The organism is Stieleria neptunia, assembly GCF_007754155.1.
Lineage (GTDB): Bacteria > Planctomycetota > Planctomycetia > Pirellulales > Pirellulaceae > Stieleria > Stieleria neptunia.
The window spans coordinates 10,437,250-10,552,592 of the sequence record NZ_CP037423.1 but is presented as its reverse complement, the minus strand read 5'-3'; the positions used below and the strand labels follow the sequence as shown (position 1 = coordinate 10,552,592).

Below are 115,343 nucleotides of genomic sequence, written 5' to 3'. Positions count from 1 at the left end.
TTCACGGAACCAACAATCCCCAGTCACGTGAACCCCGAACGATCGGAGGCAGTTTCGGCGGGAACAATTTGAACAACCTGAGTTCCTTGGTTCAGCTGGCACCGTTCGTCGAACAACAAGGGCTGTGGGATCAAATCAGCAATCCGTTCCGTGTCAAAGAACCCGCATCGGCGGCGGGGCAATACGAGTTCAGCGAGATGGGCCCCAACGCGGACATCAGCTTGGCCCAACACGGTCGCTATCAGTATGACCCCTGGCTGACGACGGTCCCGATGCTGCGCTGCCCCAGTGACCCCGGCAACGGTTTGCCGGCCCAAGGCCGCACCAACTACGGCGTCTGTGTCGGCGATGCGCTCCAGTATCAAAACACCGGAGGGATCAATCAAAATGGCCAGCCGAACCGGAACGCAGCTCCGCGTGCCAAGGCGACCTGTCGTGGCATGTTCTTCCCTCGCGTGAACATGCGATTCCGCGACACGCTGGACGGATTGTCCAATACGATCATGGCGGGCGAGATGGCGACTCATCTGGGTGACCGGGCCGTGTTCACGCAGGCCGCCCGGATGACCAACCTGGCGTCGCTTCAAAGTGACCCTTCGATCTGTGCCGCCGAAGTCGACCCGGAACGTCCGAAATTCTGGGATCCCGCTGCTTCACTGACCGGGGGCACCCAGGGGCAACGTGGGTTCAAGTGGTCCAGCGGCTATTGCGTCCATACCGGTGTGACCACCATCCTGCCGCCCAACAGCCCCATCTGCAGCAGCGGTGGCGGAACCTGGCGTCCGGGGATCTATAGCCCCAGCAGTCGGCACCAGGGTGGGGCGCACGTCTTGATGGGTGACGGTGCGGTCATCTTCATCACCGATTCGATCGAAGCCGGTAGCAAGCAGAGCCCGATGGTGATCTGGAACGGAACCGGCGCCCGCGCGCCGGGTTCGCAAAGCCCCTACGGTCTGTGGGGAGCACTCGGCACGCGCGCCAACAACGAGACGATCCAAGAGCAACTCAACCAGTAGTTGCCTTACCAGACTTGATTCAGGTCGACGTCGACATCGTTCAAGTACGTGACGGGAATTCGCTTTCCCGTCACGGCTTGTTCGACGTAGCGGCCGTTTTCTAAAACCAATCGGGTCACGGTCTGTTCGAATGGATCGACGATCCAGTATTCACCGACGCCCGTCCGCTCATAGAGCGCCCGTTTGAGCGTCTTGTCGTTCGATTCGGTCGACGGGGAAAGAATCTCGATCAAATGATCCGGAGCGCCTTTCACCTTGGATGGCGTGATGATCCGATTTTTCTTCAGCACCACCACGAGATCCGGCTGGACGATATCGCTGTCGGTCAACTGCACATCCACCGGCGCGTCGATGACGCTGCCCCGTTCGGCAAGTTCGATCTTTGAGTACAACTGAAATTGCAATCGCCGTGAGACGTATTGGTGATAGGTGCTCGGTGCAGGATTCATGTAATGATCTCCTCCGATGATTTCATGCCGCTTTCCGTCATCCGGGAAACAGACATAGTCCTGGTAGGTCAGCTTGCGAATCTCTGTGCTCATCGTGTCGTGTCGGGTGTCTGGCGGGGCCTGTCCTTCCTCTCGTGACGCTTGTCGATCCTCTCGGTCTGACCCGTTACAGTGTAGCTTTTTCAGCTGGAACGCACCACGTTGAACAGGAAACGTCGTGGATGGTCGATCAGGGCGACGGCTCGTAATAGATCGTGAAAAACTCGTTGCCGGCGGAGTCGCGACCGGCGGCGAGATGCCCCAGCGGTCGCTTCGCCACGATCGCTGCGAGTCGATCGATCGGTTCGGCGGGCACGCCCAGCCGGACGCACGCCGCGCGGCAAAGCCCCATCACCGCACCGACTTGCAGACCGGTCGCGTAAAGATTGAGATCAAACGATCGCCTGCCGCCTTCGACGACTTCTAGATACCTCAATGAATCTCCGGCGACGTCCCGCGTGGCATGCTGGATGAGTTCACGTAATTCGCTCTCGATCGACATGCCGCCGATGACCGAATCGATGTGCTGCCCGATTTCGCTGAGACGACATCCCTTCATCCAGACGTAATCGCTGGCGCGGGGTTTCGGCACACCGCCGACGTTCCACTTCACGCCGCGATGCAACCGCAACGACGGCCCGGCAGAATGTTCCGCCACGACGATCGGTTGGTCATCGAATTCCAGGTACAGCTTGAACACGCATCCCGGCTCGGAATCTTCGAATCCGATCAACAGCAGGTTCGCGTCCGGGTACAGGCTCCAAAAGATCTGGTCGTCGAGTTCCGGCATCCCCAATCGTCGAGCGATTTCACGGGCACGCTCGTGGGTCAGCGTCGCGGTCGGAATCCCGATCAAATATCGGTTCGCCAAGACGCGGCCCTGCACCACTTTAAAAGAGCGTTCGTAGCCGACTTCCAATTGCCAGGCTTGACAGATCGCGAACGGCAACAGTGAATACTCTTTGGCGTGGTCGGTCATCGGTCGAGCGTTCCGCCGTGTTTTTCGGATGTCGAAATTTTCCGCGGTGGTTTATAGTAGTGGGATGCCCGTTTCACCGCATCAGAATTCCAGCCCTTGGAAGACTTCGTTTTCATGAGCACCGCACTTCGGCTGACCGCGTCTGAATACGATCGCATGATCCAGCGGGGCGCGTTCGTCGGCATGGACCGCAAGATTGAACTGATCCGAGGAGAGTTGCGACAGATGAGTCCAGCCGGTCCTGTCCACGAAGACTACATCGATTACCTGACCCGTTGGTCGACCAGCGTCACCGATCCGGAGGACTGTGTGGTGCGTGTCCAGTCGAGCATTGACCTGGGCGACAGTCGCCCGGAGCCTGACGTCACGTGGCTGCGACCGGGGCGATATGCGGCACGTCGCCCCAAGGCGTCCGATGTATTGCTGCTGATCGAAGTCGCTGAGTCCAGTTTGGCTGGCGACACTGGCGAAAAGGCCGACCTGTATGCCGAGTCCGGAGTCGCCGAATATTGGGTCGTCGACTGTGTCGCCAAAGCGATCCACGTCTTCACCGATTCTCGAGAGAATCGCTTTCATTCCAAACGGATCGTCTCGGTTCCCGGCACACTGACTCCGACTTGCAAGCCCGATGCCGTGCTGGCATTGGACGAGCTTTTTCTTTAATCACAAAGGGTCAGTGACGTCGTCTGGTATCTCCTTCTGATCGTTGCCGGGTTTCTGGCCGGCGTCGTGAACACGATTGCCGGCGGAGGGTCGTTCATGACCTTGCCGGCGTTGATGCTGTTCGGACTGGATCCGAAAATAGCCAACGGCACCAATCGCGTCGCCGTGCTGTTCTCCAGCGGGGCCGCCGTCGCGACGTTTCACAAGCACGGGCATCTGGATCACAAGCTCGCCAACCGTTTGACGCTGCCGACGATGCTGGGTGTGCCGGTCGGGGCTTGGCTGGCGGTCTATTTGCCGCCGGATGCCTTTGAGCCCGTGTTCGGTGCGATTTTTTTGGTGATGGCGGTCGTGCTGATGCTCAACCCGAAACGAATCGCCGCGGCGAACGTGGGTTCGGTAAATTCCAGGCGGTGGATCAAGCCGGTCTTTTTCGCCATCGGCATCTACGTCGGATTTATCCAAGCCGGGATGGGGATCTTGGTCTTGTTGGCGATGAGTCTGACCAACAGTGGCGATCTGGTCGCGTCCAACGCGGTCAAAAACTGGATCGGGTTTTTGGTCACGCTGGCGGCGACGGTGATGTTCGCGATTTATGGCTTGATCGACTGGCTGCCCGGATTGGTGATGGCGGTCGGCAACGTGACCGGCGGCGTCGTGGGGGCAAAGCTGGCGATCCGCAAAGGCAACCGCCTGATCTTCGGGTTCCTGATCGTGGTGATGATCGCGACCGGTTTGAAGCTGATCGTGACCAGCATTTTCCAATGGTTGGGATGAAGAGAGGTTAGACTGCGGCACCGGGGCCGCACGACGCGGCCTCGCGATGAACCACCATTGTTTTTTGACGACCTGCTTTCGCTATGTCCAGCCCTCGCATCATGATCACTTCAGCGGATGTCATCGACCTCCGCGTTCCCACCTCCGACCAATTGCTCGGGTCCGACCCGTTTCACAAGCAACCCGACTATTCGTCAGCCGTCTTGCACCTGGAAACCGACGCCGGATTGCGGGGCGTTTCGGTGGTCTTCACCGTGGGCGCGGGGACGGATTGGGTCTGTCACGGGATCCGGGATCTGTGCCAGTTGATCATCGGATCCGATCTCCAGGACTTTGCCGCGGCCCCGATCGATCTGTATCGACGTTTGATCGATCACCATCAATTGCGATGGCTGCACGACGGCGTGTTCCGAATGGCGGCCGGCGCAGTGTTAAATGCGATGTGGGACCTGTGGGCCAAGTCGCTCGACAAACCCCTCTGGAAATTGTTGGTCGATCTGGAACCGGAGTTCGTCGCCGACTGCATCGATTGGCGAAACATTCGTGACGCGCTCAGCCGCGACGAAGCGGTGGCGATGCTGCGAGCGCGTCGATCCGATGTGGCGCGGCGTGAATCCGAAATGAATCCGCGCGGGCCGAAGGCCTACTGCACCGCCGGCTGGTTGGGGCTCAGCGACGATCAGATTCTCGCCACGATTCGCAAACTGCAAACGCAAGGTTTCGATTCGTTCAAGCTGAAGGTCGGACAGGATTCGGATCGGGACGTGCAGCGGATTCGTTTCATGCGCGACGCGATCGGGCCGTCATGCAATCTGATGGTTGACGCCAATCAGTACTGGGGACTCGGCGAGGCGAAGCGTCACATCGAACGCTATCGTCCGTACGGGTTGAAGTGGATCGAAGAGCCGATCGCTCGCGATGACGTGCTCGGTTACGTCGAACTTGCCGAGACCTTTGCGGATGCGGATTTCGGTTTTGCCTGCGGTGAACAAGCCGCCTCGCCCGTCATTTTTAAACAGTTGCTCAAGAGTGGCGCGATCAAGTATTGCCAGATCGATGCCGTCCGCGTCGCCGGGGTCAACGACGTGATGGCGATCATTTTGATGGCGGCGAAGTTTGGCGTTCCCGTGTGTCCCCACGGCGGCGGCATCGCGTTGTGCAACATGATCCAGCACTATGGGATGTGGGACCAGATCGCCGTTGCCGGACACTCCGACACACAATTGGTCGAATACATCGATTTCTTGCAGGAAGCCGTCGAGCATCCCGTCATGACGCGCGACGGTTGTTACGTCACCCCGACCGCAGCGGGCTGGGGACTGGAATTCCTGCCGACGTTTATCGACCAGCACCGTTTTCCCGACGGCGAGGTTTGGAAAACAAGAGATCCAACCAGAAAGGGCGTGGCGTTCGAGGCTGTGGTTGCACCGAAGTGAGCGGATTATTCGTCCTCAACGTCTTCCTCGTCGTCGTAGTACTGTTCTTGCCACCGGTACTGAAACGGCGGCTCGCCCACGCATTGGGTGACTTTGGGTTTCTTGCGTTTTGAAGGTTGATCACTGATGCTCTCGATCGTGATCGAGAAACGTGTCGTGTCGCCGAAGTCGTAATCAAACGCAATCGACTCGCCGGATTCCAACGGCAAGTCCCCCAGTCGCGTCTCGTCGGCGAACATTTCTCCGTCCTCCAGCCGGCCATCGAGGATCCTGCGGTTGATGCCGGTGCGGTCGCGATACTCGTAGAGGAACAAGTGTTCGTCGTCGAAATTGAACGCTGTCAAAATCTCGTAGGCAAAGGAGTCGAGGTCGGTTTCGGCAGGGGCGACGAAGACTCGCGAGCAATCGCCGACAGAGACGTTCAGTGTATATTCGCCCGGTTGAAATTCCGCGGCCGCAGCGGTCAAGCGCTCTTTCAGATCCGGAAACAGCGCTCGGCACGTGTCGTAGAAGTCGTCTTCGTCGTCAGACCATTTCAACACGTTGAACAAGGCAACGAAGGCAGCGTCACCGAGCGGCAACCGTGTGACTTCCTCGATCTCGGCGGATTTCCCCTCTTTGACGTTGGATTCCATTTCCAGTTTGACGAATCCGAACCCATGCAGCATCGCCAAGTCCATTTTGTTCTCCCATGAATCAAGCATCAAGCCTGATTCACCCGGATGACTCGTTTGCACGTCGCTCAGCATTGAGTAGGTACTCGCCATGTGTTGTCTCCGTCCTGTACAACGCGCGTCGTAGCCGATCGATGCGGCGGAGGCTTGGAACAGACAGGCGGCAAGCAGGGCGATGTATTGTTCCGTCGGATTCAATCCCTTCCAACGCTCGTGCAGTCCGGTGTCCACAAAAATAGCCCGTTTGGGCTTGGTCTGGGTCGTGATCAAGCCCATCGATCGCAGCGGAAGATAGAGCCCGACCAGCGTGGGGAAAGATCGGAGCTGGGGCCGGGCCATTCGGTTCTCGAGCGGTTCGGCCATCCGTTGATTCGCCTCCTTTAGCAGCTTCATCGGCAGCACGAAGTGCTGATTGCTGGTCGGGGTCGGCGGCCCGACAAGGAAATCGAGCAAGGCATTGGCGTCACGCACGATGGTTCCGGGCTTGTCGTCTGTGATTGACAACGAGCGGAGGAACTTTTCGGCGGGCGCTACGTCCCGTGAATACAGGCTGCGGACATCCTTGGCAATTTTCATGTGACGGCTGTCTTCCTCGGATTCAATTCAAACTTGGCGGTGTGGTGCGGTGGCGTGACGACGATCATTATAGGCATCGAGTCGAAAAATTGTCTGTCGCTCGAAGGCCGTGCCGCTGGAGTTGACGCATTCGAAGTTGGATCGGTGATTCATCGTTCGACCCTCCCCTCGCTTCGCTCGACCCTCCCTGCCAGGGAGGGTGACATCAAGGATGTGTCGACATCCATGCTTGCTAGGAAGAGTGACTTTCGAGATGTGCGCCCGGCCGCATTGGTACAATCGGTTACGCAAGATGTTCCCTGGCCGGTCGAATCACCGAATATGCTGATCGATCACCCCTCTCCCTTGCCATCCAGGATTCGCCCGATGACCTTCCCAGCATTGTCGCCCGCCCGGCGTTCGCACGGGGCTCTTGCCGCGTTTGCGTTTTCGGTCTTCTTGGCAAGTCCCTCAATCGGCCAAGATACGAACCAGGGCGACCGGCGTACCGCGGCCGAATTACTGCCCGCTAGCGTCGTCGCCTATGCGGAAGTTGCACGACTGGGGGACGTGATCGAACTGGTCACCGAACATCCGCTGCGTCAGCAGATCCAGGACATGCCCGCGGTTCGAGCGATCGGCGGCTCGGATCAAGTGCGACCGTTGCGCGACGGGATCGCGGCGTTCGAGGGCGGCATGGGGCGTCCCTGGGATGAAGCCCTCAGCGTGCTGACCGACGGCGGGATTCACTTGGCCTTTGACGCGCCGACTCAAGGTGCGGCGCTGCTGATCAAGTCCTCCAGCCGTGAACAGCTGGAACGTTTTCGCGGCGTCGTGCTGGCGATCGCCCAGCTCGGCCAAGGGGAGTTTGGCATCGCCCGGCAAGCCGATTATCGAGGTTTCACCGCCTACTCGCTCAACGACAACATCAAGTTGGCGCTCGTCGACCAGTGGTTCTTGATGACCAACAAACCCGAACTGGGCAAATCCATCATCGATCGCTACGTCGATGGTGACAAACATTCGCTCGCCGCGTCGGATTCCTTTACGACGGCGATGGCACGTGCCGGTGACGCGTCGCTGAAAGCCTACGTCGACGTCGAAACGATTCGCAGCGCCGGGGTCGCACCCAAGTTGTACGCCGGCAAAACCGAAAACGTCGCTGCCGAAGCGTTGTTCGGCGGGATCGTCGCCAACCTGGCCCACACACCTTCGGCCGTCGCGACGCTGCAGATCCATCGGTCCGGTGTCCGACTGGCCCTGGCAACTGCCCACCAGAGCGAATGGGAGTCCGGTCGTGAATACTTCTTCGGCGAAGACTCGGGCGCCTCGGCACCGCCGCTGCTCCAAGTCCCCGACCGACTTCTGGCGATCAGCACCCACCGTGACCTCTCGCAAATGTGGTTGCATGCACCGGATCTGATGACCGACAAGGCGAACGAGGACCTCGCCCAGGCGGACACCAACCTGACCACATTCTTCTCCGGACGCGATTTCGGTGAGGATATCTTGGGATCGTTGTTGCCCGGCATCCAGGTGGTCGTGCAGCGGCAAACATTCGATGCCGCGTCGCCGCAACCGGCGATCAAGTTGCCGGCCTTTGCGATGCAGTTCCAGATGCGGACCCCGGAAGAAACCACGCGGGAGTTTCGCAGAGTCTTCCAAAACGTGGTCGGATTCATCAACGTGGTCGGCGCGATGCAGGGGCAACCGCAATTGGATCTGGATTTCGAGCAAGCCGATTCGGCAACCCTGGTCACCGCCACCTACGTCCCGCCGCGCGACGAAGATGAATTGGCCGCCGTGCCGATCAATTACAACTTTTCCCCGACCATCGCCTTTGCCGGCGAGCGAATGATCGTCTCCAGCAGCACGCCCCTGGCACGCACGCTCACCGGGTTATCCGCTCCATCGGAATCGAAGGTGAAGCATCCCAACACGGTTGCGGTGCTGCATGCCGACGCGTTGGCCGATACCTTGCGTGACAACAAACAGCAACTCGTCGCGCAGAACATGCTCGAAAAAGGGCACGGTCCGGACCAAGCCAACGCCGAAATCGATGTCTTGTTCGGTCTCCTGGCCTTGTTCAAGGAGGTGACGGTGGAGCTGGACGTGGACGAGGGGCAATTGAAACTGACGACGGACGTACAACTGCAATCGAAGTAGCCAAAATCTTCCCACCCTCCCAATCACCACCAACATTCCATGGCTGTCGAGACCAAAATCGATCCCATTTGGGCGTGGCAACCCTTCACGCCGAGTGATTCCCAACCCTGGGATCGATCACTCGCGGCGCACCTGTATCGTCGCGCCGGTTTTGGCGCCGACCTGCAGCTGTTGGACGAAGCGGTCGCCCAAAGTCCCCACGACGTCGTCGACGAACTGATCGCGCTGAATCTGGAAACGTCGGACTTTCGCGCCGTCGCCGATTCGCTCGCCCAAACCCTGTTGGCCGGCGGCGATCCGATGAAGCTGTCGGCGGCGTGGGTCTATCGGTTGCTGTTCACGCCGGCGCAGCTGCTGGAAAAAACAACCCTGTTCTGGCACGGCCATTTCGCCACCGGCGCCGACAAGGTCAAAGATTCGGCGATGATGTGGCGGCAAAACCAGTTGCTGCGTCGACATGCCCTCGGCGACTTTCAAGCGTTGGCGCAAGCGATTGCCAAGGACCCGGCGATGTTGATCTATTTGGATTCAACGTCGAATCGAAAGTCGCATCCGAATGAGAACTTCGCCCGCGAGCTGATGGAATTGTTTTGTCTCGGTGAAGGGCATTACAGCGAAACCGACGTCGTCGAACTGGCACGTTGCTTCACCGGTTGGGAAATCCGTCGCGATCGATTTCGCAAAAACCGTTATCAACACGACGAAGGCGAAAAGTCGATCCTGGGAAAACGCGGCGCGTTTGATGGCGAGCAGGCCGTTGAAATCGTGGTCGGACGCGATGACATGCCGCGTTTCATCTGCCGGAAACTGGCGCGGTACTTCATCGCCGACGAGCTGGAGTTGACCGACGATCTGATCGAGATCCCGGCGGCGACGATGCGCGAGAATAACTTGCAGATCGCTCCGGTGCTCAAACTGATGCTTTCGAGCAATCTGTTCTTTTCAGCACATGCCCGGGCCAGAAAAATCAAGTCGCCGGTCGAACTCGTGATCGGGATGTTGCGTGGTTTAAATGGAACGACCAACAGCCAACTGGTTGCACGTGGGTTACGCGACATCGGCCAAGGCTTGTTCTACCCGCCGAATGTCAAGGGCTGGGACGGAGGCCGGGCCTGGATCAATTCTTCGACCGTACTCGGGCGGGCCAACCTGTTCGAAAAACTCTTGTCCGACGAAGACACAAAATTTGACGGCCGATCGTTGACGCAATCGTTGGCCGACCATGACATCCACGACGCCGATCACGCGATCGACCATTTTGAACATTGTCTGATGGCGGTGCCGATCAACCCGGCGACGCGTCGGCAACTGAATGTGCAATTCGGTTCGCTCGGCAAGGATCCTGAGAAAAACTATCGCCGACTGCTTCACGCCGTTTGCTCGCTCCCCGAATTTCAACTCGCCTGAAAACAGTGGCAGAGGCTTCCAGGTCTGTCGGTCTGTCAGCGTTGGAATTTGACAGGCTGGAAGCCTATCCCACTTGGAAAACCTCCTTATTGACGGACATTCTTATGTTTTCTGAACGGACAAATCGACGTCGTTTTCTTTACACGTCAGGGGGCGGTGGGCTGGCGATCGGGATCGGTTCCTCGCTGCCGAGCTGCTTTTTGCACGCCGCCGAGTCGGCCACCGGTGACGAAGATCGGATTCTGGTCGTCGTTCAGCTTTCCGGCGGCAACGACGGGCTGAACACGGTGATCCCTTACGCCGACGACGCCTATCGCGCCGCCCGAGCGACGTTGGCCGTGCCCCGATCCGAGGTGCTGGCCATCGATGATGATCTCGGGTTTCACCCGTCATTGCGTGGGATCAAGGACTTGCTCGACGACGGACAGGTCGCCGTGGTTCAAGGGGTCGGCTATGAGAACCCCAACCGGTCGCACTTTGAATCGATGGACATCTGGCACAGCTGTGTGCGTAAGGATCAGTCTCGCACCGACGGCTGGATCGGACGCGCCCTGGAACAATTCACCGCCGCCGACGGCGGCGATGTGCCCGCCTTGCACCTCGGTGAACAGCAGCAACCGTTCGCGCTCGCCTCGGAGACGATCCGTGTGCCGACCGTCAAACAACTCGAAGCCTTCCAGCTTCGCGGTGCCGACTCGCCGGCGCTGCGTCGGCTGCTTAACGGGCCGCCGACACCCGCGGCCGACCAAGCCGGCGGCGACTTGCTCGGTTTTTTGCAGTCGAGCACCCAGGGCGCGATCTCTGCCAGCCAACGCGTCACCGCGGCGGCGGAGGGGTATCAGACCGACATCAAATACCCCCAGTCCCGTTTGGCAGATCAGTTGCGTTTGGTGGCTCAATTGATCAGCGCGGAGATGACGACGCGGGTCTATTACTTGCAGCTGGACGGCTTCGACACGCACGCCCAGCAAGGCGACACGCATGCGATCTTGCTGCGTCAGTGGAGCGACGCGGTGGCGGCGTTTCTCCGTGACATGAAGGCCCACGGGCACACCGATCGCGTCTGCGTGATGACCTTCAGCGAATTCGGTCGACGGGTGGCCGAGAACGCCAGCGCGGGAACCGATCATGGCGCGGCCGGTCCGATGTTCCTGTGTGGCGGCGGCTTGAACGCAGGCCTGATCGGCACCGCACCGCGTCTGGACGATCTGCAACAAGGCGACTTGAAACACAGCGTCGATTTCCGCAGCGTCTACGCATCGGTGCTGAAAGACTGGCTGGGGACCGACCCCGATCGAGTGCTCCGCGGTCACTATGAAACGCTGCCGTTATTTGCAGGGGCGTAGTGCTTTGGCAGCTTTTGGCAACCCATTTAGATTCTCTCCCTCTGGGAGAGACGGCGTTTGCGCAGCAAGCAAACGCCAGAGAGGGCTGGCGGCTCGCGAAAGTCTTGACGACTTCCGCTACGATCAACTCCGCCACTTATACAATTGATGTCCCCCGGGATGCTGCCACCGGACGGCTCGCGGGCTATCGTTTTAATCGGGATCTGCCGAGTCAATGGTGAGCCGCTGGCCGTAAGGCCTCGGGCAGCGTCGCAGTGCCCGGCCGCTTACGCGTCGCGGCTCACTCAGTCGACAGCCCGCTCGCGCCGTTCCGCCAACACCTTCAGCGAACGCGCAACAAATCCAGTCCCCGATGTGGCACAATATCCCCCGGCGGCTCTACGTCAGACAAATTGGGCGGGATTTGGAAACAGCGGAGGGGAAGGAGATGGCGTCAACGGTCAAGCAGGAGAACGCTTGGGTCGATGCCGAGCGGGATTACAAGTTGGGGCTTCGGGCGGGCAGGTTGGTCTGTCAAAACCCCAAAGGCAAATCGCTCGCGTCGGTTCCAAAGTGGCTTAAGGAAAACGAAACGGCCGAGTCGTTGCTCGCCCTGGCCGACTGGTTGGCCGAACATGAACTGGAATGTCTGCACACGGTCGAGCGATGGATGTTGCGATCACTGTCGATCCCACGCGCCGTGCTGACGGAGATCTGGGCGGATTCGGCTTGGCGTGACTGCATCGAAAACATGGTGGTCGTGCCCGTCGCTGGCGGAACATTCGATCTGGAAAACGCCGGCTTGCTGAAAGACGTCGACGCAAAACGTGGACTGGGCGTGATCGATCTGGACGGCGAAACCCAGTGGATCAAAACCGATTCGTTCGGCGTGCCGCACCCGATCCTGATCGGTGACCTGGAAGAGTTGCGTGAGTTGGCCGGGGACCTGGGGATCCGACAAACCATCGACCAGCTTTATCGCCCGATCCATCAACCGACCCAAGAGCAGATGGACCTGACGTCCATCAACGACTTTTCCGGCGGCCACTTCGAACAATTGAACTTTGCCACCTCGCACTGTCGCCGCTTGGGTTATCCCGTCCGCGGCGGCTACGCGACGTGCCGAGTCTGGGAAAACAACGCCCTGATCGAGGCTCGTTATTTCATCGGGGACGAATACCCCGAATCACCGACTTGGACGGGCGGATTGGTGTTCGTCGACGAGAGTCAGCAGCCGCAGAAAATCAATTCGATCGGTCCGGTCACGTTCAGCGAAGGCGTTCGCATGGCCTCGGAAATCTACGCCAAACGCAAAGTCGACGCCACGGAGGATGACCAATGAGTGTCGCCACGAAAAAAACCGGCAAATCAAAAAAAGCCCTCGAGGCTCAGTTGGTCGCCGGCGGCATGGTGCCGATCAAAGCCAAGGTCGACCCCAAGGCCACCGAAAAGGTCGTCGCACGAACCTACACGGGCCAGGTTCTCGGCGACCGCAAAATCGTGCGTCTGGGCGCCGAACGTTTGGGACCGGCAGAAGACTTGGCAATGGAGTTTCTGGGGCTGCAACCGGACGGGGAAAGCAAGCCGCTGGCGCTTCAAGGCCGACGCGCGCTGGGGTTCGCCAGTTGGGCGTTGATCACGCATCCGGAAAATGCCAAGGACGCGCTGGTGTTGGTCAAACGGATCAAAGCGGCGGCCCGCAAGGCGAAATCGAAACCCGGCCACGCCTGGGACGCGTTCTCCGAAATGGCCGAGGAATTGAATCGATCGGTCCGACATTTTCTGCCGCCGTTCTGGGAGGAGGCCGCCAGGATCTTCAAAGAGCTGGGCAACCACACCTACGCCGGACGCGGACTCGGCAAGGCACTCGAAGCCGAACGGGTCCACGCGCTCGACGTCGACCGGGAACGACGACGCGATGCCGTGCTTGAATTTGCACTCAGCGGTTGCTTGTCCGGCAAAGCACTCGGCGAATACACCAAGGACTTGGAAAACCAATTCGAACCCGACGAGGCCTTTGAAACGTTTCGCGATTTGCTCGTGCGGCGGACGCTCGGTGGCATGCCGCCGATGGCCGGTGCGGCGAAAGATTTGGTTCGGCTGGCAAAGCTGGCGGGCAAAGATCCCGATGCGGAAATCGATCGGTTGTTGAAGGAGATCATTTCCGCGCCGTCGATGTCGCGCGCCCCCCAACAATTCTGGTCTTCGGTCGGCAAGCGGATCGCACACCTGGTCAAGCAATCCGATTCCTTCGGCGTTTGGTTGCTGGTCCATACCAATTGCGAATCGAATTATTACTCCGAGTCCACGGCTTGGAAATGGATCGATCAACTTGAAAAATGGAAGGTGCTGCGGTTGCTCGCGTTGCCGGCCGACAAGTTCCCAGACGACGTCGAAATTCCCGGCGGCCGAGCGGGCTGGTTCAGCCGACTTTCGATGGCCAGCACACCTCCGCCGAAACGTTTCTTCGACTTGCTCGAATCGGCCGCCGAAGCGCTTCGTGAAGAGGCGATCCCGTTGCAATTGGGGAAATCACAAGGCTGGGCGTCCCAACCGGCCGACGTAGATGTCATCGAAGCCTGTTTGCAGTTGCAAATCCCGCTGGCGGACATTTCGCAAGGTGCCGGGATCGGGTTCGGCGGCTGGATGCAGTCCGAAGTCGACCATCCGCGTCGCAATTCATCGCTCGTTCACGTCTTGGACGATGAACGGTTTGCGTCGCGGGTACGCAACATGATTCCAAACCTGATCTGCCGCGACCAATCCACGCGTCGGCATGGTGACCAATACGGACACGGTGGGCGTCGATTCGACCAAGCCGCCGCCGGGCACGAGGCGCTCAAAGACATCTGGTGGGAGTTTTTGGATCACAAATTGTCGATTCTGGAAACCGGCGGGCTGGCAGATTTCGAAGTCACGTTGAATCAAATTCGTTCGGCCATCGGACGCAGTACGATCGCGCAGTTTCCCGACGTGCTGAAACGACTGAGAAAGTTGGACCTGGTCGGCACGCTCCGGCGTACGTTGGTCGGCGGGATTTTGGATGAATACGGTTGGCAGCCACTCGATGATGCCGATGACCAGAATCGGTTGCCGGTGATCAAGAGTCGGCGAAGGAACGATTCTTTCTATGAATCGTTTCCCACGCTGATTTTCGCCCGTGACGGAAAGATCGACGAATTCGGACCTGCCGGCCACACGGTTCGCGCCGAATTTTCATTCACCAAGTCCACCGAGCCCCAGGCGGTTTTGCCGGTCGGAGACGACACCGCGGTCGTGTTCCGAGATACCTCCAACTACGAAGGCAAGATCTGTTGGCTCAGCGACCCCGGTGACGTCAAGAAACTCGACGGCGGCTACTGGTACTCCCCGCCGGGATTCTGGATGCCGTTTCAAGACGGGGTGTTCTTTGGCAGCCGTATGCTGAAACCGGGTGATACGAGATTGCCGACCTGGGCGCATTGGTTGAGCGATGGTGGGCGTTGCTGGATCCAGAAAACCGATCCGACGCAGTACCACTATCACGCAGATTCCGGAGAGATGATCGGCACGACGTCGCTGGTCGAACTGGATCCGATCAGCGGAAAAATCATCCGCGAGAGCGTTCCGGGCTGGTTCGAACAAGACCTTGCCGCAAGCAACACCGTTGATTGGCAACACTGTTTTCTGATGCCGACGCCGGACGGCATGGACGCGTCTCCGTTGGGGATCGCCGACGGCATGCTCGGTTGGAGCGTTCGGACCACGCGCGACGGCCGCACGATCGGACGCGGAATCGACGGCCGGACCTGCACGCTGGAGCCGGATCCATACGGTTTCGAAAAAGCCAAGACGCCGATTGCGATCATGGACAAACCGGAATCGAAGCACCACTGGATCATCACCGCCGAAGGGACCGTCATCGACAGCGAAACGGGGATCGGCATCGCGTTGCTGCAAGAGAAATCAAATCGGTATCGCATCGGCCAGCCGATGCATCTGTCGCACCGGTTCTTTCACTTCTACACCGTCCGATCCAAGCAAGCGTCGGCCAAACTGCGCAAAGTCTCGGTCAAGCAATGCAAGTTGTTTCTCGAAGCCGGGAACGCTCAACACCAAGCGCTGCGCAAGAAAAAGGAAGAAGCCGAAACGGATCCCCACCGCAATGCCGTTGCCGAAGCGGTCGCGAAATGGTTGCCCGACACCCCGCCGAGGTTGCAGAAGGGACTCGGGAAAATCATCAGCATCATGGCCGCCGAACAAGCCTCGTTGGGAGGCTTTTTAGATCGGATCACGGAACCACCCAAAGAGAAGGAAACGCAGGCGGAGTCGAAAGAAAAACCGGAGTTCGCGCCCTCGGCAGCCGGCGTCGCCGATCTGATCTACACGTGGCCCGGCTCGGACCGTCCCGGGATCTATCGCTATGGGGCGTCTACCGCATCCAAAGCTCACATCGAGGTCGTCACAAACTTTTTAGAAACCGGCAACCAACAAAAGCTCCCCGGCGGCAATCCCGACTGGATCTCCGCGATCGACGATCCCTGTTCGGCGGCCTGGAAATGGTTTTGGACGCAGTCCACGGTGGGGGCCGATACCGAAGCGACGGAGAACGCGCCGGCCAAGTCTCGATTCGAAGACAGCTTGGGGCTCAAGGGACTCGTCTACTTGGCTAAGCGCGGCATCCTGGATTGGAAAGGCAAGTTCGTCTACTACATCGCCAAAGGGTTTTCTGAAGCCGACGCCAAGCTGGACAAGAACAAACCGTACGCGCCGGCGCGTGACAAAGCCGTCGCGTTTACCGATGGAAAACATCGCTACATCGCGTATTCGTACGGAGGCTACGGCAACGAAGAGATTCACGTGCTGGAATACATCGAATCCGGCAAGCCGAAGCCGCCCAAGGCGTACTCGATTCTGGAGACCATCGAGGTCAAACGCACCTGGGGATCGAAGCAAGTCAACGCGTTCGTCGATGCGGTCCGCAAGCTCGAAACGCTGCCGCTGGTGGATGCAGAGTTGCTCGCCGACGCCGCCCGGGAACTCGGCGCGTCACCGGTTCAAGTCGGCTTGGCGTGGATGGCGGATCTGCGGACCAGTCGTTACGGCCAAGAAAAGCTGACCAAGGAACTGCGATCGCACTACGGTTGGAAACTCAACGAAATTAAAGCCGCCATCTCGGGCCTCGACGGCGAGGCGTTGCCGATGTCGTTGATGTCCACCGGTCTGTTGGACGATCCAGCGGGGGCGATCGGCGAACGCAAAAATGAAGCATTTGCCCGCATGGTTGCCGCATGGAAAAAGCGTCGTGAATCGACGGTGACGCTTTCCCCCGAAGCCGCCGCACCGTTGGAACACGTCGGATTCGGCTATCCACGGCTCGACCGAAAAGCGTTCTTAGGATTGCTGTCCGAACCCGAAGGGTCAGATATTCTGGAGCCGCGCAAGACGACGTTCCAGTACTCGTCGCAATCGAAGCGGCATCAGCAACACATCCTCGATGCAACCTACACCCCCGAACCTCCACTGGACTTGCAAAAGGTCCTGCCCCAGTTGTTGGATGCCGTGGGCTGGGTCAATTATGCGACGCCGTGCGGCGATCCCGCACGACGCAAGATCCCCGCGTTGATCCAAGCGACGCGAGCCTGGTTGGATGACCCATCGACCACGTTGACGTTCGGTGCGACCTACACGACAAAAGATTGGTACGGCGACAAAAAAGTGGATGTCGAAGCGACGGTCGACCAGTTTTCAAAACTGATTGCACCCTGCCAACGAAAGAAGGACGGGCACTACGAGTTCGACAGTGGGTTGATCGTTGGCGCCGTCTTTCCACCCGTTTGTCGGCTGCATTTCCGCACGTCGAAACTGCGAACGACGGATGATTTCGCGATGCTCGCCGCGGCGGGGAAGATGACGTTTCATTACGAAGGCGATGGATCGGGGATGTTGGAGTTTGCCAGGTTTGTGTTGGAAATGCGGTCCGACGTCGCGGGCGAACTGATCGACGCCAACCTCGGCGACGATTTTCCTGACGGTGCGTGGGAACAGGACCCGCGCGTCTGCGTGCCCGACTTGGTTGCCCAAGTCGCCAAGGAGCACACGATCAATGAAAACGCCGCCACGTTGTATCTGCAAATCCTGGCGTTGCCGGATCCGACGGCCAAAAACATTCAAGCCTGGAACGGTTGGAAGACCGCGGAATACAAGAAGGCTGCGGCCGAACTGGTCGACAAAGCGTTGGTGGTCAGCGCCAAACGCAGCCGCGCGGGTCGGGACATCTTTTTGCCCGGCGGATGGGAACCGCTCAAACTGCCCAATCTGCCGGTGGAAACCTGGAAACTTTCGATGTACGGCCACGACGGAACCGATCGGATGCGCGGCGGCAACGCGGCGTTGTTGGTTTGCAAACGCCCCGTCGCGTCACAGTTTCGATTCGCCTACCAACGCGTCACCAAGGGTGATGCGCCGCGTTATGAAGAAACGTTGGGAGGGTGAGGCGTGCAGTTCCAACCGTGGCCGCTCCGCCGAATCATTCGCCGGCGTAACAGGGCACTATCATGTCATACGGCTCCCCTCTCCCTCGGATTCCACGCGAGCTCCACTCGCGTGGAATCCGAGGGAGAGGGGAGCCCGAGTAAATGAGCATTGTCCTCCCCACCGACACATCTGCCCATGGCAAAAAAGAAAACTCCCGCCTCCACTTCCCCACCGACGCGAAAGATCCAAGCCCCTCCGGCGGAGATCCGGTATGCGGAGGAGTTGGCGGTGATGCGCGACGCGGATTCGAATCCTCGCCCCGAGGGTTGGCTGCTCTCGCCGGCTTCGATCGTCGATTTCATCTGTGGCACCGACGGCCAAAAGGTCGGCACGAAAAAGTCGACGGCGCTGGCGATCAGCGAAAAATTTGTCGGTCCCCGCGACATCATCCAGCGCTGCGTCGTCACGCTGGCCGGTGAACGTGGGCTGATGCTGGTCGGTGAACCCGGCACCGCCAAGTCGATGCTGGGCGAGTTGTTGGCTGTGGCGATCAGCGGCACCGGCGCGTTGGCCGTTCAAGGCACCGCGGGCACGACCGAAGACCAGATCCGTTATGGCTGGAATTATGCGATGTTGCTCGACCGCGGCCCGACCCCCGAGGCGCTGGTGCCGTCGCCGGTCATGCAAGCGATGCGGCAAGGAAAGATTGTCCGCTTCGAAGAAGTCACCCGCTGTCTGCCCGAAGTCCAAGACGCATTGATCTCGATTTTGAGCGAACGGCGCATGATGGTGCCCGAACTCGGCGACGAGGATTCCAGCGTTTTTGCCGCGCCGGGGTTCTCTCTGATCGCGACGGCCAACCTACGTGATCGCGGCGTCTCGGAAATGTCGGCGGCCTTGAAGCGGCGATTCAATTTTGAAACCATCGCGCCGATTTCTGACGCCGGGCGTGAATGTCAATTGGTGTCCTCCCGCGCCGCCGCGCTGCTGCAGGAATCCGGCAGCGACAAGCCGATCGACCAGTCGTTGATCGAGCTGCTGGTCACGGTGTTTCGAGACCTTCGCAGCGGTCGCACCGACGAAGGCTGGCAGGTCAATCGGCCGAGTACGGTGATGAGTACCGCCGAAGCGGTCGCGGTCGCCACCGCCATCATGCGCGAAAGTGCCTTCTTTCCTTCCGGATTCGATCCCGTCTCGCGGATGCCCGGACACCTGCTGGGCGTCGTGCTCAAGGACGACGCGAAGGACCGCGAACGATTGCTCGGATACTGGGACGGCCCCGTCCAACGCCGCGCTAAAAACGGCGAACCGCTGTGGACGAAGCTGAGCGAAATGCGCGGCGTTCTGGATGATACGATGTAGCTCGTTTTTCTCGCGTCACCCTCCCGTGTGGAGTTCGTGCTTTTTTGAAAGTCACCCTCCTGGCAGGAGGGTCGAGCGCAGCGAGGGGAGGTCGAACGGTGAATCGTGAGTTTTACTTCACCTGCCAGAGTCGTGTGCCAAGCAGCAAACAGAACCCTCTCCTCGCTTCGCTCGACTCTGCCAGCGGGAGAGTGACTTCACCTCCATAACGAACCGACGGCTGAACTTGATGCCCATCGATCCCATCGCCGCTTGCACCGCGCTGCACCAATGCACCGATCCGTTGCTGATCGGGGTGCGTCATCATTCGGCGATGCTGGCCCGTGCGATGCCCGCGCTGTTGGAACGTTTTGCGCCCGATGTCATCCTGATCGAGCTGCCGTCGGATCTATCCGATTGGATGCCGCACATCGCTGACCCGCAAACGCAAGCCCCGATCGCGATCTCCGCGGTCGATCCCGACGGCGGCATGATGTTTTATCCGCTGGCTGATTTTTCACCGGAGTTTGCCGCGGTTCGCTGGGCGTCTGCCAACGGCGTTTCCGTCCGCGCCTGTGACCTTTCGGTTTCCGCCAAATCGAAGTCCGCCGAATCCCCACCCTCCGATCGGGAACTCAACGCGACACGATCGAGTCAACTTGCCGATTCGGTCGACGTTCTGTCGCAATTAAAACGGCGCGTCGGTGCCAGCGATGTCGGTGATCTGTGGCAGCGATTGGTGGAGTCGCCCGGTTGCGATGCGGACCCGGAAACGATTCGCCGCGCAGCGCTGACGTTCGGCTGGGCGGTTCGGCTGGATGATCATGAACCCTCGCCGCGCGATCTGCTGCGCGAAGCTGCGATGCGTCAGGCGATTCGTGACAGCGCGGGGAAAACAGTTGCCATCGTCGGCGCCTTTCACGCACCGGTCTTGCTGAGCGACGTTGTCGACGCGTCACACGACCGCGATCAAGCCGCCCTCGCCGCGATCGAATCCGACACGTCTTCGGTCGGCGTTTCCCTGATCCCGTATTCGTTCGAACAACTCGACGAGCGCAGCGGCTACCCGGCCGGCGTGTTGGATCCGGTTTGGCATCAGCAGATGGTGCAAGCGAAATCGAACGCGGAAATGGAAGACGCCGCCGCGGAGCTTGCGACGGGAGTCTGTCGCCGTTTGCGTCAATTCGGCCACGTCGCGGGAACACCCGACGCTGCCGAAACGCTGCGGATGATGCGTGACTTGGCGCGGCTGCGTGGGTTGGCGGTTCCCGGTCGAGGCGAGTTTGTGGAATCCTTGCAAACCTGTTTGGTTCACGGCGACGTGATGGGGCGTGGTCGAGCCGTCTCGGCAGCCGCCGGTGATGTCTTGATCGGCGACCGGCGGGGCGTCGTCACGCCGAACGCGCCACGCTGCGGTCTGTCCGTGTCGATCGATCAACTGCTTGGGCAACTGGGGTTGCCGGGGCGAGAGACAGCCGCCAACGCGAAACCGCAACGGCAGCGCGGACGTTTTCAATCGACGCGATCGGAAAATGAAAAAGAACTTCGCTTGGACGTCTTGCGCAGCCCCAAAGATCGCGCCCGCGCCGTGGTGCTTCGGCGGATGGTGGCGGCGGGAATCCCCTATGCCCAGCGAGTCGACACGGTGGCCCAGGGGAACCGCGAAAACTTGACCGAGCGTTGGCGAATCGAGTGGCAGCAGACGACGGCGGCCACGATCGAAAGCGTCGCCCGATTCGGCGTCACCTTGACGCAGGTTGCCGAAGAAATCGTCCGCAGGGCCGGTCGCCGTGTCGGTCCCGATGACGCCAATGAATCGTCGCCAAGAATGATCCTGGATCAATTGGGGATCGCCAGCGAGTGCGGGCTGCAGACGTTGACGACCCAGGCGTTGCGTGGGTTGGACGAGACGTTTTGCCAAACCGCCGGAATCTCTGAACTGGTCGAAGCCGTCACGTTGATGGTGCGGATCGCCGCGTCGCACCTGCCCGGATTGCCGCTCGACCCGGCCGATGCGGCGCCGCCGATCGTGCCGGTGTTTCGCATGCCCGATGCAAGGGTTTCAACCGACCAATTGTTACGCGCCTGCATGCAGCGTCTGCAGGGGCTGCGCGGCAGTTCGTCGATCGATGACGTGGTTTGTCTGGCGGATTTGATCCAGTGGTTCAGCGGGGATCTGCATGCGTTGATTCAAAAGCCGGATTCGCAACAAGCAGACGCCGCTGGGCACTGGCGGCAATTGGTGACCTGGTGCCGACAAACGCTTCGTGATGGCAGCGACCGCATGCGCGGCGCCGCGGCTGCCAGCTTGTCCGCACTCGATGCGATGGATGCGGGCGCGCTCGGCCAGTTGTTGATCGGCTGGTTGGACACCGCCGGTGATCGCGACGGACGGGCACGCTTGCGCGACGGACTGTCCGGTGCCGTGCAGATCTTGCTGTCGCCGATGCAGAACGATCCGCTGTGGCTGGATCCGCTCCAGTCCGGTTTGCATCAATTATCAGACGCGGATTTTCTGTCACGCTTGCCGGCCCTCCGCGGTGCCTTTGATCCGTTTTCGCCGGCCGATCGACAACGTTTGCTGGACTTGCGATTGCAGGGATTGGAGCAACGCGGGTCGGCGATCGATCACCAGCAATGGGCCGAGGAAAGCGATGGCGATGCGATCACCCGACACGTCGCCCGATTGCGACACGCCGACTTGGCTGCCGCAACGGCCATTGCCGACGCGTTTCCCAACGTCGATCGATACATTCGCCAAGCAAACCGGCACGCGACCGCTCGAAACGATGCCGATGCGGTTGACGGTCCATCGAGTTCCGATTCAAAGCCGGACAGCGCGAACAGCGAAATCACGCTGGCCGATCGGTGGCGATTGATCTTCGGTTTGCCGCCGGAAAGCCCGTCACGAACGGTTTCGATTGCCGCCCAGTCGTTGGACCAGCTGTTTGGGAAAGGACGCGGTGAAGGGTCGCGTGGTGATTTTCAGCAACGACGTGGCAGCGGCGGACAGGAAGCACCGCAACCGACGACCGCCCAGTGGGCCGATGACTTGGAGGCGTTGTTCGGCGGCGACGTTTGCCAGGAGGTACTCGGGCAAGCCGCGGCGGCAGGCAACGCGACTGCGGTCGGACACCTGGACGTCGATTCGGTGACGCCGTCGATTGATTTACTGCAACAGGTGCTTTCGCTGGCCGGCGCGGTGCCGGAATCACGGATGGCCAAACTGCGACAGCTTGCCCAGAAGATCACCGATGACCTTGCCCGGCAGTTGGCCGTTCGTCTGCAAACCGCACTGAGTGGACTTTCCACGCCAAGACCGACTCGCCGTCGATCGCGTCGATTGAATCTTTCACGCACGATTCGCGCCAACCTGGCCAACGGACGGCGTCGATCCGATGGCCGTCCCACAATCGTCGCCGATCAATTGATCTTCAATGCCCCCGCGCGGCGGGAATTGGACTGGCACGTGACGTTTGTGGTCGACGTTTCGGCATCGATGTCCGCGTCGGTGGTTTACAGCGCGCTGGTCGCCGCGATTTTTGACGCCTTGCCCGCGTTGTCCGTGCGGTTTCTGGCGTTTAGCACCGAACTGATCGATTTGAGCGAGCAAGTCGACGACCCGTTGGCGTTGTTGTTGGAAGTCGACGTCGGCGGCGGAACCGACATCGGACTCGGGCTGCGTGGGGCTCGCGCGGGCATCAAGGTGCCGTCGCGTTCGATCGTCGTGCTGGTCACCGACTTTGAAGAAGGGGTCTCGATTCCCGGGATGTTGGGCGAAGTGCGGGCGCTGGTCGATTCGGGCGTCCGTTGCATCGGGCTGGCGTCGCTGGATGATTCCGGCCAAGCCCGGTTCCACCAGGGGCTGGCACAATTGATGGCGTCGGCGGGGATGTCGGTCGCCGCCGTCAGTCCGGAAAAACTGGCGCAGTGGGTGGGCGATCAAATCCGTGGCAACGTCGCCGGAGGTTCGATCGATGGGTGAGTCGGACCGCCCCGGCATCTGCGGGCAACTGAGCGTTCGCGCCGAATTACTGGCCAGCTTGATCGACCAGGCGCCGTCGCGCGTGCGCAAACGTTTGGACAAAGATCCGGCGATCGCGCACGCTTGGACTTGGACTGCCGAAGCGACGTGCGTGACGATCAGCACCGGCGACGAAACCGTGCGATTGGAGGTGCAGACCGAATCGAAACGCGTGACGCAGATCGACCAGGTATCTTGTTCCTGTCTGCTGTCACCGAAGTGTTTTCATCTGCTGGCTTGTGTCAGCTGTTTGCCGATCGAGACCGATGCGGCAGATTCGGACAACGAGGTTTTGCAGACGCAAGCCTCCCAATCGGAGGATGTCGACGAACCATCGGTCATCGAAATCACTGATGCGATGCGTGACGCCGCCGGTCGCTGCATCGATGCGATCGAATGGATGTTGCGCAGCGGCGCGCGGCGCTGTGGCGTCGTCTTGCAGTCCTCGCTGTTGCGTGCGGCACATCAATGCCGCGCCGCGGGGCTGGTCCATTTATCGTCTGCCGTTTTGAGCGTCGTCGAAGGCGTCGTGCGGCTGCGGGCGCAATCGGGCAACACGGATGTCGCGCAGTTGCAAAGTGATCTTGCCCGCGCGGTCGTCCTCGCACGTTGTGTTCTCCGGCAACCGTCGGCCGACCTTGAAACGATCGGCCAGGTCCGCCGATCGTTTGAACCGGTCGACGTTTCGCGGCTGGTCAGTCTGTTGGCCGAGCCGATCGTGACACGGTCTGGCTACGCGGGAGTGTGCGTCTATTTGATGGCGGACGACGGAGGCGTTTATCAAGTCAGCGAAGTGCGTCCGGGGGAAGCGGAGTTGGCGTCGCAAGCCTATCGCGGAGGGTTTGAATTGGGCGGCACGACGATTTCTGCGTTCCAGCTGTGCCGGTCGGATGTGGATGTCCAGAACATGACGGCATCCCCGGATCGGCGACTGGGACGCGGATCCAAAACACGTTGGGCGGTGCGGAAGCAAACCGCCGGGCCGATCGATGCATCACCCACATGGAAAAAACGTTTCGGGCGATCCCTGGCCGACCAAGTCGACCAGCTCTTTGCGGTTCAAAAATCGGTCGGACCAACGGCTGCGGCGGACAACGATTTCGTCGCGTTTGGTTGTCAGGTGCTCGGGCGCCACGAAGATGCGGTGTTGGTCAAGGCGGATGATGTTTCGCGTCCGTTGAGGTTGCGGATCGCGTTGGACACCGATCAGGTGCCGTATCGTGAAAACCTGGAATTGCTGGCTCGCAGCCCGGGACTGGAGTTGTTCGTCATCGGGCGTGTCCGTCGTCACCAAGCCGGATCGATCGATGCGTTGGCGATTCGCGTTGAAGCCCGCCGTGAGGAATCCGATGACGATCCGAGATTGGAGCTACCCGATTCGTGGCGGAACGTCTGCCAATTGGGGCTGGATCGATTGGAACGCCATTTCTTTTCGCGGACCGATCCGGAAGCCGATGCACCCTCGCTCGCGGCCGCTGAGGATGCTCGCGGTCAGACCGAGCCCAGCGTCGATGGCGTTGCGGGGCTCGCGAGACAGCAGCTGGCGCTGGTCCTGGGCGGTCGCGGCAGTGTGGCGTCACCGGCCTCGGCCGGGCATCGCCGGATGATCCGAACGTTGACGCGCCAAATGTTACCGACGGCCGCGAAGCTCGCCGATGCCGTGGCGGCGGCGGCGGTGGCGCCCGAATCGAAAGTTTCAGATCCTGGGGCCGAAGATGATCTGCCCGGCTTGTGCGATCTGTTGGCGGCTAGCGATCGTTATCAAAACATGTTTCGTGCCGACTACCATCGACAGGCTTGGAATGATTGGTTGTCGTGAGTCGTATTCGGGAGGGAGGGCGGAACGATGGGGCAGAACGATGGGGGCAAAACGATGGGGGCAAAACGATGGGGGCAAAACGATGGGGGCAAAACGATGGGGGCAGAACGATGGGGGCAGAATGATGGGGCGGATTTGACGTCGGGTTGCGATCGGCCTATAAGCTTGCGTGCGGAATCCAAGATGAAACCCGTTCGGTGTGGGACTGCTGGCGTTCCCCCGGAAACCGAGTCGAGTGGGACGTCCCGTGAGCTTTTTTAAGATCGAGCAATACGCGCAGTCCGCCGAAGGGATTGTTTTCGACTACTCCAACGCGCCGTTCAGTCTGCTGTTCATCGGCGGTTTGTTGGTGTTGTACGTCGTGATGGCGGTCCACCGCACGCGTCGGGGCCAATGGTCCAGGGACCAGTGGGAGAAGATCGCGATTGAATTCGGGGTTCCAACGGTTTGTGTTGCGATCGTGGTGGCGATGTCTTACGAGCGGCAAACGCTTGTCGGACGATTTGATGCAGCCGACGTCGTCCGCAGCGATCGTTCGGTGTTCCACTTCTTGGCCCCCGAGGTTTCTCGGATGCCCGTCGCGGACGTGCGGGCGATTCGCATCGACAGTGTGGATTGGCAGAACACCCGCAACGGCAGCCCCGACGGTCCTGTGCGAACCACCTATTTCATTCGATTGGACGTCGCCGGAGAACGCGAGGTTCTGTTGGTGGGCTGCTCACGCGATCGAAAGCATACCGAAGCGGTCGCGGACCAGTTGGTCCGGTTTCTTCGCGCCCATCCGGATCACCAGCCGCGCGGGTTCTACGTGCGGTTGTAGGGGGCGGCTCGAAAGCGTTGGGGCCTTCGTATCAGGGGTGGCGATCACTCTGTGATCGCTGGCCTACCCCGACGGGGTCAAAGCCAGTAGCCGGAGGTGAGCGTCGCGACACCTCCGGACACCCGGCCCTCGCACGACGCGACCCCGGAGGGTGTCGAAGCAAATCGCGTCGGAACCCTCGGATCCGGCCGGCCGCCCGAGTGGACGAGCATCCCGATCAGCTCTTGTTGAAACGCGGACTGCGGCGCCGCCGGCGGATTGATTCGCTGCGACCCGGTCCGGGGTCGATGGGGATTTTGAGACGTGCATCCTAGAGGTGGCGCTGCGCTGACCTCCGGCTACTCGCTGCCATCCCTCCGGGATACTGGAATCGCTGGCGCGAGCCCGTGACAGCAAACGGAGTGCTTTTTGTTAGCGTCACGGCTGATCAATTCAATCGACGTCCCCGCCTTTGGTCGATCTGGCGACTTGCCGTCCGTGGCCGAGCGTGCCGGTGAACTGGCCGTCGCGAACGGAGACTTTGCCGCGGCAGGTGACGACGGCGGGGCGGCCGACGATTTCAAAGCCTTCGAATCCGTCGTAGTCCGTGTCCATCGTGTGCGTGGCCGCCGAGATCGTGCCCCGGTAGTCCGGATCCCAAATCACCAGATCGGCGTCGCAGCCCGGTTGAATGCTTCCCTTGCGTGGGAACATGCCGAACTGCTTCGCCGCCGCCGTCGACAGCACTTCGACGAAGCGGTGCAAGTCGATGCGGCCGGTGGCAACGCCGTGCGTGTACAGCAGCGTGGGGCGATGTTCGACCGACGGGATGCCGTTGGGGATCTTGGTGAAATCGGACTCGGGCGGCTTGCCCATTTCTTTTTGGCCGACAAAGTCGAAGGGGGCGTGATCGGTGGCAACGGTCGAGATGACGCCCGACCGCAGCGCGTTCCAAAGGTAGGTTTGATGCACCAGATCGCGGATCGGGGGACTCATCACATACTTGGCGCCTTCAAAGTTCGGACGTTCCGCGTAGGTCTTGTCGAGCACCAGGTACGGGATCACGGTCTCGAGTTTCACGTCGACGCCCTGGGTTTGAAACTTCAGTGCCGCTTCGACCGCGTCCCGGCAAGACGTGTGGACGACGTAGCCCGCCGCACCGGTCAGCTTCAAGAACGTGCAGAAATGGTGCACCCCTTCGGCTTCCACGGCGACCGGACGCGACGGTTCGTGAAATTCCGGCCCGGTCTTGCCCGCGGCGACCAGCGACGCCTGGAGCTGGGCGACCAGGTCGGCGTTTTCGCAGTGCGCCGTGACGACCACGCCCAATTCTTTCGCCAAGCGACAGGTTCGATAGAGTTCCTCGTCGCTCACACCGAACGCGCCTTTGTAGGCCAGGAAAACCTTGAACGATGTGACGCCATCGGCAACGATGCGTCGCAACAGTGGTTCGGTCGTCTCATCGAACCGAGTGACGCCCATGTGAAACGAGTAATCGCACGCCGACAGGCCTTCCGCTTTGCGCTTCCACAATTGATAGGCGTCCCAGGGATCGTCTTCGCGTGCCGGACAGCACATTTCGATCAGCGTCGTCGTGCCTCCGACCAGTGCGGCACGGCTGCCGGAATCGTACGTGTCCTTCGCGTAGGTGCCCATGAACGGCAAGTAGATGTGGACATGGGGGTCGATGAAACCCGGAAACACGTACTTGTCCGTCGCGTCGAGGATCTCCACATCGCCGACGTCCGCGGTGTCGATCACGGGGGCGATCCGATAAATCGATTCGCCTTTGATCAAGATGTCAGCGACGTAACGCTGATCGGGCGTGATGATCGTGCCGTTTTGGATCAATAGTGACATCGTGCTTTGTCAGCTATAAGTTTGCGGGTTGCGTTTGCCGAGCGGAAAAGGGGTCAGGTACGGACGGCACGGGCATAAGTAACAAGGGATTCAGCAACCGTTGGTGTTTAGTCTTTAGGCGATTCCCGGTCGCTGCGACGCAGCGAGAATGGGCGGCTAAAGCCTGCACACCAACACTCTTGTCCCTGCCATTCGGGTCACGCACGCTAAATCTAACAGCTGACGAAGCACTAGCGCTCGGCCGGCAACTCTTCGTCGATCGAATCCGCTTCGGCTTCCTCGGCCGATTGCTGGTCCGCCAGCGCCAAACGGCGTCGGGCATCTCTGGCCAGCACGTAGCCTTCTTGTCCGAACACGCCGGCGAGTACCAGGAACGCGCCGACCAATCCGAATTTGATCGTCCCCGACCAGGTGACAAAAATAAACGCGGCGATCCCCATGGTGGCAAATCCGAGCGCCAAGCCGCCTTTGAGTGCGGCTTTCATCTGGGTGTCGCGTGCCTGGATCCGAATGCTCCGCGAGACGGCATTGCGTGCGGACTGGTTGGCCAGTTCACGCATCGCCGAAAGGTTTCTCGACAACTCGGGCGCTTGGGAACGCGGGACCAACGGCACGCTGTCCTTGATCGACGGTTCGACCGGCACCGAGTCTTCCACGTCCTCTTCGGCCGATTCGTTCATCGTTTCAACCGAATCGTCTGGTTCGGTTTCAGCGACCGGTTCGCTGGGCGGCGACGGCGGAGCAGGCGGCGTCGGTTGATCGTCACCCTGAACACGCTGCAACAAGCGGCTCATGTAGGCTTCGATCGAATCGTCTTCCGGCGCGTCGTCCGCGGCGACCACGGTGTCATGTTCGGACACCAGGGCCGTCTGCGAAGTGTATTCTGCTTCGGCGACGTCGCGGTCGAATTCGTCTTGCGCCTGATCGAGGGAGTCCGCCAGATCGGTCGCGTCGCCGGCCAGTGGTTCGCCCTGGTCAGGCGACTCCAGGCTCCACGCTTCGGACTCGCCATCGCTATCGTCGCTGGAGAACTCGACCCCGCTGTCCATCACGAAGGTCGCATGATGGCCTTCGTCGACGGCGTCCTCGGATTCGGCGGAGAGTTCGTCGGCAGACGCGTTGTCTTCGTACGCGTTGTCTTCGTACGCGTCTTCTTCGCCGTGATCGTGTTGTGATTCGTCGTCGCCGGCCAAGTCTCGGATCAACATGGCCGCCAGACTTCCGGCCGCTGGTTCAGCGTCCTCCTCGGATGACGCTTCCCCGACGGCTTCGTCTTCTTCGCCGTGAAGCAGTGCGTCGAGTCCGGATGAATCGCCGTCGGACACCTCCTCGGTGACACCGTCCCACTGCTGCGTCGCTTCATAGTCGTTGGCTTCGCCGGATTCCTCCGCATCGGCCTCCCAGGAGGACCGGTCCCATGGGTTCGCTTCCAGTCCCGCTTGTTCGGACTGCGTCTGCTCGGCTTCCTGCTCGAACACCTGCTCGGGTTCTTGCTCGAGCACCTGCTCGGGTTCCTGGTCAAGCACCTGCTCGGGTTCCTGCTCAAGCACCTGTTCCGCTTCCTGCTCGGGCACCTGTTCGGGCGACTGTGCGTCTTCGTCGGTGGGCAGGTAGGCCGACCAATCCAGTGGGGGCTCCTGTTCGGCTTCCGATTGCGTCGCGAAGTCATGTGCGATGTCGATCTCCGCCATTTCGCCGGCCGGGTGGTCTGTGTCGCCATCGGTTGGGGCATCGGGCCGGATCGATTCCGCATGCGGTGCTTCGTAGTCCGAGATGGCTTGCTCGACGTTGTGTTCGATTTCATCGATCGCGCCATCGATGACCTGCTCGGGCGCTTCGTCGTGCCAGGAGACGCCGGGATCGATTCCCGCTTCACCGTCGGACGGACCTGTCGCGCTGGGGGCACAGTCCTCTTCGTCTCCGGTTGCCGCATCGGTGGCACCGGAAAGCGAATCGGTTTGCGACCAATTGACGGGCTCTGATTCGACGCCGTCGGTGTAGGCGTCGTCGGAATACTCTTCGTCGTATCCCCGTTCCTCGTACAGATGGCTGCTCTGTTCGACCGACTGCTCGGACTCCAACCGCCAGCGGTTCTCACCCGACTCGACGAATTGTTCCGTCGCGGGTGCGGGGTGGTCGGCCGGTTCCAAGTCCGCTGCCTGGGCGATTTCCTGAATCCGTGCTTCGGCGGTTTGTTGGGCCGAGGTGATTTCATCGCGCAGTTGTTCGATCTCTTGACGCAGCGCCGACTCGCTTTCTTGTCGCTCGGTTTCCAGACGCGAGACGGTTTCGGCGTGTGTTTCTCGTAGACGCTCGATTTCCTGGCGGGCCGAATCGAGTTCCTGTTCCAGGATTCGGAACTGTTCCGAATCGATCGCCTCCTGCGTGGACGTTTCGTTGTCGTCTTCATCCGAGGAGGATCGCGCCAGCTCGTAGGAGAGCGCTTCGTTGGCCGATTGAAGCTGGCCGAGTTCGACGTTGGCCGCGGCCAATTGGATCGACAGGTCTTCGATCGTCTGCCGCAGCTGGTCACATTCTTGGGTCCAGGAGTCTTGCTGCGCCGATTGATTGTTTTTCGTTTGGTCGACCAGCAATTCGAGCTGTCGGATGGAGGCGTTGGCGCCTTCTTGGTCGATCCGCAACTGAGACGCTTCTTGCGTCGCTTCGGTGACATTTTCCTGCAATTGGCGAATGTTTTCGCGCAAGTCTTCGGCGACCGCTTCGGCGTCGGTGCGGGCCGCTTCGGCGGTTTGGCGAGCGGTTTCGGCTTTGGCGCGGGCTTCGTCCGCTTCGGCCCGGGCCTCTTCGGCGGACGCATGCCTGCGATGCAGTTCGGCGATTTCCTCGTCCGTCGCCCGCTCGCTCTCTTCTCGATTCTCCTGAATGTTGGCGAGTCGTTCTTCGAGTTCGGCGATCCGTTTTTGGTTGGACGCTTGCTCTTGTTCGGCCGCGCGACGCGATTGTTCGGCGTCTTGGCGTGACGCTTGAAGCTCTTGGCCGGTCGCACGAAGCTTCTCGCTCAACTCATGCTGGCACTGTTTACTTTCCTCGCGGATGCGGGCCAGTTCGTCGCGTGTGGATTGTAGATCGGCCGAGACCCGATCCAGTTCTCCTTCGGTCGCCTGGCGTTTGGCTTCGCTCTCGGCAACGCTGTCGATCGCCTGGTCACGCGCCGCTTCCAATTCACCGCGGAGCCGTTCGTGCTCTTGTTGTTCACGCTTCTCGCGGGCCTGCAACTCACTGTGTCGTTCCCGCAGCTCCGTCAGCTGTTCGCTGAGGGTGGAAAACTCATCGCGCATCCGACCCACGGCGTCGCTGGCCGATTGCGCCTGTTGCTGCGTTTGTTCCAGCTTTCGCTGCGCTTCGGCGGCGTGCTCGGCATACTGCTCTTCACGCTGTTGCCATTCGGCCTGGCGACGCTCGAGTTCCGCTTGCCGCTCGCGCAGCAAGTCGCTCTTGTGCTGCAACTCGGCTTCTTTTTCTTGCAGCGCCTCGCTGGTCTCGATCTCGCGCATCCGCAGCGATTTCAGTTCTTCCTGGGTCGCCGTATAGGTCTCTTGGATCTCGCGGACGGCTGCTTCTTGGGCCAGCAGATGGCTTTCGCGATGCTGCAAGGATTCCGCACGGCTCCACAGTTCCGTTTCGCGGCCGTGCAATTCAGACTCGCGTTGATCGCAACGGCTCTCGCGGACTTCACATTCGGCGTGCCGCGCATGCCACTGCTGGCTCAACTGAGTCAGCCGGTCGTGCAACACCGACTCGCGGGTTTCCAACGAGGCGTGTCGTGGTGCGGACGACTCCGGTGCGGCGAGTAGTTCGAATCGATAGTGTCCCATGCGGATGATGTCGCCAAGCCGAAGCACCGATTCGGTGACCCGGTTGCCGTTGCATTCCAGCGGCACCGAATAGGCGCGCATCAGAATCCGGTGTGCGTCACGCAGCAAGACCGCGTGCATGGGGCGCAGCGATTCATCGTCCAGTCGGATCGAGCAGCCTTCGCCGCTACCGAAGGTGTAGCGGTTGCCGGTCAGTCGCAGCCTGCGGACCGGGGCACCGGGGCGGATCACACGGAACTCCAATGCCGTCTGGGCCGTCGGCGGAATCGACCGCGATGCCTCCAACGACGCCCGGCCGCTGCTCTGGCCACTGTTCTGGCTGCTGCTCAGGCCACTGCTCAGGCCACCGAGCCGCGGCAGCGTCTGGTTCAACGCATCCGGGATGATCGCGATCCGGGAGGAGTCGTCGTCGCGCAGCTGTCCCGCCGATGCCACGAATTTGACGTCGTGGCTGGATTGATGCAGATCGGTGGGGCTCGAGGGGCCGTCGTTTTGGTCGTTCATCACGACACGTTCCTTGCGTCTTTGCTTGCAAAATTGCCTGGATGGGGTCGTTGCCGACAGACAAGACCGTTTTCAGAGTTTCGGACAGACCGCTCGCTGGGGTGAACCAAAATGACCTGATCTGGACGGTTTCGGCTCTCACGGGGCATACAGGCGGCTCTGTAGGGTGGTTGTCCGCCCCCGATTCAAACTGTCTCGTCTCAAACGCGGATTTGGTGCGATCGAAACTTGACGAATATCGCAAAAAAGGTTGTTCCTGCGCCCTTGGCGCCACATAAGGGAAAATTCGCTGTCTTTCAAGGGTGACTTTACGCGCCGTGCCTCTACTATTTCACAGCTGTGGTTGGCAAGTTCAGTTCGATGGGTGGTCGAATTGCGGAACTAAAGGCTGGCAGGGCTCGTAAGACCGACAGGCATACATAGAGAATCAGGTGATCCGATGGCAAGAAAAGACTCCATTCAGAAATTGCGAGCGAACCTTCTGAAACGGCGCGACGCACTGATTCGGTCGGCGATCGGCGACCTCAGTCTATTGCAGGGCAAACCGTCCAAGACCGGAGACGTGCTCGATGCGGTCGCCGACACGGTGCAGGCCGAATTGAACAGCCAGCTGTTGGAGGTCGAGGGTCGCGAACTGGCGGCGATCGATGCCGCGATTGAGCGGTTGGACGAAGGCAAGTACGGAAACTGCGAGAGTTGTAAGAAGCCGATCCCGCTGACCCGGCTGCGCGCGGTGCCGTACGCACGGGAATGTATCGCCTGTCATCGGCTTGCCGAAAAACGCAAGTCGCACCCCGCGGCGATGATGAGCCGGGTCTTTGATTCCTACCAGGCCGACACGGCTTGACCGTATCGGTTGTGACCATTGTGTCTTGCTTTGACGGCCGAGATGCTTCGATGGAAGTCGAATCATTCGGCCGTTTTTTGATGCGCGGGCGATGACGATTCTGACTTCTCGCCGGACGAGGGATAGCGAACCAGACTGACGAAAAGTTCCTTGCCGCAAAACGACGATGCGTACAATGCGACGCCTCCCCGTCGAACCTCCCTCTCTTTGTTGAAGCTTTTCCGATGGTCGACCTCTCCCAACCCAGCGGACGCACACGATGTCGTGTGCGCAATCCTCGACGTCTTGCGATCACGCTCACCGGCGCGGCACTCGCCTGGATGTGTGCAACGCATTGGATCCCCACGTCGGCGTCCGCCCAAGACGTTTATGGCGGGGGCAACCGATACGCTCCCGCACGAGCCGCACAGCCGAACGCGACACCGCCGCGTCCTTCGACGACCGCGTCGATCGAAAGCATGGCGAATCCCCGTCCTGCGGGGGCGACGCAAATTCGTTCCTTACGTCCTTCGCTTGATCCTTCATCCGGCGCGATCCCAACCGCTCAATCCATCCAGGCGCGGCGCGAAGCGTTGTTTCGCGAATTGGCCGATGAGTTCAATGCGTTTGATCGGTTGGGCAACCTCGTTCGGAAAGTGTCTCAGCTTGTCAAACCAAGTGTCATTCATATCGAAGCCCACAAGACGGAGACCAACGGCGGGCAGTATGAGTCCTACGATGAAGCCGGCAGTGGTGTCGTGATCGACACGGCCGACGGGGTCTGGGTGCTGACCAATCGGCACGTCATTCTGGGATCGCAACCCGAAGAAATCTTGCTCCGCAGCGCCGACGGGCGCCAGTACCATCCGTCCCGCATCCTCTCCGATGAAAGCACCGATGTGGCCGTCATGAAGGTTCCCGATCTGCGGCTTCCAGCGGCCCGTACCGGCGACAGCAATCAGGTCAACATCGGAGACTTCACGATCGCGATCGGCAGCCCCTTCGGACTCAGTCATTCGGTCACGTTCGGCATCCTCAGCGCCAAGGGACGGCGTGACCTGTCGTTGGGCGATCAAAAGATCGACCTGCAAGACTTCTTTCAAACCGACGCCGCCATCAACCCCGGCAACAGCGGCGGCCCCTTGCTAAACCTGCGCGGCGAAGTGATCGGGCTGAACACGGCGATCGCCAGCAGCAGCGGCGGCAGCGAAGGCATTGGTTTTGCCATCCCGATCAACATGGCCGTGCAAGTGGCCGACGAACTGATCCGCCACGGACGATTGCGTCGCGGCTATCTGGGCGTGACCTTGGAACCCGACTTCACGGTCTCCGACCTCGGCCCCTTGCAGGCGGTCGCCAATGGCGGCGCCAAGGTCAAAGGAGTGCGACATGGTTCGCCCGCCGCCAAAGCGAACTTGCAACGCGGTGACATCATCGTCGAGTTCAACGGCAGCCAAGTCGACAACGACGATCATTTGGTCGCCCAAGTCGGACTGACCCCGATCGGTTCGGTGGTCCCGATGATCATCTACCGCGACGGCAAACGCTATCGCACCGAAGTCCAATTGACCGACGTCAACTAGTTTCAATTTCGGTCACCCTCCTGGCAGGCATTGCCCCCAAGTCACCCTCCCTGACAGGGAGGGTCGAGCGCAGCGAGGGGAGGGTCGAACGGCGAATCGCACCTTCTACTTCACCGCTGATCCACGCGGTTGATCACCGCCCGCCAGGCGTTGGCCGCACGTGTCCGCGCCGATGCCGAGGCATTCAAGTCGAATCGCGGACCGGTGCCGTAGAACGACCGAAGTAAATAATTTGCCGTCACCCGCGCCGCCGGTTCGGGGGCTTGCAGCATCCGCAGCAACTGTTCGCGTTTGGTCGCGTTCGGTCGTCGGCCGGACCACAGGTCGACGAAGAACGATCGCACGGTCGCGAACGTGCGGGCATTTTTGCCGCCCGCTTGCAGGCGGCGCCACAAGAGCCGATGCCGTGGGTCGTTCGGGCTGACCGTTCGCAGATGTTGCAGGGCGGCTTCGCGCAGCAATGGATCGGGGGAGCCGATCAGCCGCAGCAGTTGGTCGCCGCTGGCCGCCACCAGCCAGGCACGCACTGTTGCGGCGGCGTCACCCCGCACCGCGCCCGATGCCAGGGCTTGCATCAAGGTGGCTCGAACGTCTTCGCTTTCGCTCAATTGGGCCAGCACGTTGCGCCCGACTTCGATCCGGTCCACGCGCTCTCGTGTCCAACGCGGCAGCCGCTCGGGCGCTTCTTCCACCGGCTCCACGGCAAGCAAGGGGCCCTCAAGTTTCAAACGCGAATCGGCGACCGATTGTTCGTTGACCTTCACCGGTTTTCCCGTCACATCGACTTCCATTCCCGTGACCGTTTTTCGCACCACCACATCGCCGCCACCTTGACCGTCCGACGCAACGCCCTGCAACGACACGCTGTTGGCGATGCTCCGGCCCAGCCGGACGACACTGTTTTCATTCAGCCCCAGCAATGCGATCGAACCGTGCAGCAGATGGATCGTGCCGCCGGGTGTCAATTCCAGTTCGGTGTCTGCGGCGATGACCAGTTCGCCGCCGCCGGCCAGCGTGGCCGTTGCGCGACACAGCGGAAGGGTTTGTAGTTTCATCACCCGGCCGGGACCCTCGGCGGCCAAGTCAAACGCGCTGCCGACCATCACACTTGCCGGCGTGGACTCGTCCGATGACGAATCGGCCGCCGCCACCGACGATTCACGGCGAAGCAACAAGTCGCTGCGAAGCAACAAGCCGTCGATCTGGCTCCACCGGGCGACCAGCTTTTGCGGCAACCGGGGCACCATGGGGCGCGTTTCGCGGTTCGGTGTTCCCGGCGTTGGCGTGTCGTCGGGCGTGCCATCGGGTGTGGATTCCACCGCCACCCTCGGCGCGTCGGCTGGGACATCCGGCGCGACGGCGATGTCCGAGGGGGCAGCCGGCTTGCGATCCGCAGGCGGCTCGATCGCAGGCATCGGAGCAACGTCAGGCTGTTGGGACGATTCGGATTCCGGATGCTCGGCCAGCATTGGAGCTTGCCTGTCCAACTGGCCGGTCGATGGATCGGCGTCGTCGTTTGGGTCGGGAACGACCGGTCCGGGTGATTCGATCCGCTGGCCGTCTTCGGCGATCGGATCGTTTGTCGGTTTCATTCCCGAACCGACCCACCAACCGATCGCCAGCAACACCGCGGCGGCGGTTGCGAACCACACGATCGCGGCGCCGTTGACGCGCGTCGCGTCGGCAGCGGCGGGCTTGGTCGTCCGCACCAACGGCGGCGTCGAGGGACGATCCGATGGCGGCCGCTCCGTTGCGACCGTCGCGGTGTCCGCGGACGGCGTCTTTGTTTGTTGCAACGCGATCAGACGGGAACGCAGGTCTGGCGCCAGCCCCACCGTTTTCGCTTCGCCGCGACTGCGGATCGCCGCGACAATTTCCATCATCAATCCCGGATCGGATCTTGCCGCTTCCGTGATCGCCGTCGTTTTTTCCGGATCGTCCAACGTGCCGTCGACGTAGGCCGCGATGTCATGCAGGGGGACGGGGAGGGCGCTGCCGGTTTCGTCTGCCCGGTGCGGCGTGTCGGGGGACAACTCCTGCATCAGTTGACGAACGACGCGACCGAGGACGTCGCCGTCGCGATCTTCGATTCGGACATCGGCGGAACCGGCTCCGACCGCGGAGACACGATCCAGTCGTCGCCGAACAAGCTGCAAGAGCGTCTTTCGGTTGAGGGAATTATTCGGTTTCATCGTCGATCCATTGCCGGAGTCTTTCTTCGGCGCGTCGAAGCGTCGTGCCGATGGAACCGATCGGAATGTCGAATCGGTGACTGATCTCTGCGTACGTCTGTTGCTCCCGGTAAAACGCGACCACCAAGTCTTTTTGACGCTGCGGCAGGCGATCGACCAACGTCAGCAGCCGGTCCCGTTCTTCCCTGTCGATTAGCAGCGATTCCGGATCGACCGCCGAAGGCCCACCGTCCAAACCGTCCAGCGAGTCCGTTTGTCCATGCGAATGACGCACCAGTTTTGCGATCATGCGGCGTGCCACGCGGGTGGCGATCACGGCCAAGTAGGTCGCCAGGCTACTTTGGTTGCGAAAGGCCCGCAGGGCGGCGGCATCGCGAGCCAACAAGGTCGCAAACACTTCCGCCGTCACATCGTCGATCGTCGACCAATCACGCCGTCGCTGAAACGCGGCCGCGACGTCCGCCACACGGCTTCGGACCAACGCCCCATAGCGATCAATCAGCATTTCCCAGGCGTCGCCGCTGCCGCCCAACAGGTCGTCGATCAGGTCTGCATCAACGACCGAAAGCTCCGACGACTTGCCGTCGCCGGAGCCGATGCCGGTGCGCGTTGGGAGGCGTTGCTGCTCGATCGTCTCGGGTGTCCCGGGGAAAGGGGTGACGCCGGTTTTCCTAGTGGGGTAGGCTTCCAGCCGGTCCTCTCGGCCATGCCAGCCTGGACGCTCACCCACGAATTTCCCGCCCGTCGCTAGCCCGCCATTCTAGACGCTCGCCGCCAGTGCATCACCCGCTTCCGTGGAATCTCCGTCCCCGCGGCGGACGATGCGATCGATGTCGTCGACGAACAATTCATCCAGTCGATCGGCAAAGATGACGTCCACTTCTCCATCGCGGGCGCGGATCACGTCCGCCCCCAAGCCGCCGCGAAGATCATCGTTGCCTTCGCCGCCGATCAGTTCGTCATCACCACGCTCGCCGCGGATGCGATCATTCCCGCCGCCACCGTGCAAGAAGTCGTTGCCGACGCCTCCGCGAATCCGGTCATTGCCGTGCCCGGCAAACACCATGTCGTTGCCGCGGCCCCCATGGATGATGTCGTCACCACGATTCACATCCATCGTCCGTCTGGCGTATTCCAGCGGATCGGTCTCGCCTTCGGGCAGCGAATTGGTCGCGTCCCCGAAGATCCAATCGTCGCCGCCGCCGCCCCGCAAGATGTCATTGCCCGCGCCGCCGATCAGGTAGTCGGTCGACGCCCCGCCGACGATGCGGTCGTTGCCGGCGCCACCGAACAGCACGTTGACCCCCTTGCCGCCGCGGATTCGGTCGCGACCGTCGCCGCCTTCGATCAAGGTCGGCCCGCTGCCGGCGGCGAGCCGGTCGTTGCCCTCGCCGCCGAAGATCTGGGTGGGGATTTCGACGCGCCGCGAAACACGGACGGCGTCATTGCCTGGGCCGGCAAAGATTTTCATCAGGCTGATGTTGGCCGCCGGGAAATCTTTGCTGCGGCCATCGATCGTGACCCGCAGCCGTTCGCCGCTGCGGCTTTGCGCGACCCAGATGCGGTTGTTGTCGGCGTCGCCTTCGACGACCAGCAAGCCATCCGGAGACAGGTCGACGGCGGCGGCCATCACGCGGCGGGTTTCAAGGGTTTCGCCCCGCAGACGGCGCGGGGTCATAGAACGACGAGTTGAAGTATTTCGAGAAGTCACAGCAGCGTCCCTAACGAACCGGAAACGAAAAGCAACAAGCCGACACGTTCGGCTTCGGTGCCCCGTTAGTGACAACCCGGCGGCCCGCGCTTACGAAAATTTTTAGATTTATTGATGGTGCCACGTTCACGGCTCGGCCCGTCGGTCCCGCATCAAACGGCTGGTCCTGAATCGACATCCCGGAGGGATACCGTGATGCCCGGAGGGCAGAGACAGTGTCTGCCGGCGGCGTGAGCCTGCTTCGATTAGGCTGTTGGTTTCGTCACCGTTGTTTCTGCGATCCGTGTATTCGAGTGTCCGATGAATTGTTGCCGTTTTGAGAGGTTTGCGTCCGGCTTGGTTGTCGCGATGGTCTTGAGCGCGGCCGCCTCCTCCGCGGTTCCGGTGGAAGCGGAGGAGGCGGGGCGTCCGAACATCGTCGTGATTCTCGCCGACGACATGGGGTACGGCGACATGGGGTGCATGGGCAGCGAGACGCTGCGCACACCAAACTTGGATCGATTGGCCGATTCGGGCGTGCTGTGCACTCAGGCGTACGTCGCCAGTTCGGTGTGTTCGCCTTCGCGGGCGGGCTTGATGACCGGCCGTGATCCGCGTCGGTTTGGCTATGAAGGCAACTTGAACGCGGCGGCGTCCAACTACGCGACTCGGCCGGAATTGTTGGGATTGCCGCCGAGCGAGAAAACGCTGGGGGATCACCTGCGTGCCGCCGGCTATGCGACCGCACTGATCGGCAAGTGGCATCTGGGGATGGGCAATGGGTTCCATCCCAACGTGCGAGGCTTCGATCACTTTTGTGGCATGCTGACGGGAAGCCACCATTATTTTCCTGCGACGATGAAGCATGTGATCGAGCGCAACGGGACGCGGGTTGAATCGTTTTCCAGCGACTACCTGACGGATTTTTTTACCGACGAGGGGCTGCGGTTTATCCAGCAGCAAGACCGCGCCGATCCGGAGAAACCTTGGTTCGTGTTTTTCTCGTACAACGCGCCGCACACCCCGATGCATGCGACGGCGGAGGATCTGGAGCGGTTCGAGCATCTGCCGGACAAGAAGCGGCAGACCTATGCCGCGATGATGTTCGCACTCGATCGCGGTGTCGGCCGGATTCGTGCGCATTTGGAACAGAGCGGTCAGTGGGACAACACGCTGTTGGTGTTCTTTTCTGACAACGGGGGCGCGACCAACAACGGCAGCTGGAACGGTCCGCTGCGGGGTGTCAAAGGTTGTCTCCGCGAGGGCGGCATCCGCGTGCCGATGATTTGGACGTGGCCGGCCAGGATTGCGGCCGGGCGGCGTTGTGACGCGGTGGTCAGCGCGTTGGACTTGTTGCCCACGTTCATGGCTGCGGCGGGTTCGCAGACGCTGCCGCTGGCCAAACCGATGTCACATGAAGACGCGCGAAATCGAAAACGCATGATCGATCTGGCGGGGGCGCACGACGGGATCGACGTGTTGCCGCAATTGATCGATGGCGGTGGTGGTCCGCCGCGACGATTGTACTGGCGGTTGCAGGGCCAGGCGGCTGTGTTGGACGGTGCGGACAAGCTCGTCCGCCCCTCGCATCGCCCCGCGGAACTGTTTCGTGTTGCGAGCGATGCCGGGGAGTCGGACGATTTGTCGCATCGAGAAACCGAGCGACGGATGCAGTTGTTTGGGCTGCTGGGCAAATGGGAGGCGTCGCTGCCGACCGTTCCGCTGTGGGGGTCATCGCCGTATTGGTCCGGCAACACGGCGGACCACTACGATGCCTGGCCCCCGCGGGAGGAGCCGTTTCGCTGAGACGCCCCTCCTCGAAACGGGAGGGTGGCAGGGGACCGTGCGACTCGGGGCGCCAACGCTTTCGGTCGGCTGGAATCACCGTGCTCGCGTGAGCGCAGGGTTCTCGAGAGAAGTGCTCTGGAGAACAAGCCGGCGGATCACTCCGCGGTGGCTTCTTCTTCGGTAGCTTCTTCGGCGGCTTCGGCGGTTTCTTCAACCGCTTCTTCGGTGGCTTCAGCCGCTTCTTCGGTTTCTTCGACGACGACTTCGACCGCTTCTTCGGCGGACGTGTCGGTGGTGTCGGCGGGTTTTTCGCAACCGATCATCGAAACGGTCAATGCACAAGCGAAAGCGGCGGTGGTGAACTTGCGTAGCATCTGGGCACCCTGTGGGATTTTTGGTGGTTTGAACGTTCAGTGTTCGTCAGGATCGGTGACAACTTGGCACCGAGCGAACACCGATTTTCACGAGTTCTTCACGGACTCGCAGGATCTAAGCGTGTCGCAATTCGGTCGGTTCCGCAAGGTGGGTAGAAAACCCGACTGGCGGCAGAGTCGCAATTCCCGGTGGGAAGATGACGAATGTCTCGGTCGTGGCGAAAACTCAGCGGCGACCGTGGCCGGTGTTCCAGGGTTACAATGAGAAGTCGGGGGGACGTGAAAGTCAGGGGACGCCCTTGTCCGGCAAACATGTCCGGCAAACTTGTCCGGCAAACACACCGCATTGGATTTTCGGTTCGACTTGAAACGCAACGATCGCCTACTGTGGCGCCCAAACCGACCAAGATTCTGCTCGGATTGTTCAGGAAAGTGGTGGTGGCAGGCCGCGGGAGTGGGCTGCCAGACCGCTGTCGCGGCTGAGACATTCGCGGCGATCGGCCGTGGCGTGGTGTAAAATCCGATTTCAATCCGTTTCAAGGGGACCGAGATGCCGGGCAGCGGCTTCAACGAAGAGCTCGTCGAGCGTTTGCAGTCCGGCGAAGAGCATGCCTTTGTGGAGCTGTTTTCGATTCACCGAGAGCGTTTAAAACGGATGCTTGAGTTTAGAATGGACCGTCGTTTGCGAGGCCGCGAAGATGCGTCGGACATTTTGCAAGAGGTTTATATCGATGCCCATCAACGGATGCGGCATTACTTGCGGCGTCCGCAGTTGTCGTTTTATGTCTGGCTCCGCCAATTGACGACCCAGCGGCTGATCGACGTCCATCGCCGTCATTTGAAGGCGGAGATGCGAGATATCAAGCAAGAGGTCGGGATCAACCGGCAGTTGTTGGCGGCGACGTCGGCGTCGATGGCGTTGCAATTGGCGTCCGCCTTGGCTTCGCCGAGCCAGTTGGCGATGCATGCCGAGTTGGTTCTGCAGATCGAAATGGCTCTCGAGGGGATGGACGAAATCGACCGCGAGGTGATTGCCCTGCGGCACTTCGAAGAACTGCGCAACAGCGAAGTGGCCGAGGTGCTGGGGCTGAAGGAAGCGGCCGCCAGTAACCGTTACATGCGGGCGCTCACCCGGCTCCGCGAAGTGCTTCAAGAAATCCCCGGGTTCCTCGATGAATCATGACTCGACGCACGTCCGTGACGATGATCAGGCGGAGATTCGTGATCCGGTCGAGGCACTCGGCGAAGAATTGCTGGAACGCCGGCGCCGCGGGGAACAGGTGACGACGGACCAATACGCCCGCGCCCATCCGGAATTGGCCGATCAGATTCGTCTGCAATTTCCGGTCATGATCGCGTTGGAAAAGTTCAAAGAGAACACGTTGTCTTCGACCGCCGATCCCTATGACATTGAAATCGACACGCCGCAGGAGCTGGGCGACTATCACATCATTCGCGAGATCGGCCGCGGTGCGATGGGGGTGGTCTATGAAGCCGAGCAGCAAAGTCTTCAGCGGCGTGTGGCGGTCAAGGTTTTTCCCCGGCAAATGCTCCGAGAGGCCCGCAAGCTGGAGCGGTTTTCGCGCGAATCCAAGACGGCGGCGCGGTTGCACCACAACAACATCGTGCCCGTGTTTGGCGTCGGCCATCATGCCGGACTGCACTACTTTGTGATGCAGCGAATCGATGGGATCGGGCTGGACGAAATCATCGAGCAGGCCAAGATTCGGCCGCGTCGCGACCTTTCCGCCGATGAGACGCATGCCTGGCGTCTGGGGGCCGGCAGCACGGCGGACTCCGGCAGCGACCGCTCGATCCGGCGCGGCCGATGGTTCGGCCATCGCGAAGGCGAGCTTCCCCACATCGCCGCGGAGCCGGAGCCGGATTCGGCGGCGGGGGAGCCGGGATTGGGCGCGGCGATCACCTCCAGTTTTCGACGCGCGGCGAATATCGGGGTCCAGGTCGCCGACGCGATTCACTACGCACACAGCCAAGGCGTGCTGCACCGAGACATCAAGCCGAGCAATTTGATGATCGACCCGAACGGGACGGTTTGGGTGACCGATTTCGGGCTCGCGACGGCACTCCAGCAAGCCCCGTCGGTGGACCGAAACGACATCGCCGGGACGCTGCGGTTTATGGCGCCCGAGCAGCTCGGCGGCAAACACGACACGCGTAGCGATCTCTATAGCCTGGGGGTGACGCTGTACGAACTGATCACCCTGCAACCGGCGTTCGTCGCCGGCAGCAAGGCCGGGGTGGTGGACCGGATTCTGCGCGGTGAGTTTCAAAAGCCGCGTGAAGTGCGACCACGCATTCCCAGGGATCTGGAAGCGATCGTCCTCAAAGCGATGGCGTTGCGGCCGGAGCAACGCTATGCAAACGGACGCGAGTTGGCCGACGATTTGACGCGGTTCATCAAGAGGCGTCCGGTGCGTGCCAGGCGGATCGGCGGGATCGGGCGGATGGTGCGATGGGCGCGTCGCGATCCCTTGGCCGCTTCGTTGGTCGGCACGTTGGCGGTCGTGATCGGCACGTCGTTCGTTCTGGTCAGTTCGAAGTGGCGTGAAGCGGTGCAAGAGCGGCATCGGGCCGAAACCAATCTGATCGTTGCCTTGGAATCGATGGATCAGATCCTGGGGCGTTTCACATCCAGTTGGATGGCCCGTCCGGCCGATCTGGAACCCGGTCCCGATGATCCCGCACCCGGCGAGCTTCAGTTGTTGGTTTCCGATCACAACGCGTCGCTGATGGAAGACGCGATTCGGTTTTATGATCGATTCGCCGTCGACAACGCGCCCAGCCCTCGGCTGCAACGCGACACGGCGCGTGTCCACAAACGCGCCGGCGACATTTATCAGCGGTTGGGCAAGTACGGAAAAGCAGAACGCGCGTACGTTCGCTGTTTGCAGATTCTGGATCAACAAGATGCCGGTGATGACACGTCGTTGGTGTTGATCAAGGCCAAGGTGCTCAATCAATTGGGGCTGGTTAAACATTCGACCAGCCGGTTCGTTGAAGCGGAGCAGCAGTTCCTGCTGGCGCGGGACGCCCTGATCGCGCAGGCCCAGAAAGACCCGGCGTCCTGTCAAGCCGAATTGGCGCGGACGTTCAGCAACCTCGGCCAATCGCAATGGTTGATGTTTCACCATAACGATGCGAAACGCAGCCATCGCACAGCCGTCTCGATCCTGGAGACGCTGGTCGATCGCGAACCCGATCATTTGAGTTACCAGTTGGCCCTGGCGCGAGCCTATCGGGCCTATTACCCGTTTGCTTCGGATCGCAACAGCGATGAGCGAAACCATGTCAAGTCCGCCGGAATCGCCATCCTGGACGAGTTGGTGCTGGAACATCCACAGGTGCCCGACTATCAGTGCGAGCTGGCGGAAATCTTGACCGCAACGGTTCGGCGTTCGCGCCGGTCGGATGATTCCCAGGAACAGATCGCCCAACTTCAGCGTGGGATCAAGATCGCCCGCAATTTAAGTGACGCGTATCCCGCGATTCCTCGCTACAAGGTGACGCTGGCCGATGCGCTCAAGACGATGGGACAGTTGGTCGATCGTTCCGATTCGGACGCCGCGATTGCGTACTTGAATCAGGCGATCCACATCTATCGCTCGTTGACCAGCAACTTTCCCGACGTCCCCGCGTATCACTTTCTTTGCGCCATGGCGCTCCGCGAGCACGCGCAAGCCCTGTTCCGAATCGGGCGATTGGATCAGTCAAGGGCGAGTGCCGAGCAAGCGGTCGAAGACCTCGAAACCTATGCCCGACTCCGCTCCGACAATCGGATGGCCTGGGGCATGCTCGCCAGGCTCTACGATCAAGTTGCCGAAACCTCGACGGCGATGCAGGAGACCGATGCGGCCGAAGCGGCGCGGGGAGCAGCCCTGCAGATTCGTCAAAAATGGGACGTGCGCCGGGGGCGTTGAGCGGGGGCGAGGGGGAGCCATTTTGGGGTAAGTCGCTTCTTGACTTAGCGGCAGGGCGGCGTGACGGACCGCCTGGACGGCGGGTCACAGCAACCCGGCCGATGCGTTTATGATGGCGGTCGTGCCAAACGCCTCCCAACGCGACCGTTCATTCAACGTGCTGACGCATCATTCACTGACCACCCGCATTCTGACGCCATTGGTGGTGGCCGCAACGCTCGCCGCGATCGGCGTCGCTTGGACATCGTGGACGTTGGGCCGTCGTTGGGCGATGGAGGAAATGACCGAACGCTACCGTTGGATCGAATCGGCGATCGGAACATCCACGTTTCCGCTGACCCCGCCGGTGCTGCACTCGCTCTCGCAATTGACCGGAACGCAATGGATCACCGTCGACCAATCGGGAGCGGTTCTGTCATCGACGTTGCCGCGGGAGACGACCGCCACGGCGGCCCTGCGGTTGGGCGAATCGCTGGGCGAATCGCTGGATGAGTCGCTGGATGAGTCGCTCGATGAGTTGCTGAGCGCATCGCTTGCCGGCGGGACCGCGGGGGCCGCCGCCGGCGGCCCCACGCAGGCTCCGGTGGACGTGGTGCTTGGATCGACCCCGTTTTTTGCGTTTGCGTTTCATCGTCGCGGGGCGGGTGCCGGCAGCGGCCGAGCATCGGCCATTGTCGTCTTATTCGCCAAGCAAAACGTCGATGCGGTCGCCAGGCGGGCGGCCGTGTTGCCGCTGTTGACGGGGCTGTCCACGATTGCCGTGGTCAGCGTGCTGATGTTCTTGCTGACCTCGCGATTGATCGGCCGACTGAAGCGACTGGAAACTCAAGTCGATCGGATCGCCGCCGGTGATTTTGAATCGGAACTTTCCGACGCGGGGCCCGATGAGATCGGACGGCTGGCCAAAGCGATCAGCGCGATGGCGGATCAGCTGACCGCGTTGTGGGAGCAGATCAACCGCCAACAGAGCGCCAAACTGTTGCACCAGATTTCTGGCGGGATGGCTCACCAGCTTCGCAACACACTGACCGGTGCCAAGATGGCGATGGAGCTGCATCAAGGGAAACTGGATCAAATGCCGGACGAGGAAGTCCGCGTGGCGCTTCGACAGTTGGAGATCGCCGAAGAGTACGTCGACCGATTGCTCGCATTCGGTCGTGGGCAAGATTCGAGGGATCGACCACAGCGGGTCGGCGCGTGTTTGGACGATGTGCGTTCGACGCATCAACCGATTGCCGATCATCTTCGCGTGGAATTGGCTTGGTCGATCGATGCGTCGACGCAGACCGTGGTCGTCAAGGACGGGGCGTCGTTTTCGGCCGCGGTGTCCAACTTGGTGCTCAACGCGATGCAGGCCGGGACCAAGATCGCAGTCAGCGCCGGTTTGGATCGGCCGAATCGATGTGTCGTGTCGGTCACCGACAATGGGCCTGGCGTTGACCCATCGGTTTCGCAGACACTGTTTGATCCCTTCGTCACGTCCAAACCCGAAGGCCTGGGGCTGGGGTTGCCGCTGGTGAAACGGACGGCCGAATCGCTGGGCGGGTCGATCCGTTGGCGGCGTGAGTCAGAGACAACGACGTTCGATTTGGCCGTGAACGTCACACAGGAGAGTCAGCCGAATGAGTGATCGTGATCAACCGCAGCGTCCCGAGGAGGAGGCGTCGTCGACGGATCGCGCAACCGTCCTGGTCGTGGATGACGAACCTTCGATTTGCTGGGCGTTTGAGCGTCTGTTGTCCGACCAGGGGCACACCGTCAAGACGGCATCCTCGGCCGAAGAGGGACTTCAGCTTGCCGCGACCGAGCGCCCGGATCTTGTCCTGTTGGATGTGCGGTTGCCGAAGGAGGATGGGATTTCGGCGTTGCCCAAATTCATCGAGGCCAGCGGCGGTTGTCCGGTGATCGTGATGACGGCGTTCGGCGATCTGGAAACCGCGGTCGCGGCCGTTCAGCGCGGGGCCAGTGATTATCTGGTCAAACCGTTTCGGCTGGACGATGCCCGCCGTGTCTGTCAGGTCGCACTGTCAACGTCCAAGTCACGTTCGGCTCCCGCGCCGGTCGTGCGAAAAGATCAGCGAGAAAACCGTTTGGTCGGCAGCTCGCCGGCGATGCAGCAGGCGTTTCGGCAGATCGCCTTGGTCGCCGCCAGCGATCTGTCGGTCTTGATCACGGGGGAAACCGGGACCGGAAAAGAATTGGTCGGCGCGGCCATCCATCGGCACAGCCACCGTGCCAAAGAGGTGTATCTGCCGATCGCGCCGGTGACGTTGAATGAAGACTTGGTCGAAAGCGAGTTATTCGGTCACGTCAAAGGCGCCTTTACCGGCGCCGATGCCGATCGGCCGGGGCTGTTCGATCGCGCCGAAGGAGGCACGGTGTTCTTGGATGAAATCGGTGATCTGCCGATCGGGGTGCAAGTCAAGTTGTTGCGGGTGTTGGATCAAGGTGAATACTTGAGGGTGGGGGACGTTCATCCGCGGCGGTGTAACGTTCGGGTTCTGGCCGCGACCAACCGAGACCTTCACGAAGCGATGCGATTGGGGCAGTTTCGCGAGGACCTTTATTATCGTCTGAGCGGGCTGCACATCCATCTGCCTCCGCTGCGTGAACGATTGGAAGACATCGCGGTGCTGTGCCGCTATTTTTTGTCACGACTGGGCAACGAATCGGCAGCGGAATCTTTGTCCGAGGCATTGATCGAGAAACTTGCCGGACGGCCCTGGTATGGCAATGTTCGCGAATTGAGTAATGCCGTGGAGCACGCCGCCGTCGTGGCGCGTGGCCGTTCACTGACGATCGACGATTTTCCGGACCCACAACTCGGTCGCGAGCCGAGCGAGCCGCAGAGGCCCGAAGCCGCATTGGCCGATGCCGTGGCGGCGTGGTGCAAGGACCGGCTAGACGGGGACGCGGCAGGGGACGCGCTGACAACCCTGCACGCCGACTTGATTGCCGCGGTCGAACCCACGCTGCTTCGTTTGACGCTGCAGTCGACCGCAGGCAGTCGTGCCGCGGCGGCAGACCGGCTGGGCATTCATCGTGGCACGCTGCGGGAAAAGCTACGTCACTATGGGATCAGCGACGTCGATGCGGCCGGTGGGACGTGACCGTGCGGCGCTTATTCGGCGGGCGTCGCGGGGGCTGTCTGCGGCACGACCAGGCGTTGGCGAATCGCTAAAACGTCGCGCAGCGCTTCTTGGCATTGCCGAACATTCCGGCCCTGCGCCGCGTTCATCAGCACGAGTGCGGGTTCGGTGAAGATTGGGAATCCAACGGTGCCGCCGGAACCCTTGAGCCAATGGGCTTCGTTTTCCAGTTCGTCAAAGGATTTGGTTTGGACCATCGATAACATGCCCATCAGCCGCACGTCGAGCTGTTCCAGGAAGTCGACCACGATGGCCAAGTAGTCGTCATCGTCCAGGGGAAGCGTGCACTCGATGGGCGTGTGATCGTCGGCCGCCGAGCTGGGCGGTAGGGGGGCACTCGGCTCTGGGTGTTCGCTGGGCGGAGCGGGGGGGACGATGCGTGATCGGATGGAATGGATCTGTTGCAGGATGTCCAGCGCCGTTTGACTGTCCTGGTCTTTGGCGGCGTGCTCAAGTTCCCTGGCCGGGATCGTGAAATCGCCGAATCCGACGGTTCCCCCGGAGCCTTTCAGCCAGTGGGCTTCGCTGCGCAAGGTTTGGAAGTCGGCGTGATCCAGTGCGTCTTGCATGCCGCTCAGCCGGCCATCGAGGCGATCGACGAAGTTGACAACGATGCAACGCATTTCTTCATCATCGATCGGCAGCGTGGTGTGGATCGGCGGTCCGCTCGGCGGCACTTCGGGCCCGCGGCGTTCGAGGTGGCCGACTCTGAGCGTGTCGTCGCTGGATCGGTAGTCTTTCAGCGTGTCGTCGCTGGATCTGTCGTCGCCGGGTGCAGACACTTCGGGGACGAGCGGCGCAGTGGATCGCGACGCAGTGGATAGCGGAGTGGGGCGTTCGCCGGCACCGTCCGCGTTGCAGGTCGGTGGTTCGCGATCGGCTGCCGGTGGTCCGGCTGCGGGTGTCGGTGAGGGCGGCATGGTTTCCAGCAGCCACGCGTATTGGAGCAGGCTGATCGGGATCAAGAAGGCGAGCAGTCCCCAGACCCCGTAGCGTGACGCGGCGAGTTCGGCTGCGGGGTCGGTGAACGCGAGCTGCAGGTTCCCCCAAGGTTTTCCGAAACGAAAGATCGGGATGGTGAAATTCGAATCACGATCTTGGGGCAGCGGCGACCAGTCGTGCGGGTGCCCGGCGGTTTGAAACGTGGTGTTGCCGTCAGGGTCGATCAATCGGACCGAGCGGAGGCTGCGATTTCGCTCGACCAGCGCGGTGACGACCGATTCGAAGCTTCGTGAATCTCCGTCGGCGACCATCGCGGTGCCGGCGGCGGCCAGCGATTCACAAAACGAAACACGTCCCCGGGCGAGCTGTTTTCGGCTGTCGGGCAACAGCCCGATCCAATCGGCCAGCAGCACCGTGGCTGTCAGCAGACAGACCAGCGTCAGCGGCAGGCGAATTCGGATCGGCAGGCGTGCGTAGAATTTCGGCATCGTGATTCATGATTTTGTTTCATCGAGGCGACTTCACTGATCGAAGAAACTACCACTGGAATCGTTTTGGTAGGTGTCGGCCCTCCACCGAGCGGTGGTGTACCGTTGTTCGATTGACCGGAATTCGTCTCAGCCGTTGACGATTCGTCTCTCCTTTCATCGGATGTTTCGTTTTCGGTCGATAACCCAGTCTTCGCTGAATCACCACCAGATTGACTATTTGTGGTGCGTCAATCTCCGTGTGTGTGTGTGGCAGCAGCGATGGCGGTTGTGCCGATGATGAGGTTGCGGTGGGGATGGATTTGTTCCCGCGTAATTGAATCGCTATCATGAACGTTTGGCCATGGAGGAGACGATTCATCGGTTTTTATCGTGAGGGAAACCATGCCGGTGTTACTTGAAGGCACGGCAGTGGTGATTCGCAACGACGCCTTGGATCGTTGTCTCGACGGCGGCGCGTCGGATTTCCACACGATCGCTCCCAACGCGATGTCGTTCGGCGATGGCGAGTTGACGCAGGCCAGTTTCATGTCGCCGCGCGATGCCGAACTGTTTCGGGACAAGTTGCTGTTGATGGGGCTCTGCGGAGACGAAGACGCGCCGGACATGGTTTTGGTCGATGCGCACCACCAAACCATGCATCCCCCCTGCGACTGGCTGCAGTTGATGGAGTACAAGGGGAATTTGATCGCCAGTCTGGCCGGCAATGAATCCGGTGTGGTGGTCGCTCCGGAGAGCTGGGATCCCGATGCGGGGCCGACACTGCAACACATGTCGGCTGACGAGGTTCGCAACCGGCTCGAGTTTGTCCGGCGTGAAGAGCGAGTCGACGTTTATCGCGACAAGCAGACCGGGCAATTGCTTTACAGTGCCCGGTTGCACGAGACCGCGGAGGAACTGTTCCGGAAATCTGCCGACGTGGTGTTGGGCAACATGCGGCACCCGGGGCAGCCGCCGCCATCGGCGGAGGTGCAACAGTCGATTCGCGAGGCGATCGGACGGCTGCAGCAATTGGTCAGCCAGCGAGACGATGCCTGGCGTGTCTGGTTTCTGCTCGGCAAGGCTTGGCACGCGGTGGACCGAATCCCCCGTGCGATTCTGGCCTTGGAGCGCGCCTTGGAGGTGGTCGATGAGCCCCAGACGATCATTTACAAGGAGCTTGCCGGTGTGCTGTTGGCCGGTGGCGACACCGAGCGGGCGTGTCAGACGGGTGAGAAAGCGGTCGCGTTGGCTCCCGATGACATCGAATTGTTGGGCAATCTTTCCATCGCCTACTTGCTGGACGGTCGAGTGGAGATTGCCCGCAAGACGCTGGAGCACGCCTTGTCGATCCGCACCGACGATACGACGAATCAGTTCGTGATGGAAAAGATCAAGGCCGTGTTGGAGGGGCGTTTGCCGCGGCCGACGACGCTTGCCGAGTTGGAAGGCGGCGGTCCGTCGACCCATCCGGAAGCGACACCGCGTCCCAAGTCGAACTGGATTCGCGGGTTGATCCGTCGATTTTCACCCTCGCGGTGACAGCGGGGTGATGCGATCAAGAGGCCGATGACGATCCGGCGATCAATTGGCGTTGTTGTTCCATCAGCACGATTCCGACGGTGGTCGCCAAATTCAGACTTCGGACGTTGCCGGTGGTCGGCACACGCAGGGCATGGGGGTGATCGGGGCCGACGATTTCGCGCGGCAACCCGCTCGTTTCGCGGCCAAACACAAAGCTGTCCCCATGTTGAAAGGTCTCGTCCCAGATCGACCGCGTGGCGAATCGGGAAAAGAAAAACATCCGCCGGGGCGGTAGCGCGTCGACCAGATCGCTCCATTGGTCGACCGCTTGAAGGTCGAGGTGTTTCCAGTAGTCCAGCCCGGCGCGGCGGACGCGTTTATCGCTGAAATCGAAGCTGGCCGGGCGGACGATCCACAATTTTGCACCGACGGCCACACAAGTCCGCCCGATGTTCCCGGTGTTTTGAGGGATCTCCGGTTGGTACAGCACGACGTGGGCGACCGGGGCGGCGGGGTGGGGAGGGGGAGTCGGCTCGGACATTGGGGCTCCAGCGCCCGTCAAGGAGGTGTGGTGACGATGGACTGTTGGCAAGGCAACCGATGCGGCACCGGCGTCGACCGCGTGCGGGCGGCAGTGCGACATTTGATGCCCGATCGGGGCGGAAGGGTTGCAAAGGGCCTTGTTGGCGTGACAAACTGTCCCTAGATCATGACAGATTACCCGCGTTTTTCAGCCGGGCGTCACGTTTTTTTGTCCCCTCTCCGTTCGGTTCGTCCGTGCCAGTGCAACCGCTGGCAGAGAATTGCATTCATGCCGATCCAAGTTACCTGTCGCCACTGTCTGAAACGATTCCAGGTGAGCGACAAATTCGCCGGCAAAACCGGGCCGTGTCCGAATTGCAAGAAGCCGATCGAAATCCCCAAGGCGGACGAGCAAGTCGTCATCCACGCGCCGACCGATGGGGCACCGAAGGACAGCAAGGGCGTCAGCGTCCTGAAACCGATCCAACGCAAGGAAACAGACGTGACCAAGAGTGGTCTGCTGATTTCCATCGGATCGATCGTTGCAGTGTTCGGCTTTGCGTTGGTGTTTCGATTCACCGGTGAAAATGGTACGGCACCGTTTTGGGCCCAGTTGGCGGGGCTGGTGCTGTTGGCGCCGCCCTTGGTCTGGTCCGGCTACACGTTTTTGTATGACCAAGAACGCGAACCGTACGTCGGTCCGGAGCTGCGAAACCGTGTGCTGATTTGTTCGGCGATCTTTGCGGTGATCTGGGTGGTGTATGCGTTTGTGCCGTCGTATGTCTTTGAATTGAACGCGCCGTCTGAAATGTCATGGACGGTGTTCGGCATCACGCTCTGTGTGATGATCGCCCTGGGCGCCCTGGCGTCGGCGGGGACGTTTGAGTTGGAGTTTTTCAACGGCGTCATTCACGCGGGGCTGTATTTCATCGTGATCGTCTTGCTGGCGTTTACCAGTGGCGTGACGCTCGCCGGCGAGCCCGGTGAAATGGATCGCTATTTGGATCCGGAGGTTTCGCAGTCCGCGTTTGAATCGTCACCGGTGACCGCCACCGACACCACGGTTCCACGCTCGCCCTTGGCAAGCCTGTCGTGAACGATCTACCCGAACTTGATCTGTTGCATCGGGCCGGCGCCGATTCCGGGTCTCTGGTTCGAATCCCGCCATCGGATTCTGTCCCGTTGTCGCGTCGTGTGCGGCGGATACTGGACACCGCCGCGCTGCGTCGATTGGCCGGGATCAGCCAACTGGGAATGGTGTCGCTGGTCTATCCGGGCGCGATGCACACGCGTTTGGAACACACGTTGGGCGTCTACCAAAACGCGTTGCGATTCTTGGCCCGATTCCGCGGCGATCGGCTCGCATCGCGTTGGCTGGACGATCGGCACGGTGACGCGTTTCTCGTCGCGGCGCTGGTGCATGATCTCGGCCATTGGCCGTTTTGCCACCCGATCGAAGACATGCAGTTGGACTCGGTGGCCCGACACGAACATCGGGTCGGTCAATTGATCCGCGAAGGCGAATTGGCCGAATGCATCGACCAGGATTGGAAGTGCGACGCGGCGGATGTGCAGCGGCTGTTGGTCGGCCCGCAGAATGACGTGGCATCCGACCGAGACGGCGATTCCGACCGAGACAGCGATTCCGACCGAGGCAGCGACGACGGGTTCCAATTTTTGGCCAGTTGTTTGAGCGGGCCGATCGACATCGACAAGCTGGATTATTTGCAGCGTGACAGTCTGCATTGCGGGGTGGACTACGGCCGCAACTTCGACGCCGGTCGGCTGATTTCATCCCTGGTGGTTGATCCGTCGACCCGGCGATTGGCGGTCGGCGAAAAAGGCCGTACGGCTGCCGAAATGATGGTCTTTGCGCGCTACATCATGTTCAGCGAAGTGTATTGGCATCACGCCGTGCGATCGGCGACCGCGATGCTGCAGCGGAGCGTGTTTCTGCTTCACAACCGATTGGATCTCAACGCCACGTTCAAGCTGGCCGATGCCGAATGGATCTCGCTGTTGCGTCGGACCGGCCAAGGCAGTTTGGCCGAGCCGATGATCGAGGGGCTGTTTGGTGCCCGCCGTCAATTGTTCAAACGCGTCGCCGAGTTCAGCGTGCTGTCGGGGGAAGTGATTCATCAGCGGTTGGCCCGCCGCCATCATTGGTGGCTGGTCGCGTTGTGTGAGCGTGTGGCGGAACAACTGAGTCGTCAAACGGGGGTGGCGGTGGCGGCGGCGGATGTGCTGATCGATGCACCGCCGGTGAAATTGGAAGTCGACATCAACACGGCGGTACTGTTCGCCGATGGCCACGCGGCGACCTTGGGCGAGGTTTCGCCGGTCGCGGCGGTGCTCGCCCGCCAGCAGTTTGATAATGTCGTCAAACGGGTCCGCGTGTTCGTGCGGCCCGATCTACGTGAAGCGTTGCGTACGCACTATCCGACGTTAGAACATTGGTCCGAGTTGCTGATCCGGTGCGTCAGCCAAACTGAAAGTGAAGGGGTATGATTCAAACCGTGCAAATCAATGGGATGGAAACGATCGTCAAAGCCGATGCGGAGCAAGCGTCGCGCCTGGTTGCCGATCTGATCGCGGCGCAGGTCCGTGGCAAAGCGGACAGTGTGCTCGGATTGGCGACCGGCGGCACGCCGGTGCAGACGTATCGTCAGTTGATCGAAATGAACCGCAGCGGCCAGGTCGACTTGAGCGGTGTGACGTCCTTCAACTTGGATGAATACATCGGGCTCGACGGCGACCATCCGCAGAGCTTTCGTGCGTTCATGAACGAGCAATTGTTTGATCACGTCAACATCGATCCCGCTCGGACCTTCGTCCCCGACGGATGTGCCGCCGATGTCGCGGCGCACTGCGCCAAATACGAATCAATGATCGAGTCGGCCGGTGGAATCGATCTGCAATTGCTGGGGCTCGGGCACAACGGGCACATCGCCTTCAACGAACCCGGATCGCCGCGCGACAGTCGGACCCGTCAAGTCGACCTGACGCCGGAGACGATCGAAAAGAACGCCCGCTTTTTTGACGCCATCGACGATGTGCCTTGCCACGCGATCACAATGGGAATCGCCACCATTCTCGATGCCCGCCAGATCGTCTTGCTGGCCACCGGGGCGGGAAAGGCTGATGCCGTCGCAGCGATGTTGCAGGGGCCGATCGACGAATCGCATCCCGCATCGCTGTTGCGAAACCACGACCACGTGACCGTTGTGTTGGATCAAGACGCCGCCGGCGGGCTGCGTTTGGATTGATCACGCCGAACGCTTGTCCCACTACAGAACCGAATGAAAAATGTCCAATCCGCAACCCACCGCATCCCCCGACGACGCCCGTTCGACCCGTGTGGCGATCGTGGGTGCCGGACCGATCGGATTGGAACTCGCCGTCGCGCTGCGTCGCTGCGGCATCGAGTTCGAACTGTTTGATGCCGGTTCGATCGGCAACACGATCTCCTGGTGGGCTCCCCAAACACGCTGGTTCAGCAGCAACGAGCGGATCGCGATCGCCGGTGTTCCGCTGCTGACCAGCGACCAGACCAAGGCAACCCGCGAACAGTACCTGACGTACCTGCGCGGCGTGGCGACCCAATTCGAAATTCGGGTTCACACCCATTGCCCGGTGGTGAACATTACCCGCGACGAGCAGAACTCGGGCCAGGGCAGCGGTCGGTTCGCCGTGACGACCAAGCCGGGCGGACGGCCGACCGTCTGGTCGGCCGAGGCGGTGGTCTTGGCCATCGGCGGAACCGATTTTCCGAAAAAGCTGGGGATTCCCGGCGAGGATCTGCCCCACGTCGATGGCTACCTGCGCGAGACCCATCGTTATTTTGGCCGCAACGTGCTGATCATCGGCGGGCGAAACAGCGCGATCGAAGCGGCATTGCGATTGCATCATGCCGGTGCCAACGTGTCGCTCAGCTATCGGGGTTCGGAATTGCCCGAAGACCACATCAAGTATTGGTTGCTGCCCGAGATCAAGGGGCTGTTGGCGGCCGGCCGGATCGCTGATTTTACCGGCACACTGCCCGTTCAGATCTCCAGCGAGTGCGTTCAACTGAAATCGATCGACGACGGTTCCATCGCAGAAGTCAAGGCGGACGACGTGTTGAGTTTGATCGGGTATGAGCAGGACAAGACGTTGATGCGAACGGCCGGCATCGAATTGTCCGAATCGATGCAGCGACCGACTTACGATGAAAACACGATGCAGACGAATGTGCCGGGCATTTACATCGCGGGAACCGCAACGGCGGGAACACAGAGCAGCAAGTACAAGACGTTCTTGGAAAACTGCCACGATCACGTCGACAAGATCGTCGCCCATCTGTCGGGCCGACACATCGATTCGGCACCGCTGCAGTACCGCGATCAAATCATGACGCAACCGGAGAGTTAAACGCGGTCAGTCGTTGGGCGTGTCGGGCATGCTGTGCATGCCAAAGGGCTGAGTATGAGGAGGCTCAAGACTTGTTCCCAGGCTCTGCCTGGGGACACGATGTTTCGGAGGCTCCGCCTCATACGTTCGCCGGCGGAGCCGGCGGGGGTGGCAAGCAGGATGCTTACCCCACTGCGACTGGTTCCCAGGCGGAGCCCGGGAACGTTCATCACAGCACGCCCGACGGTTGCTGCTACAATGAGGCGCCGCGCTCCGATTGCTTCCCGCAAACCTTGATGCCATGCGCCCCAAATTGATGCCGCTGCTGACGTGTCTGTTCGCGATCGTCGCGGGGCAAGTCGCCGACGCAGACGATCCGTTTGTCGATTCGGTCGCCCCCGTTTTGGCGCGCCGTTGCTTGAGTTGTCACAACGATCAAAAGACCGGTGGCGGGTTGTCGATGGTCGATCCACAGCGATTGATCGACGGCGGATACGTCGAGGTTTCTGAGGCGGAATCCAGCCATCTCGTCGAATTGATCTCGCCGAGCGACGGGCGGGCCGAGATGCCGAAGGACTCCGACCCCCTGACTGCCGAAGAGATCACGGCGATTCGAGCCTGGATCGATGCCGGGGCGATCTTGCCGCCCGACTATCAGATCCAGCCGTTGAAAATTGCCGATCGCCAATGGTGGTCGCTCGAGCCGATCGTTGCCGGCGCCGAGGGAACGCTCCGGACGATCGTCGATGAACGGATCGACGCAAACCTGGCCCGGCAGGGCCTGAATCCGCTGCCGCCGGCGGACCCCGTCACCCTGATCCGGCGAGTCACCTATGACTTAAGCGGGTTGCCTCCGACGCCCCAGCAGGTCGATGCATTTGTCGCGCAGTCCCGCATCGATTCGACGAAAGCCTGGCGGGACTTGGTCGATCGCTTGCTCGCGGCGCCCGAGTTTGGCGAGAAATGGGGGCAGCATTGGTTGGACATCGCACGCTACGCCGAAACGCACGGCTATGACAAAGACCAGCCGCGAAACAACGCCTGGCCCTATCGTGATTACGTCATCAAGAGTTTCAATTCGGACAAGCCGTTTGGGCAGTTTGCTCGCGAGCAGATCGCCGGCGACGTGTTGGCCGACGACCCTTCCGAAGGGATCGTGGCCACCGGTTTTTTGTCGGCGGGCCCTTGGGATTTGATTGCCCATGTGGAAGTCGGCGAAGGCAAGTTGGACGGTCGAATCGCCAAGCATCTGGATCGTGACGAGATGGCCGCGGCCGTGTTCAACGTGTTTCAGAGCACGACGATTCAGTGCGCGCAATGTCACAATCACAAGTTCGATCCGATCGAAAGTGAGGACTACTATCGGGTCCATGCCGTGTTCGCCGGGGTCGACCGCGCCAATCGCGTTTACGCCGGGCTCTCGTCCGATCAACAGCGCCAAAAGCAGGCGTTGGAACATCAGCGCGATGCCATCACTCGCGAGCGTGACGAGGCGAAAAAAGCGTTCGAGCAGAAGGTGGCAAAACAAGCCGCCGCGATCGATCCACAGCTGGACGCGTTGACGCAACGGGCGAATCAATTCCCGCCTCCGCCGCAACATGGCTTTCACAGCCAGATCGCCGCACGCGCCGACGTTGTCAAATGGGTCGAAGTGGATTTGGGAACGCCCAAACCGATCGATCGAATCGAGCTGGTCGCTTGCTACGACGACTTCAACAACATCGGTGCCGGGTTTGGATTTCCCGTTCGATTCAAAGTTGACGTGACCGCGGAAGCAACACTGACCGACCAGAACGCCGTCACCCTCTTCGATCACACCGCCGATGACTTTGCGAATCCGGAAGCCTCGCCGGTCAACATCGAAGTCGGCAACCAAGCGGTACGAATCGTCCGTGTGACGGCGACCAAACTTGCCGAGCGACGCAACGATTTTATTTTGGCACTGGGCGAATTGCGCGTGCTTCAAAACGGCGACGGTACCAACGTCGCGGTGGGAGCCGAAGTCAACGCGTCAGACCAGATTCCGCCCAACGCCCGCTGGTCAGCCGGGTTTCTGGTCGATGAAACGTACCATCGGCAGTCGCTTGACGAAGCCGAGGCCAAGCAGTGGAAACAGCTTCGTGAGCAACGCCGTGCGATCGTTGCCGCGGCGACCACGCCCGAATACCAGCAACAAATCGAGCAATGGAAGGAACGTTTGGCTGCGATCGAACAAGAGCTGAAAACCATTCCCGCAGGGCAGTTCGTGTACGCGGTGGCCACCGATTTTCCGAAACAGGGCAAGTTTGTTCCGACCGAGGGGGCGGTGCGGGCGATCCACTTTCTTCATCGCGGTGACTTGCAGGCACCGGGGGCCAGAATGCTTCCGGGGGCGCCGGAATTATGGCCCGGTGGCCCGTCGCGGTTTGTCGATGACGAAAGCTATGATGAAGCGGAGGCGCGGACCGCGTTGGCACACTATGTCACTGGCAACGACAATCCGCTGATCTGGCGTTCGATCGCGAATCGGATTTGGCAATGGACATTCGGCAAGCCGCTGGTCGGCACGCCGAACGATTTCGGCCGGATGGGGATGTTGCCGACGCATCCCGAAATTCTGGATCTGTTGGCGGCGCGGCTGCGTGACGATCCCGACCAATCGATCAAGTCAATCGTCCGCGAACTGGTCGCGACGAAAGCTTACCGTCGCGCTTCCTTTGTCGACGATTTACAGGAGGTCACGCGAACGAATTTGACGATCGATGCGAGCAACGACGGGTTGTGGCGGTTCAATCGACGCCGTCTGACGGCCGAGGAGTTTCGCGATTCGGTGTTGGCCGTCAGCGGCACGCTTCGCACGGGGGATCGCGGCGGTCCAAGCTTCAAGGACTTTGTCATCGAGCGACCCCAGCACTCGCCGCACTATGAATACGATCTCCACGATCCGAACGACCCCGCATCGCACCGGCGCACGATCTATCGGTTCGTGGTGCGGTCGCAACCGCAGCCGATGTTGACGACACTCGATTGCGCCGATCCATCGATCAGCATTGCGCGTCGCGATGAATCGACCACCGCGCTGCAGGCGCTTGCCCAGTGGAACAACCGGCTCGTCGAAGCGATGTCGAAACGATTTTCCAGTCGGTTGTCCGCCGAAACAACGACGGACGACGAAGCCATCCGACTGGCATGTCGGCTCGCCTGGGGCAGGGACGCGAATGAGACGGAACGTGGTCCGTTAACCGAACTGCTGACCGAACACGGTCTGGAAACGCTTTGCCGAGTCGTCCTGAATGCGAGTGCGATGATGTATCTCGATTGATTTGCCATCCGTGGCAATCCTTTCGTCACTTCTGCTTCCTGCCCACAACCAAATTCTCTGTCGCCATGAAATTCCAGACGATCCATCGACGATCGATTCTCCGTCAGGGGCTCGGCGGGTTTGCCGGAATCGCGCTGGCGGACTTGCTGCATCGCGAGGATGCCTCGGCCGATGTGGTGCTGCACCATCCGCCCAAAGCCAAGCGGGTCGTTCAATTGTTCATGGCGGGTGCGGCCAGTCACGTGGACACGTTTGACTACAAACCGGCCTTGGGAAAACGCAACGGCGAGCCGTGGGATCCCGGTGAGACCGTCGAGCTGTTTCAGAGCCAGCCCGGTGATTGCTTTGCCAGTCCTTGGAAATTTAAACCGTACGGACAAAGCGGCAAGCAGCTCAGCGAAATCGTCGCGCCGCTCGGTGAGGTCGTCGACGAGATCGCGTTCATTCACAATCTGGTCGGCAAAACCGGTGTCCACAGCCAGGGCACGCTGCTGCAGACCACGGGATTCAACTTGCCGGGATTCCCCAGCGCGGGCTCGTGGGTGTCCTATGGCTTGGGCAGCGAAAACGAGAATCTACCGACCTTCGTCGTGTTGCCCGATCATCGCGGGTTCGCTTCCAACGGTGCCAAAAATTGGGGCAACGCGTTTTTGTCGGCAAGCCACCAGGGCACGGTGTTGCGGCCCAGCGGCAAGACGCCGATCACGGATCTGTTCCCACCGGAAAGCGATTTCATCACGCCGGAGAGCGACCGTGCGGGGTTGCAGGCACTGAAACAACTCAACACCGCCTATGCGGCGCGCCGACCGAGTGACGATCGGCTTGACGCCCGCGTCCGCTCGTATGAGCTGGCCGCCGCAATGCAGCTCTCGGCCACCGACGCGCTGGACCTGTCCTCCGAGCCGCAGCACATCCGCGATCTGTATGGATTGGTCGATGAGGGTTCGCACGTCGATGACACGGAGATCAACCCGAAAGCCGAAACCGAGTTCTTTGGACGCAAGTGTTTGGTCGCGCGGCGATTGCTCGAACGCGGTGTGCGATTTGTGCAAATCTGGAGCGGCAATGACAACGGGTTTCCACGCCGAAATTGGGACAGCCATGAGAACGTGGCGCGCGATCATGGCCCGTTGGCGTTGGGGATGTCACACGGAGCGGCGGCATTGATCAAAGATCTGGCGCAGCGAGGGATGTTGGACGACACGTTGATCGTGTGGACCACCGAGTTCGGGCGGATGCCGTGTTCTCAGGGCAGCGAAGGCCGTGACCACAATCCCTTCGTGTTCACCAATTGGATGTGCGGCGGCGGCGTCACGCCCGGAACCTTCGGCAGAAGCGACGAGTGGGGGTTCCGTCCCGAAAGCCGTGACCATGCGACGACCGTTTACGACATCAATGCAACGATGCTGCACCTGCTGGGCATCGATCACAAACGGCTGACGGTACGACACAACGGCATTGACCGACGCCTGACCGACGTCCACGGGCAGGTGCTGCGAGGTGTGGTGGGCGGTTGAGATCAGGCCCGAAGAAAGGGCAGCAACCGTTGGTGTACAGCCTCGAGGGACCATCCAGCTTAGGACGCGTGGTCTTTCGAGTACGATGGCCCTTCCGGGCCGTCGTCCGCTGGACTCCCGACGACGACCTGGAAAGGACGTCGTACATCCACACCAACGGATGGTGCCTGCGGCAACCACCCCTATCGTTACTTCGCAGCCTTGTCCTGTTTGTGCTTCTGATTGAGAAACTGGTACATGTTGAAGCGTTCGGGGAAGGCGACGCCGGTTTCCGTGGCCCAGGACTCCCACATCTGGATCATGTCCTTGCGCAGGACCGGCTTTTGTTTTGACAGGTCATTGAGTTCGTTGCGGTCTTTGGAAAAATCATACAGCTCCCACGGTTTTTCGTATTCGCGGACGAGTTTCCATTTGCCCATGCGGACCGCCGCGTTGCCTTCGTGTTCCCAGTACAGCGGGTCGAAGTGGATGTCTTGGCGTGTGCCGGCCAACAACGGGCCCAGCGACTGGCCTTCGCACTTGGGGATTCCCTCGGGGTAGGAACCGCCGGCCAGGTCGATCACGGTGGTCATGAAGTCTTGCAGGTAGGCCCGTCGGTGCATCAACGTTCCGCGCTCCTTCTCCGCGATTCCGGCCGGCCAATGGGCGATCATCGGCGTGCACGCGCCGCCTTCGTGCACGTAGTGTTTGTACTTTCGATAAGGCGTATTGCAGGCACCGGCCCAGTGCAATCCGATGCGAACGCCGGCGGTCGTTTCCAGCGGAGGATCTTTGACCATCGCTTCGTCGCCGACGCCCAGCTTTCCTCCTTCTTGACAGGCGCCGTTGTCACTCAAGAAAAAGATCACGGTGTTGTCCAATTGGTCGATCGCTTTGAGGTGCCCGACCAGTTTGCCGATATTCTGATCGATCGAATCGATGCACCCGGCGTAGGCCGCCATGACGGCATCCAAGCGGTCGCGTTGTTTTTCATCCAAGCTGTCCCATTGGGGGCCGGGATGTTCGGCGGGCGTGGTGTCGTCGCGGAGCAGTCCGAGTTCACGTTGACGCTCGTTTCGCGCCTGCATCATCGCGCGCCAGCCGTCTTTGTACTTGCCGCGGTACTTTTGATAATCTTCCCATTTGGCGTTCAGCGGCCAGTGGGGCGCGTTGTAGGCCAGGTACAGGAAAAACGGTTTGTCGCCGGACTCGGTCGCACCGTCGATGTACTCGATCGCTTTGTCGGTGAAGGTATCGGTGGCGTAGAAATCCTGCGGGACGTCGATCGCTTCGTTGCCTTCGGTCAATCCACGATCGCCGCCGGGTTTGAAGTAATTGATCGCGCCGCTGATGCATCCGTAGTACCGGTCGAATCCTCGTTGCAGCGGCCAGCATTCCTTGCGATCGGCCCCCAGATGCCACTTTCCGGTCATCAGCGTGGTGTAGTCGGCCGATTTCAGCACCTCGGCCAGGGTCGTGCAGTTGTCGTTGAGATAACCCTGGTAGGGACCTTCAATGCCGAGCGGTTGTCCGGGCGGTGCGGTCATGTGACCGATGCCGACCTGGTGCGGTTGCAGCCCCGTGATCAGGCTTGCCCGCGTCGGGCAGCAACGGCCTTGGTTGTAGAACTGGGTGAACCGCAATCCGTCGGCGGCCAGTGCGTCGATGTTGGGGGTATCGATTTCGCCGCCGTAGCAACCGAGGTCGGAATATCCCATGTCGTCGACCAGGACGATGATGATGTTCGGCCGGGTCTTGGTGAGATGGTTTCCGCCGGAGATCAAGCCGGCGTCGACGGCGATTTGTTTCAAGTGTCCCGCGGCGATTTTGATGACGTCGCGATCGTAGGTCATCAATCCATTGATTTCGCCTTCGACGTCGGTCGTTTGCGTGTAGACGGCACCTGCGACGCCGCGTTTTTTCAGGTCGGCCAAGCGACGGATCGATTCCTTGTAGCGTTCGATGTATTCCGGTTTGGTTTTCGGCAGCCCGCCGTAACCCCAATTTCGGTTGCTTTTGCGCCACAGGTGATTGGCCACGGGCCAGCCGTGGCCGCCGAATTCGCCGACGATTTTCACGAAGTCGTCATAGCGATCGTCGTCGACGGGGAAGTTCGGGTGCGGATAGACGTGCTCGTCGGCCATGTCACCGACGGCGAAAAAGTTGCCTCCGCTGGCGATGTTGATGTGCCGCGTCGGATCGTAATCGACGATCCACCGGCCGACTTCCATCGTCCGGTGTTGGCCCCATCGCTCGTTGAACGGCACCCAGGTCACGATGGACGGATGGTTGTAAAGGTGATCGACCATTCCTTTCAGTTCGGTCATGAATTGCCGGTGCGCCCCGTCGGGCCACGTCGCATCGAGCGGGTCGCCGGGTTTCCATGATCGGGGCAAGTTCGCTTTTTCGTGTTCGCGATCCAGACGTTGCCACTTCGGCCATTCGCCGGATTCGAATCCCGCGCCGCCTTCGATCTGGTCCTGCCACACGAGCATGCCGGCCCGATCGCAGTGGTAGTAGTACCGCCGCGGTTCGACCTTGATGTGCTTGCGGATCATGTTGAATCCGGCCCGTTGCAAGAAGTCGATTTCGAATCGGATCGCTTCGTCGGATGGGGGCGTCAGCAATCCGCCCGGCCACCAGCCTTGGTCGAGCGGCCCCCAGTGGAAAATCTCTTGCCCGTTGAGCGTCAGACGCAGGTCGCCGTTGGCGTCACGTTGTTTGCCCACGGTTCGCAGACCGACGTAGGATCCGACTGTGTCGACCACTTGTCCCGCGTCGTCGAGCAGATCGATCTGCAAGTCGTACAGAAACGGCGAATCGGGCGACCAGAGCTTGCCGTCGGCAATGGCAAGCTGGACTTCGCCGCTGCCCGACGCGGATTGGGCAACTTGTTGCTGTTTGTCTTTCGCGACGACGCGAATCGATTTGGCGTCACCCTGCGTGTTGGCGTTGACGACCACGTTCCCGCTGGCGTCGCCGGTGACTTTCAAGTCGACGATGTGTGACGTGGCGACCGGTTCGATCCAAACGGTTTGCCAGATGCCCGAAACCGGCGTGTAGAAGATGCCGCGGTTGTCGACCTTTTGCTTGCCGCGCAATTGGTACTTGCCCGTCGCATCGGTTGCGTCCACGACTTTGACAATCAGTTCGTTTTGCGCGTCTCGAAGCCCGTCTTCGACCAGGAACGAGAACGGCAGGTTTCCGCCGACGTGTTCGCCCAACGACCGACCGTTCAGCCAGACGTTGCAACGATAGTCGACGGCTTCGAAATGAATCCGAATCGGAGTGGCTTGTTCGCCGGGGAAGACATCGGATCGGTCAAAGGTGGTGCGGTACCAGAGTGTTTCATCGGCGGCCAGCCGCCGACCCACACCGGACAAGGGGGATTCGATCGCGAACGGGACGAGGATCTTTCCCGTCCACTGATTCGGCTGTTCGGCGTCGCTGTTGCTGACGGCGTAGTCCCACAACCCGTTCAGGTTCGTCCACTCCGAACGCGTCATTTGCGGACGCGGGTACTGGGCCCAAACGTTGTCCGGCGTGATCTGTTTTGCCCAGCGACTGACCATCGCGTCTTTGACCGGTGACCATGCGGGGGATGGATCGTCGGTTTGGGCTTTCAAACACGGGGAGCAAACAAGCATGACCGCGAGCGCGGCGAGTGCCGACGACACAGATTTCAAACAAGAGGGCACGAGGAATTCTCCGGGGGAAGGTGTTTAGCTAAACCAGCGGGAAGCGTTAGCGAGCGGCGTGTGATGCATTGGCAGTCAACACGCGCCACTGGCTGAGGGACTGTCGATTTAGTCGCGATCTGCTGAGTCAATAGTGAGCCGCTGGCCGTAAGGCCTCGGGCAGGCCCGCAAAGCCCGGCCGCCTACGCGTCACGGCTCACAAAGTCAACAAGCCGCTTACGCCACGTGCTGGGACTGATCCGTTTTCTTGCCCACCGCGCGGCGCACTCTGGAGGCAGTTGTCTGTCAATTCTGCTTTTTCTTTTTCTTGGGGCCCGGCTTGGGCATCGCTCCCACTTCGTTGGCCCATTTGCGCCACCGGGTGGCCAGTGTTTTGACTTCGGCGGGGGATTCCGCGGCCAGGTCGGTTTGCTCGGTGCGATCCGTCTTCAGATCAAATAATTCCCAGGAGCCGCGAATGCTGGCGCGGACGAGTTTACGATCACCGACACGAATCGCCGCGTTGCCTTCGTGTTCCCAGTACAACGTCCGTTTGGTGAACACGCCGTCACCGGTCAGCAAGGGCTTGAGGCTCTGTCCGCGCATCGGTTTGATCGCCTGTCCGTTGAATTCTGGCGGGTAGGTGGCTTCGCCCAGATCCACACACGTCGCCATGATGTCGATCAGATGCGTCGGCGTGTTCATCCAGCCGTCCGCGCCCGGTTGGGGATCGATCTGCGCGGGCCAATGGGCGATCAGCGGCGACGCCGTCCCGCCTTCGTGGTTGTAGTGTTTGTACTTGCGGAACGGTGTGTTGTTTAGGTGTGCCCAGCACTTGCCGATGAAGACGTCCGAATGCGGGTCACCGGGATGATCACCCTTGTACTTGCCCTTGATGCCGGCTTCGGCGTTACCGCCGTTGTCGGACAAAAACAGGATCAACGTGTTGTCCAACTGCGACCGTTCGCGGAGCGCATCGACGAGCTTGCCGATGTTCTTGTCGACGTCTTCGATCATGGCGGCGTAGATCGCCATCATGTCGTCGTAACGTTTTTGTTCAGCAGGTGTCAGTGAGTCCCAGGCTGGGATTTCTTCGGGGCGGGGTTCCAGTTCCCACTGATCGTCGATCAGCCCGGATTCAATTTGGCGGGCGTATCGCTGCTCACGAAGCTTGTCCCAGCCCTGCATGTACTTGCCCCGATACTTGGCGATCGTGTCCTCCGGGGCCATGCAGGGGAAGTGCGGCGCGACGTGGGCCAAGTACCAGAAAAACGGTTTCTCCGCCGCAATCGCTTCGTCAACGAATCGGATTCCCTGCTCGGTCCACAGGTCGCTGCCATACCAGGGCGGATCGAACTGCGGATCATCGCGGGCAACCTCTTCACCATTGAGAAACATCTTGGTGCGGCCCTTGGAACCGGTCTGGTTTGAAAAATGCAATCCGCCGGCGGGCAGGTTCAAACTGCGATCGAATCCACGTCCCCAGGGTGTGACGCCGTGGTTGAATCCGACGTGCCACTTGCCGGTCATCGCGGTGAAGTAGCCGGCATCACGCAGGACCTCGGCGATCGTGACGCATTGATTGTTCAATCGGCCCCGGTAGCCGGGCGTTCCCTGGTCGGTGGTCATCCAGCCGACGCCGGTTTCGTGCGCGTACAGGCCGGTCAGCAACGTCGCACGTGTGGGGCAACAACGACCGGTGTTGTAAAACTGCGAAAACCGAACACCGCCGGCGGCCAGCGCGTCCAAGTGCGGTGTCGGAATTTCACTGCCGTAAGGTCCAATATCCGAAAACCCCATGTCATCGACCATGATGACCACGATATTCGGTCGCTCCGCCTGTGTCGCCGATGCGAAGCAGAGCAGCGTGAGCGCGAACAGGTGCGTCACGCGGCGACGGTAACGACTTCGTGGCATGGTTCGGGCGTTGGGGGGGAAGGGATGGAGACCACGGATGGCAAGATCATCGACGCTCCATGTTAAACCAGTCGGGAACTCCGGTGGCGGTGAATTCCACGCGGTTGGAACATCGCGAAAGAGATTGACGCAGGATCGTAAGAGCGGGAGAGGCTTGCAGCCGGTCGCGTCAGCTTGTTTTGGCGGCAGGGCGCGAGCGGGCTGTCGATTGAGTCGGGATCTGCTGAGTCAATGGTGAGCCGCTGGCCGTAAGGCCTCGGGCTTTCGTCGCAGTGCCCGGCCGCTTACGCGTCACGGCTCACAAAACCGACAGCCCGCGAGCCCTCCGGTTCACCATCCATACCAAAGCACCGGAGGGCTCGCGCCCTGCCGCTACCAATCGTCGGATTGCGGTTTTCCCGAGCAGTATGAATCAGGCATGCGGCACTATTTCGTTGGCTCCGCCGCACCGTGGTGATGGTGGTGATCGATGTGGCCGGGCAATTGGTAGCCGCCGGACTGGACGTAGGCGTGCATATCGAGAATTTCGTCTCGGGTCAACACGTCCAACAGTCCCACGGGCATCGGCGACAGCTTGGACGCCGAACGGATTTCCACGTCGCGTTTGCGGACTTCGGTCAACGAATTCGGCGTCAGTAGATTGGTGGCCACGCGGAACGATTGCTTGTCTTCTTCGACGACCACCCCGGTAACGATGCGTCCGTCGGTCAGCAGGAACCGTGACGTTTGATAGTCCTCATGGATCTTGGACGAGGGCTCGATGATTTGTCGCAGCAATTCGACGCCCTTGAGTTTCTTCACGGACTCTTCCAGTTTGGGGCCCAGGTCGACGCCGTGGCCCGCGACGACGTGGCATTGATTGCAGTTGGCTTTGACGAACGCCATCATCCCGCGCGTTCGGGCTTGGGGATCGGCCAGGCGCGCCGAATTGTCGAAGTCGGCAAAGTCATCCATCGTCCAGTTGTTGATGATCTTGGGTTTGCTGCCGGCCAACAGACGCTCGGCACTGGCGGCGTCCTCGGCGACGACCAGCACCCCGTTCATCACCACCCAGTGACCCGGAAAGGTGCAAACATAGGGATAGATTCCGGGTTCCGTCGGTGCGTTGAATCGCAACACATGGACCAGCGAGGAACGGGTCGGTCCGATCATCGGCGTGGCGTGCAAAATCAGCTCGCTTTTCTCGCGCGGGATGAAGTCCGATTTGGCGTTGCGGGGGTCTTTGGCCATTTCATTGGCCGCCATCCCGACTTCCGCGAGCGCCCCCGGTTTGACGATCACCAGGTTGTGGTCCGTCGCGTCGGGGTTGGTGAACACAATCTTGACGGGCTGTCCCGGGGTGGCCGTGATGCTGGTCACGGAGAACAACATCTTTTCGGGGATCGCGGAGATGCGGACGACGTTGACGTTCTTCTGGGAATCAAACTGCGCCTCGGAGGCGCCCGGCGTGGGCTCTTTGATCGTGCTGTCCTTGGCGGCTTGCTTGAGACGTCGCGTGATCCCCCAACGATCGTCGTTTTCCCAGTGTGGACGGAGTGTTCTGGAACCCAGGGCGCACGTGATCGCGTATTGCAGGTGCCCGTCGCGGGGGTAGGTGAACACATCCAAGATCGCTTCCAAGGCCGCTTCCGATCCGACATAGGTGGCCGCGATCACGGCTTGCATGCGGACGATGCCGTTGGGGTCGTTGGCACTGCGGTTGAGCCACTCGATGGCGTCGTCCATGTAGGGATGCCAATACCGCAGTTGTTTTGTCGCCGCGGCGCGGGCATGGGGATCGTCGCACGACATCAGTTGCCGCAGCGTGGTGGTGGCCAGGGCAAGGCTGGACCGGTCGCCGGTGAGATCTCGGGAACTCGTTTGACCCTGTGACCGGCGCGATGACGCAATGTTTCCGATCGGCGGGTTGATGCTGACGGGCAAGTCGACCAGGCCGATCGTTCGATAGGCCCAGATCGCTTCGATCTGGTGATGCCGGAAGCGTGGATCGGATGAATCAAGGTTCACCAGAAAGTTGTCGAGTTTGCGCAGCACTTCGTCACGGTCGCGTTCACGCAGCTCACGTTTAGCCCAATCGCGGATGCGGTACTCGGGACGTTTGAGCAGTTGCAGCAGCTCGCCGACCGATGCGTCCGCGATTTTGGGAGGTTCTTGCAGCGGAATCCCCTTGGCGGTGATCCTCCAGATCCGTCCGGAATCTCGGTCGCGGCGTGGATCGCGGAGCGAATACTGCGCGTGGCCTTTGATCGGGTTGTACCAGTCGCAAACGTACAGCGCGCCACGCGGTCCCCATTGCAGGTCGACGGGGATGAAGCTCAGGTTCTTACTGAACAATAGATCTCCGACGTATTCCTCGTTGTATCCGAATGGGCCTTCGACCCATTTGTGGATCTCGACGCGGTTGGTCGGCTTGTAACGGACCTTGATGAAACCGCCTTGCAATTCGGCAGGGAACGTCGGGAAGTCGACCAGGTGGTGACCGCAAACACCCGAGTAGGCTTGCAGTCCCGTCGGTTTGGGATGTTGCCCTGGGTAGGGCGGGTCGAGTGAATGAAAGGCTTCGGCGTAGACGGGGTGACTGGCCATGTGTTGGCCCCAGTCGTCGAAGGTCACGCCCCAGGGGTTGGTGCTGTGGTAGCTTCCGAAACCGACCAATCGCTGCGTGCGGGGCTGGAATCGAAACCAGCCGCTGTTCTGTTGACGCACCGGTCCGTAAGGCGTTTCGACTTGGGAATGATGGAAAATCGATTCCCGAAAGATCAGGTCTCCGTCGGGCGTCCAGGTGAAATCGTGCAGCGAATGGTGCGAGTCTTCGGTTCCAAAACCCGTCAACACGACTTCGTGCACGTCGGCTCGGTCATCGCCATCGGTATCCTTCAGGAAACTCAGACTGGGTTGTTCGGACACATAGACTCCGCCGTCGCCGAACTCGAACGACAGCGGCACGTGCAGGTCATCGGCGAAGACGGTTGACTTGTCGGCCCGGCCGTCCCCGTCGCTGTCTTCCAAAATCACCAGTTTGTCGTTGGGTTCTTTGCCGGGATAAACATGCGGGTAGGTGGTCGAACAACTGACCCACAGGCGGCCGCGGGAATCCCAACGCATTTGAATCGGATTGGCGATCTCGGGGAATTGTTCTTCACCGGCGAACAAGTTGACTTCGAATCGCGGGTCAACCTGAAACGCTTGCTGTTCATCCGCGGCGGTCATCCAGACATTCGCCCCACGGCTTTGTTTGGTCTCCGGCATCGGGGGCAAGTTGCTGTCATCGATTTCAGTGGACTGTGTCGTTCCGGCGGCGAGTTCCCAGATCCGCGCGTCACGGTTGGCGGTCATCAAATCAAAATTTCGCATCGCCGGCAAAAAGTCCAGATAGCCGTACGTCTTGCTGCGGCCGCCGGTGTAATAAAACGTGTTCAGCGGTCGAAACCGTCGGAAGAATTGTCGGTTCTTGTCTGCGATGACTTCGGTCAACTCGGGTTTGATGTCGGGAGCGTCGCGGCGAAACACTTTTTCAAACAAGGTCTTTGAAAAGAACCGGTCGCCGTCTTGGTTGAGGTGGATGCCGTTGATCGTGTGGTCCGACCCCAGGCTTTCGAACTGCCGGCGTGTCGGGGCAAAGACATCGGCGAACCCGACACCTTGCTCGGCCGCGACGTCGCGCATCACGTCGACGTACTTTCCGATGGTGTCGTTGTTGCGATCCGCGGCCGGAATGTTTGGCAGGTTTTCATTGGCGATCGGTGAAACCAAAACCAGACGCGGTGCGGAGTGACCGTTGAAGGCTTTGGTTTTTAATTCGCTCACGTAGCGGCCGAGCGCAGCGCGGAACCGATCCAGTCCGGCGTCGCCGGCAAACGACTCGTTGAACCCATAGGCGGCGAAGATGACATCCACATTTTCGTGGTTCAGGTGCTGCAGCGTGTCGGCAAAGTTATCGGGTCGCGGTTGCAAGTCGATCTCGTCGGCGGTCCAGGCCAGATGGCGCACGGTCAATTGGTGATTGGGGAACGATTGTTGGATCATCGCTTCCAGATGGCCGAATTGGCCGGACCGTTCCAGCAAGGCGTTGCCGATCAGCGCGATGCGATCCTTCGGTTGCAGCGTCAGGGGCAACGTGGTGACGACCGGATCGGTGGATTCGGCCCGCGGTGCGGTTTTTTCGTAGATGCCGAACCGGGCCAGGGCGGGATCCTGGGGCGGATCCGGCAGTCCGGTGTCGGTGTTTCTGGCGTCCTTGACGGCAGGCTTGCGGGGCGGCTTTTTCGCTTTCCGACTTGGGGCGTCCTCGGCGGGCGCGACACTGAACGCGGCCAAAAAGAACGCGCAGAGCGTGAGGGAGTGAAGCGGACGAAGCAGGAGGGATGATGGATTCATCAGATCAGGGCATCGATGGAGGGGAGCAGGTTGAGCCCCCATCATAACCGATTTAGATTCTCTCCCCCTCTGGGAGAGACGGCGTTTGCGCAGCAAGCAAACGCCAGAGAGGGCCGGCATGCACAGCATGCCCTACTTCGTCCACCGGCGGCTAATTCCAGGTGGCGTCGTCTTTTCCGGCCAGGTGGTGTTGCAGGAAACTGGCGCGGCGGGCGTGGCGTTCGGCGGTGCCGAGGACGCGGCCTTGCAGTTTTTGCAGGTGCGCCGATTGGGTTTGTAAGAACAGTTGATTGATGACTTTGACGTCCGGTTGTTCGATCAGCCCCATGCTGATCCCGAGCCGGATCTTGGACAGGTGGTGCATCGTTTCTTCGCTGCTGATCTTTCTCGCCGTGCTCAGGATGCCCATCGCCCGGCTGACTTCGTCGTGCAAGTCATCGCGGTTGTTTTTCAGCAACGCCTGACGCGCCTTGCGTTCGTATTCGATGATCCGCGGTGCGACCTCGTCACCGACCAAGGCCAACAAGTCGGCTTCGCTGTGGCCGAGCGTGACTTGGTTGCTGACTTGATAGAAGTCACCGGTGTACTGGGAGCCTTCGCCGTAGAGTCCGCGGACGGTGACGTTGATCCGTTGCATGCTGCGAAAGACACGATCCATCTGTTCGGTGATGACCAGTGCCGGCAGATGCAACATCACGCTGACTCGCAATCCCGTGCCGACGTTGGTCGGGCAAGCGGTCAGGTAGCCGTAACGCGGATGGAACGCGTACAAGATGACTTCTTCGAGCATGTTATCGATGCGATTGACTTGCTCCCAGGTGTTTTTGATGTCCAAGCCACTTTTCATGACTTGGATCCGCAAGTGGTCTTCTTCGTTGACCATCACGCTGTATCCTTCGGTCGCATCAAAGGCGACGGCGCGGGAACCGTCGGATTCGGCGATTTCGCGACTGATCAGTTGGCGTTCGACCAGCAGTTGTCGATCGATTTCCGAGAGCGGTTCCAGGTCAACGTAGTGGGCGGATTTCCAATGGTTGTCGGTCAGACTTTCCATGCGGGCACGGACCGTCCGTTCGATGCTCAATCGATCTTCGTCGCTGCAGCGACGAATGAATGGAAAATCGGCCAGGTTCCGGGCCAATCGAATTCGGGTGCTGATCACGATATCCGATTCTGGCCCTTCGCCGCGCATCCATTCGCCGCTGTACCGGGCCAGTTCGTCAAAGTCCGCGTCACGTTTCACGATTGGGTATCCGAGGGGGTCGATGGTGGGGCGATCGGGTCTTCCATCGCTTTGATTTCGTCGCGGATTTCTGAAGCCCGCTCATAGTCTTCGCGTTCAATCGCTTCTTCCATTTCGCGCCGCAGTCCGATCATCTTTGCCAGCGAGTCGGCCGTTCCCGCCGAGCGGGTGGGTTTTTTGCCCACATGTTCGGTCTTGTCGTGGACATTGACCAACAGCGGGCGCAAATCGGATTCGAAGTGGGTGTAATCGTAGGGGCAACCGAGTCGGCCGCTGTTGCGAAATTCAAAAAAGCTGATGCCACAGACGGGACACTCCTTCTGATCCAGCTCTTCGAGCACGTCGCCGGATTGGCCGAGTTGTTTGGCCAGGGCCGATGCGATCGCGGTCATCGGCGGACTGGCTTCCTTGTTCAGAAACCCTTTGGCATGCTCTTCGCACAAGTGCATGACTTGCGGGCCGGCCGGTTCGGTCAGTTCGGTGATGTGGAAGGTGGCCGGTTTTTCACAGAATTGGCACTTCATGATCAATCCGAGTTGTGAGGGGGGAGGACCGGGCCGGAAAAAAGAAGACTTGCGGGGCGTGGCGGCGTGAACGATTGGTTAGCGGCAGGTCTACTTGGTCGATTCTATCGCTCGTGAGAGGCAAAACCAACCCGGTCCCCTACACGACTGGCGTTTCGGTGACGACACTAGCGGCAACCGCTGTCGCCCATTCATGAAATTCGCTGCGTCCATGCATCACCCGACCCCCGACGAATTTGCCGCCCTGGCCATCGAGCACGACTTTGTCCCCGTGTATCGCCGATTATTGAGTGATGCATTGACGCCGGTGACCGCATTCCGGCGACTGGATCGATCCGCCGACGGCACGTCCGCGGCGGCCGGCGGCGCCTGTTTATTTGAAAGCGTCATCGGCGGCGAAAAAGTGGGCCGCTACAGCTTTTTGGCCGCCGCACCGTCGCTGCGTTTCTCGGCCACGCGGAACGAGGTCACCGTGACCGACTTGACCGGTCAGCGGGAAACGGAAACCTTCACCGATCCCGACCCGCTGAACGCCTTTCGCGTGCACTTTCGACAATCCGTCGCCGAGATCGACGAACTGCCGCCGTTTGTCGGTGGGGCGATCGGCTATGCGGGGTACGACGTGGTGCGTTACGTGGAACACCTGCCCGACGCGCCCACGGACGATCGCGGATTGCCCGATTTGGATTTTGCGTTCTACCACACGCTGTGCGTCTTTGATCACGTCGACAAGACGGTCACGGTCGTTTCCTTGGCCGATTGTCGGGACGTCAAAACCAGCGACGACGCAGCCGATGCCTTCGCCAAAGCGGCCACGGAGGTCGACGGGACGATCGAGAAACTGTCCGAGACCACCGGGGGGCGAGAGATTCGCGCCGCGGCCTGGGACGAAACGGTTTGGCGCGAAGCGGCCCAAAATGAGCCGTTGGAAATCAGCTCCAATTTCACCCGCGAATCGTTCGGCAAGGCGGTCCGCGAGTGCGTCGAGTACATTCGCGCCGGTGACATCTTTCAAGTCGTCCCCAGCCAGCGGATGGCCGTGAAAACCGACGTCGATCCGCTGGAGATCTATCGTTCGCTGCGGGTGGTCAACCCCAGCCCGTTCATGTTTTACCTGCGGACCCCCGAGACCGTTCTGGTGGGGTGTTCGCCGGAAATCATGTGCCGCGTCGAAGATTCGATCGTCACCGTGCGGCCGTTGGCGGGCACCCGCAAACGCGGTCAGACCGAAAAGGAAGACAAGGCGCTCGAGCAAGAATTGCTGGCCGATCCCAAGGAACGCGCCGAACACGTCATGTTGGTCGACTTGGGGCGCAACGACGTCGGTCGCGTGGCTCAATTCGGCAGCATCGAATTGACCGAAGTCATGGTCGTCGAACGCTACAGCCACGTGATGCACATCAGCAGCGAAGTCCAAGGAAAGCTGCGCGAAGGGCTGGACGCCTTCGACGCGCTCAAGGCCGCACTGCCGGCCGGCACGGTGTCGGGCGCGCCCAAAGTCCGCGCGATGGAAGTCATCGATTCGATCGAACCGCATCGCCGCGGCCCCTACGGCGGTGCCGTCGGCTGGATCGACTATCGAGGCAACATGGATACCTGCATCGCCCTGCGAACCATGGTCGTCAAAGACGACACGGTGTACGTGCAAGCCGGTTGTGGAGTCGTCGCCGACAGCGACCCGGATGCCGAATACGAGGAAACGATCAACAAGGCGCGGGCGCTGATCACGGCCATCGAATTGACGGTGCAACGCTTGCGGGCGGGGCAGTGACTCCGGCGGGGCAGTGACTCCGGCGGGGCAGTGACTCGCTCCAGGCCGGTGATCCGGGCCGTCGCGTTTGGATCAGCTATGATGGTCGGGAGCTGATTCTCCCGCACCACCCCAACGACGTCGTTTGTCCTTGATCCAGATCGCCTGCCCACACTGTTCTGCGAAGCTGCAGCTGGGGGATCCCAAGCCGGGCCGCTACAAGCCGACGTGCAAGAAGTGTGCGGCGACCTTTCTGATGCAAGTCAGCGACGATGATCCGCCACGGGTCCGGGTCGGCAAACCGAAGCCGTCCACCCCGCCGCGCTCCGGCACGGCGTCGCGGACCCGGGCCGCGGTCGAGCAGACCGTGGACCAGACCTTGGACCAGAACAGCAGCCCCGCGGCGTCGCGACGGGCGTCTTCGCCGCCGCCCAACCTTTCCCCCGGATCAGGTGGCCGCCCCGCAGCGACCGCGTCTCCGGAGCGTGACGTCGTCGAGGACCGTTCAAATGACGATTCTGACGAGGCGGGCGGCGCCGGGCCATCGCGATTGGGCGGCTATCGAATCATTCGAATGCTCGGCCGTGGGGCGATGGGCGCGGTCTATCAAGCCAAACAGGTGTCGCTCGATCGCGACGTCGCCTTGAAGACCATTCGCACGCGGCTGGCCGAAAACCCGGCGTCGCTGGCACGGTTCACCCGCGAAGCCTACGCCGCGGCTCAGCTCTCGCATCACAACGTCGTCCGGATTTATGACTTCGGCGAAGAAGACGGGCAGCTGTTTTTTTCGATGGAGTGGATTCGTGGCGGATCACTCGGCGACTTGGTCCGCGACAAGGGCAGCCTGGATCCGAAGCTGGCGGCGACCTACATCTTGCAGGCCGCGCGGGGATTGCAGTTCGCCCATCGCAGCGGGATGGTGCATCGCGATGTCAAACCCGCCAATCTATTGCTCAGCGAAGACGGTGTCGTCAAGGTTGCCGATCTGGGGCTGGTGAAAGTCCCCGACCAGATCGATCCCGAGTCGACCGATGAAGGGCTCTCCTACAGCGGCCTCTCGCACAGCGGTCTGCAAAGTGGCACGCAAGTGACGATGCAAGGCACCGCGATCGGGACTCCGGCTTACATGGCGCCCGAACAAGGTGCCGATGCGACCGCGGTCGACCATCGCGCCGACATCTACTCGCTCGGCTGCAGCCTGTTTTATCTGTTGGCCGGTCGTTCGCCGTATTCGGGAACCGAGGTTTCCGAAGTGATCGAGCAACACGCCCGTTCTCCGTTGCCCGATCTGGCTGAAATCAACAGCCGCGTTCCCGAACCGCTTTGTCAGATCGTTGCCAAGGCGATGGCCAAGCGACCGGTCGAGCGATACGGATCGTTGGCGGAGATGATTGATGCGTTGCAATCGTTTCTGGGTATCGAGGCGTTGATGGGGTTTTCGCCGTCAAGCGACCAGGCGGATCGCTGGGAAGCCATCGCCGCGGCCTACTCAAAAACACAAGTGGTCCGGCGACTTTCCGGAAAGTTGTTCGTCGCCTGGGCGGCCGTCTCGGTCTTGACCACCCTGGTCTCGCCATTGTTTTCGCTGCAAGCGTTTTTGCTGGGACCGACCATGTTCGTGACCGCCTGCATCGTCGCCATCGTTCTGGCGACCACGACGGGGCACAACGCGATTGCCGATCACACGCGCCGTTGGTTCGACACGTTGTCATGGATCGAGATCGGCATTGCATCATTCGCATTTTTGATCTTGGCCTTGGTCTTAGTCGTGTTGGCTGCCGGTTTGTGGATCGGGGGCGTGGTGGGGCTGATACTCGGGGCTGCGATCGGCGCCGGCTATCACTTCGGCGTGACGGTCACGGCCGCCAAAGCGGGCAAAGCCTCGCTGGAGGACGCCCGTCGGTTCGTCCGCGATCTGCGGATCGAAGGTGCCGACGAAGAGGGCTTGCGTGACTTTCTGGCTCGCTATGCAGGGGCCGGCTGGCAATCGATCTATGAGGCGCTGTTTGGTTACGACGCACTGGTTCAAAAACGTCGGCGGTTGTCCGTCGACGTGTCCTTTGTCGGCCCGACCGGCGATCGGTCGTTGCGTGATCGCTGGTGCGCGGCGTTGGATCGAAAGGCGGACCAGAGACGGCAGGCGGCCGACCGCAAGAAGTTGGCAAATCTGGAACAGCGATCCTTGATCAGCCAAGGCGTCAGCGCCGCCGAAGCCCGCGAGCAAAGCTGGCAGATGGCGTCGGCGATCATGGAGACCGCACATCAGACCGTCCAGCAATCCGGTAAGGATGAAAAAGTGATTGCCGACGTCAAGCGGAAACGGATCAAAGCGATGTTGGCCGACGCGCGCAGCGGTCGCTACAAGCGGCCACGCGATCGATTCGCCGCCCTGAAGTTTGCGTTCTCCGGTGTCTCGCGTCTGCTGGTCGGATGTTTATTGCTGGCGGTGTTTGCCTTTGCCGCGCAAAGTGTCGACCTGTTCGGCGAAGAAGTGCTTCGGAGCGTGCGTCGCGGAGAATTCGATCTGCAGACGGTTGCCGATGATGTCACCACCGACGCCTTGGGGAGTTCCACCAGTTTGTGGTCGGTCGGGATCGCGGGGGCGTTGCTGTGTTTCTCGGCGTTTGTGTCCGGCTGGAGGATGACGCCGTTCGCGGTCGTCGCAACGATCGTGATTCTATTCGGCGCCAACCTGGGATTGCCCGGCATCGGTCCGGCACCGGCCTGGATCGTGGCCGCGGCGGTCGGCTTTGTGATCTATTTGCCGGGAGTGTTGTACGGCGAGTCGAAGTCGTAGGCGGCACGACCGAGTGAATTGAAGTGGCAGAATCATACGGGGCAGAATGATGTTCTGACCGCCCAGATCACTACCCCATCATTCTGCGCTGTGATGCATTTTTTAGCGGTAGGGCGCGAGCGGGCTGTCGATTGAGTCGGGATCTGCTGAGTCAATGGTGAGCCGCTGGCCGTAAGGCCTCGGGCAGCGTCGCAGTGCCCGGCCGCTTACGCGTCGCGGCTCACAAAAACGACAGCCCGCGAGCCCTCCGGTGTTTTGGCAGAGAGGAAGAACCGGAGGGCTCGCGCCCTGCCGCTAAAACCTTAAGAAACCCAGGGGGGAAATGCTTTGCAGCGTTGCCCATCATTCTGCCACTCTCGTTTTCGCCAAGGCCGCCGTCTAGCGACGGCAACGCGATCGCCTGACACCGGAACGAACCGGCTGATGCTCCGCGAAGAATTTCGTTAATCTGATCTGTAGCGCTGACGCGCTCGCGGCCTGTCGATTGAGTCGACGTTCCGAAATACTTTTACCCCGAAGAGATTTGCAGATGGCAGAATTTGAATACCAAGACGTTGCCAAAATGATTGACCATTCGTTGCTCAATCCCACACTTACCACCGACGACTTGGAAGCGGGCATCCAGTTGGCGCTCGCCTATGACGTCGCCAGCGTCTGTATCATGCCGTACTACATGAAGACCTGTGCCCAGCGGCTGGCCGGCAGCACGGTCAAGGCGTCGACGACGATCGGGTTTCCCCACGGCGGACACACGACGGCGATCAAACGGGCCGAAGCGGAACAAGCGATTGCCGACGGCTGCGAAGAACTGGACATGGTCGTCAATCTCTCCAAGGTCCTCAGCGGTGATTGGGATGACGTGCGAAACGAGATTGCACAGATCGTCGAGATCGCCCACAAAGCCGGTCAAAAGGTCAAGGTGATCTTCGAAAACTCCTATCTCAACGACGAGCAAAAAATCCGTCTGTGTGAGATCTGCACCGAGGTGAACGCGGACTGGGTCAAGACCTCCACCGGTTACGGCAGCGGCGGGGCGACGCAAGAAGACTTGAAACTGATGCGCGAACATTCCGGCGACCACGTGCAAGTCAAAGCGGCCGGCGGCGTCCGCGATCTGGACACCTTGTTGGCCGTCCGCGCGATCGGCGTGACCCGATGTGGCGCCAGCCGGACCGCCGAGATCCTCGGCGAAGCCCGCAAACGATTGGGATTGCCCGAGATCGAAGCGACCGCATCGGACAACTCGGGGTATTAGCGGGCGAGGCAGAACACATTCTGCCGCGAGCCGGCTGATAGAATAGGGTCGTCCATCACGCCCGCCACCTTCGACCAGCCCCCGCACTCTTATGTATCGCTTCGTCGCACTGCTTCTCATCGGATCCAGCGTTGCGGCCGCCGTCGAGCCGCCGCGTTTGTTGGACCCCAACTTGCAAATCGAACTGATCGCGTCCGAACCGGAATTGGTGACGCCGACCGGTTGCTGCTTCGACGACGACGGCTCGCTGTTGGTCATCGAGTGTCACACGCACTTTCCGCCGGACGATTACGTCGGCCCCAAAACCGATCGCATCTACCGGTTCGATGACAGTGACGGCGACGGGGTGCTGGATCGGCAAACGCTGTTCTACGAAGGCGGGATCGCGACGATGAACATCGTCAACCTGGGCGACGGATCGTTTGCCGTCGCGACGCGGAGCGATGTCGTGCGGCTGCGTGATACCGACGGGGACAAGGTGGCCGATGAACGCATCGTCTTGTTGTCACACAACACCGCTGCGGTTTATCCCCACAACGGACTGGCGGGATTGACGCTGGGGCCCGACGGTTGGCTGTACGTCGGGCAAGGTGAAAATTTTGGCGAGCCTTATGAGTTGGTCGGAACGGACGGATCAAAACAGATCGGCGGCGGGGAAGGCGGGAACGTGTTTCGTTGCAAAACCGACGGCAGCGACGTGCAGCGTGTGGCAACCGGGTTTTGGAATCCCTTCGGTTTGTGCTTCGATTCCGCCCGGCGGCTATGGGGTGTCGGAAACGATCCCGACGCGATGCCCCCGAATCGCCTGATGCACATCGTCCCGGGCGGTGATTATGGATTTCAATTTCGCTTCGGCCGGGCCGGCGTTCATCCGCTGCAGGCCTGGGACGGAGAATTCCCGGGAACGTTGCCGATGACGGCCGGGACCGGCGAGGCCGCGTGTGCCGTCGCGATGCATGGGCAACACCTGTGGGTGACCAGTTGGGGCGACAATCGCATCGAACGCCACAGCTTGGTCCAGCGCGGGGCGACGTGGGGGACCACGTCCGAAACCGTCGTTCAGGGTGATGCCAATTTTCGTCCGGTCGCGATGGCGGTCGCTGCTGACGGCGCAGTCTACGTGACCGACTGGGTGGATCGCAGCTATCCGGTTCACCGCAAGGGACGGCTGTGGCGGGTGGTCCGTCAAACGGATGATGCGACCGCGACCGGCGACGAAGTGCCTGCGCTGACCGCCGCCGAACAGCAGGCCGCGGTGCTTCGTGACGACGGCACGCTCTCGATCGATGAACGACGGAAGGGGCTCGACAACGCCGATCCGTTTCTCCATCAGGCCGCCACGTTTGGACTGGTGCAAACCGACCAATTGGCGTCGCTGCGGCGCGAATCGGCAACGACCGCCGATCAACGCGTCGCCTTGCTGACCGCGTGGCGTTGGCAGGAACTGGTCGATCCGAGCAGTCTGGCCGCCGAGGAACGTCGCGTCCTGATGGAGTGGGGACTGCGGGACGAGTCCGAAGCCGTGTTGTTGGCGGCGATCCGTTGGGCGACCGAACGTGACTGCAAGGATCAACTTGCGGCAATTCAAGGTTTGCTGCAACGCCCCGAAACGTCGCCACGTCTGTTTTCAGCCGTGATCGCGTCGATCGCGTATTTGGAAACCGGTTCGGCGTCGCGACGAAGCCGTGATCCGGCGATCGAAAAGCTGTTGGTCGACTTCGCCGGCAATTCGAACGCGACGCCCAAGTTGCGCGCGATGGCCATCCGCCGGATCCCCGAAGCCGCCGAGACGCCGACCGACCAACAGCTTGGTCAATGGATCGACGATCAACCCGATCGTGTTTTTGCCAAGGAAGTCGTGCGTCTGTTGGCCGCTCGCAGCGGTAAAACAGCGTTGGATCTACTCGCTTCGATCGCCGCTGACGAACGATTCGACTTGCAGACCCGGGCCGACGCGTTGGCGGGCCTCTCACGCAACGCCGACGTGTATGCCGCGCTGATCAATCGCGCTTCCTTGCCGAAACAGCCGGAGACGTTGCGGGTGGAAGCAAGACGCATGCAGAAACGAAACTGGGGTGGCGATGAATCTCGTCCGGACAAGGACGACTTGGAGGCGTGGATGCCGTTGATCGCCGAAGGGGGCGATGTCGATGCGGGACGCCGCGTCTTTTTTCGCACCACTTGCGTCAACTGTCATCGGCACAGCGGGCGCGGGGCCCGGACCGGACCCGACTTGACCACCTTGTCGGGCAACATGACCAAAAAACGTGTGCTCGATTCGATCCTGCATCCCAGCAAAGAGGTCGGGCCGCTGTATGTGCCTTGGAAAATCCTGACGACTGATGGAAACGTCCTGACCGGGTTGAAACTGGATCGTGCCGGTGCCGGCAACAGCATGCGGTTTCAAGGTGTCGACGGAGAGATTTTTGAAGTCCCGCTGGCCGACGTCCAGCAGCAGGAACCGGTCGACCAATCGATCATGCCGACCGGATTGGAGGGCACGATGAGCATCGGAGAACTCCGCGACCTGATCGCGTTTTTGACGCAAGAGTGATGGGTGGGCGGCGTGGGACTCGACACCAACGGCGGAACGTTGCATCTTGATCCGCTCCACCGCGGGTTGCTCAACGGTTGGTCCGGCCGGGCAACACCAGCAGGTCGATGCCACCGTAATCGCTGGCGAATTCCAGCATCACGCGACGGCTTTCCTTGGCGACTTGCCAGCGGAGCAAGGTGCCGACGGAATGCTTGGGTTCATAGAGCAGGCCGAGTCGTTGACGCGTCGGCAAGTGCCAGACATAAACGCGACCGTCGCGGCGGCCTTCCAGTAGCGTCGTCCCGTCGTCGCTGATGTGCATGCATCGGACGGCATGATACTGTTGCTTGTCAATCAGCACGTTCGCCGTCTGGCGATCCATGACCCGGATGCGATTCTCGGCAACCAGCCCCAGTCGGGTTGCACCGGAATCCAAGCAGATGATGGACACGCGGATATCCGACGCAACCACCGTTTGGCGGCCTGAAGTGACATCGATGGCCAAGACTTGACGTGCGGCGGCATCATCCACGATCAGTGTCTTGCCGCCATCACACAGGACCGGCGACGCGTCATGCTCGATCTCGAATCGATTGACGAGTTCACTGGACGACCAGCCGTCGGTGGATCGCCACACGCACAGTTGCGTCCCCGATCCTGCCACCAGGGTGTCGCCCGGCGCGGACAATGCGACATCACGGTGTCCATCGAGCGGCGAGAGAATTTTGGCGAACGGTTTTTGGTCGGCGGTCCCGATGATCGAGATTGTTTGTCCGCTGGCAACGGCAAACATGCCGTCCACGATCGCCGGAGAGAAAACGGCGTGATGCTCGTCAAACGACTGGTGCTCGTTGCGGTGGACGTGATAGACGCTACCCGTTTGCGGGATCAAATAGCTTGCCAATATCGACCCGGGCCGTCTGCGAAGCTCGCTGGATCGAAGGTCATGTTGGTACCAGCGATGGATGTGGCCGTCCTGACCGGCGGAGACGAACGACGTGTCACCGGGCAGCGATGCCAGCGGCAAACGTTCATCGTATTCCGGTCGGTGGGCGAGGAACTGCGAGTAGATGCGGCCGGTCACCGATTCACCTCCGTTGGACGGAGAAAGCTGGAACGTTTGAATCTTGCCGCTGGAGTAACTCAATCGCAGCCACATGCCGTTGCCGGCGGCACAGATGGAGCGCGGATACGAGGCGCCCAGCGGGATTTGCCCCAACAATTTTCCGCTCTTGAAATCAAGGATGATCAACGACTCTTTGAACCGTTCGCCGGCGACCAGCCAGCGGTCATCCTGGCCGGCAAAGCACAACGTTCGGACGTTTTGAAGCGGCCGGGTGTCGATTTTCCGGATCTCCTTGCCCGACGTCATGTCGCGGACCGAGATGTGTTCCCGTGTCGGAACGATCAGCTTGGTACTGTCGCGCGAAAACAGCAGACTTTCGTGTCGATGATCATTGACGATGCGGAACGATTCCTTGCCTTCGGCATCACAGACCCACACCTCGCTGTACCGGGAACCCACGGCGACATGCCGTCCATCGCCAGACCAGCGGATCGTTTCGATACCGTTTGTCACGGGCGTCAAACGACGGATCAGAGTCCCGTCTTGCAGGTTCCAAAAGCACACCTTCCCGAGCTTGCTGCCGGTGGCGGCGGTGCGGCCGTCGGGGGAAATGGCGACCGCGTGGGCCGGTTCGTTGTGGGTTCCCAGCCGCTGCCCGCTGTCATCGGGTGCGTGAAGGTCCCAGAGTTTGACGTCACCGAGTTCGTCGACACTCAACGCTCGCTTGCCATCTGGCGTCACCGCCAGCCCGTTGACGGGCGCAGCATTCGCCAGCGAGCACCTGGTCGGACGTTCCGCGACGTTCATCAACAGGTTCGCCAAGTCGGGCGGCCGGGAGACGACGTCGGTCAGCGGGTCCGCGCGAAGGTCCGTGGCCAATTCGTGCAGCCGTGCCAAATCGTTGTCGTGCAGCGGTGAAAGCGCACGTTGCAATTTCAGTGCGTGGAGCAATTCGACCGCGTGCCGTTCACGTCTTTCACTCTCGCGCCGCGCTGCATCCACCGCCGCCACCTGCCAGAGCGAAACGCCGGAGATGACGATCAGGGTGGCCATCGCCAGCGCCAACACACTGAGTTCGACGCGATACTGACGCGCCGTTTTGCGGAACCGATACGCCCACGACGGTGGGCACGCTTCCACCGGCTTCCCATCGAGATACCGCCGCAAATCCGCCGCAAAGGCGCTGACCGACAAGTACCTTCGCTCGCGATCCCGATCGATCGCCTTCATCACGATCCAGTCCAATTCTCGCTTCAACAGCTTGGCATCAAAACCGGCACCACGAGTGCTCTTGTCTTGCCCAGCCGATGAACCGGATTGCAGGCCGCTGACGCGCTGACTCGGCCGATCGGGCTCCCGTCGCACAAGCAAACTGTAAAATTCGTCGACGCCGATCCGCTTGAGCGTTTTCTGAGCAATGGGCGTGGTGTCGGTCAGCAGTTCGTACAAGACGACACCGATCGAATAGACATCGACGCGGGTATCGATGTCGTAGTTCGTCCGCTTGGCCTGTTCCGGCGCCATGTACAGCGGGGTTCCGATCAGTTGTGAGCCGTGTGTCACCAATGATCTTCCGGCCAGATCGCCATCGAGCGCTTTGGCGACACCAAAATCGATGACTTTGATGACCGGTTTGCCGTCCTGTTGCGTGACCAGCACATTGGTGGGTTTCAGGTCGCGGTGGATCACGCCACGCTGGTGTGCATGGTGGACGGCCAGGCACAGATCGGCACACAATTCCAGTCGGTCTCGCAGGGTCAGTCCGTGCCGTTTGCAGTACTCAGTGATCGGAACGCCGCGAACGAGTTCCATCACAAAGTACGGACGGCCTCGCTCGGTCGTGCCGCTTTCAAAAACCTTTGCGATGTCGGTGTGATCCATCATCGCCAACGCTTGACGCTCGGCCCGGAATCGCTTGATCACCTCCTCTGAATCCATCCCCGGCTTGATCACCTTCACCGCGACTTCGCGCCGCACCGGCGACAGCTGTTCGGCCAGATAGACCGTTCCCATGCCGCCTTCACCGATCACCCGGACGAGTCGGTAGGAGGGGATCGAGGGCGGGGAGAAGTGGCTTGTGTCGTAAAACTCGGTGGAGGCGTCCGGGTTGGAAGAGCGATCCGAGCCGGCTTTTGTGACGCGATCGAGGCATTCGGTCAGCTTGCCTTCGACATCGTCGCTGTGGGGATCTTTGGCGTCAGCGTCGGCTCGATCCAAATGACTCAGCCGTTCACGCCGAGCCTGCAATAGACTCTCGACGCGTTTCCTTAAATCGGGGTTCTCGCGACACTGTTCGGCCAAAAACGCATCCTGCGCTGCTTCGTCTTCCAGCGCGATCGCTTGCTCGTACAGACGGCGGGCCGGCGGAGGCGTGGGTTGGCGGTTCACGGTTTAATCGCTCTCCAATTCGACGGCGAACCAGGAAAAGGCGTTCTCCCCATGTCGGTCGGCAACGGTTGTGACTTCGGCCATCCTCAACGTGACACCACGTGTGCTCGAGCGGGCCCACTGGTCCGATACAGACTGAAACCCGCGGGCAGTGTTTTCGTCAATGCAGTGTTTTCCCCTTAATGTAGTGCGCTCATTGTAACACACGGACTATTTTTTCACGCCAGAAAACGGCGTCACGATTCGCAGGGGACGGCGTCAGAGCCTCCCCGGCGAACGCCCAGGAAACACTGGCCGAGGGGGGCGTGTCCCAGGGTGGTCACTGCAATCACCCCTTGAGGTTGGTCCTGCGGGTTGCGTTGCGTTAAACTGGTGGCATGAGTCAATCCATTCATCACCGTCGTTTTGTGCTTCAATCGCTTGCCGGATCCCTCGCCCTGCCGGGCTTGTCATCGTTGCGGGCGGAGTCCGTTGGCGGCCATTCTCCTGTCCAGGATTCGCGTGGTGCCGGTGTGGGAGCACGTCGTTTCGTCGCGGTGGGCAACCTGCTCGGCTTTCAACAGAAACAATTTTTCCCCGAGACTCCCGGGCAAGCGTTCGAGGAAACCACGCTGCTCAAGCCGCTGGCCGACAACCGTGACCAGATCACCGTCTATCGCGGGCTCGATCATGGGCTGCGGGGTGGACACTTTGCGGTTCACACGTTTCTCTCCGGCGTGCTGCATCACGAATCCAAACAACGGCCCGACGGCAACGTCACCATCGACCAATTCATCGCCGATGAAATTGGAACGCAGACCCGATTTCCATCGCTCACCGTCGGTTCCGAAGGCGGCATCCATGGCGGTTGCCAGCTTTCTTGGACCAAGTCCGGCGTCCGCGTGCCCCCGATCACCGGCCCGGCCGAACTGTTCGAAAAACTGTTCGTCTCCGAGTCGAAAGCACGTCGGGCGCAGCAGGTCCGGGAAAATTCGCTGCAGGCTTCGATCCTGGATTCGATCGTCGAAGAGGCGGGCTCGCTTTCGGGGCGCGTCAATCGAGAAGACAAGGCCAAGTTGGACGAGTACTTCAGCTCGATCCGCGACGTCGAAAAACGACTGCAATCGCGTCGCCAGTGGGCCGACCAGCCGAAGCCCGAACCGCCTTTCGAAAAACCGGCCGACAAGAATACGGTCGAGGATCTTCCGTTGTTGTACGAATTGATCGCTCTGGCCCTGCAGACCGACTCGACGCGCGTCGCCACCTTGGAAATCGGCGGCAGCTTTCTGCCGCAAAACCTCGGGATCGACAAGTCCTATCACAGCCTTTCGCATCACGGTAACGACGACGAAGCGATCGCGAACCTGATCACGCTGGAAACGTACCAGTTGGAACAGTTCGGCAAATTCTTAAGCCGACTGGCCGCCATCGAGGATGGGGAGCAGACGTTGCTCGATTCGACGGCGGTGCTGTTCGGCAGTGGAATGGGCAACGGAAATTCGCACACCAACACCGATCTACCGATCGTGTTGGCCGGCGGCGGTTACGGTCGCGGCGAATTTAAAAAGGTCGCCAGCGATGGCCCCGCCAAGGTTCCCCTGTGCAACCTGTTCGTCGACATCGCCCAACGGATGGGAGTCCAGACGGAATCGTTCGGAACCAGTACCGGCACCTTCTGTTAATCGCGAGCACATCATGCTTTCCTTGCAGTGCTTCGGCCGGCGATGGATTCGCGCCGCGCGGACCATCGTGGTTGTTCTTGCCGCGGGCATCCCGCTGCGTGCGGCCGAATCGGACCCCGACGCCCAACCTGACACAACGCCCCAGGCGGTCGTCGCCGACTTCCTCGGTCGGTACTGCGCCGAGTGTCACAACGCCGATTCGGCCGAGGGCGACCGCGAATTTGACTCGTTCAAGTTGCCCTTTGCCTCGGCGGAACAACAGATCACCGCTGACGAAATTGTCGATCAAGTGACGCTCAAAGTGATGCCGCCGGAGGATGCAACGCAGCCGACCGATGGTGAGCGACTGGCACTGTTGGGCGCGTTGCGAGACGGCATCGAAGCGTCCCGCGAACAATTTCGAAGCACGGGCGGGAGGACGGTGATCCGCCGGCTTTCCAATCGTGAATACGAAAACACGCTGGCGACGTTGTTTGATCGCCGCGTCGACACGCTGGGACTGACCGCCGATTTTCCCAAGGACAACACCGTCGGCCACATGGACAATCTGGGCGAATCCCTGGTGACGTCCGGCTTTCTGCTCGATCAATACTTTCAAGCCGCCAGCCGGCTGGTGGAGGCCCGTCTTGGCAAACCGGCGATGGAACCCAAGACGTGGCATTTCACCGACAACTTTCGGCAATACGAAGAACTGTCGAACCCGCATCGGCATGCCTTCCAATACGAGTACCTGTGTCTGTACGAACAGCCCAACACCGACACGCGTCAGGGCGGCTACGGACACATCGAAGATTTTCTGGACGGCGTGCCGGTCGCCGGGCTGTATGACATCGACGTCCACGCCCAAGCGATGCACCGCGACACCCACTACGATCCGAAAATCTTCCGTATCGACTTTTCCGAACCCTTTCAACTGGCCGTCGTTCCGGGCGACGTGACGAAGGGACACATTCACTATCCCCAAGCGATCGAACCGATTTTGGGACGCGCGATCGTGCCGGATGACCAGCCGGAATGGTTGACGTTCCGCGTCTGGCTGGAAGCCGGGCAGACGCCGCGATTGATCTTTCCCAACGGTCCCTACGAATCGCGGGCGTCGGTGATCGCAGTCAACAAACGGTACAAGGACGAGTTTGATCCCAAGAAATACAGTGCCGGCGTCAGTCGGACCCACATCCTTCGCGAAGGCGCACTGCCCCACATTCGGATCGGGGAGTTCAAGGTTCACGGCCCGATCGAGGAACCCGATGGCGGGAAGGAGGAGCTTGCGGTCTTTGGTCCGGAAGGGTTCCAGGCCGATCGGGCGCTTGAGCAATTGTTCGCGTTCGGGCGGCGTGCCTACCGACGCCCGTTGAACGACTCCGATCGCGATCGCATCGAGTCGTTTTATCAGCAGCGATTGTCCGACGATGCGGCGCCGCGACAGGCGGCCTTGGACACGTTGAAGATGATGCTTTGTTCGCCGTCGTTTCTGTACCTTAGCGAAATCACTCCGGAAGAAGAAACGTTGCTCGGACCCTACGATCTCGCCTCGCGCTTGTCGTATGCCCTGTGGGCAGCGCCACCGGATGCCGTGCTGTTCGCCGCGGCGGACAACGGCAAGCTGACCGGTCCTGGCGAGTTAAAAAAACAGATCGTCCGAATGCTCGACGACGAGCGTTCCGAGGCATTCGTCAGCGGCTTCACCGACAGCTGGTTGAACCTGCGAGAGATCGGCAACCTGCCGCCGCCGCGCAAAGCCGCCCCGCAGTACTACTCCGAAAACTTGCCGGAGTCGATGAAGCAGGAAGCGAGGCGGTTCTTTCGTCATCTGCTGGACAAGGACGGTCCGGTGAGCGATTTTTTGGACGCGGATTACACCTTTGTCGACAAGAAGCTCGCCAAGTTGTACGGCTTGCCCGAGCAGGACACACTTCGCTTGGCCGACGGCTTTCAGCGGGTCTCTCTGGCCGACAACAAGCAACGTGGCGGCGTACTCGCAATGGCCGGCGTGTTGACCGTCAGCGCCAATGGAGTCGATACGTCGCCGGTGACCCGCGGCGTGTGGGTGATGGAAAACATCCTCGGCACCCCACCGCCCCCGCCGCCGGACGAGGTCCCGTCGATCGACGCCGATGTCAGCGGAGCGACCACGATTCGCGAGAAGTTGTCCAAGCACAGCGAAGACAAAACGTGTTTCGTCTGCCATCGGAACATTGACCCGCTCGGCTTCGCGCTGGAAACCTTTGATCCGATCGGACGCTGGCGTTCGAAGTACCCGAAGCCCAAGGGCAAGGCCCCCGCGGCAACGATCGACGCTTCGGGAAAGTTACCGTCGGGAGAAACGTTTGAGGATTTTGCGAGCTTCAAAGCGGTCTTGCGAGCGAGTCGTCACGAGTTATTCCAACGCAGCCTGATCGAGAAACTACTGACGTACGCGACGGGCAGACAGATGGAACCCGCCGACCGCTTCGCGATCGACGACATCGTCGCACGCGTTCAAGCCGACGATGACGCCGGGCTGCGCACGGTCGTGATCGAAGTCCTGACCAGCGAACTCTTTCGTTCACGCTAACACACAACCGCAACTCCGTTTTCAGCTCAACCCGCACTCCCCCTATCCTGCCTGTTTTCCCAAAAAGGTGTCCGACACCTTTTTGGGCTCCGGCCACGTTGCGTGCTGCGGACTCAACCGGCTACACGCTCTGCGATTGAACGTGACTTGTTTCAGATCGATTCAGCGCGCCCAAAGCTAATCGCTCGCACCGGTTTCCGTGTCGTTCTCAAACAGCTCCGCAGCCTCACCAAGCGCTTTTTGAATCATACACCAGACGATGGGGCGATCCTGATACGGAAGCGGCGGCCCGGCCGGCTCGGCAAGCTGCGGGCGTGAACCAGACCGACGAGCCGAATTCCGAGTGGCGATTCCCAGCGGTCGATGCAACCGACTGCGTCATCGGTTTCGATCGTACGTTGCTTACCGGGATAACAACCGCGCAATGGGACCAATAGGACGTAGGGGCCCATCTGTCCTATTGGTCCTATCGATCGCGGGGCCCTTCGGCGCGGCGGTGGTAGGCACCGAGGCGACGGTCGCCGTTGCGCGCAGTCTGTTTCGGCGCAACGTTCGCACTCGGCAGAAATCGTTCAGCACGCCCCTGCGGCAATGCACGCGCCGCTGGAGTGGAAGCAACCGGTGCGGTTCACGCGGCGGCGGTGAGGGCTTGCGGTTGGGCGAGGGCGACGATGGTGATGCCGTGTTGCTTTGCCAGACGGAACGTTTCTTCACGCTCGACCAGGATCGTCTTGCCGGCTTCGATCACGATCGCGGTGCCGCCGTTTTCGGCCACGCGGGTGACCGTTTGGGGGCCGATCGTGGGAACGTCAAACCGCATGTCCTGATTCGGCTTGCTGACTTTGACCAGTGTCCATCCGCCGCGGCGGCACAGCGTGCCGGTTCGCGCGATGCACTCGTCGGTCCCCTCGACCGCTTCGACGGCCAGCACCGTGCCGTCTTTGATGGTGATCGATTGGCCGATGTCCATGCCGCCCATTTGTTTGGCGACTTGCCAACCGAACTCGGCGTCGCGCGACTGTTTTTTCGTCAGGGGTGTCCCGATCAAATGGCCTTGGTCCACGAGCAGCTCCGGGGCAAAATCGGTGGCGGGGCAGATGGTCAATGAGTGTCTTGCGTACGTGTTGGTGACGGCCAACAGCAAACTGTCGTCGCGTGAATCGGGGCGGTTGCCCAACAAGCAGGGGCCGAAGGTGCGAATCGCGGTCCAGTCGGGACAATGCTTGATCCAGACGCTGCCTTGAAACAGCAACTCGGATTTGAACAGCTTGCCGGCCATCGTGACTTGGTCAATGCCGTGGCGTCGAAAGTAGCGAAGGTGGGCACCGATCTTGCCGACGCCGGACCATTTCACATGGTCGCAGATCGACTCCAATTCCGTCGACGCGTGGTCGGTGATCGCGATGCAGCAAACGCGTCGACCGCTGGCGATCACATGCTCGGCGACTTCGACGGGGAAACTGCCCCAGCCGGCGATCAATCCGATCGGCGGTTGGTCGTGTCGGTTTGACGATGACGAAAATCCGGGCAACAGCTTGCGAATCAGTTCCCGGCCGTATCCACCGCGCCGGATCATGCCGCTCGCTCCGCGTCTCCGCGATCGGATGCGGTTTCGCGCTGTTCAGATGCGCCCGGTTCGGATGCGCCCGGTTCGGGTTCGCCGTCGGCAAGCTGCTCGGTCATCGCATCGAGTCGCTTCCGCAGCGTTCTCAGCTCGCGACGCATCTCGGGCAACTTTCGCTCGATCGCAAAGATTTGCATCTGGTCGCGTTGCGGCATCGCGGGTGATCCCAGATAGACTTGATGTCCCTGGCAATCATCCATCACCCCGGCCTTGGCGCCGACGATCGTGTGGTCGCCCAGGGTGATGTGGTCTTTCAGTCCGACTTGGCCGGCCAGGATCACATAGTCGCCGGTGCGACAGGAGCCGGCGATTCCGACTTGGCTGCAGATCAAATTGTGACGGCCGATTTGGCAGTTGTGGGCGATCATCACCTGGTTGTCGATTTTCGTCCCTTCGCCGATTCGCGTCGCACCGTAGCTGCCACGGTCGATCGTGACGCCGGCGCCGACGTCGACGTCCGAGTCGATGCGAACGTATCCGAGTTGGGCCGACGGCAGGTGCCGACCGTTCTTTTGCCGGTATCCAAAGCCCTGGGCTCCGATGACCGTTCCGGCATGCAAGATCACGCGATCACCCAACGAGGAGTATTCGTAGAGTGTGACGCCGGGGTACAGCACACAGTCGTCCCCGATCGTGCAGCCTGGCATGATGACCACGTTGGGCATCACCAACGTTCGCTCACCGATCGTCACGCCCGCACAAACCGTTGCCGTGGGATGAACCTTGGCCGAATTGGCGATCGCCGCGGAGGAATCGACGCCCACGCCGGGAAGCGAAACCGGGATCGGGGGACGAAAATGCGAAACCACGGTCGCAAAGGCGGCGCGGGGATCGGCGACGATGATTTGGGGGCGTGGGTCCGAATCGATGCGTTCGGCACAGAGGACCGCCATGGCTTTGGATGACGCCAGATTCGCCGACGGGTTCGGCCCGACCAGCATGGTGATTTCCGTTGGCGTCGCCTGATCCGGCGGGTTGGTTCCGCCGCAGATCAACGCGCCGTCACCGTGGAGCGTCCCGCCAACCATCTGGGCTATTTCATCAAGTCGGATTCCCACGGCGAAGTCCTTTTCGCTGAATTGTTCATGGATTCGGACGACCCGAACCCTCCATTCTCCCCGGTATACCGCCAGGGCCCCGATGGCTGCAAGACAAAGTCGACGGATCCGATCGGGCGGGGGGCACCCCGATTGGTGGTGATGGGTCCGCTTCTGAGACGCGGGTGCCGTCGAATTGACACCGCTTTGCGATCGTTGCGAGACCCGCTTTGGGGCGGCAAACGCCGTGATTTCTGCGTCGAGTGCCCTCGTCGCGACGTCTCGGCACGCGCAATGCACGGCTGGGTGGCAGCCGTGAACACCGATCGGGGAGAGCTTCAAGTGAATCGAACAGGCAGTCTTTGGACGACCGCAATTGCCGGTCTTTTTTTCATCTTCCTCGCGCCGCGCGGGGTCGAGGCTGGGGGCAACACGCCGATTTATGCCGCGGCCAGCGATTACCGTGAAGCGGTGCGCGACTTTGAACGCGTGGTGTTGCGGACGCCCAAAATTCGCAGCAGCGTCGAGCGGCTGGTCGATGATCTGGAAGACAGCACCAGTGACTTGAAATCGGCGGCCCGCGATCCGGCGCGTTTCGATCGACTGGTCGGTCGCTTCGTCACGACCGATGCCTTGCATGCCCGGGTGGAATTGACGTTTTTTGGCGATCCCCTTTATCCGCCCGAACCGCAACTGGAAGAGAGTTGGTTGGCGGTCTATGAAGCCTACGGGCGGTTGGTTTATGAGATTCGCTACCTGCAACAGCTGCGCAGCGCCAAGCGCGGGCATCCGGTCGCCATTGTCGACCATCGATTTGATCCACAACCGGCGGCCACCTGGGGGCCCGGTGTCGGGGCGGCGACCCCCGGGGATCGCTACACGGCGCCGGGGCTTGGCCTAGGAACCCGCGGGCCAACGGTGTACGGACCCAGCGTCAGCGGGCCCAGCGTCTACGGGCCACGCGTCAGCGGACCGTCGGTGACACGGGGTGGTGCCCAGTTGGAGCGTTCGCCCCGCACGTCGTCGCCGACGCGCCGCATCATCACGACCCCGGACGAGCTTCGTTCGGCGATCCTCGGCGCGCTGTTGCAGCGTCAGCGCTGAGAGAGGGGGGACGACGTGTTGCGGCCGGTGAAGGTGAACGCCATCGGCAAACGGAATCCTTGAACCGCCGGATCGGGCATTGGGGTACCAGGGCTGGGGGGGTGATGAAATTTTTCCCCTTTTTCAAAAAGCCCCCCACTTGGGACTCGACTTGGGTTTCCTGATTTACTAGCCTTGTGGAGGGTGCTGAGCACGGCTCGCACCAAGCGTCTGGGATGTTTTGCCCCAATGTCCCAGGCGCGTTTTTTATGCGCCGCACTCGCGGCGGGAACGCATCACGGCCGGTCCGCCATCGCTTTGCCCCGCGGGCATGCTTGAACGGTTGTTGCGACGGCTGGGAGAAAGCGTTGGCGTTGCCAAGCGTTTGAAAAAAGAAATTGAAAATCGGCGGAATCTTTGGCGGGAACCGCGCGGTTCTCTTGATCCACTGTGAGCCTGTCCAGCGAATCAGACTCGGGACCAGATCGTCCGAATGATTTGGGGGGCTACTCGTGGTTTGGAGGGGCAGCTGGACAGGTGTTTTTTTGCACAGGTATGGGCGCGGTTGTGACGGGGCATTCTTACTTACGTAGTAAGTAGTTCACGACCGCGCCTGCCTGTCGCAACGATGCCCACTGCAATGGGGAGTGATGGTTGAGTTTGGGGCGTTGGCGGTTATGGTTTTACCATCCGTTCCGCAATCAACACCCGGCGATAGATCAAGTCGTGAGTCAAGCGTCTCCCAACCCGATCGAGTTCACTCCGACCGACAAGTCACTTGTCGTGATGGTGAGGGATGGCGACGAGGGTGCTGCCGAGGCGTTGTACGATCGTTATGCGCGGCGCGTGTTCGGGCTGGTGCGTTCCAAACTCGGCACACGTTTGAGCGCGATGACCGAGCCGGAAGACATCGTTCAGTCGGTGTTCAAGAGCATGTTTCGCGGGATGCAGTCGGGCAACTATGACGCGCCGCCGGGAACGACGCTGTGGAATTTATTGGCGGTGATTGCCGTCCGAAAGCTCAGCAACAAGGCCAGCCATCATTCTGCCAAGCGGCGTGACGCGAGTCGCAATGTGCCGCTGGACGTGGAGCTAGACGGAGTGGGGCCGGCCATCGACATGGCTTCGGCCGAGTTTTTTCAGGTTTGCATTCAAGAGTCGCTCGAGATGCTTCGTCCGCTGCACCGCACGATCCTGTCGTTGCGGATCCAGGGTCACAGCATCGACGAGATTCGCGACCTGACCGGCAGGAGTCGCCGCACGGTCGAGCGGAGCCTGCAGAAGAGTCGCGAGTTGTTGGCGGAATCGCTGCTGGATGAATCGTAGGGCGGTCCGGCGCCGTCGGCGGTGGCATCGCTCCGTCGAGCCGGAAAAGGGTTCAGGTACCAAAAACAAATGGCCCGCAGGGTGCTTCGCATTTTGGGTACCTGACCCCTGTTCTGCGGCACCCAAAGTTTAAACGTTGACGAAGCGCCCGCAGGCTTCGATGCCGGTGGGCGGATGTCGATGGGGGCCGTCGATCGGAATTCCCTTTTACACGCGGCATCTTTTTTTGCTAATTCTGTGGCGGGGTTCACGGCCCTTCGTTGCTCCTCATTGAAACGATTTAATCGGTCGTAACATCACGACCGATTCAAAACTTTGACACGCCTAGGTTCATAACCGGATGATCAATCGAGGCACTTTCGATCGACTTGAAGACGCGATCGATCATTTTGAGGAAACGTGGTCACTGCAGTCGCAATCAAAAATCGAAGAGCTGCTCGCGGACCATGGGCTGAGCGACGATGAGGAAGCGATTGTCGAATTGATTCGCATCGACATTGAACTGCGCTATGAGCGCGGCTTGTCGATCGAACTCGGTGACTACTTGGATCGGTTCACGATCTTGCAAGAACGCCCACAGCGGGTCGCGGAAATCGCGTTCGAGGACTATCGCTCGCGTGCCGCCAAGGGGCACCCCGTCTCGGTGATGCGTTGGCGGGGGCTGCCCGGGGTCAACCGGGAGAGTTGGTTCCAGGAACTGATGCGGGAGGCGTCGGTCCATCAGACGCGTGCACGCACTGCCAGGTTGAAGGACGATCCGACACCCGATGCGGCGTTTGAATTCGCCTTGGCCGAAGCCGGGTTTCAGTTGGTCCAGAAGATCGGGGAGGGCGCGTTCAGCTGTGTCTATTTGGCCACTCAAGTGGAACTGGCCGATCGATTTGTCGTATTGAAAATCGTGACGGAGACGTTGGCCGAGCCGGAGTACATGGCGTTGCTCCAACATACCAACATCGTTCCGATCTACTCCTTTCATCAGATCCTGTCACGATCGGTGATCTGCATGCCTTATGCGGGGCGGGTGACGCTGCATGAATTTTTGAAGGACAAGACCGTTGTTTCCGAGCGTGGCGGCCAAAGTCTGATCCGGACCGTTCGGGAACGTATCGGCAAAACGACGATCAAAAGCGAGGACGGCACCGGCGGTGGCTCCGACGTCCAGCCGGCGCCCCTGGTTCCTGCCGCGGAGGACAAGGCCGGGATTCGGCCGCTGGAAGCGTTTCGCTCATTGGACTGCGAGGCGTTGGCGATTTGTTTGTTTCAACGCTTGGCCGGAGCATTGGCCCACGCCCATGCCCGGGGGGTGTTGCACAACGATCTCAAGCCCAGCAACGTGCTGATCCGCAACGACGGTGAACCGGCGTTGCTGGATTTCAACCTTTCCCAAACGCTGGGGCAAAAGAACCTGCGGCACGCCGGGGGAACCCTGCCGTACATGTCGCCGGAAACCTACCGCGCGATGATGGGACATCAGACACAGCCAGGTGCCGCGTCGGATGTCTATGGACTGGGCGTGATGCTGTTCGAATTTGTCACCGGTCGGCTGCCGTATCCGACACCCGCGTCGATCGCGTCGATCGATCTGGATACTGCGATCGAAGCCAGGCGTTCGCGTCCGAACTGGCAAGCCACCGACGGCGTCCATCCGGGGATGCGGGCGATCGTCGATCGATGCTTGCAGTTTGAACCGCAGCAGCGGTATGCCAGCGCCGATGATTTGCAAGCCGATTTGCAGCGTGAACAAGAAAATATGGGGCTGCTTCACGCGGCCGAACCGCAGTCATGGAAGGTCAAAAAATGGACGCGGCGTCACCCCCGCGCGATCGCGTCCGGATTGGTCGCGACGGTATTGATCGCCATCCTGGTGCCGCTTTCCTACCTGACGGTGGCGTCTCTTGAAGACAACCGCTCGTTGCGGTCACAGGTTGCCTTTGAAGCGTTTTCGGAGGAATCAGCCGAGTTTCTGTCTTCAGTGATGGCCGATCCGAACCGTCAGAAAGCGTCCAACGTCCACCGGGGCGTGGCGCTGCTGGAGGAATACGACGCGTTGGACCCCGAGGTGATGGAGCGTTGGGTCTCGCAGCTCGGTCACGACCAGCAACAACTCGCCCGCGAAACATTTTTCCGTCACATCGCCCACGTCGCGATCTTGGAGACCCAGCGACTCGCCCAGTTGCGACGATCCGACCCCGAGGCGTCGCAGGACTTGACGCGACTGGATCGTTTGATCGAAGCGGCCAAGGCGGTGGAACACGACCGGCCGACCCGGGCGCGTTTGTTTCTCGAAGCCGAGCGGGCTCGCCTGGCCGGCAACGACGAGCGGTACCAGGTGTTGGATCAGATCGCGGCGGACACCCCGGCGCAAACCGATTCACAATTGTATCTCGAAGCGGTGCGACGGCTGGCCGATCACGATCACCACGCAGCAAGCGACCTGCTGGCCGCGTTGGCCGATCGGAACAGCGTGCCGCCCGCGTTGCGATGGACGATGCTCGGCCGTGCCCAATTCGCCGCCGGACGCGTCGAAGACGCCAAACTTTCCTTCACGCAATCGATCGAACGCGCGCCGGAGTCGGCAAAACTGCGTGAACTCAGGGGCCGTTGTCACTTCGATCTGCGTGAAGACGCCAGCGCCGAGCGAGACTATCGCAAAGCGATCGAGCTGGATCCGGAAAGCGTCGGGGGGTGGTCGCAACTGGGGTTGTTGCACTACGCGAATCAGCGCTACGAACAGGCGCTGGACTGCTTCAACCGCTCATTGGAATTGGCGCCCGGTCGAATTTGGACGCTGCTGAAGCGTTCCAAAACCTACCGTGCCCTCGGTGAACATGACTCGGCCGATGCCGATTATCTGGCCGCGATGTCCGTCCCGTGTGATGATCCCAATGAGCTGTCTTATCGCGCCGGTGCGCGATTCAAAACCGAACCCGACGCCGCGCTCGCCGATCTCAGGGCGGCCTGCGAATTGGACCCCGACCGACCCGCCTTGCAGCGTGAACTCGCACAAGTCCTGGCCGTCGGGCTGGGACGACACGAAGAGGCGATCGAGGCTTACGGCAAAGTGCTCCAGATGCAACCCAACAATGAGGTTGCCAGGATCGACCGGGCGCTGTCTCTGATTCGACTCGGCCGAACGCAGGAGGCGTTGGCCGACACGAAGGTCGCGATGGAAGAACCGAACTCCGGGAGAACGCTCTATCAGGCGGCCTGCGTGCACGCCTTGATCGGCAAAGACGTCAACAAACGAAGGGCGGTCACGCTGCTGGCAAAAGCGATCGCGCAAGGATACCAGCCAGCCTCCGTCGGACGCGACCAGGACCTTGCTTCGATCCGTGATCGCGAAGAATTTCGCGTCATCGAACGGTTTTTGGAAACGTCTCGACGTGAACGACGCGGTCAGCCCTTGGCCCGTCAAGACACACACGAGCCTTCCGAGCTCGAGACTTATTGATTCACAGCTCTTTGCAACTTCTAGGATTTTATTGACATGAAACGTGTCACTCGCGGCCGAAACGTGTCCGCCGCCTCTCTGCAAACCCTCGAAGACCGCCGCATGCTGGCCGTCTTTGGAAATGTTTGGCCCAACCAACGCGATCTGACCATCAGCTTTCCCTCTGACGGCGTCCAGATCGGTAGCCAACAAAATGACGTCAACGCACTGCTGGACACCATCGCCCAGCGTGACCAATGGCAGGAACTGGCGCTCCGCGCCTATCAAACGTGGGCGGTGTACGCCGACATCAACGTCGGCTTGCGCAACGATTACAACAATGCCTTCGGGGCGCCGGGACTGCTCGTCGGCGATCCACGCTTTGGCGAATTTCGGATCGGTGCCTTTCCGCAAGAAGGTCTGGTCGCCAATTCGGTTCCCTTTCAAGCCGTCGCCGGAACCTACTCGGGTGACTTGGTGCTCAATTCAAATGAGCAATTCACCTTTCACGACTGGGCGGACAACCAGGGCCCCGACCCGACGACGCTTGCCGAGGGTGATCGTGACCTGTTTAGCCTGTTGTTGCACGAAACCGGAAACACGCTCGGGCTGGACGACAACTTGCTGGATTGGTCCGTCATGTTCCGGCAATACACCGTGCCCAAGGGGGTCTTGTCCGCCGAGGACATTGAGGCGATCACGGCGTTGTACGGACAGCGCAGTGACCCCTACGAGCAACTCGACAACGGCAGCCTGTACGTCGCGTCGCTGATCCCGACGCCGGTCGGTCTGGATCCGCAGACCGAAGTGATCCGATCACGCGGCAGTCTGTCGGCGGGCAACGATGTCGATTACTACAAGATCGTTCCGATCACCGGAGCGGATTCGGTGACCCTGCGCGTCCGCGCCTCCGGCGTCAGCCTGTTGCAGTCACGCCTGGAAGTGATCAATGCCTACGGACAGGTGATCGATCAAACCGACGCCGTTTCCGTGTTCGAAAACGACAACGAATTGACGATCACGGGAATCGCCAACCAGGGCGAACTTTACCTGCGTGTCTCCGCGGTCGATTCGAGTGACGTCTATGCCGTGGGTGACTATTGGGTCGAAGTCGACTATCGGGGCGAATCGGAACGCGCCGGCGATCTTCATCCGGGCGCCTACGATTCGGGGCCGGACACCTTGTTCGCCCATTTCGATCTGACCGACGACGAATTCGGTCTGGACGACCATCTGACCGGTGCGATGGAACCGGTTCCGAGTGAAACGCTCGAAACCAAGCGTTATGAAATCCAGTCGTCGGTTTCATCGGCGGCGGACGTGGACTACATCAAAATCACCGCTCCCGAGACCATCGAGGGACGCCTGGTGGTGCATGTCGCCGGCGTCGGAGCGGTCCGGCCTGACGTGCGATTGAATGTGGTCGATGCCCAGGGGCAATCGGTCGGGGCGTCCGCCAGACTGCACGCCGACGGGACCTTCACCGTCGAAGTCGCCCAGCCCCAGGCGTCGCAGGATTACTTTGTCAAAGTCAGCGTCGATCCCAACTCGACCGTCGACGCCGGAAACTACGTCGCGATCGCCGAATTCGAATCGCCGCAAGCACAGATGAACGATCTGGCCGGCGGCGAATTGACGGGCGAGTCGGACAAGTTCATTCGTTGGACGGCGGGCAAGACCCGGCTCTATCGATTCGATTTGAACGCCGCCAGCGCGGACGCCGACCAGGCCGTCCGGTTGACCGTCTACGATGCCCACACCCGAGAAATCAAAATGGTGGCGGTGGCACATGCCGGCATCACCCGCACCACACTGGCTTGGTTGCAGCAGGGCGAATACATCCTTCGTTTCACGGCCATTTCGACCGGGACCGCGCCCGTCACCCAGGTCAGTTTTGCGCTCGCCGCCGACGGCATTTCCGATGATCAAGACGAAGACTGGGTCGATCCGGCAGATGACCCGAATTATGACCCCTATTACTACCACAGTGGAGAGTACGACGAAGGGTACTACGAATCTGGGTCAGAGTACTACTACTACGAGTACTATCCCTACTATCCCTACTACGGACCCTGATCACACCGTCAACGCGACCGCTATGTATCTCAACACCCTGTCACAATCCCGTCCCACGATGGAAGTCGCCCCCGACGTTCTCGATGCGTTGCTGGAGTCGGTCTGCAACCGCGCCGGGAAATCGGTGCGGCAGTCCAATCAAGTGTTCATTCAACGATCGCGACAACGGCTTTCCCGCAACGCGTTTGACATCCAAGCGCTGCATGTCGTGGCGGCCTCGTCGTTGGTCCATCAGCAACCGGCAAAGACGTTGGAACTGTTGGAACGCGACGGCGAAGCGTTCGCGCGGGATGCCGTCGGCAATCGGCTCGCCGGTTATGCCTGGTTGGTCCGTCAAGACACCGGTCGGGCGAGACATTCGTTCGACCAGGCGGTGCGTTTGGATCCGAACCAGCCCGATTGCTGGAAATGGTTGGGCCAGATCGCCGAATGCGACGATCAATACGAGCAAGCCGCGGAGTACTACGAGCGAGGCGTATTGTTTGATGACGGAGGCCATGACTCGGCGCTGGCGCTTTCGCGTTTACACGCCCGCCAACGTCAACTCAAGGACGCGATCCACACCTTGCGCGTCTCGCTGATACGCGATCGCCGTTCGCCAAAACTGAATTTCGCCCTCGCGCGTCTGTTGGACCGACGGGCGATCGTGTTGGGGCGGAAACGAAAGTTTCTGATCCAGCAGAGGCTGCGGCAGGAGGCCTTGGAGTGCTATCGAGTCGTCAACGCGTCCGCACCCACCAGCCAAAGCTTGTTGATGCAAGGACGCCTGCAACAACAGCTCTTGGACCATTCGGCCGCCAGGGTCTCGTTCCAAAAAGCCGTGGAGCTGGACCCGACGTCGGCCAAAGCGTTCAGTCATTTGGCGAGCGCCAACGTCGATTTCGGAGACATCGAAATCGCGTTGGGACAATTCGAACAATCGATCCGGCTGGATCCCCAACGGGCCGAAGCCCATTTCCGTTACGCACGCGCCAAACGCTTTCAACCCGGCGGTCCGACACGAGGTTATCTGGACCAATTGGAACAGCTGCTCTGCGAAGCCGGTGAGGCGAGACAAAAACAGGTTTACCTGAACTTTGCGATCGCCAAGGTGTACGACGACATCGGCGATTACGATCGGGCTTGGCAGCATTACGATCGGGCGAATCGACTGAAGTCGCTGCCGTCGAAACGGCCCGGTAAGACGCCGCCGCGGACGCCGTCGGTGCCGCCGACACCGCCAACGTCGCCGACGGACGAAGCTTGGTTTGAATCGCTGGCCGTGCATGCGACACAACACTACACCGCGGATTTTTTTCGTTCCATGCGTGGGGCGGGCCATCCGAGTCGAACGCCGATCTTCATCGTCGGGATGCCGCGTTCGGGCACCACGCTGACCGAACAGATCCTCAGCAGCCATCCCGAGATCGCCGGTGCGGGGGAATTGAATCACATCAATCAAATTCGCCAGGAGATGTCGCGGTTGCATGCCCCCGCGGTGGACCATCAGGCGGCGTGGAGTCGTTACCCGGAGTTGTTGGGGGCGATGGATCCGAGTGAGTTAAATCAACACGCCGCGCGGTATCTGGAACAACTGGATCGATTCCGCACGCGGGAGCGACATGTGACCGACAAGATGCCGACCAATTTCATGCATCTCGGGTTGATCGCAACGCTGTTTCCCGGTGCGACCGTGATTCATTGCCGGCGCAATCCGATGGACGTTTTCGTGTCGTGTTATTGCCAGAACCTGAATGCCCCGTTTTGCGACCTGGACCAACTGGTTCATTATCATCGCAACTACCGGCGGTTGATGGCGCATTGGGAACGTGTCTTGCCGATCAAGATTCACACCAACGACTACGAGTCACTGGTCGCGGATCCGGAGACCCAGACCCGCGATTTGATCCGTCATTGTGGATTGCCGTGGGACGACGCCTGTCTGCAATTTCATTCCAACGATCGGGCCGTGCACACGCCCAGCAAGTGGCAGGTTCGTCAACCGATGTATCGGTCATCGGTGGAAAAATGGCGTCGCTTTGAAAAGCATTTGGCGCCGATCGCCGACAAGGTGTTTGCCCAGATCGCCGCGGAAGTAGCGTAAGCTTCGCCGCTTGCAACGGCACCGTCCAGCTGAGGAGCGATGCGAAACGCGCCGAATCCTAATGATCTCGTCGATCGGGTGTGATGCGGTCAGTGGACCGTTGTACGACGTCCTTTCTAGGTCGTCGGGGCGAGCCCGACGGACGACGGCCCGGAAGGGCCGTCGTACTCGAAAAACCGGTTGTCCAGCTGAGGAGCGATGCGAAACGCGCCGAATTCTAATGATTTCGTCGATCGGGTGTGATGCGGTCAGTGGACCGTTGTACGACGTCCTTTCTAGGTCGTCGGGGCGAGCCCGACGGACGACGGCCCGGAAGGGCCGTCGTACTCGAAAAACCGGTCGTCCAAAGCTGGACGATCCGTTGGGCCGCCCACTGTCGTTGCGTGGCAGCCTAAGTTGAAAGGGACGCAGCACTACGCCCGTTTGCGAGCGGTGACGCGGTGGAAGTGCAATTGGACTTCGCGATCGACGACGCGTCGGACACCTTCGGCCAGGCACGCCGGTTCGTTTTCTTTTTCGCCGCGGGCGATGATGGTTTCCAGATTGGTGCCCGGATCGACGCTGAAGGTGCGTTGATTGATCGTCTGGTTCCCCGCGTCGAGTTCGGGAATGATGAAATGGCAGGTCGCGCCATAGGTCAACATGCGGGCGGCAAAGGCATCATGGTAGGGGCGAAATCCGGGAAAGCCCGGCAGCAGCCCGTGATGCAGATTGATGATGCGGCCACCGGCGAATTGCCAGCAGGTGCTCGGCGGCAGCACGCGCATGTAGCGAGCCAGGATCACATAGTCGACGTCGTATTGGTCCAGCAGCCGGATCATTTCGGCATCGTCGGCTTTCCCGGTCTCGTCTCCGATGCGGTGATAGGGAACGTCAAATTCCTGGGCCAGCGGAGCGAGTTTCTTGCGGTTGGACAGGATCACGGAGGCTTCGGCGGCGATCCGCCCGTCACGAATCGATTCCAGGATCGCCCGCGGGGTGTGTTCGACGTAGGTGCAGCAGATCGCCAGGCGGGGCGTTTTTCGACGGTCCGGGCTCCAGACCCGAATCGCCAATCCGGTGTGGTCGCCAATTTGTCGCATGGCCGACTGCAGCGTCTCGAAATGTTCCCGATCGATGGAAATCCGGCACAACATCGCGAACAACTGTTCTTCGTCGTGGTCATACATCTGGATTTCGGTGATCCGTGCCCCCTGGCCGGTGACATAGTGAATGATCGGATCGGCCAGCCCGACATTGTCAGGCCCGAGTGCAGTGATGACGACTTCCATTAAACTGATTCCTCTGATATCCACATTGTCGCTCGAAAACCACTTTTGTTCCATCCCAGCCCGGAAGCCGTGAACGCACCACCCCCCGCCAGCTCCGCCGCGTTGCCGAATCGTCTCAAACGCGATCAAGTGCCCCAAGGCGAGAATTTATGCGATCATTGCACCGCCAAGTGCTGTCACTATTTCGCCTTGCCGATCGACCAGCCCGCCGGCCGCAAGGATTTTGACTATATCCGCTGGTACCTGCTGCACGACAGGGCAACGATCTTCGTGGAAGACCACAGTTGGTATTTGCTCGTTCACACGACCTGCAAACACCTCCAGGACGACCACCGATGTGGGATCTATGAAACCCGACCTCAGATTTGTCGCGATTACACCACCGACGAATGCGAGTTTGATGACGACTGGTGCTACGAACAATACTTCGAGACCCCCGAGCAAGTCGACGAGTACGCCGACGCGCTGTACGGGCCCCAATTTCCGGCGCCCGATCAGGACCCCAAAGACTCGCTGCGAAGCCGGCGCCCGAGCGGTTTGCCGGTGGTGGGCTGAGATCCGCCGCAGAAGTCGTGTCTGAATTGGTCGTCGCTGCCGTCGCCTGACGGCGGGCCCACGACGCTCAGGAGAGCGTCGCGCCACCCTGTCCAACAACAACCCCCAACCCGATGTCATTGATTAAACCACGAACGCTGAACGGATTCCGCGACTACTTGCCTGCGGTCATGATTCCGCGCGAACGATTGATGGAAACCGCCCGCGGTGTGTTTCGTTCCTACGGATTCGCGCCGATCGACACGCCGACGTTGGAGTACCTGGAGATCCTGACCGGCAAGGGCAGCGATGAAACCGACCGCCAGATCTATCGCTTTGAAGACAACGGCGGGCGGGCCGTCGGCATGCGGTTCGATTTGACGGTTCCCTTGGCGCGTTTCGCCGCCCAACACATCAACCAGCTCGGCACCCCCTTCAAACGCTACCACATCGCTCCGGTGTGGCGCGGCGAACGGCCCCAGGCGGGACGGTATCGGGAGTTCATGCAATGCGACTTCGATACGATCGGAACCCGCAATGTGATGGCCGACATCGAATCCGTCGCCGTGATCAACCGTCTGCTCAGCTCGATCGGATTCGATGCCTTCACCATCAGCGTCAACAACCGCGCGGTGTTGACGGAGTTGCTGCGTCATTTGGATCTGGCCGATCAAAGCGTCGCCGTCCTCCGCTGCCTGGACAAACTCGGCAAGATCGGGCGTGAAAAGGTTGCCGCGGAGATGTGTGAGGTTGCCGACGTCAGTGCTGCCCAAGCCGACAAGGTGTTGCAATTGGCCGAACTCGATGGCGAACCCGAGTCGATCTTCGAAGCGCTGCCGGCGATCACCGGCGGCGGTGACGAAGCGCTGGTTGCGATCGATCGATTGAAAGACGTGTTCAGCGGCGCGCTCGCGGCCGGAGTTCCGCGCGGCCGGATCAAAATCGACGTCTCGATCGCGCGCGGGTTGGATTACTACACCGGCGTCATCTTCGAAACCACGCTGGACGATTTGCCGTCGATCGGCAGCGTCTGTAGCGGCGGCCGTTACGACAACTTGGCGGGCTTGTACACCAAGCAGGAACTTCCCGGCATCGGGGCGTCACTGGGATTGGATCGGCTGCTCGCGGCCATGGAATCGCTCCGCATGTTGCCCAACGCGGCGACACCGGCCCCCGTGTTGATCGCCTACTTTGACGCCGATCATCGAGACAACTACTTGACGCTGTCGGCCCGACTGCGTGATGCGGGGATCGCCAACGAGTTGTTCCCCGACCCCAAGAGACTGAGTGTCCAACTGAAATACGCCGACTCCCACGGTTTTCGCGTCGCGCTGATCGCCGGGGGCAACGAATGGGGGGCCGGCACGGTGCAAGTCAAAACGCTGGCAACGAAGGAATCGGCTGAGGTCGCTTATTCGCACGACCGGCCCGAGGAACTGACCAGTTGCCTGAATCGGATTCTTGCTGAGGAGTTACAATAAAACGTCTCGGGCTCTCCGTTACGCCATCCTCAAGGCCCCATGTCTACCGTCGCACCACCCGTCACGCCGTCAAAACGTTCGGTTGATCCGTCACAAGGCACGGAGGCTGCCAAACGCACGGCCGCCGAACAGTTGATCGAGCAGCGGATCGACGAGGCGCGTCGAGCCTTGTGGTGGAGCGAATTGACGCGAACGGGATTGATGGTCGTGATCGGTTCGATGCTGGCCTTGTTGGTCTGGCTGGTGGTGGATCACTGGGTCTATTCGCCGGGACCGATCGTTCGCTCGGCCAGCTTTGCCGCCCTGGTCACGCTGGCAGGCTGGTTTTTGATCCGCCGCGCCTGGCCCGTGATGACCTCGCGCGTCACACGGGAATACGCCGCTTGGGCACTGGAGCAAGACCACCCCGACTATCGGCAACAATTGACCAGCTACGTCACGCTCAACGACGGCGATTCGCGACGTGGTGTCCGCGTTCGTGTCTTGCGGGCGATCGGGACCCGCGCCGCATCGCTGCTGAAATCACACGACGTGCTGCCGCGTGAAGCCACCGGCACGTTTAAATGGTGGATCACCGCCGCGGCCGTGTTCGCGCTGTTGGCCGCCTACTGCGTCGGGTCGCCGAAAAGCTCGCTGGCGTCGGCCAAGCGATTGGCGATCCCGCTGGCCGCGATCGATCCCGCACGACGTGTCGAAATTCGGGACGTCCTCCCCGGTGATGCCGAAGCCCTTGCCGGCCGTGATCTAAAAATCTCCGCCGACGTCGACGGGCTCCGCGATGGCGAAGCGGTGGTGTGTCGCTGGTCGACGGACGGAACGCCGCGAGAAGCGGAACTGGAGCTCGACCCCAGCTCGAATCGTTTCGTCGGAACGCTCAGCCTGGACCATGCCGCCTCGGGCATCGTCCGCTACAGCGTCCAAGCCGGCGACGCGGTCGCCGGGCCCTTTGAATTGTCGGTCCAGAATGTTCCGGTCGTCGCCATTGAGAGCGTGCGTTATCAACCGCCCGCCTACACCCGGCAAAAACCCCGCACCACATCCAGCCCCGCGATCACGGCGATCGATGGGACAAAGATCCGGATCACCGCCAAAACCAATCGCCCAATCGCCCGGGCCGAGTTGCAATTCAACCCGAAAGCACTCGGCGACACGGTACGGGCCACCGCCGGACGCACCCCGATCGCGATCGGCGACGATGGAGTCACGTTGACGTCCGATGTCACACTCCGCTGTGCCCGCGGCAAAACCGCGTCGGTGGAACTGGAAAGTTTCCGCATCCGTGTCTGGGATTCCAACGAGCAGGCGAATCCCGATCCGATCATCTATCCGATCAAGGTCATCGCGGATCTGCCGCCGGAAGTCGCGATCGTGGTGCCCAAAAAATCGCCGATCGAAGTCCCGGTCGGAGCCCAACAGATCATCGAAGTCCACGCCATGGATGCCGACTTTGAGTTGCAACGCGTCACGCTGCGGATCGAGCGTGGCATCGACACGCTGGAAGATCCCGTCATCTGGGTCAAACCCGACGATGGAAACGGCAAGGGCAACCAGGTGATGGAGTATCGGTTCCGCCCGCTGGAACATCTGCTCCGCGCCGGCGATGTGGTCCGGATCTCGGCCACCGCGATCGACAATCGCAACATCCCCGGCGATCCCAACGTCCAACCCAATCAAGCCACCACCGACCCGATCGAGATTCGGATCGTCGAAGACGCCGAACCATTGCCCCAGGACCCGACGGGCAATGACGGCCTGTCGGCGCCCGATGATCGGCCCGCCAGCGATGTCGAACAATCCCAGCAGGGAGAGGGGCAACAGAGTTCGGGCGGCGAAGGGGCACAGGGGCAAGGCGGTCAAAGCCAGGGTGATCCCAGCCAGGGATCCGAAGGCCAAAGCAGCGGCGGAGAAGGTTCCGGCGGCAGCGAGTCGAGCGGCGAGAACCAGGATCCGAGTGACGGAGAACAGGGTGGAAGTTCGCCGCAGCAGCCCGGCGAGCAAAGCTCGGGCGAAGGCGCCACCGGCCAATCGGGCACCGAAAGCCAGTCCCCAACCGACGGCCAACCCGGCAGCAGCGATCCGTCGGACCCCGGCGGGCAATCGCCGGCGGGTGAGCCAACCGATCCGAACAGCACCGATCCGAACAGCAGCGATCCCCCGTCGTCTCCCTCAACCGACCAACAGCCGGAGGGACAATCCCCAGCCAACGACGGGGCCCAAGACGCGCAGGGCACGCAAGGAACCGGTCAATCGGATGGCTCCATGCAAGACGCGGGCGATGGCAGCGGAACGTCGAATCCCAACGGGTCGGAACCGAATTCGACCGACGGTGCCGATTCGTCCAGCGGCGAAGGCGATTCGTCCAGCAGCGACAGCGCCGGATCCGAATCGCAATCGCCCTCCGGCGGAGAGCCGTCCAAGGCGCCACCGGAACACGACGGCCAAGCCTTTGAACGGATCAAGGATTACCTCGAAAAACAAAAGCAAAATCAATCCCGTGATGGCTCACCGGCCGACCGAAATCAGCCGCCCCAAAACGAGGGTTCCGCCGGCGACTCCGAGTCGGCAGACGAAGGGGCCGGCGATACCCAATCCCCGAAGTCGGATGCGGGAGAACAGGAGTCGTCCCAGGGCAAGTCAGCCGGCGAGCAGGCAGCCGGTGAAGAGCAAAGCGGCAGTGGCGATTCTTCACAGTCCGATCCCGACAACGGCCAACAGGGGACCGACGAACAGGCGGCTGGTGAACAAGGGACTGGCGAACAAGGTTCAGGCGAGCAAGGTTCAGGCGAGCAAGGTTCAGGCGAGCAAGGTTCAGGCGAGCAAGGTTCAGGCGAGCAGGAATCCGGAGCAGCACCCGACGGCGGGAAGCCCGAGGGGCAAGACCCGGGCGGATCCGAATCAGGGGATCCGAAAGGGCAACCGGACCCAGCGAGTGGGTCGAAGGGTGAAAGCGGGTCACGTGAAGGAGCGGATTCGCCTGACCCGTCGGGTTCAAGCCAAAGCGGTGATCCGCCGCCGGGGCAATCACCATCGCCCCCGTCGCCCGATGCGTCCTCCGGCAGCCAAGGCAGCGGAACGGGCACGTCACCCGACGCCGGTGACGCGGCGGCCGAACCACCGCCTCCGCCTGATTTGGAGTATGCGAAGAAGGCGACCGACATGGTGTTGGACTACTTGGACGAGACGCGCGACCAGGTGGATGAAGACCTGTTGAAGGAGTTGGACTGGACCGAGCAAGATCTGCAGCGTTTTCGCGAGCGGTGGGAAAAGGTGCGCGAGCTGGACCAACCGACTCAGCCGGCTGGTTCGACCAACGAGCTGCAGGATGCCCTCCGCAGTCTCGGCTTGCAGCCGAGTGATTCACCCGCCCCGTCGACCCGCGACGCCGCCGATTCACTCCGCAACCTGCGAGATTCGGGCAACCGCCGCCAAGCGCCCCCGGCGATCCGCGACGCCTTTGACGCCTTCCGCCGCCGCAAGTGACCCTTGCGGCCTCGTTCCCAGGCTCCCGCCTGGGAGGCGTGGGGTAAGCATCCTGCTTGCCACCTCCGCCGGCTCCGCCGGCGACCGTGTGAGGCGGAGCGTTGGCATGAGGTGTGTGATTACATTGCGGCCTCGTTCCCAGGCTCCTGCCTGGGAACGCAAGGGTCGCGAGGCTCCGCCTCACGATGCCCAGGCAGAGCCTCTTGGCAAGCCCGTTCCAAGGCGGAGCCTTGGAACGAGACGTGCGATTACAGCGTGCCGCCTTCGGTGGCGGTAAACTCGGCGAAGACCGGCAGATGGCTGCTGACGGCTTCGGCCTGGCTGAGATTCAGGTTGAACAGCCGCAAGAAGTCGACCGGTCCGCCACGGCCGACGAATTCGTTGGTCCGATTGCGGTCGACCAAAATGTTGCAGGTCTGATGGCGGCTAAAGATGTCGGTCGTCGTGCTGTCCACCGCGGCAACGACGTCGGCGCCCATCACACGCGGAATCAAATAGGAGTCGTCGGCCTGAAACAGCCCGGCCATCACCACGTCATCTTCGCCACGACCGTCGGCCCGCACCGAGGCAAAGATGCCTGGCAACAAACCGACCTCGACCGGTGCACGCGCCAAGTTGATGCGGACGTTGACGACCGAGAACGTCCAGGCGGCATCGACAGTGGGTTCGGCGGCGCGAAACCAGACGACCATCGGATCATACGTCATCTGGTCTTCTGGATCGGCGACGGAGTAGGTTTGTGATCGATCGATTTGAACTCGATTGACATTAAACAAGATCGCCAATTGCTCGGATCGATCCGTCGGCCCGGACGGTGCGCCGAGCGCGAAATCGAAGCTGCGCCCTCCCTCGTTGATCTCGTCCACCAACCGCGGGATCAGGTCGCGCTCGGCCGCGGTGATTTGTTGCAGCGCGATGACGTCAAACTTGCGAATCATGCGGATCAGGTTCAACCGGCAATGTTCGCTGGCCAGTTTGCTCGGTCCGAACCCGCTAAGCGCCCACGATCCGATTCGCAGGTTCCGGACGTTTCGGTTGGCGTTGACCGAGCGGGCGACAAAAGGTGCCGGCGCGACCGATCCGCCGGTGGAAAGCCCGTTTTGTTGGTTCGCCGAAACGAACAACAGGTCATCAAGCGGATCGGGGGCTTCGGCCGAATCCTCCGATTTGGGAGTGATCGTCAGTTGATCCAGTCCCGCGATCTGGAAGTGCTGGGAAAAGTAGATCGCAGCCCCGACGAGGATGCAGATCGTGACCAGCATCAGGAACGGGCCCGTTCGTCGTTGTTCTTCCATTTGATGAAAAGGATACGCGCACATGGTCTGCCGCCTTGGTGAACAGAGTCGCCTCTGTCACGCGATGGGGGTCGGCAAGGAATCGGGACACACACCAAGCGGGCGCAGACTCGCCCAAGTCGGACATCGGCAACCGCGTCAGCGGCGATCCAGCGGGACGCCGCAATTGCCCGGTTCGACGGAGGTTCCGGTCGGGAAAACCGTCACGACTGGTGCAAGCTTCACGACCGTGTTTCGCTCAACCCTCCCTGCAGAGATCGTTCAGTTTTAAAGTCACCCTCCTGGCCGGAAGTTCGAGCGCAGCGAGGGGAGGTCGAACGGTGAATCGCGGAATTCAGTTCGCGATCAACGACACCCACTTACACCAACGCCAATCGATCCGAGGGGCTGCCGGCAACGCTGTGAAGCATTTTTTAGCGGTAGGGCGCGAGCCCTCCGGTGTTTTGGCAGAGAGGAAGAACCGGAGGGCTCGCGCCCTGCCGCTAAAACCTCAAGAAACACATAGGAAAAATGCTTCACAGCGTTGGGCTGTCTGGGGGCGCAGAAAGGACGATCGGATGGTTCCGATTCTTTGCCATGTCTCATTTGACGCGATACCGGATAGCATCAGCGACTCCGTCTTTTGAAGACAGCGGTGTTTCCTGGCACGTTCGACTCAGGTAGGTCCAGCAGGATCTGCTAAACTGGTTTGACGTTTACGGCGCCGCGACCTTCGCACCGGAGGTCGCCCGCCATTGAAGTCCGCGCAGAACCAGCGCTTGCAGCGGAACTCGCGTTCACGGTGTCACGCAACACAACGTGTGCGGGCGCGAGTTCGCTGAACCGCACCAATCTGCGATTGAATTGAAACGCCCTATTTCGGTGGAGTTGCTGCCTCACCTATCTCCACCGGCTATTGGTTCGTCATGCATCGCCTACTCACGATTCCATTCGATGTCATTCGTCACCATCGCGTATCTATCAATTGCATACGTCATATTCCGCATCGCCGTCTTCCACGCCGATCGAAGCAATCTAACGTCAGCTGCAAGACACAAGAGCATTCGCAATCCAAGGATCACCTGGGCACCGTTTGCTCCCGGCTGGCTTTTCGAGCGAGGTGAGCGTCACTACCGAGTAGAGTACACTAGCGAAGACGGCACAGAGATTGTTCGCTACTGCAAGGTCGGCTTCCTCACCGGTATTTTTTGGCGGAGTTGAGTGGTCTGGCAGTCGTAACGGAAAGCGCAGAGCCAGGCGATGGATCGATGTCGCGGGCGCGGCGTTTTGATGTGAAAAGCACGTTGTCGTGACTGAGGCATCGCTGGCTGTTCCAACTCGCCATTCACCAGAGAGCTGGTTTCATACACACATACCGACGCCGTTGCTGACGCTGACATCCAGCAGCTGGCGATTGATCTCGATGGCCTGAACGACCCTTGGGGAAACTCATACGAGCTGGCAACGCGACATGACGCTGTATGCGAGAATCCTGAATTTTCCGTGCACTTGTATTCAAACGGTGAGGACGGAATCTCAAGAACTGATGGGGACGATCCGGACGATTTGAACACTTGGTCAAACGACTATGGTGCGTACTATTGGCGCCGTATACAGCGTGGAAAACGGATGCAATATGCTGTGCAGGCGACTGTTCTTTCACCATTCGTGTTTCTTGTGCTGGTTGCGTTTGGCCGGGTTGCTCGTCATGCAGTTGGCGATTCTCATCCGAACAATTGCACTGACCAGAACGGCGACGAACCAGACGATGCCGGTGAGTCGCCGAGTTGAGTTTACTGAAGTGGTGAGTCGTTCGCGGCGACCGCGTGATCGCCACCGTTGAACTTAGTCGAATTGCTTACCGATTCGGCGGTTGACGTGCAGTCGCGGTGGGGTGGGGCCAGCGTGGGGCTTCGGGCCGTGGGCTGACGCCAGCGTCCTTGTGGGAGATTGCGTTGACATGCGTGCCAACTTTCTCAACGCGAAGTGGAGCGGGGGTTCTGATGATGAATCGCGGAGGAGGCATCGGCTGGAGATGGAGGTAGGAAAATTTGGGGTAGGAAAAGAGAGCCGGGGTGTCGTTTTTCGGGCATCCGTTTTCCTGCCCCAAATTTTCCTACCTTCCTGCTGCGTTCTGTGGGGCGGAAAAACGGCGTGCCGACGGTGATCGCTGCCGATTTTCCGGTCGGAATTTGGCGGGGCCATTGAGCGGGAGGCTGAACACGGCGGGGTGCCGGGATTTGCTGCGACCCCGTCCGGGGGTCGAGGGGAGGATTGAGGGCGTTGCCCGGAGGTGGCGCTGCGCTGACCTCCGGCTACTGGCTGTGATCCCTTCGGGATAGCTTGGACGTCGCGACAATCGACACGGCCTCTTGGCTGACGCAAATCGGAGACTTGGTCCGAGTCACGGCGGGCCTGTGCGGCGGTCCCAATGGATCGCTTGTCAAACTCTCCGGTCGCCACCATCGCTTTTTCTTTTTGTGTCTTCTCGTGTTTTTCGTGGCAATTCACCGCTGTGTTGTTCCGCCACGTTCGCGCCGCTCATTTCGCGGGCAAAAATTTGCGTCGTCTGTTTCGCGGCGGTATCCTTTTGCATCGGTCGCATTCAACGCTGCCGCCGAGCACTCGACGAGATCCGAGGAACAATGCCGTGCACCTGAGCACCCGATCGAGTCAGTTTTTAGTTCAAGTGTTTCCGCTCCTGCCAGATGACGGGGGACGTTATACCGCATTGAAATCAGAGGCCCTCAGTGTCAACAAGGTTTGAGCTCATCAAAAACGGAAAGCGTGTCTGTATCGCCGGAATTGATGGCGACGGCGTTCTAAGTGCAATTCTATCGTACGGGAAACCTGAAAACGGAGATGGAACGCACGACTTCGGCATCAGTGGACTTGGGATGTTTGATGCCTCGCAAGATCGTCAACATCACGTCGCCTGGCCGCGACACGAGCTTGCAACCGGTGACGAAATCACCATCCGTATTCTTCCGCCTGGCGAGTTCGATCAACCAGAGGGCAGCGTTGGCAGCCCGCAGAAATCGATGCACGATCCCGTTTTTGGCAATCTGAATTATTACGTCGATTCTTGGGACGCCATCATCGAGTTTGATTCGGCACCGCTCCAGACCGCACACGTACACATTTGCGCCGACGAGAATGGACCGACCGAGTGTCAACGCTCAATAATCATCACACTACGCGAACGGCATTCGCAGCTATGGCCAAGTATCTGCTCAGCACTTGTTCGATGCCACCCCGAAATCACCAAACCCCGTAAGCTTGCCAAGCTGCTGCTGCCGCAAGTTGGAATCAATCTGTATGGTGATACGAGTGAAGCAGAGCTAGTTTACAGTGTTGAGGGCGACGCCGGGGAACGCGCGTATTTCGTGAAACTTCGGGATTGGGAAATTGCCGAAGTTTTCATGGCGGAGTAGATGGCATCACAATCGGATGCACGCCGAGTCGTGGTTACTGACGTGGAGGATCGCTCGCGGCGACCACGTGATCCGTAGCGTTGACTTAATCGAATCGTATACCGCTTCAACGGTTGACGTGCGGTCGCGGTGGGGCGGGATTGCGTGGGACTCCGGTCCGTAAGGCTAACGCCCGCGTCTCAAATCCTCTGGCCGTAGGTCGTCCGCGTTGCGGTGCGACAAGCGTCTCGATCTCTTGTGGCCCATCGTGTGATCCTGCGGCGGATGACTGTCCCGTCACTCGCGTCGTGTGGCGGAGGGTGTTTGAAGTGGCAGATCGTTCGTCGGGGCCGGGCGGCGTCAGGTGGGGCCTTTCGAGAGTTTGTATTGGCGTCTTCGCCAACTTTTTCAACGCGAAGAGGAGCGGGGATTCTGATGATGAATCGCGGAGGAAGCATCGGCTGGAGATGGAGGTAGGAAAATTTGGGGTAGGAAAAGAGAGCCGGGTGTTTGCCGGGTGTGTCGTTTTTCGGGCATCCGTTTTCCTGCCCCAAATTTTCCTACCTTCCTGCTGCGTTCTGTGGGTCGGAAAACGGCTTGCGGACAGTGATCGCTACCGATTTTCCGGTCGGAATTTGGCGGGGCCATTGAGCGGGCGGCTGAACACGGCGGGGTGTCGGGATTCGCTGCGACCCCGTCCGGGGTCGAGGGGAGGATTGAGGGCGTTGCCCGGAGGTGGCGCTTCGCTGACCTCCGGCTACTCGCTGTGATCCCTTCGGGGCGTCAATTGTATAAGTGGCGGAATTGATCGTCGCGGAAGCCGTCAAGACTTTCGCGAGCCGCTGGCCCTCTCTGGCGTTTGCTTGCTGCGCAAACGCCGTCTCTCCCAGGGGGTTCTTCGCGGATTTTAGTGGCTGCTCTCGGTTACTCGGGAAAGGTTTTTTGAGGGATGACTGCGATGTCCGATGGTTCTGTTCGGTCTGATGGCGAAGCCAGCTGTAGCGGAGACGGGCTCTGCGGAGGAGCAACCCGCCTCGGAATCACCTGGTCTGCGATGCGGCGAAGGTGCTTCGTGCCCTCCACCGGCCCGCGTCGCCGGAGGGGCGTTTGAACCGAGCGGTTGTCGTCCAACACCCATTCGGACATCGCAGCAATGCCTCAAAAAACCTGGGTCCTGAGTGATTAGCCATTTAAATCCACGAAGAACCCCCAGGGGGAGAGAATCTAAATCGGTTGCCAAATCCTGCAGTAAAAGTAGCGACGTCCTCGGGGATAGCTCGGACGCTGCGATGGGTGACGGTTTTTCGCACTTGGTACGCCTGGTCGTGCGAAATGTGAACAAGAAAGTGCAGAGGAGGCCGCGGCCGAATCGGACCGGCCTGCTGCCAGCCAGCTCGAGTTCGCCTGGGTCTGAGAAACTGGAACCGTCTGACAGGATCCGTTCAAACCCAGTCTTGTGACCGGCCCACCTGAGGAGCGACCACGCCCGTGATTCTTTGCACGCCAGGGCAAACTGGAATACCATGCACGGTCTTCCATCGTGAAAGATTGACCGACGCAACCAACGCCCGCACCCGGCATCACCATGAACCCGCTTCGTCTCGCGATCCTGACCACGCTGGCAACGTTCACCCAAGTTGTTGTCGCGAAAGATCGTCCCAACATCTTGTGGCTGTTCGCCGAAGACACTTCGCCGTGGATCGGTTGCTACGGCGACCCTGTCAATCAAGGTCAGACGCCGAACATTGATTCGCTTGCCGAGCGTGGCGTGCGGTTTTCCAGGGCCTATGTTCCGGCACCGGTTTGCTCGGCTTGTCGATCGGCCATCATGGGCGGGATGAATCAGATTCGTTTCGGGGCACACGAACATCGTTCCAGCCGCGGCCCGGCCAAAATCAATCTGCCCGAGAACATGAAACTGTTGCCCCAGTTGGTCAAAGAGAACGGCTACTTCACCTTTAACATCGGCAAGGACGATTACAACTTTGTCTGGGACCAGGCGGCGACTTATTCGCTGCAATCGAAAAATCGCAATGCGATCGATTGGCAGCAGCTGAAAACAAACCAACCGTTCTTTGGCCAGATCCAAACGGCCGGCGGCAAAAACAACACGACCAAGTTCCCCGCGGATCGAAAGACGGATCCACAGTCCGTCACCGTCCCGCCGGACTATCCGCAAAACCAACTCTATCGCGAAACGGTCGCACAGCACTACGACGCGATTCGCAAAGACGACGACTTCATCGGAACCGTGCTCAAGGGGCTCCAAGAATCGGGCTTGGCTGACAGCACGATTGTCGTTTACTTCGGCGACCACGGCGCAAACAATCTGGTGCGACACAAACAGATGCCGACCGAAGGCGGGTTGCACGTTCCGTTCATCATCGCCGGTCCGTCGCCTTATGTGCCATCGCCCTGCGTGCGCGATGATCTGGTCGATCTGCTGGACCTGTCCGCGACCACGCTTGCCTGGGCCGGAATCGACAAGCCCGATTGGTACGAAGGCCAGGATCTGTTCGCCGAAGTCGTCGTCCCGCGCAGCTTTGTGGCGGCCGCCAAAGATCGGCTGGATCACACCATCGATCGTGTCCGCACGATTCGCACCGACCGGTTTCGTTACACGCGCAATTTCAAGACCGATCGTATTTTTCTGCAGCCCCAGTACCGAGACAAGCGACCGTTCCTGCAAAACCTGCACCAGCTTTATCAGTCCGGCGAACTGTCGCCGAAGTTGACGGAAATCTATTTCGGCGAGCGCCCGGCCGAAGAGTTTTATGACGTCAAAGCGGACCCCAGCCAGGTCAATAACCTGATCGAGGATCCCCAATACCGTGACGAGATCGAGCGTCATCGCAAGCTGCTCGACCAGTGGATCGCCGCCGGGGACAAGGGCATCGACGAAGAGCCGCTCGCCGAGTTGGCGTTTCAAGCCAACGGACAAAAATGGGGCGAAGGGGTGAATCCGGAGTACGAAGTCGTCCGCTCGGACAGCGATGGCGATGGTCTGTCCGATGACTGGGAACGCATCAACGGGCGCGATGCGACCGACGGCCGGCTGCTGTTTACGTTTGATTGCGGCGGATGGCAAACCGAAGGCTGGACGGCCGACGACACATCGGTGGGCAACATCGCGGGACGGTTGGGATTCCTCGACTTCCGGCTTCCGGGCGGCAAAACGCT

The 115,343-nt window shown here is 60.6% G+C and carries 65 protein-coding genes (2 of these 65 only partly in view); 43 read left to right on the top strand and 22 right to left on the bottom strand.

Going from position 1 to position 115,343, the window contains the following annotated elements; translation table 11 throughout:
* Positions 1 to 1,016, top strand: partial view of a DUF1559 domain-containing protein gene (locus tag Enr13x_RS36245; protein ID WP_145391798.1) — the 3' portion only. It extends 226 nt beyond the left edge of the window; the window shows 1,016 of its 1,242 coding nt (coding positions 227-1,242); its start codon lies off the left edge, out of view; it ends in the stop codon at positions 1,014 to 1,016.
* Positions 1,017 to 1,021: 5 nt separating this feature from the next.
* Here the strand turns inward: Enr13x_RS36245 and Enr13x_RS36240 are convergent, their stop codons facing one another.
* Both Enr13x_RS36240 and Enr13x_RS36235 read right to left on the bottom strand, forming a co-directional pair.
* A complete protein-coding gene (locus Enr13x_RS36240; protein ID WP_145391797.1) occupies positions 1,022 to 1,558 on the bottom strand; it encodes a Uma2 family endonuclease in 537 nt (178 codons plus the stop codon).
* Positions 1,559 to 1,694: 136 nt separating this feature from the next.
* Positions 1,695 to 2,483 (bottom strand): hypothetical protein, encoded by a 789-nt coding sequence (locus Enr13x_RS36235; protein WP_145391796.1) that lies wholly within the window; start codon positions 2,481 to 2,483, stop codon positions 1,695 to 1,697.
* A gap of 114 nt (positions 2,484 to 2,597) precedes the next feature.
* On the opposite strand from Enr13x_RS36235, the gene Enr13x_RS36230 reads away from it, so the two are divergent.
* From Enr13x_RS36230 to Enr13x_RS36220, 3 genes are all read left to right on the top strand, one after another.
* Positions 2,598 to 3,146, top strand: a complete 549-nt coding sequence (locus Enr13x_RS36230) for a Uma2 family endonuclease (protein ID WP_145391795.1) — start codon at positions 2,598 to 2,600, stop codon at positions 3,144 to 3,146.
* Between the two features lie 36 nt (positions 3,147 to 3,182).
* Complete coding sequence (locus Enr13x_RS36225) at positions 3,183 to 3,923, top strand: sulfite exporter TauE/SafE family protein (protein ID WP_145391794.1); 741 nt, start codon at positions 3,183 to 3,185, stop codon at positions 3,921 to 3,923.
* A 101-nt stretch (positions 3,924 to 4,024) separates the two neighbouring features.
* On the top strand, positions 4,025 to 5,359 hold the full coding sequence (locus Enr13x_RS36220) for an enolase C-terminal domain-like protein (protein WP_231743994.1): 1,335 nt from the start codon (positions 4,025 to 4,027) through the stop codon (positions 5,357 to 5,359).
* Between the two features lie 5 nt (positions 5,360 to 5,364).
* Here the strand turns inward: Enr13x_RS36220 and Enr13x_RS36215 are convergent, their stop codons facing one another.
* Together Enr13x_RS36215 and Enr13x_RS39515 are read right to left on the bottom strand one after the other, a co-directional pair.
* Complete coding sequence (locus Enr13x_RS36215) at positions 5,365 to 6,609, bottom strand: plasmid pRiA4b ORF-3 family protein (protein ID WP_145391792.1); 1,245 nt, start codon at positions 6,607 to 6,609, stop codon at positions 5,365 to 5,367.
* Between the two features lie 27 nt (positions 6,610 to 6,636).
* Positions 6,637 to 6,762 (bottom strand): hypothetical protein, encoded by a 126-nt coding sequence (locus Enr13x_RS39515; protein WP_261344163.1) that lies wholly within the window; start codon positions 6,760 to 6,762, stop codon positions 6,637 to 6,639.
* Between the two features lie 213 nt (positions 6,763 to 6,975).
* Between Enr13x_RS39515 and Enr13x_RS36210 the strand changes: the two genes are divergently transcribed.
* The 9 genes from Enr13x_RS36210 (at position 6,976) to Enr13x_RS36170 (ending at position 25,946) form a co-directional block, all read left to right on the top strand.
* Positions 6,976 to 8,754 (top strand): hypothetical protein, encoded by a 1,779-nt coding sequence (locus Enr13x_RS36210; protein ID WP_145391791.1) that lies wholly within the window; start codon positions 6,976 to 6,978, stop codon positions 8,752 to 8,754.
* Between the two features lie 39 nt (positions 8,755 to 8,793).
* The gene (locus tag Enr13x_RS36205) at positions 8,794 to 10,161 is read left to right on the top strand and encodes a DUF1800 domain-containing protein (protein ID WP_145391790.1); all 1,368 of its coding nucleotides are present in this window, start codon (positions 8,794 to 8,796) and stop codon (positions 10,159 to 10,161) included.
* Positions 10,162 to 10,265: 104 nt separating this feature from the next.
* Positions 10,266 to 11,507 carry a DUF1501 domain-containing protein gene (locus tag Enr13x_RS36200; protein WP_145391789.1) on the top strand — a complete coding sequence of 414 codons (1,242 nt, stop codon included), beginning with the start codon at positions 10,266 to 10,268 and terminating at the stop codon, positions 11,505 to 11,507.
* Positions 11,508 to 11,934: 427 nt separating this feature from the next.
* Positions 11,935 to 12,828, top strand: a complete 894-nt coding sequence (locus Enr13x_RS36195) for a DUF4132 domain-containing protein (protein ID WP_145391788.1) — start codon at positions 11,935 to 11,937, stop codon at positions 12,826 to 12,828.
* A complete protein-coding gene (locus tag Enr13x_RS36190) occupies positions 12,825 to 17,960 on the top strand; it encodes a DNA-binding protein (protein ID WP_145391787.1) in 5,136 nt (1,711 codons plus the stop codon). The genes Enr13x_RS36195 and Enr13x_RS36190 overlap by 4 nt, the downstream gene beginning before the upstream one ends.
* A 177-nt stretch (positions 17,961 to 18,137) precedes the next feature.
* On the top strand, positions 18,138 to 19,304 hold the full coding sequence (locus Enr13x_RS36185; protein WP_145391786.1) for an ATP-binding protein: 1,167 nt from the start codon (positions 18,138 to 18,140) through the stop codon (positions 19,302 to 19,304).
* Positions 19,305 to 19,533: 229 nt separating this feature from the next.
* Positions 19,534 to 23,268, top strand: coding sequence for a DUF5682 family protein (locus tag Enr13x_RS36180; RefSeq protein WP_145391785.1), 3,735 nt, complete (start codon positions 19,534 to 19,536; stop codon positions 23,266 to 23,268).
* A complete protein-coding gene (locus tag Enr13x_RS36175) occupies positions 23,261 to 25,126 on the top strand; it encodes a hypothetical protein (protein ID WP_145391784.1) in 1,866 nt (621 codons plus the stop codon). Before Enr13x_RS36180 ends, Enr13x_RS36175 begins: the two co-directional genes overlap by 8 nt.
* Positions 25,127 to 25,373: 247 nt before the next feature.
* On the top strand, positions 25,374 to 25,946 hold the full coding sequence (locus Enr13x_RS36170; RefSeq protein ID WP_145391783.1) for a hypothetical protein: 573 nt from the start codon (positions 25,374 to 25,376) through the stop codon (positions 25,944 to 25,946).
* Between the two features lie 432 nt (positions 25,947 to 26,378).
* Here Enr13x_RS36170 and hydA read toward each other — a convergent pair whose 3' ends face one another.
* Together hydA and Enr13x_RS36160 are read right to left on the bottom strand one after the other, a co-directional pair.
* Positions 26,379 to 27,785, bottom strand: coding sequence for a dihydropyrimidinase (hydA, locus tag Enr13x_RS36165; protein WP_145391782.1), 1,407 nt, complete (start codon positions 27,783 to 27,785; stop codon positions 26,379 to 26,381).
* 230 nt (positions 27,786 to 28,015) lie between these two features.
* A complete protein-coding gene (locus tag Enr13x_RS36160; protein ID WP_145391781.1) occupies positions 28,016 to 32,125 on the bottom strand; it encodes an FHA domain-containing protein in 4,110 nt (1,369 codons plus the stop codon).
* A 439-nt stretch (positions 32,126 to 32,564) separates the two neighbouring features.
* On the opposite strand from Enr13x_RS36160, the gene Enr13x_RS36155 reads away from it, so the two are divergent.
* Together Enr13x_RS36155 and Enr13x_RS36150 are read left to right on the top strand one after the other, a co-directional pair.
* On the top strand, positions 32,565 to 32,972 hold the full coding sequence (locus tag Enr13x_RS36155; protein WP_145391780.1) for a TraR/DksA family transcriptional regulator: 408 nt from the start codon (positions 32,565 to 32,567) through the stop codon (positions 32,970 to 32,972).
* A 224-nt stretch (positions 32,973 to 33,196) separates the two neighbouring features.
* A complete protein-coding gene (locus Enr13x_RS36150) occupies positions 33,197 to 34,534 on the top strand; it encodes a S1C family serine protease (RefSeq protein WP_315856979.1) in 1,338 nt (445 codons plus the stop codon).
* 110 nt (positions 34,535 to 34,644) lie between these two features.
* Here Enr13x_RS36150 and Enr13x_RS36145 read toward each other — a convergent pair whose 3' ends face one another.
* The 3 genes from Enr13x_RS36145 to Enr13x_RS36135 are packed head-to-tail and all read right to left on the bottom strand — an operon-like array spanning position 34,645 to position 38,404.
* Positions 34,645 to 36,726, bottom strand: coding sequence for a hypothetical protein (locus tag Enr13x_RS36145; RefSeq protein ID WP_145391779.1), 2,082 nt, complete (start codon positions 36,724 to 36,726; stop codon positions 34,645 to 34,647).
* Complete coding sequence (locus tag Enr13x_RS36140) at positions 36,713 to 37,456, bottom strand: RNA polymerase sigma factor (RefSeq protein ID WP_145391778.1); 744 nt, start codon at positions 37,454 to 37,456, stop codon at positions 36,713 to 36,715. The genes Enr13x_RS36145 and Enr13x_RS36140 overlap by 14 nt, the downstream gene beginning before the upstream one ends.
* A gap of 30 nt (positions 37,457 to 37,486) precedes the next feature.
* Positions 37,487 to 38,404, bottom strand: a complete 918-nt coding sequence (locus tag Enr13x_RS36135; protein ID WP_145391777.1) for a calcium-binding protein — start codon at positions 38,402 to 38,404, stop codon at positions 37,487 to 37,489.
* Between the two features lie 333 nt (positions 38,405 to 38,737).
* Here Enr13x_RS36135 and Enr13x_RS36130 point away from each other — a divergent pair, with 333 nt between their 5' ends.
* A complete protein-coding gene (locus Enr13x_RS36130) occupies positions 38,738 to 40,222 on the top strand; it encodes a sulfatase family protein (RefSeq protein WP_145391776.1) in 1,485 nt (494 codons plus the stop codon).
* Positions 40,223 to 40,359: 137 nt separating this feature from the next.
* On the opposite strand, the gene Enr13x_RS36125 is transcribed toward Enr13x_RS36130, so the two are convergent.
* Positions 40,360 to 40,578 carry a hypothetical protein gene (locus Enr13x_RS36125; RefSeq protein WP_145391775.1) on the bottom strand — a complete coding sequence of 73 codons (219 nt, stop codon included), beginning with the start codon at positions 40,576 to 40,578 and terminating at the stop codon, positions 40,360 to 40,362.
* A 550-nt stretch (positions 40,579 to 41,128) separates the two neighbouring features.
* Here Enr13x_RS36125 and Enr13x_RS36120 point away from each other — a divergent pair.
* The 4 genes from Enr13x_RS36120 to Enr13x_RS36105 all read left to right on the top strand — a co-directional run bounded on the left by Enr13x_RS36120 (position 41,129) and on the right by Enr13x_RS36105 (position 47,626).
* Positions 41,129 to 41,761, top strand: a complete 633-nt coding sequence (locus Enr13x_RS36120; RefSeq protein WP_145391774.1) for a sigma-70 family RNA polymerase sigma factor — start codon at positions 41,129 to 41,131, stop codon at positions 41,759 to 41,761.
* Positions 41,751 to 44,516: a serine/threonine-protein kinase gene (locus Enr13x_RS36115; protein WP_145391773.1), complete on the top strand. Its 2,766-nt coding sequence runs from the start codon at positions 41,751 to 41,753 to the stop codon at positions 44,514 to 44,516. Before Enr13x_RS36120 ends, Enr13x_RS36115 begins: the two co-directional genes overlap by 11 nt.
* A 121-nt stretch (positions 44,517 to 44,637) precedes the next feature.
* Entirely contained in the window at positions 44,638 to 46,146 is a 1,509-nt protein-coding gene (locus Enr13x_RS36110; RefSeq protein WP_231743993.1) for a sensor histidine kinase, read from the top strand.
* The gene (locus Enr13x_RS36105; RefSeq protein WP_145391772.1) at positions 46,139 to 47,626 is read left to right on the top strand and encodes a sigma-54-dependent transcriptional regulator; all 1,488 of its coding nucleotides are present in this window, start codon (positions 46,139 to 46,141) and stop codon (positions 47,624 to 47,626) included. The genes Enr13x_RS36110 and Enr13x_RS36105 overlap by 8 nt, the downstream gene beginning before the upstream one ends.
* Positions 47,627 to 47,637: 11 nt before the next feature.
* Here Enr13x_RS36105 and Enr13x_RS36100 read toward each other — a convergent pair whose 3' ends face one another.
* Positions 47,638 to 49,095: an Hpt domain-containing protein gene (locus tag Enr13x_RS36100; protein WP_145391771.1), complete on the bottom strand. Its 1,458-nt coding sequence runs from the start codon at positions 49,093 to 49,095 to the stop codon at positions 47,638 to 47,640.
* A gap of 384 nt (positions 49,096 to 49,479) precedes the next feature.
* On the opposite strand from Enr13x_RS36100, the gene Enr13x_RS36095 reads away from it, so the two are divergent.
* Positions 49,480 to 50,616 (top strand): tetratricopeptide repeat protein, encoded by a 1,137-nt coding sequence (locus Enr13x_RS36095; protein WP_145391770.1) that lies wholly within the window; start codon positions 49,480 to 49,482, stop codon positions 50,614 to 50,616.
* A 16-nt stretch (positions 50,617 to 50,632) separates the two neighbouring features.
* Here the strand turns inward: Enr13x_RS36095 and Enr13x_RS36090 are convergent, their stop codons facing one another.
* Positions 50,633 to 51,139, bottom strand: coding sequence for a tRNA (cytidine(34)-2'-O)-methyltransferase (locus tag Enr13x_RS36090; RefSeq protein WP_145391769.1), 507 nt, complete (start codon positions 51,137 to 51,139; stop codon positions 50,633 to 50,635).
* 270 nt (positions 51,140 to 51,409) lie between these two features.
* Here Enr13x_RS36090 and Enr13x_RS36085 point away from each other — a divergent pair, with 270 nt between their 5' ends.
* The 6 genes from Enr13x_RS36085 (at position 51,410) to Enr13x_RS36060 (ending at position 60,327) form a co-directional block, all read left to right on the top strand.
* Entirely contained in the window at positions 51,410 to 52,216 is an 807-nt protein-coding gene (locus Enr13x_RS36085; protein ID WP_197455631.1) for a hypothetical protein, read from the top strand.
* On the top strand, positions 52,213 to 53,628 hold the full coding sequence (locus Enr13x_RS36080; RefSeq protein WP_231743992.1) for an HD domain-containing protein: 1,416 nt from the start codon (positions 52,213 to 52,215) through the stop codon (positions 53,626 to 53,628). Before Enr13x_RS36085 ends, Enr13x_RS36080 begins: the two co-directional genes overlap by 4 nt.
* A complete protein-coding gene (nagB, locus tag Enr13x_RS36075) occupies positions 53,625 to 54,386 on the top strand; it encodes a glucosamine-6-phosphate deaminase (RefSeq protein ID WP_197455630.1) in 762 nt (253 codons plus the stop codon). Before Enr13x_RS36080 ends, nagB begins: the two co-directional genes overlap by 4 nt.
* A gap of 40 nt (positions 54,387 to 54,426) precedes the next feature.
* Positions 54,427 to 55,530 (top strand): NAD(P)-binding domain-containing protein, encoded by a 1,104-nt coding sequence (locus tag Enr13x_RS36070; RefSeq protein ID WP_145391768.1) that lies wholly within the window; start codon positions 54,427 to 54,429, stop codon positions 55,528 to 55,530.
* A gap of 280 nt (positions 55,531 to 55,810) precedes the next feature.
* The gene (locus Enr13x_RS36065; protein WP_145391767.1) at positions 55,811 to 58,810 is read left to right on the top strand and encodes a DUF1549 domain-containing protein; all 3,000 of its coding nucleotides are present in this window, start codon (positions 55,811 to 55,813) and stop codon (positions 58,808 to 58,810) included.
* A 65-nt stretch (positions 58,811 to 58,875) separates the two neighbouring features.
* Complete coding sequence (locus Enr13x_RS36060) at positions 58,876 to 60,327, top strand: DUF1501 domain-containing protein (protein WP_145391766.1); 1,452 nt, start codon at positions 58,876 to 58,878, stop codon at positions 60,325 to 60,327.
* Positions 60,328 to 60,515: 188 nt separating this feature from the next.
* On the opposite strand, the gene Enr13x_RS38695 is transcribed toward Enr13x_RS36060, so the two are convergent.
* The 5 genes from Enr13x_RS38695 to Enr13x_RS36035 all read right to left on the bottom strand — a co-directional run bounded on the left by Enr13x_RS38695 (position 60,516) and on the right by Enr13x_RS36035 (position 72,044).
* On the bottom strand, positions 60,516 to 64,004 hold the full coding sequence (locus tag Enr13x_RS38695; RefSeq protein ID WP_197455628.1) for a sulfatase-like hydrolase/transferase: 3,489 nt from the start codon (positions 64,002 to 64,004) through the stop codon (positions 60,516 to 60,518).
* 285 nt (positions 64,005 to 64,289) lie between these two features.
* Positions 64,290 to 65,900, bottom strand: coding sequence for an arylsulfatase (locus tag Enr13x_RS36050; protein WP_145391765.1), 1,611 nt, complete (start codon positions 65,898 to 65,900; stop codon positions 64,290 to 64,292).
* A 426-nt stretch (positions 65,901 to 66,326) separates the two neighbouring features.
* A complete protein-coding gene (locus Enr13x_RS36045) occupies positions 66,327 to 70,277 on the bottom strand; it encodes a PVC-type heme-binding CxxCH protein (protein WP_145391764.1) in 3,951 nt (1,316 codons plus the stop codon).
* Positions 70,278 to 70,428: 151 nt separating this feature from the next.
* Positions 70,429 to 71,469 carry a protein arginine kinase gene (locus Enr13x_RS36040; protein WP_145392875.1) on the bottom strand — a complete coding sequence of 347 codons (1,041 nt, stop codon included), beginning with the start codon at positions 71,467 to 71,469 and terminating at the stop codon, positions 70,429 to 70,431.
* Between the two features lie 47 nt (positions 71,470 to 71,516).
* On the bottom strand, positions 71,517 to 72,044 hold the full coding sequence (locus Enr13x_RS36035) for a UvrB/UvrC motif-containing protein (protein ID WP_145391763.1): 528 nt from the start codon (positions 72,042 to 72,044) through the stop codon (positions 71,517 to 71,519).
* A gap of 211 nt (positions 72,045 to 72,255) precedes the next feature.
* Here Enr13x_RS36035 and trpE point away from each other — a divergent pair, with 211 nt between their 5' ends.
* The 4 genes from trpE to Enr13x_RS36015 all read left to right on the top strand — a co-directional run bounded on the left by trpE (position 72,256) and on the right by Enr13x_RS36015 (position 80,400).
* Positions 72,256 to 73,815 carry an anthranilate synthase component I gene (gene trpE, locus Enr13x_RS36030; RefSeq protein ID WP_145391762.1) on the top strand — a complete coding sequence of 520 codons (1,560 nt, stop codon included), beginning with the start codon at positions 72,256 to 72,258 and terminating at the stop codon, positions 73,813 to 73,815.
* Positions 73,816 to 73,939: 124 nt separating this feature from the next.
* Positions 73,940 to 76,591: a serine/threonine-protein kinase gene (locus tag Enr13x_RS36025; RefSeq protein ID WP_145391761.1), complete on the top strand. Its 2,652-nt coding sequence runs from the start codon at positions 73,940 to 73,942 to the stop codon at positions 76,589 to 76,591.
* 529 nt (positions 76,592 to 77,120) lie between these two features.
* Positions 77,121 to 77,846, top strand: a complete 726-nt coding sequence (deoC, locus tag Enr13x_RS36020; protein WP_145391760.1) for a deoxyribose-phosphate aldolase — start codon at positions 77,121 to 77,123, stop codon at positions 77,844 to 77,846.
* A 91-nt stretch (positions 77,847 to 77,937) separates the two neighbouring features.
* Entirely contained in the window at positions 77,938 to 80,400 is a 2,463-nt protein-coding gene (locus Enr13x_RS36015) for a PVC-type heme-binding CxxCH protein (protein ID WP_145391759.1), read from the top strand.
* 70 nt (positions 80,401 to 80,470) lie between these two features.
* Here the strand turns inward: Enr13x_RS36015 and Enr13x_RS36010 are convergent, their stop codons facing one another.
* Entirely contained in the window at positions 80,471 to 83,836 is a 3,366-nt protein-coding gene (locus Enr13x_RS36010; RefSeq protein WP_145391758.1) for a serine/threonine-protein kinase, read from the bottom strand.
* Between the two features lie 377 nt (positions 83,837 to 84,213).
* Here Enr13x_RS36010 and Enr13x_RS36005 point away from each other — a divergent pair, with 377 nt between their 5' ends.
* Together Enr13x_RS36005 and Enr13x_RS36000 are read left to right on the top strand one after the other, a co-directional pair.
* Positions 84,214 to 85,497, top strand: coding sequence for a DUF1552 domain-containing protein (locus Enr13x_RS36005; RefSeq protein WP_145391757.1), 1,284 nt, complete (start codon positions 84,214 to 84,216; stop codon positions 85,495 to 85,497).
* A gap of 13 nt (positions 85,498 to 85,510) precedes the next feature.
* Positions 85,511 to 88,051 carry a DUF1592 domain-containing protein gene (locus Enr13x_RS36000; protein ID WP_145391756.1) on the top strand — a complete coding sequence of 847 codons (2,541 nt, stop codon included), beginning with the start codon at positions 85,511 to 85,513 and terminating at the stop codon, positions 88,049 to 88,051.
* Positions 88,052 to 88,679: 628 nt separating this feature from the next.
* Here the strand turns inward: Enr13x_RS36000 and Enr13x_RS35995 are convergent.
* Both Enr13x_RS35995 and lpxD read right to left on the bottom strand, forming a co-directional pair.
* Entirely contained in the window at positions 88,680 to 89,627 is a 948-nt protein-coding gene (locus Enr13x_RS35995; RefSeq protein ID WP_145391755.1) for an LpxI family protein, read from the bottom strand.
* A complete protein-coding gene (lpxD, locus tag Enr13x_RS39275) occupies positions 89,624 to 90,733 on the bottom strand; it encodes a UDP-3-O-(3-hydroxymyristoyl)glucosamine N-acyltransferase (protein WP_231743990.1) in 1,110 nt (369 codons plus the stop codon). The genes Enr13x_RS35995 and lpxD overlap by 4 nt, the downstream gene beginning before the upstream one ends.
* A 321-nt stretch (positions 90,734 to 91,054) precedes the next feature.
* Here lpxD and Enr13x_RS39270 point away from each other — a divergent pair, with 321 nt between their 5' ends.
* From Enr13x_RS39270 to Enr13x_RS35965, 5 genes are all read left to right on the top strand, one after another.
* Entirely contained in the window at positions 91,055 to 91,816 is a 762-nt protein-coding gene (locus Enr13x_RS39270) for a hypothetical protein (RefSeq protein ID WP_231743989.1), read from the top strand.
* A gap of 705 nt (positions 91,817 to 92,521) precedes the next feature.
* The gene (locus Enr13x_RS35980) at positions 92,522 to 93,121 is read left to right on the top strand and encodes an RNA polymerase sigma factor (protein ID WP_145391752.1); all 600 of its coding nucleotides are present in this window, start codon (positions 92,522 to 92,524) and stop codon (positions 93,119 to 93,121) included.
* 340 nt (positions 93,122 to 93,461) lie between these two features.
* Positions 93,462 to 96,572, top strand: a complete 3,111-nt coding sequence (locus Enr13x_RS35975; protein WP_145391751.1) for a protein kinase domain-containing protein — start codon at positions 93,462 to 93,464, stop codon at positions 96,570 to 96,572.
* 36 nt (positions 96,573 to 96,608) lie between these two features.
* On the top strand, positions 96,609 to 98,627 hold the full coding sequence (locus Enr13x_RS35970; RefSeq protein WP_145391750.1) for a matrixin family metalloprotease: 2,019 nt from the start codon (positions 96,609 to 96,611) through the stop codon (positions 98,625 to 98,627).
* A 22-nt stretch (positions 98,628 to 98,649) separates the two neighbouring features.
* Positions 98,650 to 100,710: a tetratricopeptide repeat-containing sulfotransferase family protein gene (locus Enr13x_RS35965; protein ID WP_197455627.1), complete on the top strand. Its 2,061-nt coding sequence runs from the start codon at positions 98,650 to 98,652 to the stop codon at positions 100,708 to 100,710.
* Between the two features lie 413 nt (positions 100,711 to 101,123).
* Here Enr13x_RS35965 and Enr13x_RS35960 read toward each other — a convergent pair whose 3' ends face one another.
* Positions 101,124 to 101,981: a formyltetrahydrofolate deformylase gene (locus Enr13x_RS35960; RefSeq protein WP_145391748.1), complete on the bottom strand. Its 858-nt coding sequence runs from the start codon at positions 101,979 to 101,981 to the stop codon at positions 101,124 to 101,126.
* A 102-nt stretch (positions 101,982 to 102,083) separates the two neighbouring features.
* Here Enr13x_RS35960 and Enr13x_RS35955 point away from each other — a divergent pair, with 102 nt between their 5' ends.
* The 3 genes from Enr13x_RS35955 to Enr13x_RS40060 all read left to right on the top strand — a co-directional run bounded on the left by Enr13x_RS35955 (position 102,084) and on the right by Enr13x_RS40060 (position 107,476).
* Complete coding sequence (locus Enr13x_RS35955) at positions 102,084 to 102,536, top strand: YkgJ family cysteine cluster protein (protein ID WP_231744478.1); 453 nt, start codon at positions 102,084 to 102,086, stop codon at positions 102,534 to 102,536.
* Between the two features lie 119 nt (positions 102,537 to 102,655).
* Complete coding sequence (gene hisS / locus Enr13x_RS35950) at positions 102,656 to 103,996, top strand: histidine--tRNA ligase (RefSeq protein ID WP_145392874.1); 1,341 nt, start codon at positions 102,656 to 102,658, stop codon at positions 103,994 to 103,996.
* A gap of 39 nt (positions 103,997 to 104,035) precedes the next feature.
* Positions 104,036 to 107,476: a hypothetical protein gene (locus Enr13x_RS40060; protein ID WP_231743988.1), complete on the top strand. Its 3,441-nt coding sequence runs from the start codon at positions 104,036 to 104,038 to the stop codon at positions 107,474 to 107,476.
* Positions 107,477 to 107,724: 248 nt separating this feature from the next.
* Here Enr13x_RS40060 and Enr13x_RS35940 read toward each other — a convergent pair whose 3' ends face one another.
* The gene (locus tag Enr13x_RS35940; protein WP_231743987.1) at positions 107,725 to 108,795 is read right to left on the bottom strand and encodes an exonuclease/endonuclease/phosphatase family protein; all 1,071 of its coding nucleotides are present in this window, start codon (positions 108,793 to 108,795) and stop codon (positions 107,725 to 107,727) included.
* Positions 108,796 to 111,500: 2,705 nt separating this feature from the next.
* Here Enr13x_RS35940 and Enr13x_RS35935 point away from each other — a divergent pair.
* Complete coding sequence (locus tag Enr13x_RS35935) at positions 111,501 to 112,184, top strand: hypothetical protein (protein WP_145391746.1); 684 nt, start codon at positions 111,501 to 111,503, stop codon at positions 112,182 to 112,184.
* A gap of 1,564 nt (positions 112,185 to 113,748) precedes the next feature.
* Positions 113,749 to 115,343 carry the 5' portion of a sulfatase family protein gene (locus tag Enr13x_RS35930; protein WP_145391745.1) on the top strand. The gene runs 280 nt beyond the window's last position, so only the first 1,595 of its 1,875 coding nucleotides appear in the window; it begins with the start codon at positions 113,749 to 113,751; its stop codon lies off the right edge, out of view.

What these genes read in the sequence shown, in the direction of transcription:
- Enr13x_RS36060 (WP_145391766.1), top strand. Translation starts at nt 58,876, where the DNA reads ATGAAATTCCAGACGATCCATCGACGATCGATTCTCCGTCAGGGGCTC.
- Enr13x_RS35995 (WP_145391755.1), bottom strand. Translation starts at nt 89,627, where the DNA reads ATGATCCGGCGCGGTGGATACGGCCGGGAACTGATTCGCAAGCTGTTG.
- Enr13x_RS36015 (WP_145391759.1), top strand. Translation starts at nt 77,938, where the DNA reads ATGTATCGCTTCGTCGCACTGCTTCTCATCGGATCCAGCGTTGCGGCC.
- Enr13x_RS40060 (WP_231743988.1), top strand. Translation starts at nt 104,036, where the DNA reads ATGTCTACCGTCGCACCACCCGTCACGCCGTCAAAACGTTCGGTTGAT.
- Enr13x_RS36175 (WP_145391784.1), top strand. Translation starts at nt 23,261, where the DNA reads ATGGGTGAGTCGGACCGCCCCGGCATCTGCGGGCAACTGAGCGTTCGC.
- Enr13x_RS39515 (WP_261344163.1), bottom strand. Translation starts at nt 6,762, where the DNA reads ATGAATCACCGATCCAACTTCGAATGCGTCAACTCCAGCGGCACGGCC.
- Enr13x_RS35940 (WP_231743987.1), bottom strand. Translation starts at nt 108,795, where the DNA reads ATGTGCGCGTATCCTTTTCATCAAATGGAAGAACAACGACGAACGGGC.
- Enr13x_RS36000 (WP_145391756.1), top strand. Translation starts at nt 85,511, where the DNA reads ATGCTTTCCTTGCAGTGCTTCGGCCGGCGATGGATTCGCGCCGCGCGG.
- Enr13x_RS36180 (WP_145391785.1), top strand. Translation starts at nt 19,534, where the DNA reads ATGCCCATCGATCCCATCGCCGCTTGCACCGCGCTGCACCAATGCACC.
- Enr13x_RS36215 (WP_145391792.1), bottom strand. Translation starts at nt 6,609, where the DNA reads ATGAAAATTGCCAAGGATGTCCGCAGCCTGTATTCACGGGACGTAGCG.
- Enr13x_RS36160 (WP_145391781.1), bottom strand. Translation starts at nt 32,125, where the DNA reads ATGAACGACCAAAACGACGGCCCCTCGAGCCCCACCGATCTGCATCAA.
- Enr13x_RS36210 (WP_145391791.1), top strand. Translation starts at nt 6,976, where the DNA reads ATGACCTTCCCAGCATTGTCGCCCGCCCGGCGTTCGCACGGGGCTCTT.
- Enr13x_RS36195 (WP_145391788.1), top strand. Translation starts at nt 11,935, where the DNA reads ATGGCGTCAACGGTCAAGCAGGAGAACGCTTGGGTCGATGCCGAGCGG.
- Enr13x_RS36230 (WP_145391795.1), top strand. Translation starts at nt 2,598, where the DNA reads ATGAGCACCGCACTTCGGCTGACCGCGTCTGAATACGATCGCATGATC.
- Enr13x_RS35965 (WP_197455627.1), top strand. Translation starts at nt 98,650, where the DNA reads ATGTATCTCAACACCCTGTCACAATCCCGTCCCACGATGGAAGTCGCC.
- Enr13x_RS36045 (WP_145391764.1), bottom strand. Translation starts at nt 70,277, where the DNA reads ATGAATCCATCATCCCTCCTGCTTCGTCCGCTTCACTCCCTCACGCTC.
- hydA (WP_145391782.1), bottom strand. Translation starts at nt 27,785, where the DNA reads ATGTCACTATTGATCCAAAACGGCACGATCATCACGCCCGATCAGCGT.
- Enr13x_RS36100 (WP_145391771.1), bottom strand. Translation starts at nt 49,095, where the DNA reads ATGCCGAAATTCTACGCACGCCTGCCGATCCGAATTCGCCTGCCGCTG.
- Enr13x_RS36065 (WP_145391767.1), top strand. Translation starts at nt 55,811, where the DNA reads ATGCGCCCCAAATTGATGCCGCTGCTGACGTGTCTGTTCGCGATCGTC.
- Enr13x_RS35960 (WP_145391748.1), bottom strand. Translation starts at nt 101,981, where the DNA reads ATGGAAGTCGTCATCACTGCACTCGGGCCTGACAATGTCGGGCTGGCC.
- Enr13x_RS35975 (WP_145391751.1), top strand. Translation starts at nt 93,462, where the DNA reads ATGATCAATCGAGGCACTTTCGATCGACTTGAAGACGCGATCGATCAT.
- Enr13x_RS36095 (WP_145391770.1), top strand. Translation starts at nt 49,480, where the DNA reads ATGCCGGTGTTACTTGAAGGCACGGCAGTGGTGATTCGCAACGACGCC.
- nagB (WP_197455630.1), top strand. Translation starts at nt 53,625, where the DNA reads ATGATTCAAACCGTGCAAATCAATGGGATGGAAACGATCGTCAAAGCC.
- Enr13x_RS36135 (WP_145391777.1), bottom strand. Translation starts at nt 38,404, where the DNA reads ATGACCCCGCGCCGTCTGCGGGGCGAAACCCTTGAAACCCGCCGCGTG.
- Enr13x_RS36035 (WP_145391763.1), bottom strand. Translation starts at nt 72,044, where the DNA reads ATGAAGTGCCAATTCTGTGAAAAACCGGCCACCTTCCACATCACCGAA.
- Enr13x_RS36125 (WP_145391775.1), bottom strand. Translation starts at nt 40,578, where the DNA reads ATGCTACGCAAGTTCACCACCGCCGCTTTCGCTTGTGCATTGACCGTT.
- Enr13x_RS36150 (WP_315856979.1), top strand. Translation starts at nt 33,197, where the DNA reads ATGGTCGACCTCTCCCAACCCAGCGGACGCACACGATGTCGTGTGCGC.
- Enr13x_RS36090 (WP_145391769.1), bottom strand. Translation starts at nt 51,139, where the DNA reads ATGTCCGAGCCGACTCCCCCTCCCCACCCCGCCGCCCCGGTCGCCCAC.
- Enr13x_RS36155 (WP_145391780.1), top strand. Translation starts at nt 32,565, where the DNA reads ATGGCAAGAAAAGACTCCATTCAGAAATTGCGAGCGAACCTTCTGAAA.
- Enr13x_RS36145 (WP_145391779.1), bottom strand. Translation starts at nt 36,726, where the DNA reads ATGAAACCGAATAATTCCCTCAACCGAAAGACGCTCTTGCAGCTTGTT.
- Enr13x_RS36115 (WP_145391773.1), top strand. Translation starts at nt 41,751, where the DNA reads ATGAATCATGACTCGACGCACGTCCGTGACGATGATCAGGCGGAGATT.
- Enr13x_RS36220 (WP_231743994.1), top strand. Translation starts at nt 4,025, where the DNA reads ATGATCACTTCAGCGGATGTCATCGACCTCCGCGTTCCCACCTCCGAC.
- Enr13x_RS36240 (WP_145391797.1), bottom strand. Translation starts at nt 1,558, where the DNA reads ATGAGCACAGAGATTCGCAAGCTGACCTACCAGGACTATGTCTGTTTC.
- Enr13x_RS36050 (WP_145391765.1), bottom strand. Translation starts at nt 65,900, where the DNA reads ATGCCACGAAGTCGTTACCGTCGCCGCGTGACGCACCTGTTCGCGCTC.
- Enr13x_RS36005 (WP_145391757.1), top strand. Translation starts at nt 84,214, where the DNA reads ATGAGTCAATCCATTCATCACCGTCGTTTTGTGCTTCAATCGCTTGCC.
- Enr13x_RS36070 (WP_145391768.1), top strand. Translation starts at nt 54,427, where the DNA reads ATGTCCAATCCGCAACCCACCGCATCCCCCGACGACGCCCGTTCGACC.
- Enr13x_RS36185 (WP_145391786.1), top strand. Translation starts at nt 18,138, where the DNA reads ATGGCAAAAAAGAAAACTCCCGCCTCCACTTCCCCACCGACGCGAAAG.
- Enr13x_RS36205 (WP_145391790.1), top strand. Translation starts at nt 8,794, where the DNA reads ATGGCTGTCGAGACCAAAATCGATCCCATTTGGGCGTGGCAACCCTTC.
- deoC (WP_145391760.1), top strand. Translation starts at nt 77,121, where the DNA reads ATGGCAGAATTTGAATACCAAGACGTTGCCAAAATGATTGACCATTCG.
- Enr13x_RS36130 (WP_145391776.1), top strand. Translation starts at nt 38,738, where the DNA reads ATGAATTGTTGCCGTTTTGAGAGGTTTGCGTCCGGCTTGGTTGTCGCG.
- Enr13x_RS36040 (WP_145392875.1), bottom strand. Translation starts at nt 71,469, where the DNA reads ATGCGCGGCGAAGGGCCAGAATCGGATATCGTGATCAGCACCCGAATT.
- Enr13x_RS36085 (WP_197455631.1), top strand. Translation starts at nt 51,410, where the DNA reads ATGCCGATCCAAGTTACCTGTCGCCACTGTCTGAAACGATTCCAGGTG.
- Enr13x_RS36105 (WP_145391772.1), top strand. Translation starts at nt 46,139, where the DNA reads ATGAGTGATCGTGATCAACCGCAGCGTCCCGAGGAGGAGGCGTCGTCG.
- Enr13x_RS36200 (WP_145391789.1), top strand. Translation starts at nt 10,266, where the DNA reads ATGTTTTCTGAACGGACAAATCGACGTCGTTTTCTTTACACGTCAGGG.
- Enr13x_RS36120 (WP_145391774.1), top strand. Translation starts at nt 41,129, where the DNA reads ATGCCGGGCAGCGGCTTCAACGAAGAGCTCGTCGAGCGTTTGCAGTCC.
- Enr13x_RS36235 (WP_145391796.1), bottom strand. Translation starts at nt 2,483, where the DNA reads ATGACCGACCACGCCAAAGAGTATTCACTGTTGCCGTTCGCGATCTGT.
- Enr13x_RS35970 (WP_145391750.1), top strand. Translation starts at nt 96,609, where the DNA reads ATGAAACGTGTCACTCGCGGCCGAAACGTGTCCGCCGCCTCTCTGCAA.
- Enr13x_RS36190 (WP_145391787.1), top strand. Translation starts at nt 12,825, where the DNA reads ATGAGTGTCGCCACGAAAAAAACCGGCAAATCAAAAAAAGCCCTCGAG.
- trpE (WP_145391762.1), top strand. Translation starts at nt 72,256, where the DNA reads ATGCATCACCCGACCCCCGACGAATTTGCCGCCCTGGCCATCGAGCAC.